Origin of the sequence: Streptomyces prunicolor (assembly GCF_045162825.1) — a bacterium.
Lineage (GTDB): Bacteria > Actinomycetota > Actinomycetes > Streptomycetales > Streptomycetaceae > Streptomyces > Streptomyces prunicolor.
The window spans coordinates 8,440,819-8,556,161 of the sequence record NZ_CP108676.1; the positions used below are offsets into that span (position 1 = coordinate 8,440,819).

A 115,343-nucleotide genomic window follows, 5' to 3' on the forward strand; every position below is an offset into this window, starting at 1 on the left:
GGGTCCGGCCGTGCAGTCCGGTGACGTACGGGCGGCCCGACTCGTCGTTGTGGACCCGGATCTCCGCCGGAAAGACCGGCCCCTCGCCATGGCCCCACAGCCACTGCCGTACCGCGTCCTTCACCGCGATCCGGCCCAACAGCCACTGCCGGCGACCGCGCGGCGGATGCTCGGCGTACTGCGAACGCTCCACGCTGCTCAGGGAGTTGCGCATGATCAGGTCGCGCGAGGCGAGATCGGGCCAGCGCTCGTTCAGCAGGGTCCGGCCGCCGGGGCGGGCCTCGGACAGAGTGTTGCGCTCGGGGAAACGCTCAACTGGCTTGGTCTGCGGGTCGTTGTCGAAGCGCCGGTCCTGCCAGCCGGTCAGCTCCGCCCACACCTCGCCGTCGACCGTGAGCTGTACGTCGGCTTCGAGCGCGGTGTCGGTCAGCGAGGTGATCCGCACCAGGCACTCCACCTCCGTGCCGGGGCGCGGATGGGGACCGTAGAAACGCATCTCGCGCATACCGACGGGGAAGACCACGGTCCGTTCGGTGCGGGTCGCCATGATCCAGTAGCCGAGGATCTGACCGACGTTGTCGAGCAGGGCGCCCGGCGCGGGGGGTGTGGTGATCGTGCCGCGTACGTGGCGGTCGCCGATCGCGGTGAGTTCGGTGACTCCCTGGAACGCCGGGCCGTGGAACATCCAGCGCTCGTCGTAGAGATGGGCCGCGGTGTGGTCGGGGACGCGTTCGCTGGTCGGGTCCGGGCGGGGGTGCGATGGGGGTGATACGGCGTGGGCGGGGGCGAGTTCGACCACTCCGCGTGCGTGCGGGCCGAAGGAGACGGCGAGTCGGTCGGGGGTGTCCGCCACCACCCGTACCGGTACGTCGATCGACGGTGTCGCCGTCAGCCAGCGGTCGAACCGCGCGTCGTGCACGGCGACCGCGCGCATGCCCGGGGCGGTCCGTTCCGCCGCCTCGATGATGTGCTGGACGATCGTGGTCGCGGGGACGACCGGCCAACGGTCGGCCACATCCGGCCAGTTGGGACGTTGCGGGAAGAAGCAGTGGTCCATGAGGTAGGGCATGGACTCGGGGGAGACGTGGACTGTGGTCTGCCATTCCCTTGGGGGAGTGGGGAGTTGGGGTGGGGGGACGGGAGCGGACACCCGGGGCGCCGGGGCGGGTGCGGTGGCGACCGGTGCGGTACGACGGCTGCCCGCGCTGATGAGTTGGGCAGCCGTGTCGGCGGTCTCGCGCATGAGGGCGTGCAGTTCGGCGGCGGCCGGGAAGCGGTCGGTGAGGGCGTCCAGGGGGGAGAGGGCGGCGAGGGTTGGTGCGGTCGCGGCGGCCGGTGTGCGTAGTTCCGCCCGCAGCTTCACCAAGGTCGGCGAGTCCAGGGACACGAGCGCGCCGTCCATGTCGAGCCGTACCGGAGGCCGTTCCCGTCGTGGAGCCGGTTTCTGCGGGGCCAGTGCTATCGGGTCCACCGCCGCGCCCGCCGACCACAACGCCACGGCCACGCGCCGGAGTTGGGCCAGGCCGGAGCGGTGGGGCGAGTTGGCGGCCACGACCAGGTGATCGCGTCCGCTCAGGGTCGCGTCGACGAGGGAGCCGAGTTGGCCGGTGCCGACCTGGACGAACGCACGATGGCCGGCGGTGTACATGGCCTCGACGAGCTGGCGGAAGCGGACGGGTTCCAGGAGGTGGCGGATGAAGAGTTCGCGTACCGCCTTCTCGTCCGAGGGGTACGGCGAGGCGGTCGTTCCCGACCACAGGGGGACCGTCGGTGGGTGGAGGCGGAAGCGGTTCGTGGCTTCCTCGATCGGGGCGAGGTAGGGCTTCAACATCGGTGTGTGGAAGCCGGATTGGAACGGGAGGACCTGGCTGAGGACACCTTGCGCGCGGAAGGACCGCACGAACTCGTCCACGGCCTTGTCCGGACCGCACACCATCGACTGGCCCGGCGCGTTGTCGTGCGAGAGGACGATTCCGGCGTCCGGCCACTCGTCGGCGAGCGCCGACAGCACGCGCTCGGCCGGGGCTCCGATCGCCCCGAAGGCGAGGCCGGGGACCGTCACCGAGTCGGGGTCGAACGCCTCCATGAAGTCGCTGACCTCGTCCGGCGAGTACACCCCGGCGGCCGTCATCGCGGTCCACTCGCCGACACTGTGCCCGGCGACCGCGTCCGGGACGACACCGATCTTGCGCAGCGCTGCGTCCAACAGCCGTCCGACGCCGACCACATCGAAGCCGTGGCGGCCGACGTCGCCTACTTGTGCGGGGGTTGAGGAGCGGTTCTCGCGCAGCCCGAAGTACGTGGCCACGTCGTCGACCCGGGGCGTGAAGTCGCCCTCCAGGCCCGGGAAGACGAACGCGAGCTTTCCCGCACCGGGACCGATGAGCGGGCTCGGCGTGAACCACACATCGCTACGGCCCTGCCAGGCCCGCCCCTTGGCGACCGCCCGGCGGGCCAGCGCGAGCCGTTTGGCGTCGGGGGCGACGATGCCGAGGCGCGAACGGCCCGAGGTGACAGGGGTGTTGTCTGCGGCCAGGAGAGCGGAATCGTCCGCGTCCAGCAGCGCGGCGAGGGCCTCGGGGCTGTCGGCGGCGAGGATCAGCACGCGTTCCGGTTCGGCCACGGACGCGGTGCGGGCGAGGGCATTCGTGTGTTCCGGTTCGCCTGCGACCACCGCCGCTGAACGGGCCGCGCGCGCACCCGGTGCCTCCTCCAAGACCACATGCGCGTTGATGCCGCCGAAGCCGAACGCGTTGACCGCCGCCCGGCGCACCGGCTGTTCGGGAGTCGTCTCCCAGGGGGCCGCCTGCTCCAACGGGCGGAACCGGGTGGCCGCGAGTGCCGGATGCGGGTCGTCGCAGTGCAGGGTCGGCAGCAGCATGCCGTGATGGACGGCGAGGGCGGCCTTGACCAGCCCGGCGACTCCGGCGGCCGGCATCGTGTGGCCGATCATCGACTTCACCGAGCCGATGACTGCTTGGCCTTGGGAGGTGCCGGTGTCCCCGAACACCTCGGCCAGCGTGGCGAGTTCGGCTGTGTCACCGGCGGGCGTCGCCGTGCCGTGCGCCTCAAGGAGGCCGATGGAATCGGGCAGCGCGGGGTCCAGTCCCGCCGCCTGCCAGGCCTGGCGTACGGCGTGGGTCTGGCCGGTCGAGTCGGGGTTGACGAGACTCGCGGCGCGGCCGTCGCTGGACACACCGGTGCCGCGGATGACGGCGTATATCCGGTCGCCGTCGCGTTCGGCGTCGGCGAGGCGCTTGAGGACCACGACTCCCGTGCCCTCGCCGATCAGGATGCCGTCGGCGTCACGGTGGAAGGGGCGGATGCGCTGGCTCGGAGAGAGCGCGCGGAGTTGGGAGAACACGCTCCACAACGTGATGTCGTGGCAGTGGTGGACGCCCCCGGCGAGCATCAAGTCACAGCGCCCGGCGGCCAGTTCGGTCACCGCCTGGTCGACGGCGATCAGCGAGGAGGCGCAGGCCGCGTCCACCGTGTACGCCGGGCCGCGCAGGTCGAGGCGGTTGGCGACGCGGGACGCCGCGAGGTTGGGGACCAGGCCGATGACCGACTCTGGGCTGTCGGGGCCGAGCCGGTCGGTGAACGCGGTGCGGATGCGGTCGAGTTGGCCGGGGTCCAGGTCGGGCAGCAACTCGCCCAGGGTGCGGACGAGTTGGCCCGCCGTACGGACCCGCTGGTCGAGCCGGACCAGGCCGGGGGTGAGATAGCCGCCCCGGCCGAGGACGACACCGACGCGCCGCCGGTCGGGCAGCCGGGACTCGCCGCCCGCGTCGGCGAGGGCGGCGGCGGCCACGTGGAGGGCGATGAGCTGGTCGGGTTCGGTGCCGGGCACCGAGTTCGGCATGATGCCGAACCGGGTGACCTCGACCTCGGCCAGCTCGTCCACGAAACCACCGCGCCGGCAGTACACCTGGTCGGCCACGGCCGGACCGCTCGCGGAGTCCGGCCGGTAGTAGTCCGCGTCCCAACGCCCGTCCGGCACCTCGCTGATGGCGTCCGTGCCGCCCAGCAGATTCCGCCAGTACGCGTCGAGGTCGGCGGCGCCGGGGAGCAGCACCGACATGCCCACGATGGCGACCGGCACTTGACGGTCCGTCATGGCTACCAGCCCGAAGCGGTGTAGACGACGGCCCCTGCCGACTCGTCGCCCCAGGCGAGCTCGCGCAGCAGGGCCGCGGTGCCCTCCTCGGGGTCGATCAGCGAGATACCGCGCCGGGCGTACTCGCGTCCCAACTCCGGGGTGACCATGCCGTGATGGCCACCGGTGGGCGCCCACGGACCCCAGTGCACGGTCAGCGCACGGTGCCCGGTACGGGCGGACCAGGCGGTGCCGAGGCTCTGCAGCGCGTCGTTGGCGGCGGCGTAGTCGACCTGGCCCCGGTTGCCGAGTACTGCCGAGATGGAGCCGAACAGGACGGCGAAAGAAGGGCCGTTGGGCAGTTCCTCAAGGGCTGACAGCAAGGTCTCGGCGCCGTGTGTCTTTGTGCCGTAGACCCGCTGGAAGGACTCGGTGGTCTTCTCGGCGATCAGCCGGTCCTCGATGACGCCGGCCGCGTAGACGACACCGTCGAGGCGGCCGTGTTCGGCGTGGATCTCCTTGACCGCCTGGAGCGCGGCGTCCGGTTCGCGGAAGTCGACGGAGTGGTAGCGGGCCTGGCTGCCGAGGGCCGCGAGTTCGTCCAGGGTCGCGGTGATCTCCCGCTGGGCGAGCAGGAGTTCGGCGGTGCGGTTGATCTCGGCGGGGGTGAGTCCACCGCCCTTGGCGGCGAGGGCGGCGCGGAGTTCGGCCGGGGTGCGGGCGCCCGCGGTCGCCGGGTCCTCGGGGCCCGCGGGTGCGGCCGTCCTGCCCAGCAGTTCGATACGGCACCGGGAGGCCGCGGCGAGCGCGACGGCGAACTTCGCGGTGATACCCCGCGCGCCGCCCACCAGCAGCACCACCGAATCGCGGTCGAGCCCGATGGCGGAGGCTTCGGCGACTCCGTCACCGGCCGGTCCGGCACCGTTGGTCGCGAGTGCGCCGAGCGGTGTTTCCGTCAGCTCAAGTCCGTGTCGTCCGGCGGCAGTTCGCAGGACGACCGGTTCGGCGTCGGGTGCCAGGAGTTCGGCGATCAGCGCGTCGGCGACGGCGGTCGGTGCGGTGTCCGCCAGCTCGACGACCCGGGCGACGGTGTCCGGGTACTCACGGGCCACCGTACGGAACAGCCCGTGCAGCCCCGCCGATCCGCCGTCCGCGCCCTGTGCCGCGAGGAGTTGGCGCGGGCCGCGTCCCAGGGCGGCCTGGAACACGGGGAACGCGTCGGGCAGCACCGGGGCCGACGCGGTGAGCGGCGTGAGATACAGGACGGCGTCCACCTGGCCGTCCGCGTCGGTGAGTTGGTGCTCCGGGGCGACGGTCACCGTGTCGGCGCCGTAGGAGGAGAGGCGCGCCGCGACCGTCTCCGTGGCGCCGCTGTCACCGTCGCCGTAGAGGACGAAGCGTCGGCCGCTCAGTAGGGATGCCGGGTCCGTCGGGTTGTCGCCGTCCTGGTGCGCGAGCAGTACCGGCCGCAGTTGGAGCCGCTTCGGGGCGGTGCCGGTGACCTCGTCCTGCGGGGCGCTGTCGACCGGGGGTGTGTCGGCTGCCGTTTCCGCGGCGGGCCCGGTCAGCCGTGCCGACAGCCAGCCCGTGACGGAGGCCGCCGTACGGGCTTTCGCCAGGTCTTCCAACTCGGCGTCGTCGAGCGAGGCGACGTCCATCCCGCCGCCGATGCCGAGGCGTTGGGCAAGTTCGCCGGCGATCTCGGCACGCTTGATGGAGTCGATGCTGAGGTCCGCCTCCAGGTCGAGGTCGGGCTCGATCATGTCGACGGGATAGCCGGTGCGCTCGCTGATGATCTCCAGGACTACCCGGAGCACGTCGGCCTCGGTGACGGCTTCGGGGGCTGACTCCGGTTGTGCGGTGGGCTGTTGAGTGGCCGGCGTTTCGACAGCGGCCGGTAGCGCGGGTATCTGCGGCAGCGCCTCGATCACGGCGGGCGCCGGTGCGGGCACCCATGTCCCCTGGGGCACCGTCCCCTGCACCGCGCCGAAGTACGTCATCAGCACGTCCCGTTGCGCGGCCACCATCTCCCGGCTGGTGCGCAGGAATTCGGAGATGAGCGCGTCCCTGTTCGCCTCGACGGGGACACCGTCCTGAGGGTTCGTCGTCACAGTCGTCTCCACAACGCGTCGGGCCGGTGCGAGGGCACCGGGCAGGAGTGCTCCGGCGGCGGTACGGACCAGCTGTCCGTCGACCGTCCAGCCGGGTCGCGAGGGCACGGGGGTCCGGGCCGCGTCGACGGCGTCGCGCCCGTTGAACAGCCAGCCGGTGCGCACCGGCAGCCCCGCGACGGCCAGTTGGGCCAGCGCGTCGAGCCAGCCGCGCAGTCCGCTGTCCTGCCGGGGTTCGCACGCGACCGTGCGGTGCGGGCGGTCGCCGAGGATCTGGTCGACCAGCCGGGTCAGCACGGAACCGGGACCGGCCTCCACGAAGATCCGCGCCCCCGCTTCGTACATCGCCTCGATCTGCGCGACGAAGCCGACCGGGGAGCCTATCTGCGCGGCGAGTTCGGCCCGCACCGCGTCGGCATCCTCGCCGTAGGGGGCCGCCGTGCGGTTGGACCACACCGGGAACTCCGGTGTGAGCACCGGCCGTTGGGCGAGGGCCTCCGCGAACCGTGCACCCGCCCCCGCCACCAACGGACTGTGGAAAGCGCAGGCGACGGGGATGCGCTTGGCGCCGAGACCGGCGTCGCGCAGCAGTCGTACGGCTGTGGCGACGGCCTCCGTGGGGCCCGAAATCACCGTCTGACGGGGCGAGTTGTGGTTGGCGACGACCACCGTGTCCGGTGCGCCCGCTGTCTTCAGGGCCTGTGCGACCTCCTCGGCACCGGCCGCCACCGCGGCCATGGTTCCCGGGTCGTCCGCGCCGGTGGCTTCGAGGATCGCCGCCGCGCGTTCGGCGCTCAGCTCCAGCAGCGCCTCCGGTGCGATCGCGCCCGCCGCGCACAGGGCGACCAGCTCGCCGTAGCTGTGCCCGGCCGCCATGTCGGGCCGTACGCCCGCCTCGGTGAGCAATGCGTGCGCGGCCAACCCGGCGATGCCCAGGGCGGGTTGCGCGACCCGGGTATCGGTGAGACCGGCCTGCTGGCGGTCGCGGGCGGTGTCGTCGAAGGCGGTGGGCGGGTAGAGGGCGTCGGCGTGGGCGCGGCCGAGGTGCAGGTAGTGCTGTAGTTCGGGGAAGGCGATGAAGACGTCGGCGAGCATGCCGGGGCGCTGACTGCCTTGGCCGGGGAAGAGGAACGCGACCTTGGCGGAGTCCGCGCTCGCGTCCGCGAGGTGAATTCCGGCGACCGGATCATGCTCCCCGGCGAGCGCCCGCCGCAGTTGTCCGACCAGCTCCTCCACATCCCGCGCCACGACGGCCACCTGCACCGGCTCCTGCCGGGCGTCCGAGCGTCGCGACGCGCTCAGCGCGAGGTCGCGCAGTTTCCAGGAACCCGTCTCCGCGAGCTTCAGGGTCTCCTCGATGCCCCGCCGCGCCGCCGCCCGGTCCACTCCCCGGAAGGTGAACAGCTCGGCGGGCCACGCGTCCAGACCGTGCGCGGGCGGAACCGCGTCGCCGTAAGCCTGGATCACCGTATGGAAGTTGGTGCCGCCGAAGCCGAACGCGCTGAGGCCCGCGACGCGTTCCTCGGCCGGAGCCGCCCACGGGCGGGGCCGGGCGTGGAAGACGAACGGGCTGCTGTCCTGCTGCCAGGCCGAGTTGGGCTGCTTCATGTGCAGGGTGGGCGGCTTGACGCCGGTATAGAGGGACAGCACGGTCTTGATGAGACCGGCGAGTCCCGCCGCGCACTTCGTGTGGCCGATCTGCGACTTGACCGAGCCGAGCGCACAACTGCCCGTCTCCGCACCGGACTCGGTGAACACCTCGCTGAGGATGGAGAGTTCGGTGCGGTCACCGACAACCGTCCCGGTGCCGTGCGCCTCGACCAGGCCGACCTCGGCGGGGGAGACGCCCGCGTTGCGGTACGCCCGCTCCAGCGCGGCCCGTTGGCCCTCCGGCCGGGGCGCGGTCAGGCCCAGGGAGCGGCCGTCGCTGGAACTCCCGACTCCCTTGATCACGCCGTAGATCCGGTCGCCGTCCCGCTCCGCGTCCGCGAGCCGCTTGAGGACCACGCAGGCGACGCCCTCGCCGAGCGCGATGCCGTCGGCCGAGCTGTCGAAGGCGCGGGAGCGTCCGGTGGGGGACAGAGCGTGCACGGAGGAGAAGAGGACGTAGTCGTTGATGCCGTTGTGGAGGTCGGCGCCTCCGCACAGGACCACATCGCTGGTGCCGCCCACGAGTTCCTTGCAGGCGACGTCCACGGCGGCCAGCGAGGAGGCGCAGGCCGCGTCGACCGTGAAGTTGGCGCCGCCGAGGTCGAGCCGGTTGGCGATGCGCCCCGAGATGACGTTGGAGAGCATGCCGGGGAAGGAGTCCTCGGTGAGCGTGGGGAGTTGCTCCTCGATGCCCTGCGGGATCTTGCCGTAGTAGGAGGGCAGTACGGCACGCAGCGTGGTCGCGTTGGACAGGTCGCTGCCCGCCTCCGCGCCGAACACCACGGAGGTGCGCGCCCGGTCGAACTCCCGTCCCCGGTCGCCGTATCCGGCGTCCTCCAGCGAACGCCGGGCCGCTTCGAGGGCCAGCAGTTGGACCGGCTCGATGCTGCCGAGGGAGGTCGGCGGGATGCCGTAGCGCAGCGGGTCGAAGGGGATGCGCGGCAGGAAGCCGCCCCACTTCGACGGGGTGGCACCGCCCTTGTCGGCCGAGTAGTGGACGGCGGGGTCCCAGCGGTCCTGCGGGACCTCGTCGACGGAGTCGCGCCCGCCGAGGATGTTCGCCCAGAAGGTGGGGAGGTCGGGCGCCTGCGGGAACATGCACGCCATGCCGATGACAGCGATGTCCAGGGGGGCCGGTGCCTCCGGCTCGACGGTCTCCTCAACTCCCAGCCGGGCGCGGGCAGTTCGCGTGCTCTCGGCCAGGAAGTCGGCGGCCGCCTCGGTCACCGAGCGGTGCAGGGCGTCGATCGTGGTGGTCGTCGAACGCAGCACGGCGACCTCGCCGGCCATGAACATCCCCTCGGCGAGCTGGCGTTCCTCGTCCACGGAGGTAAGCACACCGGCCGCATCCCGCTCCACGCCCTTGCTGGCGATGCGGAGCCGGCCGACGTTGAGCCGTTCCAGCCTCTCCCAGATCTGCCGGTCGGGCACGCCCTGTTCGCGCAACTGGGCTTCGAACTCAAGGTAGTTGTCGCTGAACGGGCTCGGCACACAGCGGGTGGCGTGACCGGGTGCGGTCTCCAGCAACGCGGTCCGAGTAGCGCCGAGCACCTGCTCCTGGAACAGCGGCTGGACCGCTCCACGCGTCACCGCCTCCTCCGTGAACAGGTAGGCGGTGCCCATCAGTACGCCGACGGCGGCGCCGCGTGCGGTGAGCGGTGCTGCGAGTGCGGCCACCATCGCCGCCGAGCGTTCGTCGTGGACGCCGCCCGCGAAGAACACCTCGATGTGTTCCGCCGTACCCGCTGCCGCTGTCTCCAAGAAGTCGTCCAGGACGGCGAGTTGGGCCTCCCACAGCGGGAAGCTGCCGCGCGGTCCGACATGGCCGCCGCACTCGGAGCCCTCGAACACGAACCTGCGCACCCCCGCGTCCAGGAACTGCCGCAGCAGCCCCGGCGACGGCACATGCAGGAACGTGGAGATCCCGGCCCGCTCCAGCGCCTCGGCCTGCGAGGGGCGTCCGCCCGCGATGATCGCGTGCGTGGGCCCCAACTCCCGTACGGCTTCCAGCTGGGCGTTGCGCATCTCCTCGGGCGCGAAGCCGAGCACCCCGACACCCCAGGGGCGGTCGCCGACGGCGGCGCGGGTCTCGGCCAGCACCGTGCGCGACTGTTCGCCGCTCGACAGGGCGAGTGCGACGAACGGCAGGGCGCCGCCCTCGGCGACGGCCGCGGCGAACTCCGCCTGGTCGCTGACACGGGTCATCGGGCCCTGAGCGATGGGGAGTTGGGTGCCGAGCGTCCGGCTCATCGGGGAGCCGGCGCGCAGTGCGTCGGCCGGGCCCTCGTCCCGTACCGACTCCCGTACGGCGGCGGTCAGTTCGCGTACCGTGCGGCCCGCGTCGCCCCAGCGTTCCGCGAAGCGCGCGGCGAGGAAGCCGTCCTGGCCGACCGGCAGCAGCTGGGTGCGCGGGTCGCGGGCGCCGAGCAGTTCGGAGACGCGGTCGGCGGGCACCTGCGGGGCGTCCGGGCCGCGTCGTAGCAGCACTCGGTGACCGGCCACCAGCGTGGTCTCGGAACCGTCCATCGAGCGGAGTGCCGCAGCCGCGGTCTCCGGGAGGCCCGACTCGGCGAGCAGGGCCAGTTGGCTGTCCAGGACGACCCCGGCGGCGCCACCGGCGACGGCTGCCGCCGCGGTACGGGGGCCGATGCCGCCGCAGGCCCAGACCGGGAGGTCCACACCGGGCTCGGCGAGCAGTCGCTGGAGTAACACGAAGGTGCTCAACTCGCCCACCCGGCCGCCGCTTTCGGCACCGCGGGCGATCAGTCCGTGCGCACCGGCGCGGACCGCGGCCAGGGCCTGGTCCGGGTCGGTGACCTCGACCAGCACGCGGTGCTCCGCGGCGACCTCGCCGATCTGCCAGGCGGCGTCCGGGGCGAGGACGACGGTGTGCGGGGTGGCTCCACCGCCTGCCGTGAGGTCAGCGGGACCGATCCGGCAGTGGGGTCCGACCCGTACCCCGAAAGGGCCAGGGGACCAGCGTCGGATTCGCGCCAGGGCCTCTCTGGCTCTTCGGTCGCCCATTCCCAGGTCCAGTACCCCCAGCCCGCCGGCACGGCTCACGGCCGCCGCGAGTCGGGCATCCGGTTCATGGAACGGAGTGATTCCAATGATCATTTCGGCGGCGCGCGCGACAGGCGTCATGATTCTCCGAATAAACGGTGAAACTGCACGGTGGGGGGTTTCGGCCGGGGGCGCCGAATGTAATCGCAGAGGCGCGAGATGGCTGATGGAAAGCTAGCCCCCCGGTTACTCGTCGGTCAACAACGCCAAGGCAAGCAACTGGTTGACAGAAGTGATCCGGCCAGCCGGAAACCGGTCCCCAAACAACCGAAAACCCTGCCAATTTCCTTCAGAGGGCACACCACTCGGACCGCAGTGGCGCAAGCGGTCCAAAAGCCCCCGCTATTCATCCGAGGCTCACAGTCCCGAAACACCACTGACGGCGGGACGGAATTATGTAAACGTTGGGTGTCGATGCCTCCTCGCATAAGCCGCGCTAGGTTGGCATCCATGAGCACACCGCGTGACCTGATGATCGTCGCCATGGATGTCGCACCCGACCGCCCGGTCGAGACGGGTGATCTTTCGCTCGCGCTCGCCGGTGCGGAGGTGATCGACCTCATCGCCGCCGAAGCCGTGACGCTGGACGGCGACCTGATCGTGCCGAACCCTCAACTCCCCTTGGAGGACGGCCTGTTGGACCAGGCCGCGACCTCGCTCGTGCGGGAGACGCCGTACGAGTCGGTCGAGGACTGGCTGTGGCGGCGGGGGCACAGCCTCTCCTCCGCCTATCTCGCCGCGCTGGAGGCGGAGGGGCTGGTCGCCCGGCAGCGCGGGCGCTGGATCCCAGTCCGCACCGGCAAGACGGCCCTGGTCGACTCCCCGGCGCGCAGCCGCGCGGCGGACCGCTGGGCCCAGGGTGAACCCGTCCTCGCCCAGCTCGCCGCCGCCGCCGGGATCCGCGAGGTGTCGGACGAGGACTCGGCCAAGGTCACCGACGAGTCGCTGGACACGGTCATCGCCGTCGTCCATGACGCGGTGACGGAGCTGGAGGCGGTACGGCAGCGGAAGAGTGTCGAGGACGCGGCGTACGACAACGTGTGGCGCGGGATGTGACGGCGACTTCTCGGCTTCGAGGTGCGGCAACTGGCGATGAGACAGAGCCAGTTGAGTGTCCTGAGTGTCAGGTGACGCCACGTCAGTAATGGTGGCACAAGCCCAGCGCCGAGCCTAGAGCGAGGGACGGCGCCCGCTACCCGCGTTCACCGGGACGAAGCCGTCCCGGACCGGACCGTCATCGGGACGAAGCCCGCCCCGGACGCGATCGTCACCGAGACGAAGCCGCCCTCGACGGGATCGTCACCGGGACGGAGCCGCCCCCGACGGGATCGTCACCGGGACGAAGCCGCCCCCAGCGGGATCGTGACCGTGAAGACCGTCGCGCCGGGCTCGGACGTCAGCTCCACGGTGCCGCCGTGCGCCTTCGCCAGCGACCGTGCCACCGCGAGGCCCAGCCCGCTGCCGCCCCGGTCCCGGGTGCGGGCCTTGTCGACCCGGTAGAAGCGGTCGAAGACCCGGGCCCGGTCGTCCTCCGGGATACCGGGGCCCGCGTCGGCGATCTCCACCGACGCCGTGCCGGCCGCGACCGACAGCGTCACCGACACCTCCGTCCCGGGCGGGGTGTGCACGGCCGCGTTGGTCAGCAGGTTGTCCAGCACCTGCCGGATGCGGACCGGGTCCACGCGCAGCCGTACCGGACCCTCCCCGACCTCGACCGTCAGCGGGCGGTCCGGGTGCCCCGCGCGGAAGGCGTCCGCCGCCTGGTGGACCAGCTCCACCAGGTCCGCGTCCTCCGGCCGCAGCGGAGTCTCCACGTCCGCCGCGTCGAGGCGGGCCAGCAGGAGGAGGTCGTCGAGGAGGATGCCCATGCGGGCGGCCTCGGCGCGCAGCCGGGCCAGGTGCTTGTCGCGCTCCTCGGGGACGTTCGCCGCCGCGTACTGGAACAGGTCCGCGTAGCCGCGCACCGACATCAGCGGCGTCCGCAGCTCGTGCGAGGCGTCCGCGACGAACCGGCGCAGCCGCTGCTCGGCCTCCGCGCGCACCGCGAGGGAGTCGTCGATGTGCTCCAGCATCGTGTTGAACGCGGTGCGCAGCTCCTCCACCTCGGGCCCGCCGTCGCCCCGCTCGGCGCGCAGCGGCAGCCGGGCCGCCGACTCGGTGAGGTCGTGCGAGGCGATGCCGTGGGCCGTCGTCGCCATGTCGCTGAGCGGCCGCAGCCCGCGCCGCAGCAGGTTGCGCCCTATGACCACCAGCACCAGCAGCGCCAGCGCGAACGCCACCACCTGTACCGTGACCAGCTGCCGTACCGTGCCCTGCACGTCCGCCAGCGGGGCGGCGCTCACCAGGACCACGCCGGGGTCGACCTGGCAGGCCCGCAGCCGGTAGGTGCCCTCGCCGTCGATCGTCACCGTGCGGGAGATCTCCGTGGTGGAGTGCGCCATCGTCTTGGCGAGGGCGGTGAGCGCGCTGGTGTCGTCCGGTACATCGGATGGCTCGCGCAGTTTCGCGGTCGTGCCCTTGACGTCGTAGACCGCCGTGTACCAGCCGTAGTACGGCTTGTCCTGGACGATGCCGTGCACCTGGGCGTCCTTGGACTGGACGACCTGGACGAGCTTCATCTGGTCGCTGACCTGGCGTTCCAGATAGTCCCGCATGTACATCGTCAGGGCCGTGCCGACGACCGCGAACACGATCAGGGACAGCACGCCGACGCCCAGTGCGAGGCGGGTGCCCAGACGGACCCGGCGCCAGTTGTGGCGCAGTCGTCGGATCATTCGGCGGCCTGCCGGATCACATAGCCGAAGCCGCGCACGGTGTGGATCAGCGGATCGTGCCCCTCGTCGAGCTTGCGGCGCAGGCGGCTGACCACCAGTTCCACCACATTGGAGCGGCCACCGAAGCCGTACTCCCACACATGGTCGAGGATCTGCGCCTTGGTGAGCACGGTCGGCGACTTGCGCATCAGGTAGCGCAGCACCTCGTACTCGGTCGGGGTGAGCGTGACGAGCTGCTCGCCGCGGCGCACCTCGCGGGTGTCCTCGTCCATCGTGAGGTCCGCGACCCGCAGCACCGAGCGCGGGAACCCGGGCCCGGCGCTGCGCCGCAGCACGGTCCGCAGCCGGGCCATCAGCTCCTCCACCGCGAACGGCTTGACCAGGTAGTCGTCACCGCCCCGGGTCAGCCCCGCGACCCGGTCGGCGACCGCGTCCCGCGCGGTGAGGAACACCACCGGCACCATCGTCCCGGAGCGCCGCAGCCGGTCCAGCACACCGAAACCGTCCAGGCCGGGCAGCATCAGGTCGAGCACCACGATGTCCGGTGCGAACTCGGCGGCCACGGTCAGCGCCTCCTCACCGGAGTACGCGCACGCGGCCTCCCAGCCCTCGTACCGGGCGACCGTCGCGACAAGGTCGGCGATCGGCGGGTCGTCGTCCACGACGAGGAGTCGTACTTTGTCCACCCGCTCATACTGCGCCACCCACCGATCGACGCCAGACCCGCGGCACCGCCACACCCACATCGATAACCACTTGAAAGTTCTTCGACAGGAAAACGACAGCCCTCCGAGGTCAAGCTCGTCTCCCAGGACCCGATCAAGGAGCTGCCGTCCGTGACGACCGTCCAATCACCCCCTGCGCCCCCCACGGCGATACGCCCCAGGGTGGTGGCCCGCACGGGCCTGTACGCCGTGCTGGCCGCGAACGTCGCCGTGGTGACCGTCTTCTTCGCCCAGGCCGGATTCGCGTCGAACACGCTGATCGTCATCGGCCGCCTCCTCGGCCTCTACGGCGCGCTCGTCATGGCCTTCCAGCTGCTGCTGGTGGCCCGCCTGCCCTGGCTCGACCGCCGCATCGGCATGGACCGGATGACCTCCTGGCACCGCTGGACGGGCTTCGCCCTGCTCTGGACGCTGCTCGGGCACCTCGTGTTCATCGCCTTCGGCTACGCGGAGGGCACCGACACCGGGCCCGTCGGCGAGGTCGTCGACCTCGCCGAGACCACCGAGGGCATCCTGCGCGCGCTCGTCGCCTTCGCCCTGATCCTCGTCATCGGCGCGACCTCCGCCCGCTACGCGCGACGCCGACTCGCCTACGAGACCTGGCACTTCATCCACCTCTACACCTACGTCGCGGTGGTCCTCGCCTTCACCCACCAGGTCGCGGTCGGTACGACGTTCACCGCGTCGCCCGCCGCCACGACGTACTGGTACGCGGTGTGGGGCGTGGCCCTCGGCTCGGTCGCACTGGGCCGCGTGATCCTCCCCCTCTGGCGCAACCTCCGCCACCAACTCCGCATCGAGGCGGTCGTCCCCGAGTCCGACAACGTCGTCTCGATCTACATCACGGGCCGCGACCTCCACCAACTCCCGGCCCAGGCAGGCCAGTTCTTCCTCTGGCGCTTCCTGACGAAGGACCGCTGGTGGCAGGCCAACCCCTTCTCCCTCTCGGCCGCCCCCGACGGCACGCGCCTCCGCCTCACCGCCAAGACCGCCGGTGACGGCACGGCGGCCCTGCGCCACCTCAAGGTCGGCACCCGCGTCTTCGCCGAGGGCCCCTACGGCGCCTTCACCACCCTGCACCGCAGGAAGGCGGAGTCCGTGCTCATCGCGGGCGGCGTCGGCGTCACCCCGATCCGCGCCCTGCTGGAGGACCTGGAGGGCCACGCGGTCGTCATCTACCGCGTCTCCGCCGAACGTGACGCCGTCCTCTACGGCGAACTGGCCGAGCTGGCCCGGGCCAAGGGCGCCGAACTGCACCTGCTCACCGGCCCGCCCGTCCCCGACAAGCTCGCCCCGCGCGAACTGGCCCGCCTCGTACCGGACATCGCCGACCGCGACGTCTTCCTCTGCGGACCGCCGCCGATGATGAACGCGGTGTTGCGCAGCCTCGGCGACATCGGCGTGCCCAAGCAGCAGATCCACTTCGAACGCTTCAGCCTGGCGGGATGAGAGAACTATCGTGAAGCGAGTCATACCTGTCCTGGTGCTGTCCGTCGCGGGGTTGATCCCCGTGTGGCGCTACGAGCCGTCCATCGGGACGACGACGAGCACGACGACCACCACGGAGGCGGTCTCGACACCGACGCCGACTCCTACGGCCACTTCGTCGTCCGGGTCCTCGTCGACGCCGTCCACGTCCTCGAAGAAGGTCGTCCAGGGCACTGCGATCAACACCGACAAGGGCACCGTGCAGGTCCAGGTGACCTTCGAGGGCGACAAGATCAGCGCCGTCAGCATGCTCCAGCAGCCGAACCATCCGCAGACCACCGCGGCCGTCCCGGTGCTGATCGAGGAGACCCTCAAGGCGCAGAGTTCGAAGATCGACACGGTGTCCGGCGCCACGATCACCAGCGACGCCTACGTCCAGTCGCTCCAGGCCGCCATCGACGCCAAGGGCGCGTGAAATGCGGCGAGTTGAGCATGTGATGGGCTTCCCGGTGTCGTTGCGCGTCGACGACGAGGGCATCGGCGACGAGGTGGCGGACGCGTTGTTCGCCTGGCTGCGCGAGGTCGACGCCCGCTTCAGCCCGTTCCGCCCGGACAGCGAGGTCTGCCGCCACGGCCGCGGGGAGCTGCAACTCCCCGATCTCAGCGCGGACTTGACCGAGGTGCTCGACCTCTGTGAGCAGTACCGGGTCGCGACCGGCGGCGCCTTCGACGTCCGGCTGCCCGGCCGGCCCCTCGACCCCTGCGCGGTGGTCAAGGGCTGGTCGGTGCAGCGGGCGGCGGAACTCCTCGCCGCCGCCGGCGCCCGGCGCTTCATCCTCAACGCCGGTGGCGACGTGGTCGTGGCCGGCGGTCCGTGGCGGGTGGGCGTACGGCACCCCGAGCACGCCGACCAGTTGTGCGCGGTCCTGGAGTTGACCGACGGGGCGGTGGCGACCTCGGCGCGCTACGAGCGCGGCGACCACATCGTCGACGGCCGCACCGGCACTCCGGCGACCGGCCTGCTCAGCATCTCCGTCGTGGCCGCCTCGCTCACGGAGGCGGACGCCACGGCCACCGCGGCCTTCGCGATGGGCCCGGAGGGCGTCGACTGGGCCGCCGCCCGGCCCGGCTGCGAGGTGTTCGCGGTCGACGCGGAGCGCCGGGTCCGCCGTACGCCGGGATTTCCGGTGGCGACTGCGGTGGCTGCTTAGAGTTACGGCTGTTTCACCCACGACATGCGGAAGGGCCGCCGGGTTACCGGCGGCCCTTCCTGTCGGGGAATGTGGCTGGGGGAGTGGTGCGGGGGAGTGGATCAGCTGACGTCGGAGGCGTCCAGGCGGTACAGGCCGCTGCTTGTCGACGAGGTCGAGGTCGTCGAGGAACTGGAGCTGTACGCCGAGGACTTGACCGCCGTGCCGTGGGCCTTGACCCAGGTGGCGATCGCGGAGTTGGTGCCCTGGCCGCCGTCGCTGCTGACGATGATGTAGTGCAACTTGCCGGACTTCACCAGGGACTTGAGCTTGGCGAGGGTCATCGCGTTGTCGCTGCCGGACCAGCCGCCCATGGAGATGACGGGCTGACCGGACTCCAGGATGATCGAGGACGCCGTCTGGTCGGTGGACACCGCCAGCAGCCAAGTCGCGCCGTCCTGGTGCTTCTTGAGGTACGTGATCATCTCGGACGAGACCTGGGAGCCGCCGCCCATACCGCCACCGGCCGACTGCGTACCGGACTCGGATGTGGACTCGGAGGTGGATCCGGACTCGGTGCCTGCCTCGGTCGTACCGGTCTTGCCGGTCGAGGAACCGCTGCCCGAGGGAGCCGTACCGGACGGCGGTGTGCCCATCTTGCCGGAGCTTGAGCCCGAACCGCTGGGCTTCGTACCGGACTTGGTGCCGCTCGGCGCGCCGCCCATACCGCCACCGCCGCCACCGCCCATGCCGCCACCCGTGCTGGGACCGGCCGTCGGGTTGGTGCCGTTGGTCGAGGAGGTGGCCGCCGAGACCGAGTAGGCCGCGGGACCGGCGAGCAGGGCGACGACGGCGGCCAGCGCCGCGAAGCCCATCAGGCGGTGGCGCTTGGTGAACCGGCCGACCAGCAGGCCGAGTACGGAGGCGATGCCCGCCACGGCGACGACGATCTCCGCGACCGTGTACACCGTGCCGGAGCCGGAGACCCGCTGGAGCAGGACGACCGCCCAGACGGAGCTGGCCGCGATCGCCGCCGGCAGCACCCAGGCCCTCCCCCAGTCTCGGCTTCGCTCGACCGGGGGGACCCCCACGGCCGCCGAGCCCTCACGGAAGGCGCGGTACAGCAGCACCCCGCCCGCACCGGCCAGGGCCGCGATACCGGGCGCCATGGCGGTGACGTAGTACGGGTGGAAGGTGCCCTCGGCGAGCGAGAAGGTCAGGAAGTGGACGACGAACCAGCCGCCCCAGAGCATCAGCGCGGCCCGCTTGGCGTCCGTGCGGGGAGCGCGGCCACGCAGTACCAGGCCGCCGACGAGCGCGATCGCGGCGAAGGGGATCAGCCAGGAGATCTGGCCGCCCATGATCTCGTTGAACATCCGGTACAGGCCCGAACTGCCGCCGAACGAAGCCCCGTTGCCCTGCGAGCCGACCGAGGAGCTGGCGCCGAAGATGCGGCCGAAGCCGTTGTAGCCGATGACCAGGTCCCAGACCGTGTTGTCGGTCGAGCCGCCGATGTAGGGGCGGGAGGACGCGGGGATCAGGTCGACGATCACCATCCACCAGGCGCTGGAGACGATCAGCGCGACGGTGGCGACGGCGAGGTTGCGGATGCGCTTGCCGAGGGAGACGTTCGTCGCCCAGAGGTAGACGAGGAAGAACACGGGCAGGACGACGTACGCCTGCATCATCTTGGTGTTGAACGCGAAGCCGATCGCGACCGCGGACCAGACCAGCGGCATCAACCTGCCGTTGCGGACGGCCTTCATGAGGGCCGCCGCGCCGATCATCATCAGCAGGACGAGGATCGGGTCCGGGTTGGTGTCGCGGGTGATGGCGACGGTGATCGGGGTGAGGGTGAGGACGATCGCCGAGATGGTGCCCGCGACGGCGCCGAAGTCACGCTTGACCTGGCGGTACAGGATGGCGACCGAGCCGGTGCCGGCCGCGACCATCGGGAGCATCAACTGCCAGGTGCCGTAACCGAATACGCGGGCGGAGAGGCCCATCACCCACAGGGCGAACGGTGGTTTGTCGACGGTGATGAAGCTGCCGGAGTCGAGCGCGCCGAAGAAGAACGCCTTCCAGCTCTTGGTGCCGCTGTAGACGGCCGCGTCGTAGAAGGTGTTGCCGGTGATCGAGGTCAGGTTCCAGGCGTAGAGCGCCGTGGCGAGGAGCAGGATGCCCCACAGGGTCGGGCGGGCCCAGCGTGGGTCGTCCTCCGGGCCCGTGAAGAGCCTTCTGGCACGGGCCGCGACACCGCCGTCGGCGGGCGGGCCGGCCCGGTGCGAGCGCCGGGCGTCTTCCTGACTGGGGGGCGGGGCGAGGGTCGTCATGACGCGTACTCCAGGTGTTCCGCGGAAGAGGCGGGCGCCCCGACGGGCAGGACAGGGGTGGTGGTGCGGGTGCGGCGGGGTACGGCGGCGATGCGGGCGCGGCCGGTGACGGTCTGCTTGAACATCCGGCGCATGCCCTTGAGGTCGTCGAGGGCGGTGCGGACGATGTCGACACGGCTGTCGGGGTCGTCGATCCAGTCGACCGGGACCTCGTGGATACGGAGCTTGTTGCGCTGGGCGAGGACGAGCAGTTCGGTGTCGAAGAACCAGGCGGTGTCCTCGATGTGCGGGGCGAGCGCCCGGAACACCTCGGTGCGGACGGCCTTGAAGCCGCACTGCGCGTCCGAGAAGCGGGCCGCGAGGCCTGCCTTGAGGAGGAGGTTGTAGGAGCGGGAGATGAACTCCCGCTTGGCACCGCGCTGGACCGCCGACTGCCGGTGCAGCCGGCTGCCGATGGCCACGTCGCTGTGGCCGGACAGGAGCGGGGCGACCAGCGGCAGGAAGCCTTCGAGGCCGGTGGACAGGTCGACGTCCATGTACGCGACGACGTCCGCCTCGGACCGGCTCCACACCTGCTTCAGCGCGCGGCCCCGGCCCTTGGCGTCGAGGTGCACGGCGTGCACGTGCGGCAGCCGCTGGGTGAGGTCGAGCGCCTCCTGCCAGGTGGCGTCGGTGCTCGCGTTGTCCGCCACGGTGATCGTGAACGGGAACGGGAAGGACGTTTCGAGGTATGCGTGGAGACGGCCGACACTGCCGGCGAGGACGTGCGCCTCGTTGTACACCGGCACCACGATCTCGACCGACCGCTGCCGGACGCCTCCCGCGTTCTGTTCGTTCATGACGGTGACTTTCCGGTCCCCGTCTGTGGCGTTGCTGAGCCTTCACTGAGCGGCCGATGAGAATCAGCGGACTCACAGGTAGTGCACAGCGCCCTCAGGCCGGGCCCCAATGCTGGGGCCCGGAAAGGCAGTTCGGACGGGGTGCCGGGGGCTTCGGAGGGCGTCTTCAGATGGGCTGGGGTTCGAAGTCCCAGTCGGGTGGTTCCGCTGCGCCGGTCGACAGCGCGTCCTCGCAGGCCCGTACGAGCGGATGGTCGGCGCCCACGGCGTTCGTCATGCCCCGCAGTGCCTGCTCGATCAGCCGGGCCCCGGTGGCCCGGTCGCCGTGGGCCACCGAGGCCGTCAGCTCGGCGGACTCGGTGGGATCGCCGTGCGAGCGCAGGAAGGACGCGTGGTCGGCCTGGACCATCAAGGTCATACGCGGCTACCGACCGGTCAACAGCGCTTTCCGGCCGCCGGCGACCGATCACGACCGGTCATGCCGAGCCGGATCCCGCCAAGTTCCCGCAACACTCGCGGTCTAGACTCTGCCCCCAGTGGCCTGCGACCGTGGCCGAGAACGGGCAGTTTCTGCCAAACCCGAAGGGTATTCGGCGTTTTGATACGGATAGATTCAGTCACCAAGCGGTACCCGGACGGCACGGTGGCGGTCGACCAACTGTCCCTGGACATACCGGACCGCTCGATCACCGTCCTCGTCGGCCCCTCCGGCTGCGGCAAGACGACCACGCTGCGCATGATCAACCGGATGATCGACCCCAGCGAGGGCACGATCTCCCTGGACGGCGCGGACATCACCAAGCAGCCGGTCAACACGCTGCGCCGGTCGATGGGTTACGTCATCCAGAACGCCGGACTCTTCCAGCACCGGACGATCGTCGACAACATCGCGACCGTGCCCCGCATGCTCGGCTGGGGCAAGGAGAAGGCCAGGGCGCGGGCCACCGAACTCATGGCACGGGTCGGCCTCGACGCCGCCCTCGCCAAGCGGTACCCGTACCAGCTCTCCGGCGGCCAGCAGCAGCGCGTCGGCGTCGCCCGCGCACTCGCCGCCGACCCGCCGGTGCTGCTGATGGACGAGCCGTTCTCGGCCGTCGACCCCGTGGTCCGCAAGGGGCTTCAGGACGAACTCCTGCGGCTGCAGGGCGAGTTGGGCAAGACGATCGTCTTCGTCACCCATGACATCGACGAGGCGATCAAGCTCGGCACGATGGTCGCGGTGCTGCGCACCGGCGGCAAGCTCGCCCAGTTCGCCCCGCCCGCCGAGCTGTTGTCCGACCCGGCCGACGCCTTCGTCGAGGACTTCCTCGGCGCCGACCGCGGCATCCGCCGCCTCTCCTTCTTCTCCTCGGCCGGTCTGGACCTCAAGACCTCCCCGATCATCGCCGTCGACTCCACCGCCGAGCAGATCGCCGAACGCACCACCCCCGACGTGCCGTACCTCCTCGTCACCGACCTGGACGGCAAGCCGCTGGGCTGGAGCGAGCCCGGCGCGCTGAGGGCCGGAGCCGTCGACACCGCTCAACTCCTCGCGTACGGCCGCCCGTTCGAGGCCGGCAAGGACTCGCTGCGGGCCGCGCTGGACGGGGCGGTGCTGTCGCCCACCGGATGGGCGGTCGGCGTGGACGGCACCGGGCGCGTGGTCGGTGTCGTCTCGCAGGGGGCCGTGGGCGAGGCGATCCGGAGCGCGCACGCGGCGGGTCGCAGCGGCGCGAAGGTCGCCGGATGAACGACTGGTTCCGCATCCCCAGCGACCTCCAGAACAGCTACCTCGGTCTGATCGGCCTGCACCTGCGCGAGGCCGTGATCCCGGTGCTCGTCGGGCTCGTGGTCGCGCTGCCCATCGCCCAACTCTGCGTGCGGCTGCGCTGGTTGTACCCGCCGGTGCTCTGGGTGACGACCGTGCTCTACGCGATTCCCTCGCTGGCCTTCTTCGTCGTCCTCATCGACTACACCGGCCAGACCGAGACCACCGTGATGATCCCGCTCGGCGTCTACAGCCTCGTGGTGTTCGTCCCGGCCATCGTGGACGGCGTCCGCTCGGTGCCCCAGGAGACCCTGGACGCGGCCACCGCGATGGGCCTCGGGCCCGTACGCCGGTATCTCCAGGTGCAGTTGCCGATCGCCGTGCCCGCGATCATCGCCGGGCTGCGGGTGGCGACCGTCTCCAGCATCTCCCTCGTCAGCGTCGGCATGCTGATCGGCAACCAGGGCGCGCTGGGCAATCTCCTCAACGACGGCCAGATCTACCACCAACCGCGGCTGATCTGGCTCTCCGTGATCACCACGGCCGTCCTCGCCATCGTCGTGGACGCCGTCCTGGTCGGCGTACGCCTGCTCCTCACGCCCTGGATGCCGCGCGGCACCCGCAAGGCCCGCCCCGCCGAGGACCGGCCGGAACCGGCCGAACTCGCACTGGAGGACGCAGCCCGGTGAACGTACTCCACTACATCAACCTGTTCTTCAGCGACAGCACCCACTGGCACGGCTACGACGGCATCCCCACCCGTCTCGCCGAGCACGTCCGGTACTCGCTGATCGCGCTCGCCATCGCCGCCGCCATCGGCCTCCCCGTCGGCCTGCTGACCGGCCACACCGGACGCGGCGGCAACACTCTCTCGCTCATCGCCACCGCCGCCCGCGCCCTGCCCAGCTTCGGCCTGCTGGTGCTGATGTTCGTGCTGATCGGCTTCGGCCTGGTCCCGGTGATGATCCCGCTGGTCGTCCTCGCCGTACCGCCGATCCTGGTCACCACCTACGAGGCGATGCGCTCCGTCGACCCGTCACCGGTCGACGCGGCCCGCGGCATGGGCATGAACGAGGCGAACATCCTGTTCCAGGTGGAACTCCCGGTCGCCCTCCCGCTGATCCTCAGCGGCCTGCGCTCGGCGGCCATCCAGATCGTCTCCACGGCCACCATCGCGGCCTACGTCAGCCTCGGCGGCCTCGGCCGCTACATCATCGACGGCCTCTACCAGCGGAACTACGAGAAGGTCGTCGGCGGTGCCACCCTCGTCGCCGGGATGGCACTGGTGACGCTCGGACTCTTCTGGGGCATCGCACGGCTCGCGGTGTCGCCGGGGGTTCGTAGGAGCAACTGAGCCGCGCTGAACGCACAGTTGGGGGGAGCGGCCACCGGCCCTCCCCCCAACTCTCTTTCCGCCGCTCTCAGTTCTCCGTGCGCGCCAGCGCCAGCTCCAGTACGACCAGCAGCGCGTCCCGCACCGAGCCCCGCTCGCGCGCGTCGAAGGCGATCACCGGGACCCGCTCGTTGACGTCGAGCGCCCAGCGGACCTCGTCCAGGGAGTGCTCGATCTTGCCGTCGAAGGCGTTCAGGGCGACCGCGAACGGGATCTGCTTGTGCTCGAAGTAGTCGACCGCGGCGTAGCAGTCGTCGAGCCGCCGGGTGTCGACGATGACGAGACCGCCGACCGCGCCCTCCACGATGTCGTCCCACATGAAGCCGAACCGGTCCTGCCCGGGCGTACCGAAGAGGTACAGCTTCAGGGTCGGGTCGATGGTGATGCAGCCGAAGTCCATCGCCACGGTGGTGGTGGTCTTGCGCGGGGTGTGGGACAGGTCGTCCACGCCCGCCGCGACCTCGGTGATGGCGGCCTCGGTGGTGAGCGGCTCGATCTCGGAGATCGCGCCCACGGTGGTGGTCTTGCCCACGCCGAAGCCGCCCGCGACGACCATCTTCACCGGCAGCGGCGGTCGTACGACGGTCTGCGCAGCCGCACCGCGGGCGACCGGTTCAGTCGGTGTCACGGAGTACTCCCCGGGAGTTGGGGATGGCGCGGAGGCCATCGATGACCCTTCGCAGGACGGTTGCGTCATGGGTGATGTCGGAGTTGGGCACGTGCACCGTCAACTGCCCGGCGGCACGCAGGTCTTCGGCGAGGACCCGCACCACGTTCAGGTGCAGCCGCAGCCGGGCCGCGATCTCCGCGAGGGACTGCGGCTGCCGGCACGCGGCCACGATGTCGTGCTGCTCAAAGGAGAGCCGGTCGAGCACCTCAAGACCGGCGGCCGTGGCCACCACCTGGGTCTCGACCGGGATCGGCCGCCCGGAGGCGGCCGCGTCCGCGCCCGCCACCCGGCCCGCGGTGACCAGGAACGGCCGTACGGCGGAAGGCTTGCGCACCGGATCACGATCCGGGGGTGTGGCCCCGTCCGCGCCGGCACCGCTCGGAGTGCGGCCGTCGGGCATGAGTGGCTGTTCCTCTCTCGACCGGTCGGGGACCGGTCACCGAGCCGAAGCGGCGCCGACGCTGTTCTTCAGCTGGAGCACCAGCTGGGGGTTGAGCGCGGAACCGGCACGGTTGGCGAACAGCGTCATCTCGTAGGCGATGTTGCCGAGCTTGGCCTCCTTGTCGGTGACGACGCCGAGGACGGCGCCGCTGCCGATCGCGGAGACGAGGACGTGGCCGCCCTCCAGGTCGATGATGACCTTGTTCAGGCCGCCGAGACCGTAGTTGCCGGAGGCGCCGGCGGCCAGGCTGGTGATGCCGGAGACGATGGCCCCGAGGCGCTCCGAGTGGGCGTGCTCACGCAGTTCCGCCACGGCGATCAGCAGACCGTCGGAGGACACCGCGATGGCGTCGACGACACCCGCGGTCTCTGTCGCGAAACGGTTGAGCAGCCAGTTGAAATCGGCCGCCGCTGCCTGCAGATCGGCCGGCGTGGTGCCCCCCGTGGGAGTGTCACCTGTCGACGTACTCACTGCTCCGCTCCTTTCGGGAGGTGGTTCTGGTCGTGCGGGTGGTTCGCGTCCGGGGGGCGCAGGCCCGTGAGGGTGTCGCTGTCGCGATGTGCCTGCTCCACGGCTGCCTCGAACTCTTCGAGGGCCGAGCGGACGGCGTCCGCGTCGGCGGGCCGGGGGGCCTGCCGGGCGGCTTGCTGGGCGGCGTCGTCGGCGCCCGTACGTAGGGTCGCACCCCGGACCCGGCGCCGTAGCGGCCGGGATCCTCCGGCGGCGTCGTCGGGGGCGGTGGCGGACTCGTCCGCCGGGGCGTGGTGGGTGGTGACGGGCGGGGCCGCCGCGGCGGGCCTCTGCGCGGTCTCGTACCGGGAGACCCTGCGGGGGAGCGGGGTGGGCTCGTCATCGGCGTGCATGTGCTCGGGTGTGCTCGGCTCGGGCCTGCTCAGGGTGATCGACGGGCGTGGACCGGAGTCCGAGTTGGCCCAGGAAGGGGCCGGACGGGCGTGGTCCTGGGCCGAGTTGACGGCACCCGCCCCCGCGGCGGCGGACGTGAGCGCCTTGTCCGACCCCGCGTGTGCTCCCGCCGGACCGCCGGAGGCCAGCGCGCTCATGCGCAGCAGCAGCGTCGCCGGGATGGTGATCTCGGACGTCACACCGCCGCCCGGGGTGCGGGCGAGGGTGACGTCGATGTCCCAGCGGCGGGCGAGCGTACCGACCACGAACAGGCCCAGCACCTTCGTCGGCACCAGGTCGAGACGCTCGCGGCGGATCAGCCGGGCGTTCTCCTCGGCGATACGGTCGGCGCTCATCCCGAGTCCGTGGTCGGCGACCACGATCAGCGCGTCGTCGCCGTCGGTGCGTACGACCACCTCGACGGGGCTGCCCGCGGGCGAGAACGAGACCGCGTTCTCCAGGAGTTCGGCCACCATCAGGGTGAGGTCGCCGATGATGTCGGGCTCCACCATGACCTCGGTGTCGGCCCGCAGGCTCACCCGCTGGAAGCCCTCGATCTGGCCGAGCGCGGCCCGTACGACGTTGGTGAGTTCGGTGGGTCCGCCGTCCAGCACGGTCTCGCGGATGCCGGCCAGCAGCATCAGGCTGTCCGCGTTGCGGCGCAGACGGACGGCGATGTGGTCGATGGAGTAGAGGCGCTCCAGCAGTGCCGGGTCGGTCTCACCGCGCTCCACCGCGTCGATCAGGGCGAGTTGACGGGTCGTCAGGTTGCTGACGCGGCGGCCGACGTTGCCGAACATCTCGGCGACGTTGCGGCGGCTGACCACCTGGCGGGCCAGCAGCGCGGCGGCCGTGGTCTGCACATGGTTGAAGGCCTCGGCGAGGTCGCCGATCTCGTCCTTCGCGGTGACCGGCATGTCGCGCAGCAGCGGCGGTCCGTCGTCCTCGGCGTCGTCGTCGGCGACGCGGGCGAGTTCACGGCCCGCGACGTCGGCGACCTGCTTCGCGGCAACGGTGAGCGCCTGCACGGGGCGGACCACCGAGCGGCGCACGATCACCACGAAGACGAGCCACAGCACGAAGCCGAGCAGCGAGAGGCTCAGCAGCAGTCCGGCGCGCCAGGAGGCGGAGCTGGACGCGCTGTCGGCGCGGACGGCGATCTGGTCGATGAGCGAGCCGGTGATCTTCAGCCGGCTCGCGGCCTGTTGCGGGTACGAGGGGTAGTCGCTCATGGCGTCCGCGAAGGCCTTGCGGACGGCGCCGGGCGACTCCGCCTGCAGCCCGCTGGGATCGATCTGCAGCTCGGCGTAGGCCTCGGCGATCTCCCGCTGCGCCGGGGTGTGCTCGATCCCGGAGAGCTGATCGGCCTGGTCCTCGGTGGCGAACCGGGCGAACCTGGCGGACTGGTAGGTGAAGAGGTCGTAGGAGCCGACCGCGTTGTTGTACTCGATGAGCGCGTTGCTGTCACCGGTCGTCGCCGAGAACACGCTGGTCTCGAACGAGCTGTGGGCGGCATCGGCCCGCAGCACGGAGTCCAGCAGGTTGCCGGTGAAGGTGGTGGCGAGGTTCGCGTTGTGTTCGAGGTCGAGCCCGTCGATCAGACCGTCGGAGGCGCTGGTGTACGCCGGGTCGATGTTGTCGGCGGGCAGATAGCTCTGCTCGACGGTGTCGCGCAGCGTCTCCAGGCCGTTGATCTCCTTCAACGCCTGGGCCTCGCTGGCCGGCAGCCGGTCGCCGAAGGTGTCGCGCACCTTCTCGACCTGCTTGTCCACGGCCAGTTGGGCCTTGCGGTAGGCGCTCTGCGAGGGAGTGCCGCCGTCGTTGGTGGCCTCGAAGCGGACGGAGAGCAGGATGGCCTGCTGGTGCTCCGCCTCCACGAGGTTCACCAGCTCGGCGACCTGCCCGCTGTCACGCACCAGTTGGGCCGCGTCGCTCGCGTCCGTCGACTGCCCGATCTCGTCCGAGATGAGATACGCCAGCAGCACCGCGACCACCGCGAGGGGTACGCCGACGAGCAGATTGAGCTTGCGCCTGAAGGGCCAACGGTCTGCGAAGCCCCGTATGGACACCAGGCCTCCTTCGTGGGGTGTTGTCACGGTACGCGCAGCGACACACGTGACTGTTTTTGATCCAAGCGGCCCCCGCACACCGCTGTGACCGATGCCAACTCCGGGGAGACTACCGTCTCTTTGAACGATCAAGTGCGTCGCCCTACGTCAAGAATCAATCACAAAGCGCCTGTGTTCATGACCGGTCTGTTTACGTTGCCTTCACAATTGGGCACTCATTGAGGCCAATCGGTGACCAGAGTTCTCTTGACTGACCAAGAACCGGCTGGATTGGATCAGCGGAGTGCGGTGTTCACGCCCCGCGCGTGGACGCCACAGCCATGCCTGCACGCCTGTGCCAACATCCAAACCCGGAACGGGAATTGTGACTTCTAAAGCGAAGAACAGCTGGTCCAGCACTAGGTACCCCGGCGCGGCCGCCATCGCGCTCGCCGCGACGGCTGCGCTTGTCACGGGATGTGGTTCGTCCTCCGACAGCAAGTCCGACGACCCGCTCTCGGGCGGCAAGGCCGGCGGCGACACGGTCGTCGTCGGTTCCAACAACTTCGCCGAGAGCATCCTGATCGCCGACATCTACGGCGAGGCCCTCAAGGCCAAGGGCGTCAAGGTCACTTACAAGCCGAACATCGGCAGCCGTGAGACGACCTACGGCCTGCTGAAGAACGGCACGATCACCGTGCTGCCCGAGTACAACGGCGCGCTGCTGGCCTACCTGGACCCGAAGGCCACCCCGGCGACCCTCGCCGCGACCACGGCCGCGATCGACGCCAAGCTGGACGCCAAGCTGACGCTGCTCGACGCAGCCGCCGCCGAGGACAAGGACACGGTCACCCTCAACGCGGAGACCGCGAAGAAGTACAACCTCACGTCCGACTCCTCCATCGCGGACCTCAAGTCCATCGCGAAGGACCTGGTCATCGGCGCCTCGCCGGAGTTCCAGACCCGGCAGCAGGGCCTGGTGGGCCTGAAGGCCGTCTACGGCCTGGAGTTCAAGTCCTTCAAGGCGCTGGACGCGGGCGGCCCGCTGACCGCTGCCGCGCTGAAGAAGAACACCGTGCAAGCGGCGGACCTCTTCAGCACGGACCCGACCATCGTCAAGGAGAAGCACGTCACGCTCCAGGACCCGAAGCGGCTCTTCGGCTTCGAGAACGTGCAGCCCCTGGTCTACAAGAGCGGCCTCTCCGCGGCCGGTGTCGCCGCCCTCAACGCGGTCTCCGCGAAGCTCGACACGGCGACCCTGCTGGACCTCGACACCCAGGTGGGCTCGCAGAACAAGGACCCGCTGGACGTGGCGAAGGCCTGGCTGAAGACGGCCGGCCTGGACTAGGACTTCTCCGGCCGGCGCGGGTGCCTCCGTTTCTCCGGGAGGCACCCGCGCCGTGCTCAGTACCCGACGTGGAAGGTCGCGTCCTGCTGTTCCGTGGCGGTCGAGATCGGGTCGATGCGCAGGACGTAGTTGGAGTGCCGGATGTACCGGGTCGGGTTGTTGTACGACCGGAAGGACGCCCACGAGGAGTTCGCGAGCCCCGCCGTCCGGTAGAACGTCGCGTCCCCGGCGAACGTCGACGTGCCGTCGTTCACGTCGAGTTGGAGCGCGTAGTTGTAGTGCCGCAGATAACGGGTCGGGTAGTTGACCGACTGGAAGGACACACCTGCGCTGTCCGCGAGACCCGGTACCAGGGTCCACTGCGAGTCGGTGTACGGGTCGAAGGCGTACTCGTCGATCCGGCCGATGAAATTGGAGTGCCGGACGTAACGGGCCGGATAGTTGTAGGACTTGAGCCGGTTCCAGGCGGGCGTGCCCCACTTGGTGATGAGGTTGTTGTACTCGGCCGTGGTGATCGGCTGGATGCCGCAGTGCTTGGAGTTGAGCGGCTGCGTGTAGAGCTTCTGGTCGACGGCCGTCCAGGTGCCGGCGGCGAGGCTGCTGGTCTGCCAGGCGTAGAAGACGCCGTTCGGGTCCCAGGTGTCACCCCACAGGTACCAAGTCGAGCTCGACGTAAGGGACTTGACCAGCGTCGGCGCCTCGGTGCCGTTGTGCGAGACCGCCGTGCTGAACTCGGTGAAGCTGCCGGGGTCGAGTGACGTGGACTTCGCGCCGACCAGCGTCGAATTCTTCTTGAAGTAGAGGTAGTTGACCCCGTTCACCCCCACGGCGAGGTCACCGTCGATGACGTCGTAACCGGGGTCGAAGAACACCTGCGGATCACTGGCCGTCACGAAGTCGCTCGTGTAATTGACCATGATGACGTTGTGGCCGCTGTCGTTGACGGCCGAGTAGATCACCCCGTACTGACCCCGCCCCGCGTCCCAGAAGGACTCCGGCGCCCAGGCGTGGGTGTCCAGGCTGTGCACCTTCATCCGCCGGTAGCCGGTGAAGGTGCGCAGGTCGGGGGAGTCCCAGACGTGGAGGTACTGGCTGACGTACGACCAGTCGGTGCCGTTGAGGTCGGTCGCGAGGACCACGAAGGTGCCGTCCTGCTTGCGCAGGATGAACGGGTCGCGCAGGCCGAGGGAGCCGGCGGTGGGGGTGGCGACGGGGGCGTTCTGGTTGAGCGGGGTCCACTCCAGACCGTCGGGGCTGACGGCCAGGTGCAGACCGTAGTTGGCGCCCAGGAACGTCGGCGACTCGGTGAAGTAGCACATGACGTAAGCCGAGTTGGTGGCCGCCTGCGCGCTGCCCGCGCCGAGGGTGAGCGCGCCGGTGGCCGCGAGGGGGACGGTCGCTGCCATGCCGAGGAACAGGCGGCGGGAGGGGTGGGGGAGAGGAGGGACGGCCATGTGTTCTCCAGGGGGATACGAGCGGCCCATTGATTCATATCGTTCGACATCCCGAACGGGGTTCGGTAAGTCGATCAGAAGGTAGAGATGGGGCGCGTGCGCGTCAATCACACGGTCGTGCTTGGCCGGTTCTCGCCGTTCACGTAGGTGCCCGCTAAGAAGCTCCTGTGTGGATCAGGAGTTCCGCCCGCGCCCGGGCCGCCGCCCCGACCGCCACCGCGTCACCGCCCAGCCGGGCCGGCAGCACCCGCACCGGGTGACCGCTCACCGGCGGCTCCAGCTCCAACGTCTCCTGTACGGCGGACTCGACCAGATCCCACGACCGGCTGACACCCCCGCCGATCACACACGTCGTGACATCCAGCAGCCCAGCCGTGATCAGCAGCGCACGGGCGACCCCGCGGCCTGCGTCCCGGTACACGGCGAGCGCGTCCGGGTCGCCGCCGTGGGCCGCCTCGGCGACCGCGCGGGCGGTACGGTCCACACCCGTCCGCTCCTTGTACCGCGCCGAGATCGACCGCCCCGACGCCAGCGTCTCCAGATGCCCTCTTCCCCCACACGTACACGGCAGTTCACCGAACCCGGGGACATGACCGATCTCGCCCGCCGCCCCGCGCGGCCCGTCGTAAAGGGCGCCATCCAGCCACAGTGCGCCACCCACCCCCGTGCCGAGCGTCATCCCGAGCACGTTCTCCGCACCCGCGACCGCACCCTTCGCGACCTCACCGCGCAGAAACGCGTTCACGTCGTTGTCGAGGAACGCCGGTACGCCCAGGGCCTGTTGGACGGTTGCCGTCACCTCGAACCCGGCCCAATTGCGAAAGGAGTCGCTGGCCACGAGGATCCGCCCGGCCCGCACATCCACGAGCCCCGCCGCGCCGACCCCGACCCCGAGCAACCGGGCGGGCGTACGGTCCAGCAGCAGCCGTAGCGCGGAGAGCGCGGCGGCGACCATGGCCGCCCCGCCCTCGCTCGCCGGGGTCGGCACCTCCGTGCGGTCCAGGACGTCGAGCCGGTCCGTGCACAGCACGACCTGGGTGGTCGTCCCGCCGATGTCGACGCCGACGATCACCTCGGGAGAGTCCGTCACGCGCCGGCCCCCGTCCCCAACGCCAACCGGCGCTCCCTGCGCTCTCGTTGGAGCACCGGATCGGGTACGGGCACGGCGGCGATGAGCCGGCGCGTGTACGCGGTCTCCGGGTTCAGCAACGTGCTCATGGTCGGCCCCTGTTCCTCGACGCGTCCGCCCCGCATCACGACGACCCGCCCCGCGAACTGCTGCACCACGGCAAGGTCGTGCGACACGAAAAGACACGCGAACCCGAGCTCCGCCTGCAACTCGGTGATCACTTCCAGCACGGTCTGCTGCACACTCACGTCCAGCGCGCTCGTCGGCTCGTCCGCGACCAGCAGCCGCGGTTCGAGGACCAGCGCCCGCGCCAGACTCACCCGCTGCCGCTGTCCACCGGACAGCTCACGCGGCCCGCGCCGCGCCAACTCCCGTGGCAGCCGCACCAGTTCGAGCACCTCGGCAACCCGCTCCCGCCGTTCGCCGGCCCCCATCCCACGCCGGTGCACCCGCAACGGCTCGGCCACACACTCGGCGACACTCATCCGCGCGTCCAACGAGGCCACCGGATCCTGCAACACCACACCGACCCCGGCCAACAGGGCCCGCCGCGCCCGCCCCCGCGCCTTGCGCAGATCGGCCCCGAAGAGCGAGACGCCTCCCGACTCCGGCGTGGCCAACCCAAGAGCGACCCGCGCGGCGGTCGACTTCCCGGACCCGGACTCACCGACGAGCCCCACGGTCTCACCGGCCCGCACGGTCAGCGACACCTCCTCCAGCGCCCGCACGGCACGAGGCCCCCGCCCGAACTGCACGCTGACATCCCGCAGTTCGACCACAGGCGCCCCCGCGACCTCCTCGCCCACGACACTCCCGCTCCCGCTCCCGCTCCCGCTTCCTGACACGGCGAGCCGAGGCACAGCCGCCAGCAACCGCCGCGTGTACTCATGCGTGGGCCGCAACAGCACGTCCTCCACCGCCCCCGTCTCCACGATCTCCCCCTCCAACATCACGGCGACCCGATCGGCGAAGTCGGCGACGACCCCCATGTTGTGCGTGACCAGCAGCACACCGGTCCCGGAGTCGGCGGCCAACGCCCGCAGCAGATCCAGGATTTCGGCCTGCACGGTGACGTCCAGCGCGGTGGTCGGCTCATCCGCGACCAGCAACCCGGGCGAGTTGGCGATAGCCATGGCGATGACGACCCGCTGCCGCTGCCCACCGGACAACTGGAACGGAAAGGCGGAGGCCCGCCGTTCAGGCTCGGGAATCCCGACCTTGCGCAGCAACGCGACGGCTTCGGCAGCAGCCTCCTGCCGGGAGACGTCCCGGTGATTCCGCACAACTTCCGCTATCTGCTTACCGATTCGGGTCAGCGGATCAAGCGCGGTGGCCGGCTCCTGGAACACCATCGAAGCCGTACGCCCCCGCAGCCGCGCGAGTTCGGCCTCGCCGGCCCCCACGACATCCGTACCGCCGACCGAAACGCCCCCGGAAGCACGGGCGTTACCGGGCAACAGCCCGAGCGCGGCAAGGGCCACGGTCGACTTCCCGGACCCGGACTCACCGACGAGGGCGAGCGTCTCCCCGGGCTCCACCCGCAATGACACCCCACGCACGGCGGGCACATCACCGCTCTCGGTGGAAAAGACGACGCCCAGATTCGCTATCTCCAGGATGCTGTTCATCCCCGTCCCCTCACATCGAAGGCATCGCGCAGCCCGTCGCCGATCGCGTTGAACGCGCACACCACGAGGATGATCGCGAGGCCCGGCGGCACGATCAGCCACCACCGTCCCGAGTACGCGGCCGTCAGTCCGGCCGAGAGCATGCCGCCCCAGTCGGTCGACGGCGGCTGAACTCCCAGCCCCAGATAGGACACATAGGCGACGAGCAGAATCGCGTCGGCGACCTGGAAGGTGGCGGCGACGACGATGGTCGACACCGAGTTGGGCAGGATGTGCCGAGCGATGGCCCGCCCATGGGTCCCGCCGATGGCGCGCAGGGTCAGCACATAGTCGCGTCTCTTCAACGTCAACGTCTCCGCCCGCACCAACCGCGAGGGCACCAGCCAGGACACCAACCCCAGAATCACGATCAGCCCCGGCACACCGGGCGTGGTGATGGCAGACACGACCAGCAGGATGAACAGCGCCGGGATGGCGATCCCCGCGTCCACGACCCGCATCATCACGGCATCGACCCAACCGCCCGCATACCCGGCGATCGAGCCCCAGAGAGTCCCGATCACGGTGGCAAGCACCCCGGCGGCAAGTCCGACGAGCAACGACACCTTCCCGCCATACATGAGCCGCCCCAACTCGTCATGCCCTACAGCATCGGTACCGAGCCAATGCGCTCCACTGGGACGGAGATTGACCTGCGTGAGATCGGTATGAACCTGATCGGTGGAGTAAAGCAGCGGCCCCACAAAGCAGAACAGAAAAAAGAGGACAACGACTACGAGACCGGCCACGGCAAGCTTGTTGCGCGCGAAGCGCGCACTCAGGGGCGCGGGGCTGTGTCGATTTGCGGCTCCGCCGCGGGGCGCGAGCAACCCCCACCGCCTGGCACTTTGAACACTCACGCCCGACCCCCCTTGACCCGAGGATCAACAACCCGCTGAACGACATCCGCGAGCAGTGTCCCCACCACAGTCGCGACGGAAATGACGAGCACGCACCCGAGGAGCACCGGGTAGTCCGAAGACTGAGCCGCACTCCAGAACAACAGCCCCATCCCCGGGTAGTTGAAGAGCTGCTCAACCACCAGCGCACCCCCGAACAACACCGGCACGTAATACCCCAACATCGCGATCACCGGCGTGAGCGAGTTCCGGAACACGTGCTTGAAGAGAATCGCCCGCTGCCGAGAACCCCCCGCCCGAGCAGTCCGCACGTAGTCCTCGGAAAGGTTCTCCAACGTCGAGGCCCGCATGTACCGACTGAACACGGCGACCATCGAGGCCGCCCCGGTCACCACGGGCAGCACCAACGCCACCGGATCGGCGAAGACCTGGGCCAACGTGTCTCCCTGCGGGGCCTGCGAGGGAAACCACCGCAGCATCTGCGTGAAGACGAGCACCAGCACAAGTCCCAGGAAATACACGGGAGTCGAGTACGCCACGAAACTCATCGTGGTGATCACGTAGTCGGCCGGCTTGTTCCGCCGCACCGCCTGCCACATGCCCAGCGGAATGGCGAGCACCAGCCCGAGAACCGCGGACAGCACGGTCAACACCAGGGTTTTCGGCAGGCGTTGCTCGATGAGCCGGGACACCGCCTCGTTGAGCGTGTACGACGTGCCGAGGTCACCGTGCAGCAACTGCCGCAGGTAGTACAGGTATTGGACGGGCAGCGGCCGGTCGAGCCCCTGGTCGTGGTTGAACAGCGTGATCTGCTGCGGGGTGGCCTGCGGGCCGAGGATCCCGCGTGCGGGACCCCCGGGCAGCGCGTGCAGCAGGCCGAACACCACGACCGTCACGATGAGGATCACGACCAGCGCCTGGGCGATGCGCCGGGTCAGATACAGGAGGGTGTCCATGCCTCAGCTGGTCCACTTCCACTGTGCCGGGTGGAAGTTGGCGAGCGGGTCCTGCGAGAAGCCGCCGAGGCCGTTCTTGACCACGGAGATCTGGTAGTCCGGCTCGGGCAGCCAGATCACCGGCAGATCCTTGGCGAGGGCCGCGCTGTACTCCTGGATCTCCTGCGTCGAACTCGACGTCGTGGAAGCGGAGATGAGCTTGTCGACAGCGGCGTTGGAGTAGTTGCCGAAGTTCGCGCCGCCCTTGGACTGGAACAGGGAGTCGCCGGTCGGGAAGGCCGGGAAGTACCAACTGCCCGCCGTACCGAAGAAGGACAGCTGCCACTTGCAGATCGACTGCGAGGCCGTGCACTGCGGGGTCTGCGACAGCACGGAGTTGACCGGCGCGGTCTTGATGGAGAACTTGATGCCGGTCTTCGCGAGCGAGGACTGGATCGCGCTCATCATGTTGTCGGTCACGGTCGAACCGGACTGCGACAGCACCTGCATCTGGAACTTCGTCCCCTTGGCGACCCCCGCACCGCACTGCGCGGCGCCGGTACCGGGGCTGGTGCAGGTCATGACCCCGCCCTGCTCGCTCCAACCATGGCTGCTCAGCAGCGACTTGGCGGCCGAGGTCGAGAACGGATACGGGTTGTTCTTCTGCGTGGCCGACAGGAACGACGAACTCTGCGCCTGCGGTATCGGCCCGTACCCGGGCACCGCCGTCCCGTTGAAGATGACCTTCGCCAGACTGCCCTGGTCGATGGACTTCTGCACAGCCTGCCGGGCGTAGAGCTGCTTGAACACGGCACCCATGGAAGGGTTGTTGAAGTTGTACGGCATGTAGGTGATCGCCCAGCCCGACCACGGCTTCACCGTGTAGCCCTGGGCGGTGAAGCTCGCCTTCTGGTCGAGGTCGGTCGCCTCGATGTAGCCGTAGTCGACGCTGCCGGACCGCAGCGCGTTCTTCTCCGCGTCCGCCGTCGTGAACGGGAGGAGGTTCACGGTGGGGATGCCGGCCTTCTCGCCGCCGTCGTACTTCGCGTTGGCGGTCAGGACGACCTTGCCGGCGGTGGAGAAGGACTTGACGGCGTACGGGCCGCTGACCGTCTTCCACAGGGCGTTCGTCGCGTAACCGCTGATGTTCTTCGCCGCGTTGTTGAGGTACGTCCAGTCCTTCTTGGCGTCCCCTGCCTTGTCCCACACGTGCTGGGGGAGCGGGTTGATCAGGCTCAACTCGTTGGCCAGCATCCACTGCGGGTTGTAGGCCTTGTCGAAGGTGATCGTGAAGTGGCGGGTGTCCACGGTCTTGAAGGACGTCCAGTTGTCCGGCGCCTTGCCCGGGTTGTAGCCCGCCCACTGGGACTTGTTCGCCTTGACGAGGTCGAACCAGAACTTCACGTCGGCGGAGGTGACCGGCTTCCCGTCGCTCCAGTGCCGGTCGCCGAGGGTGATCGTGACGCTCTTGTTGTCGGCCGCGAAGGCGGCGGCGGTCGCCACCGAGCCCTTCTTGTTCCAGCCCATGCTGCCGGTCGAGCCGTCGTAGGCGATCAGCGGCTCCCACAGCGAGTTCGCGATGGAGATGTTGTTGGTGTTGAGGTGGGCCGCGGTGCCGATCGGCAGGATCCAGTTCGGGGTGAAGTTCGCGGGCAGCGCGTAGTTGATCGAGTCGTGCGACCCGGACGACGACGTACCGCTCGACCCGGAACAGCCCGCGAGCAGCAGCGAGGCCGTGGTCAGGGAGGCACCTGCGAGGAGTCTCTGGCGAACAGGGGACATGGTTCTCCTCGGAAAAAGAGGGACGGAGGCGGGAGTGAGGACAGTCAACGGCCCCCGGTGTCGAAGAAACAGGCGTGCCGCTGTAAAAAGCCTGTTTCTGCTGTTCTGAAAAAAGGTGAGAGGGCATCGGAGTGACTTACGCTCGTCGCCTCGATCGCCGATCCGGAAGTAACTTCCTCTATGCCTGAAAAAAGTGCCCACCGCCGGAAGAGCAGCTCAGGCGTCTCCTCACTGGCCGAGCACGTCCTCGAACTCCTCGCCTCCGGGCAGGCCGCCACCCGCACCGAACTCGCGGAACTGCTCGGCGCCGCACCCTCGACGATCTCCCTCGCGGTGGGCCAGCTGGTGTCCCTGGGCCTGGTCGCCGAGCACGGCACCCGCTCCTCCACCGGCGGCCGTCCGCGCAAGGTGCTGCGGCTGGGTGGCAGCGACGGCTTCGCGGTCGCGGCCGAGCTGGGCGGCAAGCACGCGCACGTAGGGGTCGTCCTCCCCGGCGGCGGCCTCACGGACGTCTCGACCGTGCCCTTCCCCACGGCGGACGGCCCCGAGGCCGCGCTGCCAGGCCTCGCCGAGACCCTCACCGCGCTCGCCGACCGGCACGGACGCGAACGACTCCGGGGTGTGGGCCTGTCCCTCCCCGGCCCGGTCGACATCGCCTCCGGGATCGTCACGCTCCCGGCCCGGATGCCGGGCTGGAACAAGTTCCCCATCCGCGACTGGCTCGCCGACCGCTTCGAGGTACCGGCCGCCGTCGAGAACGACGCCAACTGCATGGCCGTGGGCGAACACACCGTCCAGCCCGCCGAGCGCCGCCAGTCGATCATGGTCAAGGTCGGCACCGGCATCGGCGCGGGCGTCATCGCCGACGGCCGCCTCTACCGCGGCGGCACGGGCGCCGCCGGCGAGATCACCCACGTCCGCGTCGAGGCCGCCCAGGACACCCCCTGCTCCTGCGGCAACACCGGCTGCCTGGAAACCGTGGCCTCCGGCGCCGCCCTGGTCCGCATCCTGCGCGGCCACGGCCTGGACGTGACCTCTACGGAGGACGTCGTACGCCTGGCCACCGACGCCCACCCCGAGGCAACCCGAGCAGTCCGCCAGGCCGGCCGCTACCTGGGCCAGGTACTGGCAGCCAACGTCAACTTCTTCAACCCCGACGCCGTGTATCTGGGCGGCATCCTCTCCACCCTGGAACCCTTCGTCGCGGCCGTCCGCAGCCAGCTCTACGAGGGCTGCCACCCCCTGGTCACCGAACACTTGGCGATCGAGCGGGCGAGTTTGGGCGCGGATGCGGGCTTGGTGGGTGCGGGTCAGTTCGCGTTGCAACGTGCTTTGGCCCAGGCGTTGCAGACAGTCACGGACAAGCCGGGGATGCGCTAGGTCTCTTAGGGGCGCGGGGCTGTATCAATATGCGGCTCCGCCGCGTGAGCGCGACCAGCCACAACGAACCCGCACCCAACCCACAACCTGGAGCCCCCATTGCTTTCTTCTCGTCCCGTCATCGCCATCGCCGGCCTGGGCATCGAATCCTCAACTTTCTCCCCAGCCCGCACCGAAGCCCCGGCCTTCCACCCCCACCGAGGCCCCGAAGTCCTCACCCGCTACCCCTTCTTGGCCCCCGACACCCCCCTCCGGGAAGCCGCAGACTGGCAAGGCGCCCTCGTCGGCAAGGCCCTCCCCGGCGGCACCGTAACGGCCACCGCATTCACCGAACTCTCCGATGAACTCATCACCCGCCTAAGCGAGTTGGGCCCCCTGGACGGTCTTTGGTACGACATCCACGGTGCGATGACAGTCGAGGGCATAGACGACGCCGAAGCGCTCCTACTCGCCCGCATCCGAGAAGTCATCGGCCCGGACACCCTTGTGTCCACATCAATGGACCTGCACGGCAACGTCTCCCGCGACCTGGTCCACCAAAGCGACCTGATCACCTGCTACCGAATGGCCCCGCACGAGGACGCCATGGACACAAAGGAACGCGCTGCCCGCAACCTCGTAGAACTCCTAAAGAGCGGCGCCCCCCGCCCGGCCAAGGCCTGGATCCCGGTCCCCGTACTACTCGCAGGCGAACAGACCTCCACCCGCATCGAACCAGCGAAGAGCGTCTATGCGGCCGTAGGAGAGGTCGAAGCGGAAGCCGGAGTCACCGACGCCGCGATCTGGGTCGGCTACGCCTGGGCGGACGAGCCCCGCAACCGTGCCGCAGTCGTCGTAACCGGCCCGTCGGAACCCCAAGTCCGAGCCGGTGCCGAACAGTTGGCCCAAGGCTTCTGGGAAGCAAGGCACGACTTCGAGTTCGTAGCCCCGACCGGCACTCTCCACGACTGCCTGGACGAGGCCCTGGCCTCCACCGCCCGCCCGTACTTCATCAGCGACACCGGCGACAACCCGACCGCAGGCGGCGCGGGAGACGTCACCTGGGGCCTCCAACAGGTCCTGGAACGCCCGGAGTTCAAGGACGAGGACGGACCTACGGTCATCTACGCGTCGCTGCCCGGCCCATCCGCCGTAGCCACAGCGGAGAGCGCCGGTGTCGGCGCCACCGTCACCGTGACGGCGGGCGCGGAGGTCGACGACCGGCATGCGGGCCCGCTGACACTCACCGGTGTCGTGCACTCGGTCCGGCACGGCGACCGGGACGCGGAGACCGAGGTCGTCCTCAGAGTCGGCAGCGTGTACGTGATCCTCACCCGGCTCCGCAAGCCGTACCACCACGAACACGACTTCACCGACCTGGAGTTGGACCCGCGCTCCGCCGACCTCGTGCTCGTCAAGATCGGCTACCTCGAACCCGAGCTCTTCGCCATGGCCGCCGACTGGAAGATGGCCCTCACCCCGGGCGGAGTCGACCAGGATCTCGAAAGGCTCGGGCATCACCGCATCCGGCGGCCGATGTTCCCCTTCGACCGGGACATGCCCGACCCGGACCTCACGGCCAGGGTCATCGCCGCCTCGAACGAACCGCTCAGCGGGGCGGACGAGTGAGCTTGCCGCCCCCGCCGTCCTCGATGGCGGCGGCGATCAACTGGTCGAGCAGCGCGATCAGTACGTTCCGACACGAGTCGCGCTCACGGGCGTCACAGAGCAGCACCCGGACGTCCTCGGGGAGGGCCAGCGCCTCGCGCACCGCCTCCGCGGGGTACGGGTGCTCGCCGTAGAAGCCGTTCACGCCCACCACGAACGGGATGCCCCGGCGTTCGAAGAAGTCGACGGCCGCGAAGCTGGACTTCGGGCGGCGGACGTCGATGAGGACCACCGCGCCGAGCGCGCCGAGGGCCAGGTCGTTCCACATGAACCAGAAGCGCTGCTGGCCCGGGGTGCCGAACAGGTACAGCACCAGGTCCTGGCCGATGGTGATCCGGCCGAAGTCCAGGGCCACGGTGGTGGCCCGTTTCTCCTCGATGCCGTCGAGGTCGTCGACGGCGAGGCCCGCCACGGTCAGCGGTTCCTCGGTGCGCAGCGGGGCGATCTCGCTCACCGAACCGACCATGGTGGTCTTGCCGACGCCGAAGCCCCCCGCGATCAGGATCTTGACCGTCTCGGGCGGCGCGGGTGCCGGAGCGATGGTGTCAGAGCCGGCCAAGGCCCTCCCTCACTTTCTGCAGCAGGTCCATGTCCGGGCTGGTACGGGAGACAGGGTGCGGCGGCCGGGCCGTGATCAGGCCCGCTTCCAGCAGATCGCAGAGCATGATCACTACCACGCTCACCGGAAGGTCGACAAGAGCGGCGACCTCCGCGACCGCCAGCGGCTCGGCGCACAGCCGCAGGATGCGGGCCTGCTCCGGCTGCGGCCGGGGCGCCCGTGCGGGCACCGGATCGACCGCGGTCACCGTCGTGATGAGGGTGAAATCGGCGCGGCTGGGCCGGGTTCTGCCACCGGTCAGCGTGAACGGCCGTACGAGCCGTCCCGCCGCGTCGCCACCGCTCACCTCACTCGCCGGAGCCGGCCACGGGGCCGACGCCCGCCCGCGGTGCGGCGCTGAGATGCTCGCCTATCTTCTTCACCAGCATGTTCATCTGGTACGCCACGACCCCGACGTCCGCGCCCGGACCGGTCAGGACGACCAGATGGGCGCCGGGGCCCGCCGAGGTGAGGATCAGATAGCTGTTCGCCATCTCGATCAGCGCCTGGCGCACCGGACCGCCCCGGAAGTCCATGCTGACCCCCTTGCTGAGGCTCATCAGCCCGGACGCGGTGGCCGCGAGCCGCTCGGCGTCGTCGCGCAGGAACCCGGTGGACTTGCTGACGACCAGGCCGTCCTCGGACAGCACGACGGCCTGGTTCACCTCGGCCACCCGGTCCACGAGTCCGGTGAGCAACTGGTCGAGCTGGGTGTGCGTGGCGGGGACGGGTCGTGTCATGGCGGAGTCCTTCATGAGCGGTCGGCGGGCGGATTCGGGGAGGCTGCTGCTTCCTCCTGGTCGTACTGCGACGGCGCGTCGTCGTCGATGGAGTCTCGCGCCTGGAACGTGCCACGCTGGAACCCGGCCAGCGAGGAAGCCGCACGCTCCGCGGTGAAGTCTTCCAGCTCCAGGTCCTCCTCGACCGCCCCGGCCTCCTCCCGCAACTCACTGGCAAGACTGGTCTGTGGCACCCGCCGCGGCAAGGGGGTCAGCCCTCCGAGCCCGGCCGTCACCGACTCGGCCTCGGGCGACCGCGCCGGAGGGATCACCGGACGGTCCTCGGACGCGGGACTCGGCGCGTCAACTACCCTGCCCGCCAAGGCGGTTGCCACCCGGACGGCCGACTCGTCCGCCCTCACTCCCTTTTCCGCCACGACCCGCTCGGCGACGCCGGTGTCCTTCAAGGCCCCCGGAGCGGACCGATCGAGTGTCTCGGGAACCTCGGGTACGACGATCTCGTGCGGGATCAGCACGATCGCGGTCGTGCCGCCGTACGGCGAGGAGCGCAGCGTCACCGCGATGCCGTGCCGGGTGGCGAGCCGCGCGATCACGAACATGCCGAGCCGCAGGTCGTCGGCGAGCGCGACCACGTCGAACTGCGGTGCCACCGCCAGCTGTTCGTTGAGCGAGGCGTAGTCCTCCTCCGACATGCCCAGCCCGCGGTCCTCGACCTCGATCACCAGACCCTTGGCGACCATCGCGGCCCGCACCCCGACCGGGCTCGGCGCGGGGGAGTACACGGTCGCGTTGTCGATCAGCTCGGCCAGCAGGTGGATCACGTCCGCGACAGCGGGCGGCGCCAGGCACACCTCCTCCTCGGTGTGCACCTCCACCCGCTGGTACTCGGCGACTTCACCCACAGCACTGCGCAGGATGTCGATCAGGGCGACCGGCTCTGTCCAGCTGCGGCGCGGCTGCTCACCGCTGATGACGACGAGGTTCTCCTCGTAGCGGCGCAACTGGCTTGCCGTGGAGTCCAGTTCGTACAGGCCGCGCAGGACCTCGGGGTCGTCGTGCCGGCGCTCCAGCTGGTCGAGCTTGGTGAGCTGGAGATTGACCAGGTTCTGGCTCTGCCGGGCGATGCCGAGGATGACCTTCTGGAAACCCCGCCGGGTGTCGGCGAGTTCGACCGCGGTGTGCACGGCGGTGCGCTGCGCGGTGTTGAACGCCTGGGCCACCTGGCCGAGTTCGTCGTTGCCGTAGTCCAGGGGCGGGGTCGCCGACTCGACGTCGATCTTCTCGCCCCGGTTCAACCGGGCGACCACGTCGGGCAGTCGGTCCTCGGCGAGGCTCAACGTGGCCGCCTTCAGGCCGCGCAGTCGGCGGGACAGGGAGCGGGTGATCCGCCAGGACATGATGACGCACACCAGCAGGGCCCCGAGCCCGCCCGCGCTCAGCAGGGCGGCGGTGACGAGCAGGTTGTGTGCCTTGTCGGAGCTGCGGTCGAGGAGTGCGGCCGTCTGCTGCCGGATCAACACCTCGTACTCGGCGGCGACTTGGGTCAGTGCCGCGTTCCACTGCTTCTGCTCGTCAGGTAGGGCGATCTTGCCGGCCGAGCCGTTGTCCGGCACCGCCTTGTCCGCCGTACCGGCCGTGAGCACCGCGTCCTCCACGGACTCCAGGGTGCTCCACTCGACGCTCTGCAGAATGTGCTCGATCCGCGTCTTGGTGGCGCCCTGGAACCCGGTGGCGATCTGGTCCTCGACCAGCCAGCGCCGGGCGTGCACCAGCTCGGCGAACTGCTCCCACGACTCGTTGTTCACATATCCGGAGTGCCAGGCCAGTGTCAGCTGCGCGTCCTCCTGGGAGACCAACTCCGCGCCGTGCTCCAGCGCGACGAGCGGCTCCGCCTGCGAGGTGAGGTCGCCGTCGTCGACCTGGGACAGCTGCTGGAAGGCCTGGATCTGGTCGTCGATGATCGAGGTGTACTGGTCCAGCACCTGCTGGGCCGTGATGTCGGTGGGTTTGTCCACCTGGCTGCGGTAGTACTCCAGGCTGTCCACCGACGCGACGACCGAGTACATCCGGTCCCTGATCCGGGACGGCGCCTTCTTGATCGCCCCCGACTGGGCCACGAGTTGGGCCACCGCCTTGTCCGTCGCCGCGCGCTGGGCCTCCAACGCGGCCTGGGAGCCGTGCGGGTTCGCCATCCACGCCGCCGAGAGACTGCGCTCCTTCTGGAGCGCGAGCGCGGCCTCGGTGCCCATGGCGCCGGTCGACCGGCTCAGCTCCGTCTGCGAGCGCAGCCGTAGCCCCTCCGTGAACATCTGGGTCGTCGTGACGCCCCACATGGCGGCCAGCGTGACGCTGGGTACCAGGGCGAGCAGGATCAGGGAAAGACGTATGGAACCGACGCGGCGCCGGGCACCTGTCCGTGGAGACATCGTGGTCGTCCTCGCTACATCCTCGTACGAAGTGTCCGGTCAGCGCGTTCCGTTGGCCGCGAACTTCGCGACCGCGCCGACGTTCGTCTTCGTCACGAACGCCGGGCCGGTGAGCACGGGAGCCGCCCCGCCGCCACTGATGTTGCCGTTGGTCTTGTAGAGCCACAACGAGTTCACGGCCAGATAGCCCTGCAGATAAGGCTGTTGATCGACGGCGAACTGAATGTTCCCGCCCTGCACGGCTTTGACCAGGTCCTGGTTGAGGTCGAAGGTCGCGACCTTGGCGCTGCTGCCCGCCGCCTTCACGGACTTGACCGCGGCCAGTGCGAAATCGGCGCCCAGCGTGACCACTTCGTCGATGCTGGGGTCCTGCTTCAGCCGGTCCGTGACCCCCGTGGACACGGCGTCCATGTCGGTGCCGTCCACGTAGAGGATGTCGGTCTCGCCGGTGAACGCCTTCTTGACGCCCGCGCAGCGCGCCTCCAGGGCGACATTGCCCCGCTCGTGGATCACGCACAGGGCGTGCTTGGCCTTGAGAGCGTCCAGTTTCTGGCCGACGGCGCGGCCCGCGACGCTCTCGTCCTGCCCGAAGAACTCCAGGACGCCCTCCGACTGCCAGGAGTCGATACCGGAGTTGAGGCCGACCACCGGAATGTCCGAGGCCTTGGCCTGGGCGATCGGCGCCTTCATCGCGTCCGGCTTGGCGAGCGTCAGGGCGATGCCGTCGACCCCGTCCTTGATCGCGTCCCGCACGAGCTCGGCCTGTCCGGTGGCGCTGGGGTCGCTCGCGTACGTCAGATCGACGCCGTCCTTGGCCGCGGCGGCCTCGGCGCCCTTCTGCACCAGCAGCCAGAAGGCGTCGCCCTTGCTCGCGTGGGTGACCAGCGCGAGCTTGAGGCGGCCGGTGTCCGCGGCGCCGGCCGTGTCCGTGCCGGACCCGGAACCGCCGGTCCCGGAGCAGCCGGAGAGCAGCACGCAGGTGGCCACGGCGAAGGTCAGCGCCGTGCCGCGTATGAGACGGAAGGTGGCGTGAGGTGGGGGTGGAGTGTTCATGGGCGGTGCGGCACCTCGCTGTGCGGCCGAGCTGGGGGACGGGGAGAGTGCGCCCGGAGCCGTATGAGGTGCGCCGACCGGGTTACTCCCGCTGGCCCGGAGCCAATCGTGTGTGACCGCTGGTAGTCAAGTGAGCAGCGACATGGAGTGAGTTGTTGCTGCCGCATTGTGATCATCTCGACGTCGTAAGGAGGTTGGGGTGGTTACGTACGGGAGAACGGAAGGTTATGGCTTGCGGGCCACCGCTCCGTACATCGCGATGTCCTCGTCCCTGATCGGTTCGGTGTCCGTGCCGTCCGGACGCCACTTGTGGACCTGGACGATACCCGGCCCGACGAGTTCGAGCCCCGCGAAGAACTGCTCGGCCTCCGGATACGTACGCAGCCGCATCGGCATCCCGCGCGCCGCGTACTCACGGGCGACCCGGCCCACCTCGTCCGGCGCGAACTCCGCCGTACCGATCGACATCGCCAAGTAGCTGCCGGAGGGCAGCGGTTCGAGGAGCCGGCGCACGATGCCCACGGCGTCGTCCTCGTCCAGCACGAAGTGCACGATCGCGATCACGGTCAGCGCGACCGGCGCACCGAGATCGAGCGTCGCGCGGAACTGCGGGGCGCGCAGAATCGCCGCCGGGTCCAGCATGTCCGCCTCGACATACGCGGTCCGGCCCTCGGGCGTGCTGTCCAACAGGCCCTGGGACAGGGCGAGTACGAGCGGGTCGTTGTCGATGTAGACGACTCGGGAGTCCGGGGCCGCCGTCTGCGCGATCTCGTGGATGTTCGGCGAGGTCGGGATACCGGTGCCGACGTCGAGGAACTGCCGCATCCCCGCCTCCCCGGCGAGGTACCGCACGGCGCGGTGCATGAAGTCGCGGTTGGCCCGCATGTGCACCGGCATGGCCGGCCACTCCCGGATCATCGCGTCGCCGGCCTCCCGGTCCGCCGGGTAGTTGTCCGTTCCGCCCAGGATGTAGTCGTAGATCCGCGCGGAGTGGGCGGTGTCGGTGTCGATGCGGCTGGACTCGGGCAACGTGGGCTCCTGGTGTGAGATTTCGCCGTCAGGGGTGCCGCTGATGGAGGAAATCCTCGATCGCGGGGGCCTGGCTGGGAAGGTTGTCCCCGGGATTCCACGCTTCGGCCATGAGACAACTCCGCACGCACCCAAGGCCGTTCACCCCCGACGGGTCCTACCCCAGGCGCTGGTCCGCACTCGTCGCCCTGCTTCTCGCCGAGGCGATGAACCTGCTCGACGCGACGGTCGTGCAGGTGGCCGCGCCCGCGATCCACGCCGATCTGGGCGGACCGGTGTCCGACATCCAGTGGTTCACCACCGCGTACACCCTGCCGTTCGCGGTGCTGCTGATCAGCGGGGGCCGGCTCGGCGATATCGCGGGCCGGCGACGGCTGTTCGTGCTGGGCGTCGCCGGATTCGCCGTCGCGTCCCTCGCGTGCGCGCTGGCGTCGGGCGTGGGCTTCCTCATCGCCTTCCGCGCCGTCCAGGGAGCGTCGGCGGCCCTGGTGATCCCGCAGACCATCGGGCTGATCAAGGCGATGTTCTCCGGCGACGAGATGTCCCGCGCGCTGGGCAGTATCGGTCCGGTGATGGGTCTCGCGGCGGTCTGCGGTCCGGTGCTCGGCGGTGTCCTCACCCACGCCGACCTGTTCAACTCGTCCTGGCGCGCGGTGTTCCTGGTCAACATCCCGGTCGCCCTGGTCGTCCTCGCCCTGTCCCCCCGACTGCCGGAGAACCGCGCTCCGAAACGCCCCACGCTCGACGCCATGGGCACCCTCCTGGCCATGACCGGCACGGGACTTCTGGTCTTCCCGCTGATCGGCGCGGACATCTCCCGCCTGTCCGCCGGGAGTTGGGGAGCGGTGACCGCAGGCCTGCTGATCCTGACCGCCTTCGCCCTGCACCAGCGCGGCGTGGCAGCCGCCGGGCGCAGCCCACTGGTGGAACCGAGCCTGTTCGCCCGCCCCGGCTTCACCGCCGCCCTCGTGGCCTCCACGTCCTTCTTCGCGGTGACGAACGGGCTCATGACGGTCGTGGTGCTCCAGCTCCAACTCGGCCTGGGCTCAGGTGTGTTGAAGGCGGGCCTGAGCCTCGCACCCTGGTCGGTCGGGCTGGCGGTCTCGTCCTGGGCGGCGGGCGCACATCTCGTACGGCGGTACGGGCAGCGGGTGATGCTCGTCGGACTCGGGGTCCTGCTGACCGGAATGCTGGGCGCGATCACCGCGTACCGCTGTGCGGCCCCCGGCGCCTATCCCACTTGGCTGCTCCCCGCGCTCGCCGTGGTCGGCCTCGGTGCCGGACTCTTCACCCCGGCGTTCTTCACCCACGCGCTCAAGCCGCTCCGGGTACAGGAGTTGGGGTCGGCGGCGGGGTTGCTGAACGCCGTCCAGCAGCTCGGGGCGACCTTGGGGGTCGCGATCCTCGGCAGCGTGTATCTGGCGGGCGCGAAGGAGGGGGCAGGGGGCGCGTCGGGGTCGTTGTACGCCGTGCAGGTCGCGTTCTGGAGCGCGGTGGGGCTGGTGGGGGTGAGCGCCGGCGCGAGTTGGGTGATGGGGCGTGAGAGGTGAGGGGTGCGCCTCCTTACGCGTGTTCCCGTGCACCCGTCCTGGGCGGCAGTCCCGTCAGGGAAGGGCTCGCCGCCTTGAGGTTGCGCAGGACCGGGCTCGTCTCCAGGGTGTGCACGGCGGTCAGGGCACCCAGCCGGTGGGTGAGGTAGCGGTGGAGGTCGGCGGGGTCGCGGCACAGGGCCTGGGCGACCAGGTTCGTGGGGCCGGTGGTCGCCGCGACGAAGGCCAGCTCGTCGTGGCCGGACAGGGCTGTGGCGACCCGGTCCAGGTCCGCCGGTCGCACCGACATCCACAGCAGCGCCCGGGTGTTGACCCCGAACAGCCCGGCGTCCACCTCGACGTCGAAGAACAGCGCACCGCCCGCCCGCAGTTCGGCCAATCGCCGTGCCACGGTCGTCGGCGACCAGCCGGTCACCCGTGCCAGCTCACCCTGTCCGACCCGCCCGTCCTTCTCCAGGGCGGCCAGCAACTCGGCGTCCCCCGGCCCCGGTTGACGCGGCACCACGCGGGGCCCGGAACCGGCCGCCTCCCGCAGCACACGTGACTGCTCCGCGTCGAGCGCGTCCGCGCTGCGCCGCCAGTTCGTCGGGCCGCCCAGATACATGTGCAGCAGACAGTGCGCGGACACCGCCGTGATGCCGCCGGTGCGCGGAATGTCGTGCAGGAGAAGGGAGTTGGTGCCCGAGGCATCGGTCGGTGCGTGGATGACCGCCACGATCTCGGTGCCGCCGGAGGCGAGTTTCACCCAGGACGTGTCCGGTCGTCGTACCAGAGCGCGGGCGAGGTCCTGCGCGGAGCGCGCCGTCGCGGTGAGCCGGACCAGCCACTGGGTGCGGGCCGCCTGGTGCGGGTCCGTGAGGCCCACGACGCGCAGGGACGCCTCGGTGCGCAGCCGGGCGTAGCGCCGCGCGATCGTCTGGGCGGAGACGTCGAGGACCGCGGCGATCCTGCTGAAGGGCGCCCGGCCGTCGAGGTGCAGGGCGTGGATCAGGCCGCGGTCCAGGTCGTCCAGCATGCCCCCGGTCACCTGCCTCCCGTCACATGTCCCGGTGGCCGGTCAGAGGTCGAACTCGTGCGGCGGCAGGTCGAGCGAGAAGCAGGCCTCGCGGACCACGGCCTGCTCGGTCTTGTCGAAGTCGCCGTCCGCGCCGCCGATCACGATGCCGATCTGGATCACGGCACGCGCTTCGGCGGGCTTCTTCTTCGCCTTGGCGATCTCCTGGAGCACGCTGACCTTGCCGAAGGCGAAGTCGGCCGTCAGCTTGTTCAGGTTCTCGTCGAAACGGCGCTGGAGGTCCATCGCGTCGAAGTTCTGCAGCACCTCGTTGCTCGCGATGAGCTGGGCGACGCGCTGTCGCTCGGACGGGTCGACCGTGCCGTCGGCGGCGGCCACGAGCGCGCACATCGCCATGCTCGCGTCGCGGAACGCCCCGCTCTTCAGGTCGTTCTTCTTGGCCACGAGCTGGGTCTGCATCGTCGACGCGGACTCCTTGAAGCGGTCCCACAGGGCCATGCGAACTCCATGCGTAGTAGTCGTGCGTGGACAAGTAGTCATGCGTATACGAATTCGTGGCTGCAGCACCGTGGAAACTCCCCGGGCCGGGGAGAAGTTCCGGCCGCCTAGACTGGGCGGTCACGGAACGGGACCGGCCAGGGACGGGAGGCGACGACGGTGAAGGCAGCCGGCAGCGGCTACGACGACCCGTCCGCCGACGTGCTCGCGGACGCCGCCGCGGCCTTCGGACTGCTCGCCTCGCCCGCGCGGCTGCACATCGTGTGGGCGCTGGCCCAGGGCGAGAGCGATGTCACCGGGCTCGCGGACCGGGTCGGCGGCGCGCTGCCCGCGGTCAGCCAGCACCTCACCAAACTGAAGCTCGCGGGCCTGGTCCGGTCCCGCCGCGAGGGCCGCCGCCAGGTGTACTTCGTCGACGACCCGGACGTGGTCGACGTCGTCAGGCTCGCGGTCACCCGCATCGGCGACCGCGCCGACCGCGATGTGCCCGCCCCCCGACTCCGTGGCCTCTGACGCCGCCGCCCACCGGCACACCCCGCTCCAGGCGCTACGGCACCTCGACACCGGCCCGCGCGGACTGACCGACCCGGAGGCCGCCGCCCGGCTCGCGGCGACCGGCGAGAACACCCTCCCGGAACGCCGTACGACACCCTGGCACCGCCTGTTCCTGCGCAGCCTGCGCGACCCCTTCACCGCTGTCCTGCTCTGTCTCGGCCTGGTCTCCGCGCTCGTCGCCTCCTGGGGCACCGCCGCCGTGATCCTCGCGCTCGTCGCGGTCAGCTGTGTGCTGCGCGCCGGCGGCGAGCACCGGGCGGACCGCTCCCTGCACGCCCTGCGCGAACTGGTCGCCTCCACCGCCTGCGTGCTGCGCCGCGCGGACGCCGGTGCGCCGGTGCGGGCCCGCGAGATCCCGGTCGCCGAACTGGTCCCGGGCGACGTGGTCAGGCTCGGCCCCGGCGACCTCGTCCCGGCGGATCTACGACTCCTGCGCGCCAGCGGGCTGACCGTGCACCAGGCCGCGCTCACCGGCGAGTCCGCGCCGGTCGCCAAGGCTGCCGTAGAGCTGCCCGGGGTGGCGGACGAGGGGCCGTTCGCGCAGCCGCAGCTGTGTTTTCAGGGGAGTGGGGTCGTCTCGGGGAGTGCCACGGCGGTGGTGCTGGCGACGGGGGCGCGGACCCGGTTCGCCGCCGCGCAGGACGGGTCGGCGCGGCGGGCGGCGAGCGCGTTCGACCGTTCCGTGCACGGGATCTCCTGGGTGCTGATCCGGTTCATGCTGCTGACGCCCCCGCTCGTCCTCATGGCCAACGCGGCGCTGCGCGGCCGGGGCCTGGCGACACTGCCGTTCGCCGTCGCGGTGGCGGTCGGGCTGACCCCCGAGATGCTCCCGGTGATCGTGACGACCTGCCTCGCGCGCGGGTCCACGCTGCTCGCCCGTACGCACGGCGTCGTCGTCCGACGGCTCCCCGCGCTGCACGACCTGGGCGCCGTGGACGTCCTGTGCCTCGACAAGACCGGCACCCTCACCCAGGACCGCCCGGTCGTGGAACGCGCCCTCGGCCCCGACGGCGCTCAGGACCCGGAGGTCCTGCACCTGGCCGCCGTAGCCGCGTGGTGGACCCTCCAACTCGCCGAGGTGCCCGTGCCGGACGCCCTCGACGAGGCGCTGCTGGAGGCGGCCGGACCGGTGGGGGAGGAGTACGACGGGATCGGAGCCGTGCCCTTCGATCCGGTACGGCGGCTCGCGACGGCGGTGGTCCGGGGCGAGGCCCTCGGCACGCACACGCTCATCGTCAAGGGCGCGGTGGAGGACGTACTGGAGCGCTGTGCGCTGGACGGGGTCGAGCGCGAACGCTTGCTGTCCCTGGCCGCGCGGGAGGCGGAGTCCGGACTGCGTCTCCTGGCCGTCGCCACCGCCGAACGTCCCGCACGCGCGCGTGCCTACGGCCCGGCCGACGAACGGGGCCTGGTCTTCCGGGGGTTGGTGACGTTCCACGACGCCCTGAACCCGGACGCTCCGGAGGCGTTGCGCGCGTTGCTCGATCTGGGCATCGGCGTGCGGATCCTCACCGGCGACCATCCGGCCACGGCGGCGCGGGTGTGCCGGGAGCTGGGGCTGGCGCCGGGGGAGGTGCGGGTCGCGGCGCGCTGCACGCCTCAGGACAAGGCCCGCGCGGTCGCCGCCCTGCGCGCGGCCGGGCACACGGTCGGCTTCCTCGGGGACGGTCTCAACGACGTGCCCGCGCTGCGCGCCGCCGACGTCGGTATCGCGCCGCGCGCCGCCGTGGACGTGGCGCGGGAGGCCGCCGACGTCGTGCTCGCGGAGAAGGACCTCGCCGCGGTCCGGCACGCGGTCACGGCCGGGCGGCACAGCGGCGCGAACATCGCCTCGTATCTGCGGATCACGCTCTCCTCGAACCTCGGCAACGTCATCGCGATGCTCGCCGCCGGTCTGCTGCTGCCGTTCCTGCCGATGCTCCCGGCCCAGGTGCTCGCCCAGAACCTCTGCTTCGACCTGGCCCAACTCGCCTTCGCCCACGACCGGCCGGGCGCCGCCGCGCTGCGCCGGCCCACCGAGCTGCGGCCGCGGGCGTTCCTGCGGTTCATCACCGGGTTCGGGGTGCTCAACGCGGTCGCCGACCTCGCCACCTTCGCGGTGCTCGCGCTCGCGCTGCGCGGCCCCGACGCCGTGGACGACGAGGTGCTGTTCCACTCGGCCTGGTTCACCGAGAACCTGCTCACCCAGGCGCTGGTGATGCTGCTCCTGCGGACCGGACGGAGCCTCGCGGAGGGCGGCGGACCGGGGCCGGTGGGGCGGGCCGCGGCCGTCCTGGCCGTCGTCGGACTGCTGCTGCCGCCGAGTCCGCTGGGCGCGGCGCTCGGCATGACGGGGCTCGCGCTGCCCTACTACCTGCTGCTCGCGGCCGTGCTCGGTCTGTACGCCCTGGCCCTGAGGGGTCTGCGATCCACTCGTGAGTTGTACAGTTGCGCAACATAGCAACTGTTGTCAGGGACGAAAGGGCGAGATCATGCTCCGCAACGGACTGGAACCATGGCACCTGCTGGTCGTGGCGATCATGGTCATCCTGCTGTTCGGCTCGAAGAAGCTGCCGGAGGCCGCGCGCGGGCTGGGCAAGTCGATGCGCATCCTCAAGAGCGAGGCGAAGGCGATGAAGACCGACGACCTGGCCACCGCGGCGCCGGCGGAGCCGACGTCGGTGCAGATGGCGACGGAGCCGGCCGCGACCCCCGCACAGCCGGAGCCCAGGACGGCCCCCGAGCCGACCGGCACGGCTGGCTGAGGCCTCCGGCCCCGTGCTTCGCGGGTAGCTGACGCGTCCGGTGGGACCGGCCGGGGCCCAGCGCTCCGGTCGGCCCCGGGGATCGGCACCACCCCCGCGCAGCCGGACCCGCTCCGGACGATCAGTGCCGGGCGGCGATGAAGGCGCTGACCTTGTCGGCCAACTTCTTTCCGGCCTGTGCCTTCGCGGGGTCGTCGGGCGCGGTGATGGCCGAGATGCGGGGGCGTGCCGAGGTGGCGCCGATGATCACGAACTCTTGGTGAGGGTTGGCGCGCGCGGCGGCCTCGGTCGCTGGTTTCATGCCGGTGCCGACGGTGACGATCAGCTCGCAGTGGTGCTGCACGGCGCCGTTGAAGTACGGCAGCGCCGCCTTGGCGTCGATGGTGGGGGCGGGGAAACGCTGGGCGTTGACCCGGCCGGAGCGCGCCGCGTCCCTCGACCACCGCGTACGGCTACGACGCCAACGGCAACCGCACCAGCGCCGGTACGAGCACGGCCGCGTACAACGCCCGCAACGAGCTGACGTCCGTCACGTCCGGCTCCACCACCAGCACGTACGGCTACACCGCGCGAGGCACGACGTCGAGTGTCACCTCGGGCGGCGCCACCACCACGTATACCGCCGACGCCTTCGATGAGTTGACCGCCACCAGTGCGGGCGGCGGCTCCACGCACACCTTCAGCTACGCCGACGGCACGAACAACGCCGTCTCCGACGGCACGCAGGACTTCGCCCGCGGCGCGGACGACGGCCTGCTGGCGGTGAGTGCGGCGGACGGCACCTCCCCACGGCTGGCGCTGACCGACAGCCACGACGACGTCACCGCCACCTTCACCGCCACCTTCACCGCCACCGGCACGGCGCTCGCCGGCTCCACCGCCTACGACCCCTACGGCACACCCACCGCCGCCAGCGGCAGCCGGACCGACCTCGGTTACCAGTCCGGCTGGACCGACCCGGGGACCGGCTACGTCAATGCCGCCGCCCGCTGGTACAACCCGGCCAACGGCGACTTCACCAGCGCCGACACGGTGAGCAACCCGCCCACCCCGGCCGTCAACGCCAACCCGTACGCCTACGGCGACGACGACCCGTTGGACGCCACGGACACCTCCGGCCACGACGCCTGCACCAGCGACGACATCAAGGCCCAGGAGGAGGCGTACGAGGCGCAGCAGGCCTATCTCAAGCAGTGGCAGGCGGGTGCCTGGGACCGGATGGAGAAGTACTCCCAGGAGGGGCACGAGGCCTGGGAGCGGGAGAACGCCCGGGAGATGGCCCGCAACGCGGCCGACGAACGGGCCGTGCAGCAGCAGATCGCCGACCAGGAGCGGCAGTTCCAGAACGAGTTCGACGAGGCGATGAACTGGCAGCCGTCGACCCACTCGACCGGCCAGGGCTCGGGCTCGGGCAGCGTCTCCTACGGCAACTCCTATGGCTCGTACGGCTCTTACGGTTCCTCCGGGGGCAACTACTCGTCCCTCTACTACGGAGTCGCGCTAGGCGGCGCGCTGTTCTACGGCTACGGCGCCGCGAGTTCCGCGAGCGGCGGGGCCGCCGCCGGGGGCCTGGAGGCGGCCGGCGACGTCATCTGGGAGGAACTGGCCTCCGCCGGCGCCGAGGACCTCCTCTTCGGCCTGGTCCTCGCAGCCTCGGCAGCCGACGACTGCGGCGCCCACGGAGTTCCGACCCGCCCCAAGAACCAGAACCTCGGCGGCGTCACACCACACCGGTCATCGGCACCACCCCGGACGAGGACCCGGCCGCGGCCGCCGCTCACCAGGCCACCAGTTCGTCGGCGGCCACCGACACGGGCGTCGCCACGGCCACCAACGGTGCCGGCGGCAACGGGACGGCGACCGACGAGGACAGCCAGTGCGGCACCGTGCCGCGTGACGTCCGCTACCAGTACGAGGACCTGGACGCGGAGAACCGGGCCCAGGGGGCGACCGCGTTGATCTGTCCGTCCGACCTGAAACCCAGCGGCAGTAAACGGGACAGCATCACCTCGGTCCCCGTGGCCGGATTCCCGGACGGCCCCACGAACAGCCTCGGCCCGGGAGGGCGACCTACAACAAGACCCACATCATCGGTGACCAGTTCAACGGGGCACCGAAGTCCGAGAACCTCTTCACCGGATTCGACCGTATGAACAAGAGCGGCATGCGGCGGTGCGAGAAGAGGATGGAGACGCAACTCAAGCAGGGGAACTGGGTGCAGTATTCCGCGACCCTGGAGTACTCCGACGACACGGACCCCATACCCACCGGAATACACATGACGGCTACTACCAAGGCCGGACCGCTGTTCGACGTGACAGTGGAGAACAACTCGAGCTGGCAGGACACATGCTGAACCTTTCGGACCTCGAACGCACGATGCTGGGGCTGCGGGCGCTGCGTCCGGCCTCGGCCCGCCGGGTCGACTGGCCCGCCCTGGAGCGCTCACTGGGCGTCGGTCTGCCGGCGGACTTCAAGGAGTTCGCCGAGGCCTACCCCCCGGTCGAGATCGACGAGTTCCTCCGGATCTGGAGTCCGGCGCCCGGACGGGAGGAGGAGTACGTCGAAGGGGTGCGGTACGGCCTTGACATCCTGCGGGACCTGAGGGAGTCCGGCGACACCGAGGACTACACGCCCTATCCGGAGCCGGGAGGGCTGCTGCCGTGGGGCGAGTCGCTGGAGGGCGACGTCTTCTACTGGCGCACGGTCGGCCGGGATCCGCAGCAGTGGCCGGTGGTCGCCAGCGGGCGCAACGGCGCCTGGTGGGAGTGCGCGGGCGGGATGCTCGCGTTCCTGGTCGGCGTGGTCGACGGGACGGCGGAGAGGGCGGAGCTGCCCGACGGCGTACTCGGACCGGCCGCGTCCGTAGTCCCGCTCGGTCCGTGACGCGGGTCGACCTCGGCCTACGCCGTCCTGCCTTCGGAAAAGAGGCCTCCGCACCCCCGCCGCCGGCCGGCGGAGAGGGTGCGGAGGCCGTCGTTCACACGTTCGCTACGCCTGGACGGTGTCCGCCGCCCGCGCCTGCTTCTTGCGCTGGCGCCGGCTCACCCGCGGTTCCTGGTCCGGCAGCCAGCCGAAGATCATGCAGCTGCCCACGGCCCCGAGGATGAGGCCGACGAAGAAGCCGCCCAGGTTGGAGGTGACCCAGCTGCCCAGGGAGCACAGGATGCCGACGACGGAGTAGAAGAGGCGTTGCGAGGGGCTGAAGAGGGTAAGCAGGCCGCACAGCACCATGACCGCCGGCAGCAGATAGCCCGCCACACCCTGCATGCCGACATGGATGATGACCGCCAGGGAGGCCTTCTCGGTGAGCAGGATCCAGCCGCCGCCCAGGGTCAGCAGCAGGCCGCCGAGGAAGGGCCGACCGGCCCGCCAACTACGGAAGGCGGGCCGCCACCCCTGATCCGGAGTGTCTGTGCCGGACATCAGCAACCCGTGTCGCTGAAGCTGAGTTTCAGGCCGGGAAGCGTGAACGTCCCTGCGGTGGTCTTGTAGTTGGTCTGCCGCAGGTTGTCGATGTGCACGTGGTCGGCCTGCTGGCTGAAGACACCTGGAGGGCCCTGGACCCCGGCCTTGTCGAGGGTGCTCGCGTCGTTGCCGATCTCGATGTTCTTGAACGACGCGTCGCCCGTCAGCAGGGTCGAGTCGGTGGTCAGATCGGTCGCCTCCACCTTGGAGGAGCCGCTGCCCGCCTTGATGAGCAGGTTGACGCCGCCGAGGTCGACGCTCTGGCACAGGCTGTCCAGAGTCGCGGTCTTGATCGCGGAGGTGACGACCAGCACATCGCCGCCGGTGTCACCGGCGTTCGGGCTGTCCTTGATCATGTGGTCGAGCGCACCGAACTGCTCGAAGCCGGTGCCGTCGAGCGACTTGGCGGTGACCGTGAAGGGCATGCCGGAGATGTACAGCGACACCCCGAGTGCCCCCTGGGCGGTCAGGACCGCGAGGCCGGCGAGGGCCACGGTGGCCGGGACGGCCATCACGGCGGCCCGGCGGCCCCGGACCCGTCCCCGTCTCGGTGTCCCTCCGGTGCCCCCGGTGGTGTCTGGTGTTTCGGAAAGAGAACCGCTTCCCGGGTTCTCAGGCGTGCTGCCGGCGGACGAAATGTCCGGGGACTCGGCCATGTCTGCTCCCATGTGCTGCTCTGGTTCAACGCGAGTCGATAGAGAAGTGGCGCGTTGTCCTGGCGCGGACAGCGAGTGCGGCGCAGCCCTCCTCGCAACTCCCGGCGGGTGCAAGGGCTTTCAGGTTACGCAGCAGTAGCCGTCGACGAAGTTACCGGGGGTTACATTCGAGGGTCAAGGGAGTTGTGAAAAAAGAGTGTTGGTCATGCGCCACCTGTGAGGCAAGCCCTTCCCGGACTTCCGCAAAGCCTCGACTTGTACATCAACTTGCCCTGCATCTCTTGACGTTGACGGACACTCAGGTCTACAACTCTCCCTTGTTTGCCGGATCCGTGGCGCCGGATCCGCCGCGCGGCTCAAGCCGCGTTCCCGGACTTCCCTGTCTACGGGGGCACTTCACCGCCCCCAGAGTCCGAACCCTCCGCGGCCCGGCACGGCCGCTTTCCCCCTGGCCCGTGCCGTCCGCCCCACCGCCCGGCCCGGCCGGAGACCCCCAACCCCCGCGGGCCTCCGGCCGGTGACCGGCCGGCCGCCGCCCCGGCCCGTCACGTACGGAGAAGGCGTCACGGGCCGGCGGCGGCGAACTCGCGTCCCCCAAGGCGCGGTTGCCTCACCCTCGGAAGTCCCCCAAGCCGCCGTCGACCCATCCTCGGAAGTCCCCCAAGTTCCCCCACCCCCAAAGAACCCCCCGGTTCGACCCTCCATCTCGAAGAAGAGGTACACCCGCATGCGCACTCGCACCGTCCTCACCCTCGTCGGCTCCGTCGCCGCGCTCACCCTCCCCTTCATCGCCCCGGCGTCGGCGGCCGACACCGTGCTCACCACCGGCAGCCTCGGCGGCACGGCCGTCGCCGTCGGCGATGTGCTGACCGCGCCCCTGGCCACCGGCACCACCGCCACCCTGTACTCCAGTGCGACCGGCACCAGCGGCATCAAGTGCACGACGTCGCAGTTCACGGCGACCGTCACCGACAACCCGACCGCGCCGGGCACCGCCACCGAGTCCGTCTCCGGGCAGAGCTTCGACAGCAGCAGCTGCACGAGCAACGTCCTCGGCGTCACCGGTGTCACCAGCATCACGGTCGACAACCTGCCGTACACCACCGCGGCCGTCTCGGACGGCACCCTGACCGTCACCCCGGCCAGCGGCTCCACCATCCAGACCACGGTCAAGCTGACCACCCTGCTGGGCAGCATCACCTGCGTCTACCAGGCGCCCAGCCTGACCGGCACGGCCAGCAACACCGACACCAGCATCAACTTCACCAGCCAGGCCTTCACCAAGACCTCCGGCTCGTCCCTGTGCTTCAGCGCGGGCTACTTCACCGCGAAGTACGCCCCGGTGACGGACAACGGCGCGGCGGTCTACACCAACTAAGGAGTACCGGCCAAGGAGTAAGCAGGGCCTGTACGCGTCGAGTTGGAGTTCGTGTTCAGCGTCGACGCAGTCGCAGGGCCAGGGCGGCGCCCCCGGTGAGTACGAGCACCGCGGCGGCGCCGCCCGCCACCATGGGCGCCGAAGGGCCACTGGACGCGGCGTCGGTGTCGGACGCGACCGGGCTGCTGCCCGGGGCGGTGCTCTCCTCGGCCTGGGACGCCTTCTGTGCCGTAGCCGATGCCGGGGCCTTGGCCGAACTGCTCGCGGCAGCAGGGGACTTGGTCGCTGACGACGACGGGCTCGCCGTCTTTCCCTTCGAGCCGGCCGTCCCTGTCGTCGGCGTCGGCGAAGCGGCGCCGCCCCCCGGGAACACCACGTCCGAGCACGAGTAGTACGTGTCCTCGGTACTGCTGTTCTGCCAGATGGTGTAGATCAGTTGGCGCCCGGTCCGGCCCGTCGGCAGCGTCGCCTTGATGCGGTACGCGCCGCCGTTCAGCGGCGGGTCCTTCACCTCGGCGAACGGCGTCGTCGGCAGTTGGGACCAGGTGAGCGGCTTCGACGCGTCGTAACCGGCCTTCGTCAGATACAACTTGAACGTACCGGTGTGCGCGATCGTCGACGCGTACGTCATCGTCAGCTTCGCCCCCGGCGTCAGCCGCGTCGACGGAAAGTCGGTACGGGCGAGGTCGAGCCCCTTGTAGTCGGACAGACCACCGCTGCACAGCTTCCCGTCGGGGATCAGCTGCCGGTCCCGCCCGTTGACGTTCGGGACCCGGATGTTGTCCCAGAAGGTGAAGGGCCCCCCGTTCGCCGCCACGGCCGCCTTGCAGGCCGCCGAATCGGCCGCGCTGCCGCCGTCCGGCGAGCAGGCGTACACCCGGCTGACCGGATACGTCGGCGCCCCGTGCGCCTGCGCCGGACCCGCCGCCCAGACGGTGAGCAGCAGCGGCGCCATGGCGGCGGCCGCCATGGCAGTGCGATGTGCGGTCATCCGGGACATCCGGAACGTCTCCTCGGCCGGGGCGGGAACGGTCTGTCCGTGTCATACGGCCATCGGGTCCCGCGCGTTCAGCGCGCTCCCACTGCCGTGAACCGGGGCACATCGGTCAACCGGTCGATGTCGAGGGCGGTTTCCGGCCCGATCGAGGGTTTCCCCCGTATCCATATGACCTTCTCTTTGCCTATCGTTTGGCCACAGCTGACCCACAGGCAACCCCTGACGAGGCGGCCGCCCGCGCCCGGCGCTCTCTGGCTCGACCCCCCGCCGCTTCGACGACGAAGCGAATCGACCGCCGCTCCGCGCTGCTTGGAGTACGGCCACGAAAGGCAAGCCCTTGCGCACTCCCACGGCATTCCCCACCGGACGGACCCTGATATCCGTCGCCGCGGTCTCCGCGGCCCTCCTCGCCACGGTCGCCACCTCGGCCGCCGTCGCCCAGGAACCCCCCACCCAGGTCAGCGCGCCGGCCCTGTCCGGCCAGACCGAGGCCGCCCCCGGCGCCCTCGCCGAACGCCTCATCGTCGGCTACAAGTCCGGTGCGGCGGAGGCGAGTTCGAACCGCGCCGCCGAGGCCGACGCCACCGCCAAGGGCAAGGAGACCGGCGCGGACGTCGACTTCCAGCGCCGCCTCGGCACCGGCGCCGCCCTCGTCGGTCTGGGTGACGCGCGTAGCACCACCGAAGTCGCCGACGTCATCGCCGAGTTCAAGGCCGACCCGCAGGTCTCCTATGTCGTACCGGACCGGCTGAACACCCCGCAGGCCGACCCGAACGACACCGAGTACGCCAAGCAGTGGGACCTCTTCGAGTCCACGGCCGGCATGAACGTGCCCGCCGCGTGGCCGACTTCGACCGGCAGCGGGGTCACCGTCGCCGTCATCGACACCGGCTACGTCACCCACTCCGACCTCGCCGCGAACATCGTCGCCGGCTACGACTTCATCACCGACACCGCCGTCTCCGTCGACGGCGACGGCCGCGACAGCAACCCGGCCGACCCCGGCGACTACTACGCCGCCAACGAGTGCGGCACGGGCATCGGCGCGAGCAACTCCTCCTGGCACGGCACCCATGTGGCCGGCACCATCGCCGCCGCCACCAACAACGGCAAGGGCATCGCGGGCATCGCCTACGGCGCGAAGATCTCCCCGCTCCGCGTCCTGGGCAAGTGCGGCGGCTACGACTCGGACATCATCGACGCCATCACCTGGGCGTCCGGCGGCACCGTCTCCGGCGTCCCCGCCAACGGCAACATCGCCAAGGTCATCAACATGAGCCTGGGCGGCGACGGCGCCTGCACCTCGGCCACCCAGAGCGCGATCACCGCCGCCGTGAACCGGGGTACGACAGTCGTCGTGGCCGCCGGAAACGACAACGACAACGTCGCGAACCATTCCCCGGGCAACTGCAACAACGTCATCTCCGTCGCCGCCACCAACCGCGCCGGCGCCAAGGCGTCCTACTCCAACTACGGCTCCCTGGTGGACATTTCCGCCCCCGGCGGCCAGACCAGCACCGGCACCGCCAACGGCATCTACTCCACGCTGAACTCCGGCACCAAGACGCCGTCCACCGAGTCGTACGCCTACTACCAGGGCACCAGCATGGCCACCCCGCACATCGCGGGCCTGGTCGCGCTCATGAAGTCGGCCAACTCCTCGCTCACCCCGGCCCAGATCGAGTCGGCCATCAAGACCAACGCCCGTGCCCTGCCCGGCAGTTGCTCCGGCGGCTGTGGTGCGGGACTCGCGGACGCGGCCAAGACCGTCCAGGCCGTGAGCGGCAGCGGCGGTACGACGACGGGGGCGACCTTCTCCAGCACGGCCGCCGTGTCCGTCCCCGACGCGGGTGCGGCCGTCGAGTCCTCGATCGCCGTCAACGGCCGTAGCGGCAACGCGCCTTCGGCCCTCCAGGTCGGCGTCGACATCACCCACACCTTCCGCGGCGACCTCGTCCTGGACCTGGTCGCACCGGACGGCTCCACGTACCGGCTGAAGTCCGCGAGCACCTCGGACTCCGCCGACGACGTCAAGGCCACCTACACGGTGGACGCGTCGAGTGAGACGGCCAACGGCACCTGGAAGCTGCGCGTCCAGGACACCGCCGCACAGGACACCGGCACCCTCAACAGCTGGAAGCTCACCTTCTGACAGCACCGCTGACGGCTCCGCCGGCGGCACAGGGCATACACAGAAACAGACCGACTGACCCGTAAGGTGAGGCGCTTCCCCGGGAGCGCCTCACCGGGGCGGTCGGTCTTCTGCTTGGCCGGGAACTGGTGCTGACACGTGCCACAACCACCGAATGTGGTCAAGAGTTGGGCCAGGGGTGACACAGAGACGCAAGTGATGGGAACGTGAGGGGAGTTGGTGGTCTTCGGGTGCAAGGTCGACACCGTCACACGGTGAGCTACTGTGTACAGGGGGTAAGAAAAAACGGCATGGGCCGTTGTTTTTCCTTCATGCGGGAGTGTTTCAGTCGATGGCGAGGCAGCTACGGGCCGAACAGACCCGCACAACGATCATCACGGCCGCCGCCGAGCTGTTCGACCGGCAGGGCTATGAATCCACCAGCCTGAGCGACATCGTCGACCAAGCCCAAGTCACCAAGGGCGCCCTGTACTTCCACTTCGCGGCCAAGGAAGACCTGGCCCACACCATCCTGGAGATGCAGGCCAAGGCCTCGCGGCAGATCTCCCAGGAGATGGACGACCGGGGCTACTCCTCACTGGAGACGTTGATACGTGTCACGTTCGGCCTGACCCGACTGGCCGTCGAGGGCCCCATCCCGCGCGCCGGACTCCGGCTCGCCGCAGGGGAGATCGAGGTACGGCCCCCGATGCCGCACCCCTTCAGCGAGTGGCTGGAGATCGCCTCCCGCAAACTCACGGGTGCCGTCGCGGAGGCCGACGCCCACCCCGACACCGACGTGGACGCCGTGGCCCGTACGCTCGTCGGCCTCTTCGTCGGCCTCCGCGTCCTGGGCCGCACCCTCGAACCGGTGGCGTTACAGCCCCGCAGGACGGCCGAGATGTGGCACCTGGTGATCCGCGGCCTGGTCCCCGTCCCCCGCCGCGCCCGCTATCTCAGCCTCGCCGCGCGCCTGGAGCGGGAGATCGACGCCGGCTGATCCGCCCGGCGGACCTGGGCCGACCGACCCGCCCGGCAGACCTGGGTCGGCTGACCCGCCCGGTACGGTGAGGCGCATGCCCGACACCCCCACCGCGCCCGTGATCCTCGGCAACGAGCCCGGCTCGTTCCCCCGCAGCGTGCTGGCCGAACGGCACCCCGCGATCATCCAACAGGTCAGGGACGCCTTCCCGTACGGCCCCGAGCAGCACCGCGCACTCGACGCCCTCCTGAAGAACTGCACCGAGGGCGCGATCGAACCCCTCCCTCTTGATGCCCCCGACCACGACCAGTGGGCGGCCTGGGGCACCGACAGCTACGCCGGACACTCCTGGTACGACGTGCCCTGGCTCTGGTCCGAGAGTTACTTCTACCGCCAACTCCTGGGCGCCGTAGGCTACTTCGGCCCCGGTGCCTGGCAGGGTGTCGACCCGTTCCGCCCCTTCAAGCGCGCCGAACTCGACGCCCCCGAGACGGACGAGGAACTCGACGCTCTTGAGGCCAAGACGCCCGAGGAACGCGCCAACTCCCTTCTGCACGGCTCCCTTTGGGGCAACCGCGCGGATCTCGGCTTCCGCCTCTCGGCAGCCGGAGCGGAGTCGGCCGCGCAGGCCCCGGTGCCGGCCCTGGTGGCCGACGACAGCGAACTGCTCTGGTCGCTCCTCTCCGGCACCGGCGCCACCCTCTGCCTCGTCGCGGACAACGCGGGCCGCGAACTCATCCCTGATCTCCTGCTGTTGGCCCACCTCCTCGACCAACGACGCATCGAGCGCGCGGTGTTGCACATCAAGCCGCACCCCTATTACGTCTCCGACGCCACGACCGCCGACGTGGTCGACGCCCTGCACCGGCTGACCGGGGCGCCGGGTGCGGCGGCGACGTACGGCCGCACCCTCTGGTCGGCCATGGCGGACGGCCGCCTCACCGTGCGCGCCCACCCCTTCTCCTGCGCCCCGCTGCCGTACGCCGACATGCCCGCCGACCTCCGCGCCGAGTTCGCCGCGGCCACCCTCACGATTGTGAAGGGCGACCTCAACTACCGCCGTCTGGTGGGGGATCGCGCCTGGAACCCGACCACTCCCTTCGCGGACGTCACCGCCTACTTCCCGGGTCCGGTCGCCGCGCTGCGCACCCTCAAGTCCGATGTGATCACCGGCCTGGACGCCCGCACGGAGGCCGCGTTGGTCGCGGCGGAGGGGCAGCGCTGGCGGACGGGCGGCACACATGCGCTGATCCAGGTGCGGGGGGTGACTTCGGCGGCCGGTGTGTAGTCGGGTCGGTCACTGACGTTCCCGCCGGACGTTGTCGTCGCGCGAGGGGAGTACGACAGAGATGCGTATCGGAGTGGCACCGCACCGTCTGTGGCCGGACCAGGAGGGGGAGCTGGACGCGGTCCTCCAAACGGCCGTCAGGGCCGAGGAGTTGGGGTTCGACCATGTCTTCGCCAGTGGCCACGCGGTGGCCTGTGCCTCAGGCGTGACCCCGGACCCGTTGATCCTGCTGGCGGCCGTGGCCGGGGCGACACGGCGGATCGGCCTGGTCACCAGCGTGCTGGTGCTGCCGCTGTACAACCCGCTGATCCTGGCCCACCAGACCGCCACCCTCGACCGGCTCTCCGGAGGCCGTTTCACCCTCGGCGTCGGCACCGGCTGGGACGCCGAGGAGTTCGCGGCCCTAGGCGTCCCGTTCGCGGGGCGGGGCCACCGGATGGACGAACAGCTCGCTGTCGTACGGCAGTTGTGGCGCGGGGAGGGATCACCGCGGCTCGGGGTGCTGCCGTCCACCGAGGGTGGTCCCGGCGTCTGGATCGGCGGACAGAGCGACGCGGCACTGCGCCGGGCCCTGCGGTTCGGTGACGCGTGGCACGGCTCCGGGGTCGACGCGGACGCGCTCACCGGGGTTCGGGCACGGCTGGACACGCTCGGCGACGAGGTCGGCCGCGACCCGGGCGAACTGGCCCTGACGGCGGGCTTGTTCCTGGTGCCGCCCGGATTCACGCCCGCGGTGAAGGTGCCGGGCCGGCCGCTGGGCGGGTCCGACGCGAGCGCCGAGAGCGTCCGGGACGAACTGGGCCGGCTGTCCGACGCCGGGCTCGTCTCCGCGTCCCTGTGGCTGCTGGTGGCCACGGAGGAGTTGCCGGACGCGCTCGCGTGGGCCGCCGGGGAACTCGTTTCGCATTCTTCCGATCAGTGAATCTTTGTCCGACCGGAGTGTGGTGGTCATGTCAAAACGCTGGTATTGCTTGCTCGCATGACGACTTCACGTCCATTACAAGTGGGAACAGGGAGGTTGGCGGCGGGCGCGACCGTGCTTGCGCTCGTGCTCGTCGCCTGCGGCGGCGGTGGGGACTCCGGCTCCTCCGGCGACGGGCGGCAGAAGGTCACCGTGGCCGCGTTGCCGCTCACGGACGCGGCGGCGCTCTACATCGCCCGGGACCGCGGACTGTTCGTGAAGGAGGGACTGGACGTCACCATCCAGCCCGTCCAGCAGAGCATCCAGGCCCTGCCCGCCCTGTCCAAGGGGCAGGTCGACGTGATCGCGAGCGCGAACTACGTCACCTTCCTCCAGGCCGACGAGAAGGGCACCCTCGACCTCCGCATCCTCGCCGAGGGCGTCCGCACGGCACCGCACATGATGGACGTCCTGGTCCCGAAGGACTCGCCCATCAAGACCGCCGCCGACCTCAAGGGCAGGACGGTCGCCGTCAACATCCTCAACAACATCCAGTCACTCACCCTCGACGCGATACTCGACCAGCAGGGCGCCGGACACCCCGTCTACCGGCAGATCGCCTTCCCGCAGATGGGCCCCGCCCTGGAGAAGGGCCAGGTCGACGCCGTCCACGCGGTCGAGCCCTTCGACAGCGCGATCCAGGGCGAGTTGAAGACGCGGGTACTGCTGGACGGCGGGTCGGCGCCCGTCCGGACCCTGCCGATCAGCGGCTACGTCACGACGAGCGACTTCGCCGAGAAACACGCCAAGACCGCGGCAGCGTTCAAGCGGGCGATCGAGGCGGCGTCGAAGATCGCGGCGCAGGACCCCTCGGTCGTACGCGCCGAACTCCCCAAGTACACCAAGGTGACCGAGAACCAGGCCAAGACCATCAACCTGCCCGCCTACCCGGCCACCACCGACGCCGCCCAACTGCGCCGGCTCACCGAACTCATGCGGAAACGCGGGCTGTTGAAGAAACCGATCGACCCGGCCACGCTCCTCGTCAAGTGAACCGCCGCCAGGAACTCACCCTGGGCGCCCTCGGCACACTGCTGGCCTTCGGCGCCTGCGAGGCGGTCGGCAGGGCAGGCATCGTACGACGGAGCTATCTGCCACCGGCGTCCGAAGTCCTGGCCCGGGCGGTCGAGTTGGCGGGCGACCGTGACTTCCTGGACCAAGTGGCGGTCACTCTGCGGGCGTGGGCCCTCGGGCTCGCCCTCGCCGCCGCCATCGCGATTCCCCTGGGTCTGTTGCTGGGCAGCGTGCCGGTGGTCGACGACGCGGTCCGCGCGGTGATCGAATTCCTGCGCCCGCTTCCGTCCGTCGCCCTGATCCCCCTCGTCTCCCTCCTCCTCGGCACCGGCACCGAGACCGAGGTCACGCTGATCACCTACGCCTCGATCTGGCCCATCCTCTTCAACACCGTCTACGGCCTGGGCGAGACCGACCCCCTCGCCAAGGACACCCTGCGCACCTTCGGCTTCGGCCGCCTGTCGATCCTCTGGCGCGTCGAACTCCCCGCCACGGCCCCCTTCATCGCCGCCGGCCTGCGCATCTCGGCCGCCACGGCCCTCGTCCTCGCGACGGCCACCGAACTCCTCTCCGGCTTCGGCCAGGGCCTCGGCATCTTCATCGCCCAGGCCCAACTGGCCACGGACGGCACGCGGGACGTGTTGGCGGGGGTGGTGTGGGCGGGGGCGCTGGGGCTGGTGATCAACGGGGTGCTGGTGTGGGGGGAGCGAAGGGCGTTTCCCTGGAGAGCGGGGGCCCGGGGAACGCCGGGGGCCGCACGCGGGACGTCGAGGCGGCGGCCTGGCGGGAGCGGTGCGCGACGCGACGGGCACGGCGGCGCACGGCGAGGCGGCTTTGGCGGGTCGGGGCCGACCGGGTCCGCTGCGGGGCGCCGGGGTGGGCCGGACCGCGCCGGGACGCACGGACCTGGTGCCGCACCGCCGGGCGGCGCCACCGGTCGTCCGGAGGAACGCGGCAGCGACGAGGCAGCCGACGGCGAGGCGCCGACGTGAGCGGGGCACGGACGTGAACGGGTCGCCGACCCACGAGTCGCGCCGCCCCGCGGACCATGGCGCGGCGGCCCGAACCGCTCACCTGGTCGGCGAGACGGCGGCCCGTACCGCACACCTCGCCCGCGGTGCTCTCCTGCGCCGGCTGGTCCTCGTACTCGCCCTGACCGCCTGGCAGTTGGGCGCCCGTGCGCACGGCAGTGTCTACTTCCCGACCCCCGCCCGCATCGCGCGCCATGCCTACGGCCTGTGGTTCTCGGGCCCCGTCGGACACGCGTTCCTCACCCGGGCGGCCGTCGACACCATCCTGCCCAGCCTCGGGCGGATGGCCGCGGGGTTCGTGCTCGCCGCGGTCGTGGGGGTCGGCCTCGGCATCCTGGTCGGGCGCTCGCCCCGGGCCTACGCCCTGTGCGACCCGGTGCTCCAGTTCGCGCGGGCCCTGCCGCCGCCCACGCTCGTGCCCGTGTTCGTCGTCGTGTTCGACTTCGGTACGCCGATGCAGCTAGCGTCGATCGTTTTCAGCGCCGTCTGGCCGGTGCTGATCAACACCGCGGAGGGCGCCCGCGACACCGACCCGCTCCGGCTCGATGTCGCCGCCGTACTGCGGCTGAACGCGGTCGAACGCCTGTGGTTCCTGCTGCTGCCGTCCGCGCTGCCCCGCATCTTCGCGGGCCTGCGGCTCAGCCTCTCGCTCTGCCTCATTCTCATGGTCTTCTCCGAGCTGCTGCCGGGCACCGCGAACGGCATCGGCTTCGCGCTCACCGACGCCCAGTCGCGCTCCGACCTGCTGACCGTATGGGCGGTGCTGGTCCTGCTCGGCGCCCTGGGGTACCTGCTCAACACCGGCCTGCTGGCGATCGAGAAGCGACTCACCGGCAGGAGAAGCCCCGAAGAAGGCCCCAAAGGAAGCCCCAAAGGAAGCCGCAAAAGCAGCGGCAAAGGAAGCCGTACAGAAAGCCGCAAGGGAAGGTCCATATGAAGGGCACCGTCCTGGACGCCGTCGTCCAGTTCCTCCGCGACACCGGGATGACCACGGTCTTCGGCAACCCGGGCTCCACCGAACTGCGTATGTTCCGCGACTGGCCCGAGGACTTCACCTACGTCCTCGGCCTCCAGGAGTCCACCGCCGTCGCCATGGCCGCGGGCCACGCGCTCGGCACCCGCCACGCCGCATTCGTCAGCCTGCACTCGGCCGGCGGCGTCGGCCACGCGCTCGGCGCCGTCTTCAACGCCCACCGCGACCGCGTCCCCCTGGTGATCCTGGCGGGCCAGCAGGCACGCTCGCTGCTCCAACTGCGTCCGTTCCTCGGCGCCGACCGGCCGGCCGAATTCCCGCGCCCCTACGTCAAGTTCGCCCACCAGCCCGAACGCGCCGCCGACGTGCCCGCCGTCCTCGCCGAGGCCCACCGCATCGCGATGACACCCCCGCGCGGACCGGTGTTCGTCTCCGTCCCCGAGGACGACTGGGACCAGCCCGCCGTCCCTGTCCTGCCGCGCACCGTGCACGCCGGCTTCACCGCCGCCCCGCACGCCCTGACCGCCCTCGCGGCCCGACTGGACGCCTGCGCCCGCCCCGCCCTGGTCGTCGGCCCCGGCGTCGACGACGAGGAAGCCCTCCCCGAGGTCCGCGCCCTGGCCGAACGCACCCGCGCGGGCGTCTGGATCAGCCCCCTCTCCGGCCGCTCCGGCTTCCCCGAGTCGCACGCCCTCTTCCAGGGTTTCCTGCCGCCGGTCGCCGGCCAACTGGCCGCGCGGCTACGGCCGTACGACGTCGTCGTCGCCCTCGGCGCGCCCGTGTTCACCTACCACTTCGACGACGGCGGACCGCTCCTGCACCCCGGCACCGAACTCCACCACCTGGACTGCGACCCCGCACAGGCGGCCTGGCTGCCGACCGGTACCAGCATCGTCACCACCCTCAAGCCCGCCCTCGCCCAACTCACCGCGCTGCTCGGGCAATCGGACCGCGAACCGCCCCCGCCCCGCCCGGCACCCGCACCGCCGGAACCCGGCTCGGGCCTCACCGCCGAACTGGTCCTCGACCACCTCCGCACCCGGCTGCCCCGCGACCGCGTCCTCGTCGAGGAAGCCCCCAGCCACCGGGACGCCCTCCACGCGCGCGTGCCCGTCGACACCTCCGGCGGCTTCCTCACCACGGGCAGCGGGGCCCTCGGCTGGGGCCTGCCCCTCGCGGTCGGCCGCGCGCTCGCCGACCGGCGCCGACTGGTCTGCGTGCTCGGGGACGGATCCGCGCTCTACTCGGTGCAGGCCCTGTGGACCGCGGCCCGACACCGGGCGCCGGTCACCTACGTCGTCCTCGACAACGGCGGCTACGCGGCCGTCCGCGCCCTGGGCCGCCGTATCGGCATCGCCCCGGTCCCCGGCACCGACATCGAGGGCGTCGACTTCGTCGCCCTGGCCCGGTCCTTCGGCTGCCCGGCGACCTACGTCGACGACCCCGCCGTACTCCCCGAAGTCCTCGGCCGCACCCTCCACTTGCCCGACGACGACGGCCCGCACCTGCTGCACCTCCGGGTCGCCGCGAGCCAGGGCGCGCTCTACACCGAACCCTGGGCCAGGTGACCGACCCCGATGCTCCGCCTCGACTCCCTGAGCCGGCACTACGGCGACCAGCCCGTCCTGCACGACCTCAGCCTCACCGTGCCGGACGGTCAACTCCTGTGCGTGGTGGGCCCGTCGGGCTGCGGCAAGTCCACCCTGCTGCGCACCGTCGCCGGACTGCTGCCCGCGCACGAGGGCACGATCACGATCGACGACACACCGGTCACCGGCGTACCCGACCGCCTCGCCGTGGTCTTCCAGGACTACGGCCGCTCGCTGCTGCCCTGGCTCACCGTCCGCGACAACGTGGCGCTGCCGCTGCGCCGCCAGGGTCTGCGCCGGGCCGAGCGGCGTGCCGAGGCGGACCGCATCCTGGACCGCGTCGGTCTGACCGGCGCCGCCCGCCGCCACCCCGGGCAGCTCTCCGGCGGCATGCAGCAACGCGTGGCCATCGCCCGCGCGTTGGTCTGCCGCCCCTCCCTGCTGCTGATGGACGAACCCTTCGGCTCCCTCGACGCCCAGACCCGCGAGGACCTGGAGGACCTCCTCCTGGAGGTGCACCGCACGGACCGCACGACGATCGTCTTCGTCACCCACGACATCGACGAAAGCGTTTACGTGGGCGACCGTGTCGTCGTCCTGACGCCCGGGCCCGGAGCGAAGGTGGCTCTGGATCTCCCGGTCGAACTCCCTTGCCCCCGCGACCAGATCGGCACCCGGGGACTGCCGGAGTTCGTGGCCCTGCGCACCCGAGTGGGCAGGGTGGTGCGCACGCCGGGCCGCGCCCAGGCCTAGGTCGTGTCCGCAAAGTCCCGTCGTCCGCCCGAAGGGCGGGCCCCCGCAGTCTGCGCGCGTAGAAGCGAGCGTCACAAGATGCGGGCGAAACTCATGGGTTCACTCCTGATTCACGCGATGGTGTGATCATGTCCCCTGCCCGGGATGGCCGTTGAGGGCCGCGGGTAGGGCCCGGCCATGACCCAGCCGTTCGAACTCCCGCACTTCTACATGCCGTATCCCGCGCGCCTCAACCCGCATCTGGACGAGGCCCGCGCCCACTCCTCCGTGTGGGCACGCGAGATGGGCATGCTGGAGGGCTCCGGGATCTGGGAGCAGGCCGACCTCGACGCGCACGACTACGGCCTGCTCTGCGCCTACACCCACCCCGACTGCGACGGGCCCGCGCTGTCGCTGATCACCGACTGGTACGTGTGGGTGTTCTTCTTCGACGACCACTTCCTGGAGACCTTCAAACGCAGCCAGGACCGCGCCGGCGGCAAGGCCTACCTGGACCGGCTGCCACTGTTCATGCCGCTCGACCTCTCAACTCCCGTACCGGAGCCGGAGAACCCGGTCGAGGCGGGGCTCGCCGACCTGTGGGCGCGCACGGTGCCCTCGATGTCCATCGACTGGCGCCGCCGCTTCGCCGTCTCCACCGAGCACCTGCTCAACGAGTCCCTGTGGGAGCTGTCCAACATCAACGAGGGGCGGGTCGCCAACCCCGTCGAGTACATCGAGATGCGCCGCAAGGTGGGCGGAGCGCCCTGGTCGGCGGGTCTCGTCGAGTACGCGACCGCCGAAGTGCCCGCGGCCGTCGCCGAGTCGAGGCCCCTGCGGGTGCTCATGGAGACCTTCTCCGACGGCGTCCACCTGCGCAACGACCTCTTCTCCTACCAGCGGGAGGTCGAGGACGAGGGCGAGTTGAGCAACGGCGTGCTCGTCCTGGAGACCTTCTTCGGCTGCACCACCCAGGAGGCCGCCGACACCGTCAACGACGTACTGACCTCGCGACTCCACCAGTTCGAGCACACCGCGTTCACCGAAGTGCCCGCCGTCGCCCTGGAGAAAGGTCTCACCCCGGACGAGGTCAGGGCCGTCGCCGCCTACGCCCAGGGCCTCCAGGACTGGCAGTCCGGCGGCCACGAATGGCACCTGCGCTCCAGCCGCTACATGAACGAAGGCGCCCTCGACAACTCGCCGTTGAACGGCCCGACCGGCATCGGCACCTCCGCCGCCGACATCGGCGCCCTGCTCGCCGCGGCCGGCGCCGAGCGGCTGCGCGCCTACACGCACGTGCCCTTCCAGAAGGTCGGCCCCTCCCAACTCCCCGACTTCTACATGCCGTTCGAGGTCGAACTGAGCCCGCACCTGGACGGCGCCCGCATTCGCCTCGTCGACTGGATGCACGCGGTGGGCATGTTGGAGGAGGGCGTCTGGGACGAGGAGAAACTCGCCGCCGCCGACCTCCCGCTCTGCTCCGCCGGCATCGACCCGGACGCCACCGAAGCGGCCCTCGACCTCAGCTCCCGCTGGCTCGCCTGGGGGACCTACGGCGACGACTACTACCCCCTCGTCTACGGCATCCGCGGCGACCTCGCTGCCGCCCGCGTCACCACGGCCCGCCTCTCGGACTGCATGCCCATCGAGGGACCGGCGGTCATCGTCCCGGTCAACGGCATGGAGCGTGGGCTCATCGACCTGTGGGCCCTCACGACCGCCGAGATGCCCCTGGGCGACCGGCGCACCCTGAAGACCGCGATCAACACGATGACCGAGAGCTGGGTCTGGGAGCTGTCCAACCAGATCCAGCACCGCGTCCCCGACCCGGTCGACTACCTGGAGATGCGCCGCGCCACCTTCGGCTCCGACCTCACCCTCAGCATGTGCCGCATGGGCCACGGCCCGAAGGTCCCGCCCGAGGTCTACCGCACCGGCCCCGTCCGCGCCCTGGAGAACGCGGCCATCGACTACGCCTGCCTCCTCAACGACGTCTTCTCCTACCAGAAGGAGATCGAGTACGAGGGCGAGGTCCACAACGCGATCCTCGTCGTGCAGAACTTCTTCGGCATCGACTACCCGACCGCACTCGGCGTCGTCCACGACCTGATGACCCAGCGCATGCGCCAGTTCGAACACGTCGCTGCGAACGAACTGCCCATCGTCTACGACGACTTCGACCTCTCGGACGAGGCGCGCGAGATCATGAAGGGCTATGTGACCGACCTCCAGCACTGGATGGCGGGCATCCTGAACTGGCACCGCGCGGTCGACCGCTACAAGTCCGCGTACCTGGCGAGGCGTTCACACGGCTTCGTGCCGGACCTGGTGCCGGCGTTGCCGTTCGGCTGAGCGGAAGAGCCCGCGACGGGTCAGGAGGGCTGGTGCTCCACCTGGCCCGCGTGGGCGACCGCGGCTCGCGCCAGCGCCCGGACCACCGGATGCGGGCGCGAGCCGTCGCCGGCCAGTTCCGGCTGGAAGAGGGTGCCCAGGAAGAAGGGGTGGCCGGGGAGTTCGGCGATCCGGACGTGGCCGTCCTCGTCGTGGCCGGAGAAGCGCAGGCCGTGCGCGCTCAGGGTGTCGAGGTGGCGGGTCGGGCCGTAGGAGCAGAAGTAGCGCTCGACCGTGCGCTCCGAGCCGATCGCGGACTCGGCGAGCGAGCCCGGTTCGATCGTGACGGCGGCCTCGTGGCCGACGAGGGAGCAGGCCAGCGGTTCGATCAGGAGGTCCTCGGCGGCGGGGTCGTTCTCGGCGTGCGCGACCCGGGTCAGGCCGCACACGTCACGGGCGTACTCGAGGAGCGCGTGCTGGAACCCGCCGCAGGTACCGAGGAACGGAATGCCCTCCACACGCGCGGTACGGATCGCGGACAGGACGCCGGCCTCGCTGCGGTAGGGACTGCCCGGCAGCACCCACACGGCGTCGAACCCGCGCACCGCGTCCGGCGCCTCGGCGTCCTCGGACGGGATCCAGTAGGCGTCGAGGACGAGCCGGTCGCGCTCGGCGAGGGCGTCGAGGATGAGCGGGAGGCGGGAGTGCGAGACGACGTTGGGGGAGCGGTCGCCGACCAGCGCGATACGGGCAGCGCGAGCGGTCTGATCTGCGGTGTTCGTCATGCCGTTCATCCTGGGCGCGACCCGGTGTTCACGTCCAACGATGATTCCTGCACGCTCGATAAGCAGAACTGATGGGATGCTGTCCTCCGTGGACCCGCATCTCCTGCGTACGTACGTCACCGTGGCCCGGCTCGCCTCCTTCTCGGAGGCCGCGCGAGAGCTGGGCTACACCCAGTCCGCGGTGTCCCAGCACATCGCCGCCCTGGAACAGGACCTCGGCGCCCCGCTGCTCAACCGCCGCCCCGTCACGCCCACTTCTGCGGGCGAGCGGCTCCTCGAACACGCTGGTCCGCTGCTGCTGCGCCTGGACGCGGCCCGCGCGGACGTCGTCCGGATGGCCGCCGCCCCCGAACGCGGGCTGACCCTCGCCGCCGCGCCGACCGCACTCGGGCCACGCGTCCTGGCCGCCCTCCCGCGCGCGGGAGTGACGCTGCGCGTGCTCACCCGGGACGAGGTGCCCGTCGCGGTCGCCACCGGCACCGCGGACCTGGGCCTGGTCGACGGGATCGCGGCCCCCAACGATCCGCTACGGCTGCCCGACGTGGCCCCGCTGACCACTCACGGCGTCGCCGAGGAACCCGTCTGCGTCCTGCTCCCCGACGACCACCCCCTGGCCGGACGCCAGGCGCTGCGCCTCGGTGATCTCGTCGCCGCCCGCTGGCTCGACGCCCCCGACGCGGGCGTCCCCCTCGCGCGACTCCGCGCGACGAACGGCGGCGGTGCCTTCCGCCCGGCCCTCCGCTACGACGGCACCGACATCCGCGTCCTCACGGCCCTCGCCGCCGCGGGCCACGGGCTGACCCTGCTGCCCCGCTCGTGGGCCACCGGAGTACCGGGCGCGGTGGCCGTCCCGCTCACCGAACCACGGGTCGTGCACCGTACGGAACTGGTGTACGGGGGAGCGCCGCGAGGGGCGGCGGCGCGGTTGGTGGGGCGGCTGGTGGAGCGGGACCGGGAGTGAGGCGTCACGCGCGTGCGACGCGCTCGGCTTCCCGCTCCTGACCCTCGGTCAGTCTCACTCGTTCGTGGCACGTCGCGCGCCGGTGCGCCGGGTAGAGCATCTGCCGGAGGCGATCCATGGAACAGACTGCGTTGCGTCCCAAGCCGATGCCCGGTCAGGAACCCGGCGGCGGCACCAAGCCCGGCCCCACCCGGCGCCCGCATGCCGCGCGGCGCCGCGGCCGACGGCTCATGACCCTGCTGTTCGGCCTGTTCGTCGGGACCGTCCTGGTCCTGTCGGGGGTCGGGCTCGGCACGGTGGGCGCCACGGTGATCGGCATGAGCAAACTCGCCGAGATGCAGCGCCAGGCGGCCGCGCAACCGGCGCCGACGGCCCGTCCCAGCGGTCGGCCCGCGTCCTCCGCGAGCCCGACGCCGTCGCCCTCGCCCACGTCCGCCGCCGCGACGCTCGGCGTGGAGGCCGTGGACGCCGAGAAGGCGGGTGCCCTGATCGTCGGTGTCCACATGCCCGGCCCCGGTTACACGGCCGGTCTGATCCGCGGTGACGTGCTGCTCACGTTCGGCGGCACCCGCGTCGACTCGGCGGCCGACCTCGCGCGCGCGGTCGCGCGTGCCCACCCCGGGGACGAGGTCACCGTCACGGTGCGCCACCACAGCGGCGGCTTCCAGCAGTTCACAGTGGTCCCCGGGTACGTCGTCTGACCCGGCGTCGCGCGTCACCCCGGAGGCGGCCCACGACGTGACGCCGATCGTCGGCCGGGACGGTCCCGGACGCGATGCCGGGACCGGGGAAGTCCCGCCGATCGGCTCGCGTGGCCCTCCGGGTGCGGGCAGGATGCTGACGGTAGCCCCGTTCCGTCCGTCCTCGGAGGCCTGAATGACCGGTAGCCCGCCCGCGCCCTTCACCGCCGCCGACTACAGGGCCCGCATGGAGCGCGCCGCGCGGGCCGCCGCCGACGCCGGTCTCGCGGGGCTCCTGGTGGCTCCGGGACCGGACCTGGTGTGGCTCACCGGCTACGCGCCCACCGCGATCACCGAACGGCTCACCGTGCTCGTCCTGGCCCCCGGCCGCTCCCCGGTCCTCGTCGTGCCCACCCTGGAGGCCCCCGACGCGGCCAAGGCACCCGGAGCCGACGCCCTCACCCTGCGCGACTGGACCGACGGCAAGGACCCCTACGCCGCCACCGCCGCCCTGCTCGACGCGACCGGCCGCTTCGGCATCAGCGACAACGCCTGGTCCATGCACCTGCTCGGACTCCAGAAGGCGCTGCCCGACACCACCTACGCCTCCCTCACCGACGCACTGCCGATGCTGCGCGCGGTGAAGGACGCGGCCGAACTGGACCTCATGGCGGCCGCCGGAGCGGCCGCTGACGCAACGTACGAGGAGATCCGGAAGGTTCCCTTCGCCGGCCGCCGCGAGTCCGACGTCGGCGCCGATCTCGCCGATCTGCTACGGCAGTTCGGGCACTCCCAGGTCGACTTCACGATCGTCGCCTCGGGCCCGAACGGAGCCAACCCGCACCACGAGGTCGGCGACCGCGTCATCCAGCAGGGCGACATGATCGTTCTCGACTTCGGCGGTCTCAAGGACGGCTACGGCTCCGACACCTCGCGCACGGTCCACGTCGGCGAACCCGGCGACGAGGAACAGCGCGTCCACGACCTCGTCCGCGAGGCCCAGGAGGCCGGTTTCCGCGCGGTGCGCCCCGGCGTCGCCTGCCAGGAGGTCGACCGCGCCGCCCGCGCGGTCATCGACGACGCCGGATACGGCCCCTACTTCATCCACCGCACCGGTCACGGCATCGGCGTCACCACGCACGAGCCGCCGTACATGATCGAGGGCGAGGAACAGCCCCTCGTGCCCGGGATGTGCTTCTCCGTGGAGCCCGGCATCTATCTGCCCGGCCGCTTCGGGGTACGCATCGAGGACATCGTCACGGTCACCCAGGACGGCGGGCGCCGGCTCAACAACACGGCCCGCGAGATGGCTCTCGTGGACTGACGGCGACCAGGAGCCCCCGACACCCCGAACGGCGACGGCGCGACCATGACCCAGGCACCGACACCCACCGCGGACACCGTCCGCCAGCTGGTCCGTTCCCTGCTCAAGGACGGTACGGCCGACGGTGCCGGACCCGAGATCAGGCCCGTCGCCGAGGACGGCGAGCACGCCACCTGGTGGGTCGGCTCCCGCCATGTGCTCCGCCTCGCCCCGAACCGCGCGGCCACCGTGTGCCAACGCCGCGAACTGCGCCTGCGCGAACTCGTACGGCCGTATCTCCCCGTCGCGGTTCCGACCGGCGTGGCGCACGGCGAGTGGGCGCCCGGGCTCACCTACACGTTCGACACCAAGGTCCCCGGCCGCTCCGGCGAGGACCAGGACGTCTCCGCCGTCGGTGAGGCCGATCTGGCGGGGCTGCTCACCGGGCTGCGCGAGGTGCCCGCCCGGCAGGCCGAGTCGCTCGGGATCCCGCGCACCGCACCGCGCTCCCTGGAGGCGCTGCGCCGCGCCGCCGAACAGGCCGCCGAACGGCTCGCCGCAGCCGACGAGTTCGACGCCGCGCGCCTGCTCCAGCTCACCCAGCCCGGCGCGATCCAGCTCGCCGCCCAGCCCGGCACCGCGGTCCTCGTCCACCACGACCTCAACGGCGAGCACCTCGTGGTGAGCAGCGACGGCCGGGTACGTGGCGTCCTGGGCTGGACCGACGCGACCCTCGGCGACCCCGCCGAGGACATCGCCGGGCTCGCCCTGGCCGTCGGTTCCCCCGCCGCCGTACGCGCCGCGACCCTCGCCGGTTACGGCGCCCGCCCCTGCCTGCGCGGCCTCTGGCTCGCCCGCTGCGACACCGTCGTCCGCCTCGCCGACCAGCTCAAGGATCGGGACACCGGGCCCGTCCCGCTCCTCAGGACCCAGCTACGGCGTGCCTGGGAGGCGATCCTGCTGGAACGGGTGACCGAACTGCGCGACGGCGAGGGGGAGTTGTAGCACGTAAACGCTCGCGCAAGCGTTTACGCCTGCGTCAGCACCACGCACGATTCCCCGGGCAGCCGCAGCAACCCGTCCGCCCCCGGCGCCTCCACCGGCTCCCACGCGGCCAGGATCTCCACCGGGCGCGTGCCCAGGGGGATCGCGGCCGGTTCCTTGCCGAGGTTCACGGCGACGCGTACGTCGCCGCGGCGCAGGGCGAGCCAACGGGCGTCCTCGTCGTAGGCCACCTTCGTGTCGGTGAGGTCGGGATCGGTGAGGTCGGGCTGTTCGTGGCGGAGGGCGATGAGTCGCCGGTACCAGGCCAGCACACGCGCGTGGGGCTCGTTCCGCGGCTCGGACCAGTCGAGGCAGGAGCGGTCGCGGGTCGCCGGGTCCTGCGGGTCGGGTACGTCCTCCTCGGCCCAGCCGTGCGCCGCGAACTCCCGCCGCCTGCCCCGCCGTACGGCATCCGCGAGGTCCGGGTCGGTGTGGTCGGTGAAGAACTGCCAGGGCGTGCCCGCCGCCCACTCCTCGCCCATGAACAGCATCGGAGTGAAGGGCCCGGTCAGGGTCAGCGCGGCGGCGCAGGCCAGCAGCCCGGGGGAGAGGGACGCCGAAAGGCGGTCCCCCTGGGCGCGGTTGCCGATCTGGTCGTGGGTCTGGCTGTAGCCGAGCAGCCGGTGCGCGGCCACGCGCGTGCGGTCCAGGCGGCGGCCGTGATGACGGTCCCGGAAGCTCGAATAGGTGCCGTCGTGGAAGTAGCCGTCGGTGAGCGTCTTGGCGATCGCCGTGAGCGGTGCCCGTGCGAAGTCCCCGTAGTAGCCCTGCGATTCACCGGTCAGCGCGGTGTGCAGGGCGTGGTGGAAGTCGTCGTTCCACTGCGCGTGCAGCCCGAGTCCGCCCTCCGCGCGGGAGGTCACCACACGCGGGTCGTTCAGATCGGACTCGGCGACCAGGAACAGTGGCCGGCTCGTCTCGGCGGCCAACGTGTCGACGGCGGCGGACAGTTCCTCCAGGAAGTGGCACGCGCGCGTGTCCTGCAACGCGTGCACCGCGTCAAGACGCAGCCCGTCGATCCGGTACTCGCGCAGCCACGCCAGCGCGCTGCCCAGGAGGAACGCGCGCACCTCGTCCGAGCCGGGTGCGTCCAGGTTGACGGCGCTGCCCCAAGGGGTCTGGTGCGTGTCCGTGAAGTAGGGGCCGAACGCGGGGAGGTAATTCCCGGACGGGCCAAGGTGGTTGTGCACCACGTCGAGCACGACGCCCAGGCCCAGTTCGTGGGCGCGGTCCACGAACCGCTTGAGTCCCTCGGGGCCGCCGTAGGGCTCGTGCACGGCCCACAGGGAGACGCCCTCGTAGCCCCAGCCGTGCCGGCCGGGGAACGGGCACAGGGGCATCAACTCGACGTGCGTGACGCCCAGTTCGACGAGATGGCCGAGCCGGTCGGCCGCCGCGTCCAGGGTGCCCTCGGGCGTGTACGTGCCGATGTGCAGCTCGTAGAGCACCGCGCCCGGCAGCGGGCGCCCCGGCCATCCGGCGGCACGCCACGCGTAGCGCTCGTGGTCGACGACCGCGCTCAGCCCGTCCGGGCCGTCCGGCTGCCGGCGCGAGCGCGGGTCGGGCAGCGGCGGGCCGTCGTCCACCGCGAACCCGTACCGCGTGCCGTCCTCCGCTTCCGCCTCGCCGCTCCACCACCCCACGCGCTCGGGATCGCGCTCCAACGCGCGCGTGGCGCCCTCGCAATGGAGCGTCACGCGGTCTGCCTCTGGTGCCCACACCTCGAACTGCACGGACGGTTCCCCTTCGTCTGCTCACCGGGATGTAGCCCGTCCATCGTGCTTCAAACGAGATCAATCCGCTTTTGAATCGACCCCTTTGGCGCAGGTGTCGTCATCTTCGCGCGCGTGCGGGCCGTTTCCGCGTCTTCTGGACACCCGGGGTTCACTGCCCGACAATCACGAACGTGACGTCGTCCTTCGAGTTCCACACGTTCCCCGCGCGGATCTCCGACGCGGAGCGCGACAAGGCGCTCAAGGTTCTCCATGACGGCGTCGCCATGGGGCGGTTGTCCCACGACACGTTCATCCGGCGCATGGAGCTGGCGCTCGCCGCCCGCCGGTCCGAGGACCTCGTGCCGCTCACCGCCGACCTGCCCACCGAAAGCCGCCTCTCCAGGCTGCTGTTCGGCACCGTGGAGTCCGTCTCCGGCTTCACCGTGCGACTCCGGAGGGCCTGGCAGGCCGAGCGGCTCCCCAAGCTGCTGCTGCCCCACCCGGGCAACGGACATCCGCTGCGCATCGGCCGCGACCCCGCCAACGGGCTGCGCCTGACGCACGAGACGGTGTCCCGGGTGCACGCCGAACTCAGCCGCCAGGGCGGCATGTGGGTGCTGCGCGACCTCGGTTCGACCAACGGCACGACGGTCAACGGCCGACGCGTGATCGGGGCGGCCGTCGTCCGCGAGGGCGACCAGATCGGCTTCGGCCGGATGACGTTCCGGCTCGCCGTCACCTGAGCCCGAACACAATCTCACCCACGGCCCGAACACAGCCCCACCTCACCTCTGGCCTGGGCATTACCCGATGTGGCGATCAGGGGAGCGGGTCAAATCCCTTTCCGTACGGCGGTGTTGACGTACCCCTCACGCCGTGACTGACTGTGCGTACACCATGCACATCAGGTGAACCGACGGCACCACATTTGTGGAGGTGTGCCCTGCCGCCACTCCTCCGCTACCCGTCCGTGGACGAGCTGGCCGCCCAGGCCGCCGCACTCGTCGCCCGCCGCCCCCAGGACGCCCGACTGCGCCGCGTCGGGACCTCCCGAGCCGGTACGCCCCTGTGGCTGCTCTCCGTGGGCCACGGCAGCCGTCAGGCCCTCGTGGTCGCCGGACCGCACGCCAACGAGCCCGTGGGCGGCGCGACGGTGCTGCGGCTGGCCGAACGGGTCCTGGCCGACCCTCGGTTGAGCGAGGGCGCCGACGCCACCTGGAACCTGCTGCTGTGCCTGGACCCCGACGGCTCGCGCCGCAACGAGGGCTGGCTGCCCGGCCCGTACAGCCTCGGCCGGTACTTCCGGAACTTCTTCCGGCCCGGCTTCCTGGAACAGCCCGAGTGGCTGCCGGACGGCGCGGCAGGTGCCCGACTCCCGGAGACGCGCGCCCTGTTGGAGGTCCAGGACGAACTCCGCCCGTTCCTCCAGTGCTCCCTGCACGGCGTCGACGTGGGCGGCGGCTTCGTGGAACTGACCCGCGACCTCCCGGGCCTCGCCCGCCGCGTCGCCCACGCCGCGGCCCGCCTCCGCATCCCTCGCGAACTCGGGCCCTACGACACCCTGTACTGGCCGAGACTCGGCCCCGCCGTCTACCGCATCCCGCCACCACGCCCCGGCGACCTCGCCGCGGCCATCACCGAGGCCGCCGTCGAGTCGACCTGGTACCACCCGCACCGCCACGGCACGGTCACCGCGGTCGTCGAGGCGCCGATGTGGGGCGTGACCGGCGTCGAGAACGCCGCGCCGCCCGCCGACGCCGACGCGTTCCTGCGCACCGTGAGCCACACCCTGCGCCACGACAGCCGCATCCTGGAACAACTCCTCGCGCGGATACGGCCGTTCGTACAAGGCGCCACGCAGGAGGGGACGGGCGTCGGGCTGCGGGACGCCTGGCCGCGGCCCGCCGCCGAGCCGGTCGGCGCGCCCGCGCGGGACACCGCCGACACGCGCCCGCGGACCCTTGTCGTGCCCGACGCGGCACGGCTGCTCGCCCCGGTCGACGACTATTTACTGGTGATCCCCGGGCTCGCCGACGCGTGGGATCCCGATGTCGACACCGGTGCCGCCCGCCCACTGCCACCGCTCAACACCGCCCACCTGGCCGCCCTGCGGATCGCGGGACGCCGGTTGGCGCTGCGGACGGCGGGGCTGCTGTACCAGCTCGTGATCGCCTCCGGGCACGATCCGGCCGGTGTGCTGCCGGAGTTGGACCGGCTGATCGACGAGTGGTGCGCCGACTACCGCGACGGCTGCGGGGCCCGCTGGATCTCGGTCGCGCGCCAGGTCGAGTACCAGTCGCGCGTGGTGCTCAGCGCGTTCGAACTGGCCCGGCGGCACGCGCCCGTGCGCTCCCGTTCGGGTGAGCCGGGCTGGGGTACGGAGCCCGCGGTGCCGATGCACCAGGAATGACGTACACCACCTTCAAGCCGAACACCCCGAAGAACCGCACCTCGAAAACCCGCACCCCGAAGACGCGCATCGTGAAAGCGGCCGCGCTTCACGGTGCCCTCCTCGCGGCGCTCGTGCTCCTCGCCGCCGGTCAGGCACCGGCCCAGGCGGCCGCGCCCCGACACGCCCTCCGGGGCGACTGGCTCTACCTCACCGTCACCCGGGGCGACAGCCGGTCCAGTGACACGCGTGGGACCCTGCTCCTGTGCGACCCGCCCCAGGGGCACGCCCACGCGGCCGAGGCCTGTGCCGAACTGGGCGCGGCGGGCGGTGACATCGACGCCGTCCCGCTCACGAGCGTGTTCTGCCCGATGATCTACGCCCCGGTGACTGCCCACGCGCGCGGGGAGTGGAAGGGCCGCCAGGTCGACTACACGAGGACCTTCTCGAACGGGTGCGTCCTGGCGGCACGGACAGGACAGGTCTTCGCGCTGGACACCTGAGGGACGCGGGCTCGGTCAGGCCGAGCGCTGGGCACGCGCGCGGGGGACGTCTCCGAAGCCGCCCGCCTGCCCGCGCGCGTACAGCGCCGCCGCCACGACCGTGCGGGACTGATGCTCGACCTGGTGCTCCAGGGGCACCCAGCGGGCCCGGAAGCGTTCCGCGAAGGCGTCGCTCCAGGAGGCCACGAGGTGTTCGAGCATGGGTGCCGTGCGGTCGTCCCTCTCCCGCAGGACCCGCAGCAGCATCGCCGCGGCCCGCAACGGCAGCCGGCGCCCGAACGCGTCCACGCTGCCGACGTACGCCATCGTCGTGTCGGCGGGCCGGGTGTGCATCCAGTCCGCGGCCAGGCCCGGCACCAGCTCCAGGGCCCACTTCGCGGCCCGCAGCAGCGGCCCGTCCACGCCCTGGAGGCGCGGCAGCGCGTCGGCGAGCACCCACTCCACCTCCCGGCCGTCGCGCAGCAGCCGGCGCGCCAGCCGCCGTATCGCCGCCGCCGGGGCGGGATGCGGTGCCGGGTCGTCCACCAGGTCGCTGGCCCACATCGGCACCTCCACGACAGCGGTCAGACCGCCGTAGCGGTGCGCGTGGTACCAGGTGCTGTGCCGGGCGTCGTCCGGCATGCTCGGGTACGCCAGGTCCGAACCGGGCGCCGGCATCACATGCACCCCGGGCCCCGAAGCGGGCCAGCCCGCCGCGTCCGAGGGGCCCGTCTCCACCGGGATGTGCAGCTCCGCCGCCGACTTGGCGAACGGCTCGGCCAGCCCCGGTACGTCCTTCGTCAACTGCACCCAGCTGCCGCCCAGATCGGTCCCGTGCAGGGTCACCTGGAGGTAGGGCCGCACCTCGTCGATCACCCGGATCAGGGCGCGCGTCTCGGGCGGCAACCGGTCGGGCGGCAGCACGGAGGGCGACCACTCCGGCTGCTCGGGCCCGGCCGGACGGTAGAACCCCAAGTGGTAGTCGAACAGACTGCGCGGCGCCGGCGTGACATGCAGACTCGCCCCGTCCGGGTCCGCGCAGAGCAGAAAGTGCCAGGCCGTGTCCGACCTCAACTCCCTGTCCCGTACGACCCGTTCGGCCAGGGCGAGGAGTGTGGAGCCGCCGGTCGGCTCGTTGGCATGGGCACCGGCGACCACCAGGACGGCGCGCTGGGCGTGCCCCACGGACAGCAGCTGAATCGGCCTGCCCGCGCGGGAGGCGCCCACCTGCCTCAGGGTGCACAGACCCGGCCGATGCGCGGCCAACGCCCTGACGGACGAGACCAGTTCGGTCACACTGGGGTATCGCAACTCCGGCAGGAGACTCACCCCCGACTAGTCAGCTCCGGCTTCGCAACCGCAGTACTTCACGGGCTTTGAGAAGTGTCAAGAAGACCGCGGGGGAGGCTACCGGGGGCGCCCAGGCGCATTTACCGGCAGCCGGTAGGGGCGTTGGTGCCAGCAGGGGGCCGGAGGTCCCCGAGGGGTGCCATGGGCGTCGGCGCTCACATCCGGTGACGTCCCCTGCGGGCACACGCGCGTACCCCCGCATCGAGAACACCGACGTCCGGGCATGCCACCGCACGCCCGCCGCCCGGCCCGCGCCCCGGGTCCGCACGCGGGTGCGAGCCGGTGGCAGGGACGGTCCTACGGCGTGCGGCGGGACCATGTACGCCGTAGGACCGCCGACTTTCCGCTTCACCCGTACGGCCGTACGAGGGCTGCGCCCCGCGCGGTGCGGTGTTCGGCTGGGACCATCCGCGTGTGCCATGGCGCGGACGACCGGCCGCGCGTCTCTTCCACGGCGCGGGGCGGAGCGACGACCACGGGAGCGGACGGCGGTGCTGTGTCTCACGGACGTGCTCGTCACGCGGACCGCGGGCACCCCGGCCCGGCCACCGGGCCCACCGAGCCTGCGGACGGCCGTACGCGACCCGTACCCGCTCTACCGCACCCTCCGTACGCACTACCCCCTGGTGTACGACGAGCCCTTCGGCGCCTGGCTCGTCAGCCGCTACGACGATGTCCGCGCGGCGCTGGCCGACCCGCGACTCGTCGCCCTGCCCGGTGATGGGCCGGCCGAAGCGGGTCGGCTCCTCGACCGGGCGCTGCGCGGACCCGCACTGGCCGCTCTGACCGCCGCCGTCGAACGCGGCGCCCATGTCCTAGCCCACCGGCTGGCCGCCCGTGAAGAGGCCGACCTGGTGGCCGAGTTCTGCGACTGGCTGCCCACCGCCACAGCCGTGGCCGCGCTCGGCCTGCCGTACGAGGAGACCGCGCGCGTGCACCGCTGGTGCCGCACGGGACTCGGCCGTCCCGGGGGCGGCCGTCCCGGGGGCGGCCGTCCCGAACTGGGCGCTTTTTTGAGGCCGTTGATCGCCCGGCGTCGCGCACACCCGGGCGGCGATCTGCTGTCGGTCCTGTGCACCGCGCGGACCGACGAGACCGTCACGAAGCTGGTGGGCGCCCTGCTCGGCGCGGCGGGCGGGACCACCGCGCGGGCGCTCGCCTCGTTCCTCGCCAACCTCCTCGACCACCCGGGCCAGTTGGAGGTGCTGCGCGCCCGCCCCGAGCTCACGGCGGGCGCCTGGGCGGAGTCCCTGCGCCGCGATCCGCCGCTGCACATCGTGCTGCGCCGGGCCGTCGAACCCATCGGCGCGATCCCCGCCGGAGCCACCGTCGCCTGCCTCCTCGGCGCCGCGGGCCGCGATCCGGAACGCTTCGCCGACCCCGACCGTTACGACGCGTTCCGCCCCGACCCCGGACCACTCGCCCCCGACGCCCTGCTCGCCCGCCTCACGGCCGAACACGGCCTGCGAGCACTCCTGGCCGCCCTGCCGGGCCTGCGCCGCGCACCGGGCGCCCGGCACGTGCCCGACGACCTGGTCCGCCGTTCGCCCCGGACCCTCACCGTGCGCACCTAGCCCGCGAGTTCCAGCAGCGCCACCGGCAACCGACCGAAAACGTCCTCCACGCGTGCGTGGCCCGTGAACTCCCGCTCCGGAGCCAGCACATCGACCCACCGCCCCGGCGGCAGCGCCAGCACCGTGTCGCGCCAGCCGCCCGCCTCCGCGAGTCGCGCCGACAGCCGGGTCACCGCCGTGACCGCACTCCCCGAGCGCGCGAACGCCACACAGTGCGCCGCGGCCGGGCCCTCCGCGGTCAGCGGGGTGTACGTCGCCGCGTCTCCGAAGGCCTCGGGGCGCCGGGCGCGCAGCCGCAGCGCGGCGGCCGTCAGCGCGCCCTTGTCGCCGGGGTGCGGGGGCGGGAACGGCACAGGACGCCGGTTGTCGGGGTCGACCAGGGCCAGGTACTCGGCCTCCGTGCCCTGGTAGAGGTCCGGGACGCCCGGCATCGTCAGCTGGACCAGGGCGGCGCCGAGCATGTTCGCCCGGATGTGCGGCTCCAGTGCCGTGCGCAACGCGGCCACGTGCTCGCCGGGAGCCCCGCAGGGGCCCGCCGCGACGAACGCCGCCACCGCTTCCTCGTACGGCGGCTCCTGCTCCGTCCAGCTCGTGTACAGGCCCGCCTCGCGCACATGCTTCAGCAGCGCCTCCTGAACCCGCCCCGTGTCCGCCGGGCCGAGCCCGAACACCGTCTGCCAGGCCGCCCACGCCAGTTGCGCGTCCGGAACGCCCTCGCCGGTACGGGTCACCTCGGCCAGCACGTCGGCCCAGCGCTCCGGCACCTCGGTGAGCACGGCCAGCGCGGCCCGTACGTCGGCGCTGCGCTTGGTGTCGTGGGTCGACAGCACGGTGCCCATCGCGGGCCAGTCGCGCTGCACGCGCGCGCAATACGCGTGGAAGTCCTCCGGGGACACGGCCGGACTCCCCGGGTTCCCGCCCACCTCGGTCGCCGACAGCAGCGGCACATAGCGGTAGAACGCCGTGTCCTCCACGGACTTGGCCCGCAGCGCGGACGCCGTCTGCGCGAACCGCGTCCGGAACTCCACCTGCTCGGGCCCGTCCCCGTACCGCCCCAGCAGCAGCTCCCGTACGACGTCGACGGCGCCCGCCTCCTCCGGGACGACGAACGCCTGCCGGGCCTCGGCCGCCGCCTCCTCGGTGACGACGGCGGCGGTGTCGCCCGAGGTGTACGGCCGGTACACCTCCAGGCGGACCAGGAGTTCCAGCAGCGCGGTCCGCAGCGCCCAAGGGGCCCGGTCGCGCAACGCGGGCTCCGGGGACGTGGCGCACAGCCGGGCCGCGACCCGGGTCAGCCGGTCCATCTCGGCGACCAGCTCGTGCGTGAGCACCTTGTACGCCGCCCGCCGTACCGTCGCCTCCCAGTGGCCGCCCCGGTCGGTCTGCGGGGCCGCGAACCTCCGGTACTGGCCCAGGAGTTCACCGGCGCCCGCCGGGTCCGTGAACAGCCCGTCGATCTGACGGAGGGCGTCGTAGCCGGTGGTGCCCGCGACGGGCCAGGACGCCGGCAGGGGCTCCCCGTCCGCAAGGATCTTCTCCACGACCGTCCAGCGGCCCCCGGTCGCCTCGTGCAGCCGCCGGAGGTAGTCGTCGGGGTCGGCGAGACCGTCGGGGTGGTCGACGCGCAGTCCGTCGACGACACCCTCGTCGAGCAGTTGCAGCATCTTCGCGTGGGTGGCGTCGAAGACCTCCGGGTCCTCGACACGCACCCCGATCAGCTCCGAGATGCTGAAGAAGCGCCGGTAGTTGAGCTCGGTACGGGCCAGCCGCCACCACACGGGGCGGTACCACTGCGCGTCCAGGAGCTGAGGCAGCGGCAGTTCCGCGGTGCCCGCACGCAGCGGGAAGACGTGGTCGTAGTAGCGCAGGACGTCGCCGTCGACCTCCAGGTGGTCGATCTCCGCGCCGACCGGACCGCCCAGCACCGGCAGCAGCAGCTGCCCGCCCTGCGCCTCCCAGTCGATGTCGAACCAGCGCGCGTACGGCGACTTGGGGCCCTCCCGGAGCACCTCCCACAGGGCGTGGTTGTGGCGCGGGGCCATGGCCATGTGGTTCGGCACGATGTCCACCACCAGACCGAGACCGTGCTCCCGCGCGATGCGCGCGAGGGCCCGCAGGCCGTCCTCGCCGCCCAGTTCGTCCCGTACGCGCGCGTGGTCCACGACGTCGTAGCCGTGCGTCGAACCCGGCACGGACTCCAGGACGGGGGACAGATGCAGGTGCGAGACGCCGAGCGACGCCAGGTAGGGCGCGGCCGACGCCGCCGCCGCGAACGGGAACTCGGGCTGCAGTTGCAGCCGGTAGGTGGCCGTGGGCACTGCCGGGTCGGGTCGCTCAGGTGTCATGCAGACCTACGTACCCGCCCGGCCGTCTTTCGTGTCATCCACCCTCGTATCCGGTCCGCCGACCGGCCGACCGGATGCCCGCCCCTCACCCCTAGGTGGGCCGTTTCAGCACCGTCATGCTGCGGTCCACCAAGGTCAGCCGGTCCCCGGCCTTCACCTTCGCGCCCGTGTCCTTCGGCACCCCCTCCGGGAGGCCCGTGTCGACGACCACCTCCCACTGGCGGCCGTGGTTGACCGGCACGACGAAGTCCAGCGTCTCCGGAGAGGCGTTGAACATCATCAGGAAGGAATCGTCGGCGATGCGCTCCCCGCGCGGGCCGGGTTCCGAGATGGCGTTGCCGTTCAGGAACACCGACAGCGCGGACGCCTGCGCCGAGTCCCAGTCCCGTTGCGCCATCTCCTTGCCCTCCGGGGTGAACCAGGCGATGTCCGACAGCTCGTCGTGGGTGCCCTCCACGGGCCGCCCGTGGAAGAAGCGCCGGCGCCGGAACACGGGATGCTCCTTGCGCAGCCACACCAACGCGCGCGTGAAGGCCAGCAGACCCGACGACCCGTCGTCGCCCTCGGGCCACTTCACCCAGGCCAGCTCGCTGTCCTGGCAGTACGCGTTGTTGTTGCCCTTCTGGGTGCGCGCGAACTCATCCCCGTGGCTGACCATCGGCACGCCCTGGGACAGCATCAGCGTGGCGATGAAGTTGCGCTTCTGCCGCTCGCGCAGCTCCAGGACGGCCACATCGTCGGTGTCGCCCTCGGCACCGCAGTTCCAGGACCGGTTGTGGCTCTCGCCGTCCCTGTTGTCCTCGCCGTTGGCCTGGTTGTACTTGTCGTTGTACGACACCAGGTCGTTCAGGGTGAACCCGTCGTGGCAGGTCACGAAGTTGATGGAGGCCAGGGGACGGCGTCCGTCGTCCTGGTAGAGGTCGGACGAGCCGGTCAGCCGGGACGCGAACTCCGCGAGCGCGCGCCCTTCGCCCCGCCACATGTCCCGCACGGTGTCGCGGTACTTGCCGTTCCACTCGGTCCACAGGGGTGGGAAGTTGCCCACCTGGTAGCCGCCCTCGCCGACGTCCCACGGCTCCGCGATCAGCTTCACCTGGGAGACCACCGGGTCCTGCTGCACGAGGTCGAAGAACGACGACAGCCGGTCCACCTCGTGGAACTGCCGGGCCAGGGTGGCCGCGAGGTCGAAGCGGAAGCCGTCGACGTGCATCTCGGTGACCCAGTAGCGCAGTGAGTCCATGATCAGCTGGAGCACGTGCGGGGACCGCATGAGCAGTGAGTTGCCCGTCCCCGTGGTGTCCATGTAGTAGCGGGGGTCCTCCGTCAGCCGGTAGTAGGAGGGGTTGTCGAGGCCCCTGAAGGACAGCGTCGGCCCCAGGTGGTTGCCCTCGGCGGTGTGGTTGTAGACGACGTCCAGGATGACCTCGATACCGGCCTCGTGCAGCGCCCGTACCGCCGACTTGAACTCCAGGACCTGCTGGCCGCGGTCGCCCCAGGAGGCGTACGCGTTGTGCGGGGCGAAGAAACCGATCGTGTTGTAGCCCCAGTAGTTGTTCAGCCCCATGTCGACCAGCCGGTGGTCGTTCACGAACTGGTGCACCGGCATCAGCTCCAGGGCGGTCACCCCCAGGCCCACCAGGTGCTCGATGACCGCCGGATGCGCGAGCGCCGCGTACGTGCCGCGCAGTTCGTCCGGCAGCCCCGGGTGCTGCATCGTCAGGCCCTTCACATGGGCCTCGTAGAGCACCGTCTCGTGATATCCGTGCCGGGGCAGCCGGTCGTCGCCCCAGTCGAAGTACGGGTTGACCACGACCGACGACATCGTGTGCGGGGCGGAGTCCAGGTCGTTGCGCTTGTCGGGGGCGTCGAAGTGGTAGCCGTACACCTCCTCGCCCCAGGCGATCGATCCGCTGACCGCCTTCGCGTACGGGTCGAGCAGCAGCTTCGCGGAGTTGCACCGCTGGCCGCGCTCGGGAGCGTACGGGCCGTGCGCGCGGAAGCCGTAGCGCTGCCCGGGCATGATGCCGGGCACGTACGCGTGCCGCACGAACGCGTCGCTCTCGCGCAGCTCCACCGCCGTCTCCGAGCCGTCGTCGTGCAGCAGACAGAGCTCTACTCGGTCCGCGGCCTCCGTGAAGACCGCGAAGTTGGTCCCGGCGCCGTCGTACGTGGCACCGAGTGGATATGCCTCTCCAGGCCAGACCTGCATGGTCACGACTCTCTCAGCCGGGCCCCGCTGCCGGGGCGCCTTGCTCCTGAGTCTCCCCGAAAGTGAGGGAACCACCTATGACTTACGTCCCTCTTACCAAATGACCAGTGGATACGACGTATGTCGTATCCCGAACCAAGTGGGGCAGACACCACTCCCAGCGGTCCGGGGAAGGACCCAGGGGGAGTAGGGGGAAATGTGCGAAGGACAGTGCACCGCCACCTGGGCAAGGTGGTGGCCGGTGCGGCCATAGCGGTGGCCGGGACCGCGGCGATGGTCGCCATCACCCTGCCGGGCACGGCGGGGGCCGACGAGTCGGGCGGTACCGGCAAGGCGGCCGGATCCACCCAGCAACAGGCGGCGGACGGGCAGGGCGCGGCACCCGGTGTCGTGCAACAGGCCCCCGCCGAGGGCGAGAAGGGCAAGGGCCGCGACCCGCTCACCGACGACGAGACCCAGCGCGTCGAGCGGATCGCGGTGAACCAGCAACTGCTCAACTCCAGTGAGAACGTGGAAGGAAAGCGCGGACCGCAGCGCCTCGACGTCGAACTCGCGAACCCCGGGCCCAGTGAACTGGACAACCCGAACGCACCGCGCCGCGCGGACGTGACGTTCTACGACTACAAGGACGACACGGTCGTCACCAAGACCGTCAACCTCGACACCGGCAAGGTCGAACAGACCGGCACCCAGCACGGAGTGCAGCCGCCGGCCAGCCACGCCGAGGACGTCGAAGCGGCCGAGCTGCTGCTCGCCAGCCCGCTGGGCGCGGGCCTGAAGGCCGACTACAAGGACGCCACCGGCAACGAACTCACCTCGCCCGACCAGCTGTTGCTCACCGCGATGGTCTACAAGGCCACTCCGGGACGGCAGTCCGGCGACCTCGACCAGTGCGGAGAGCACCGCTGCGTGCGACTGTTCCCGAAGGTCAAGAACGGGCCGTGGATCGACGCCCGTGACTTCGTCATCGACCTGAGCGCCCGCAAGGTCGGCAAGCTCACCGGCTGAGCCGCCTGAACCGACCGCGCCGTCCGCGCGGATCGCGCCGCTCCTCGTCCACTGTCCCAACTTGCTTCTCCTGTAAGGGAGTCACTTCTCCATGCGCGTCAACAGAATGAGCCGTGCCCGCAGGCGGGGAGCCGTCGGGCTCGCCCTCGCCACCCTGGCCGCCGGTGCCACGGCCGGCGCGGGCCCGGCCGTAGCCCAGACGAAGGCCGCCCCGGCCGCCGCCGCACCCGGCTGCAGCGCCGCCTACACCATCGAGCAGAAGCTCTCCACCGGCACCACCTGGCGGATGTGCTGGCACTACGAGCGCGAGGCCGGCCTGGTCCTGGAGAACATCTCCTACCAGCCGCCCGGCCAGGCCACCCCCATCAAGGTGCTCGCCGACGCGAAGCTCGCCCAGATCCATGTCCCGTACGACGACGGCAAGAACGAGTACAGCGACCTCACCCAGTACGGCTTCGGCACCGGCCTGATGAACATGCAGCCCGGCGAGTGCCCCGGCGGCACCATCAAGACCGTCAAGGTCCCCGACGCCCAGGACCCGGCCCACCCGAACGTCAAGGGCCTCTGTACGACGACCCGTTCGCGCGGTCACGCCTTCCGGATGCAGGGCGACAGCGCCAACAAGGTCTTCCAGACCCAGGGCAAGGACTTCCTCGTCTACACGGTCAACCAGGTCGGCTGGTACGAGTACATCACCGAGTGGCGCTTCCAGGACGACGGCACCATCAACATGAACGTCGGTGCCACCGGCAGCCTTTCGCCCTACGACTACGACGCGGGCGACGGCCGCGGCTGGCCGCTCGGCAAGGGCGCCAAGGCGTACGCGACGAGCCATCAGCACGATGTCTTCTGGAAGTTGGACTTCGCGCTCGACGGCTCCTCCAAGGGCCGGGTCGAGCAGTACGACTCCAAGGTCACCCCGCGCGGCGCCAACACCCCCACCAACAAAACCACGTTGACCAAGGTCACCAAGGAACTCGCGGGCGACGCGAAGAACATGCGCTGGTGGCGCGTCGTCAGCGCGACCGGCAAGAACAAGGACGACCACGCCCGGTCCTACGAGATAGTCCCCGGTGCCACCACCAAGTACCCGGGCCGCAGCTTCACCACGCACGACGTGTACTTCACCGAGTACAACAAGTGCGAGCAGTTCGCCAGCGACAACCTGCCCAACTGCGGTGCGGGGCACCCGAAGCAGGTCGACAAGTGGGTCAACGGACAGACCCTCACCCACCCCGTGGTCTGGGTGAACGTCGGCTTCCACCACATCGCCCGCGACGAGGACCAGCAGCCGATGCCGGTCCACTGGCAGGGATTCTCCATCGCCCCGCGTGACGTCACCGCTATGAATCCGCTCACTCCGCCCGCCCTCGCGAACCAGAACGGCAATGTGAACGGCGGAAGTTGAGAAACGACCCTGTCCATCCGGCTGCACCGCCGACCGGTCCCGGAGTACCCTTCCTTGATCGTTGAGACTGGGGAGAGCTCGGGGGAGCGGAAGGCGGTGCACGGGTGGGCTCGGGAGGGCTGGAGTTGCCCCCTGGTGACGAGGGTCACGAGGGGAACTCCGCAGAAGTCCCGCCCGGCGCGGTGTCCCTGGCACGTCCGATGGACGCGGCTGGTTCCATCGGTCCGGAGCTGGACTGGGACGCCGACGCCTGGCGCGAGGTGCGTACGCGCGCCCAGCGAGCCGGCCGTGCCTACATCTGGCTGAACCTGGTCGAGCAGCGGCTGCGCGCGGTCGTGGCCGCTGTTCTGCGTCCCATCTACGAACCCGTCCACGGCGACGAGTGGGTGGTCGCCGCGGCCGGTCCGGCCGGCCAGGAGTGGGTGCAGCGCGCGGTCGCCGTACGCGAAGTCAGCCGCCGCAAGGGCTACTTGCTCGACCCGGCCGACGACAACGTCCTCAGTTTCCTGACGTTGCCGCAGCTGCGCGAGCTGATGGTGCAGCACTGGCCGTGCTTCGAGCCGTACTTCGACGAGCGCCGGGACGTCGAACTCGCCCTGGACGAACTGGAAGTGACCCGCAACGTCGTCTCCCGCAACCGCGCCCTGTCCGAGGCCGTCCTCAACCAGGCCGAGCGTGCCTCCGCGAAACTCCTGGAGACCCTCGGCGCCGGCGGTGACGTGCCCTCGGCGCGGCGGCTGCCCGTCGACGCGGTCGAGGAGCTGATCGGCGACCGCTTCGCGGACGTGGTCGCCGTGCACCCCGACCGGGTGCGGCTGATGCGGCAGTTCCCGGCCGAGGACATCTTCGGCGGGGCCCGCCGCGTCGACGCCATCGGTATCGGCCTCAACCTGCTCGTGCAGAACTTCTCCGGCCGCCGGCTGGTCCGCCTCGCCGAGTCGGGCTGCCGGGCGCGGCTGCTGTTCCTCAACCCCGCCTCCAGCGCGGTGAAGCGGCGCGAGCGTGAACTCGGCATCAAGCGGGGCGAGTTGAGCCGTGCCGTCGAGATGAACATCCTGCACATGCGCCGGGTGCGGTCCCGGCTGCGCGACCCGGCGGCCTTCGAGATCCAGGTCTTCGACGAGACGCCCCGCTTCACGGCGTACCTCGTCGACGGCGACGGCACGGACGGCATAGCCGTCGTGCAGTCCTATCTGCGCCGCAGCCGCGGCATGGAGGCGCCGGTGCTGGTGCTGCGGAACGGCAGCCGACTCGTCAAGTCGGACGAAATGGATGACAGCGCACTTTTCCCCACCTACCGCGATGAGTTCGAGCAGATGTGGGCGGATTCGCGACCGGTGTCCTGACCTGTCCGAGGCCGGGACCGGGGGCCGGTCCACCGCTAAGCGGAACGCGGCCATCGGATTGTCAGTGGCTCATGCGATCGTGGAGACCACTGGGGGAAAGCACCACCGAGAAGGGGGGCCGTCATGGCCTGGCACCAGGAGCTGCTCATCGGCTTCGACCTGGAGACGACGGGGACCGAGCCGCGCGAGGCGCGCATCGTCACGGGCGCGGTCATAGAGGTCAGGGGCGGACGGCCGGAGGGCCGTCGGGAGTGGCTGGCGGATCCCGGCGTGGAGATCCCGGCGGACGCCGTCGCCGTGCACGGCATCACCAATGAGCGCGCCACCGCCGAGGGCCGCCCGGCCGACGAGGTGGCCGAGTCGATCGCGGACGTCCTCGTGACGTACTGGAAGACGGGCGTCCCCGTCGTCGCCTACAACGCGGCTTTCGACCTCACCCTGCTCTCCGCCGAGCTGCGCCGGCACGGACTCCCGTCCCTGCGCGACCGCCTGGGCGGCACCGACCCGGCCCCGGTCATCGACCCGTACACGATCGACCGCTCCGTCGACCGCTACCGCCGCGGCAAGCGCAACCTCGAAGCGGTCTGCCTGGAGTACGGCGTGGTCCTCGACTCCGCACACGACGCTTCGGCCGACGCCCTCGCCGCCGCGCGCCTGGCCGGCGCGATAGCCGACCGCCACCCCAAGGTCGCCGCCCTCGGCCCGGCCGAACTGCACCGCCGCCAGATCGAGTGGTACGCGGAATGGGCCGCCGACTTCCAGAGCTTCCTGCGCCGCAAGGGCGACCAGGACGCGGTGATCGACGGCACGTGGCCGCTACGGGAGCTGGAGGACGAGACGGTCTAGATCGGCGGCTCCTGAAGCGCCCCGAAAGGGGCGCGGGGAACTGCGCGACCAGCCACAACGGACCCGCAGTCGCCCAGAGACCAATCAGCCCCCGATCAATTGGCGCTCAGAACGGAAACCACCTCACCGTCTCATCCCCGTCCCGCAAAGACGCCACCCGCCGCCGAAACTCAACAAGCGCCTCAGGGTTGCTCGGCGCATGCTGAGCAACCCACGCACAGCTGGCTGTCTCCCGAGCCCCGCGGAGCACCCCGCAGCCCACCCACTCGCGCACATCCCACCCGTATGCCTCGGTGAACGCGTCGTAGGCCCGAGCTGGAAAGGCATACCGGTCGCGGGAAAGGGCCATCACCACCAGATCGTGCTCACGCAGGTCGGAGGAGAAGGTCTCCAGATCGACCAGTACCGGCCCGTCCGGCCCGACATGCACATTGCGGGGCAGCGCGTCCCCGTGGATCGGCCCGGGCGGCAGCTGCGGCGTGAGCGCGGCGGCCGCAGCCGCGAAACCGTCCCGCCGCTCCCGCAGATACGCCGCGTCCGCCGCATCGATCGCATCGCCCGCGAGCCGCAGCCAGCGCTCCACCCCGCCCAGCAGCTCACGGGGCGGGAGTTCGAAGGAGGGCGAGGGAAGCGCGTGGACGACCCGTAGCAGTTCGGCCAAATCCCGGGCGTCGGCGGGGCGTACGGAATCGGCCAGCCGGTGCCACACGGTCACCGGATGTCCCTCGACCAGGCGCGCCTTCGGGTCGGCGGCCCGCACCGCCGGGACGCCCGACTCGGCCAGCCACACCGCGACATCCAGCTCGCGCCGGGCGCGGTCGAGGAGTTCGGCGTCACGGCCCACCTTGACGACCAGGTCACCCGCGGCGAACACCGCGTTCTCGCCGAGGGCGAGGAGGCGCGCGTCCCGCGCCGGGCCGGGCAGTACGTCCGCCGCGGCCAGTACGTCCCGCGCCCGTGCCTCGTCCATCGTCCGCCTCCGAGTGATCCCTGTGCGTGTGCGTACGGCGTCGGGTTCCCGCCATCCGACGGCCAGTGTCCCATTCGCACAGGTGGGACGGCATGCGCGGTGCCTTGACGAGGCACGACGTGTTCACGACCATGACGGGGCCCGACCGGGCCGTGCAAAGGGGCTGATTCCATGACATCGGTGACGGGGGTATCGGTGACGGAGGCGCGGAGACCACCGAGCCGCGCGCCGAGCCGCGACCGCCGGCGACGCGCTCCCGACCACGCGGCCTGGTTCCTGGTGTTACCCGCCCTGATCCCGATCCTCGTCCTCAGCGTCGGCCCCCTCCTCTACGGCGTCCTGCTGGCCTTCACCGATTCCCAGTCGGGCCGCACCGCGCCCACGCAGTGGATCGGCGGTCTCAACTTCCGGGATCTGCTGCACGACACGCTGTTCTGGGAGTCGTTCCGCATCGGCCTGGTGTGGGCGGCCGGGGTGACCGTCCCGCAGTTCCTGCTCGCCCTCGGCCTCGCCCTGCTGCTCAACCAGGACCTACGGCTGCGCTGGCTCGCCCGGGCGCTCGCGATCGTCCCGTGGGCGATGCCCGAGGTCGTCGTCGGCATCATGTGGCGCATCGTCTACAACCCGGACGCGGGCATCCTCAATGAGACCCTGCACAACCTCGGTCTCGGGAACGGCCGTGACTGGCTCAGCAGCCTGACGACCGCGCTGCCCGCCGTGATCGTCGTCGGCATCTGGGCGGGCATGCCCCAGACGACGGTCGCCCTCCTCGCCGGACTGCAGAACACCCCGCGCGAACTCCACGAGGCGGCGGCGGTCGACGGTGCCGGAGCCTGGCGCCGCTTCCGCACGGTCACCTGGCCCGCCCTCAGACCGGTGGCGCTGGCGATCACGGCGCTCAACCTGATCTGGAACTTCAACTCGTTCGCCCTGGTCTACGTCCTGACCAACGGCGGACCCGGCGGCCGCACCCGGCTGCCCATGCTCTTCGCCTACGAAGAGGCCTTCCGCTACGGCCAGTTCGGCTACGCGGCGGCGATGGGATGCGTGATGGTCGCGGTGATCTCGGTGCTCCTCGCCGTCTTCCTCGTCGGCCGCCTGAGGGGAGGGGACGACTCATGAGGACCGGCACCAAGTCCAGTACGAGGACCGGCACCAAGTCCCGTACGAGGAGCGGCGCCACGTCCGGCATGAGGGTGGGCACCGGGGCCCGCGCCGGCCAGTACATCGCCCTGCTCGCATACCTCGTCTTCCTCGCCTTCCCCCTCCTCTGGCTGATCTCCACCGCGTTCAAGTCCCCGCGCGAGCTGGGCAGTCTGCACCCCACCTGGATCCCGAGGCACCCGACCCTCGCCAACTTCCGCCAGGCCTTCGACGAACAGCCGCTGCTGCACGCCGCGTTGAACTCCCTGCTCGCCGCGCTCGGGGCCGCGCTGATCGCCGTGGTGATCGCGACACCGATGGCGTGGGTCATGGCCCGGCGCCGGACGTTGCTCGCGCGGGCCGCGACCGGGTGGGTGGTGGTCAGCCAGGCGTTCCCGTTCGTGCTGGTGATCATCCCGCTGTTCCTGGTGCTGAAGAACCTGCGGCTGATCGACTCCCTGGCCGGGCTGGTGCTGGTGTACGTGGTGTGGTCGCTGCCGTTCGCCCTGTGGATGCTGGTCGGCTATGTACGCGCGGTGCCACCGGAGTTGGAGGAGGCGGCGGCGGTCGACGGAGCCGGAAAACTCCGCACACTCGTGTCGGTGACGGCACCGCTGCTCGCGCCCGGGATCGTGGCGACGGCACTGTTCGCGTTCGTCACCGCGTGGAACGAGTTCTTCTTCGCGCTGGTCCTCCTCAAGACCCCGGAGAAACAGACCCTCCCGGTCGTCCTCACCCACTTCATCGGCGCGGAGGGCGTCGCCGACCTCGGCCCGCTGGCCGCCGCCGCGTTCCTGGCGACTCTGCCCTCGCTGATCGTCTTCGCCCTGATCCAACGGCGGCTCACCGGCGGCATGTTGACCGGGGCGGTGAAGAGCTGATGCGAACGCGCTGGATCCTCACCCTCGTCCTGACCCTGCTCCTCGCCGGCTGCACGGGCGGCGGCGGAAACGGCTCGGCGAACGGCCGTATCACCCTTCGCTTCCAGTCCCTGGCCTGGCAGGACGAGTCCGTCACCGCCAACAAGGAACTGGTGAAGGAGTGGAACGCGACCCACCCGGACGTCAAGGTCGAGTACGTCCAGGGCAGTTGGGACAGCGTCCACGACCAACTCCTCACCTCCTTCGAGGGCGGCGAGGCCCCGGACATCATCCACGACGCCTCCGACGACCTCGCGGACTTCGCCTACGGCGGCTACCTCGCCGACCTTCGGAACCTGCTGCCCACCCGCCTCAAGTCCGAGATCCCGCAGCGCAGTTGGGATACGACGACCTTCGGGGACGGTGTCTACGGCGTGCCGTTCCTCCAGGAGCCACGCGTACTCATCGCCAACGCCACCTGGCTGAAGAAGGCCCGCGTCCGCATCCCGACCCCCGAACACCCCTGGAGCTGGCCCGAGTTCAGGGACATCGCCCGGCGGCTGAGCGGCGACGGCAAGTACGGCGTGGCCTGGCCGCTCAAGGAGCCGGTGTCCGCCACGCTCAACCTGTCGCTGTCGGCGGGCGGTGAACTCTTCCACCGGGGTACGGACGGCAAGGTGACCGTCCGCTTCGACAAGGCCGACCAGGTCGTCCCCCGCACCATCCACGACCAGGTGGACGTGGACCACAGCGCCTCACCCACGACCCTGGGCAGCGGCGGCTCGGACACACTCCCCGGGTTCTTCGGCGGCAAGTACGCGATGATCCCGCTCGGCTTCTCCTACCGCCAGCAGATCGTGCAGCAGGCCCCCAAGGGCTTCGACTGGCAGGTCCTCCCGGCCCCGGCCGGTGCCGACGGTCTCACCCAGGGCGTCAGCCCGCAGACCCTGTCCATCGCCGAGGACAGCCCACACAAGAAGCAGGCCGCCGAGTTCATCGACTTCCTCCTCCAGCCCAAGAACATGGTCCGCCTGGCCCTCGGCGACTGGATGCTCCCCACCGGAACCCAGGCCCTCAAGTCCCCGGCCCTGCACACCACCAAGGACGACTGGGCGACCGGCACGGCCCTCGCCGGAAACCTCAACTCCGCGCCGGCACAGTCCGTACGCGGCTACCCGGAATGGAAGGACAAGGTGGCAACCCCGGCGTTCCAGGAGTATTACAGCGGCGGCATCAGCCTGGCCGAACTACGCCAACGCCTGCAGAAGGACGGCAACTTGGTCCTGGCAAGATACCAACGCTGATGAGGGCAACGCCCTTCTTTTAGGGGCGCGGGGCTGTGCCGATTTGCGGCTCCGCCGCGTGGGCGCGACCAGCCACAACGCACCCGCACCCGCCGAACAACCGCACCACTCTCCCCGGATGGCGCTTCCCTTCAAGAAAACCTCGTTGCCCCACCCCACCCGAGCCACCTAACGTTCCCCACATGTCAGCCACGAACGCGATCGTGAACTCCGGTCTGAACCGGAGCTGCACGCATGCGATCCGCATCCGCCGCAGCCCCGGTGCCCTGACCGGCCCGGGCGCACACGCCCGCTGACACCTCCGCCGACCCGCCAAGCCACGCGCGGTCCGCGGTTCCTCCTGCTCTCTTCCGGTCAGGGCCTTCGTCTGCCCGTATGCCCTTCACGGAAGACAAGGACCGCAGGCCATGGCCCGCCCCACCCACGTTTCCCGCGCGCTCTCGCAGAACTTCCTCGCCGACCGCGCCACCGCCGAGTACGTAGCCCGCCTCGCCGTCCCACACGGACACCACGTACCCCTCCTCCTCGAAGTAGGGGCAGGCAAAGGCGCGTTGACCGCGAAACTCGCCCCCCACTGCCGAGAACTCCACGCCCACGAGATCGACCCCCGCCTCGTACCGAAACTCCGCACCCGCTTCTCCACCACACCCCAAGTGCACGTCGTCGCCGGGGACTTCATGGACACCCGGCCCCCACGCACCCCGTTCTCGGTCGCCGGAAACGTGCCCTTCTCCCGCACCGCCGACATCGTCGACTGGTGTCTGCGCGCCCCCGCCCTCACCGAAGCCACCCTCCTCACCCAGCTCGAATACGCCCGCAAACGCACCGGTGACTACGGCAGTTGGACCCTGCTGACGGTGCGCACCTGGCCTCGCTACGAGTGGCGACTGGTCGGGCGCGTCGACCGGCGCCGGTTCAGTCCCGTACCGCGCTTCGACGCCGGGATCGTACGGATCGAGCGACGCCGTACCCCGTTGCTCGAACCGGCCGCGCTGCGCGATTGGCGGCACCTGGTCGAGCTGGGTTTCTCCGGGGTGGGCGGCTCGCTGCACGCCTCGCTGCGCCGGGCCCACCCGAGACGGCGCGTGGACGCCGCGTTCCGCGCGGCGCGCCTCGATCCACGTGTCCTGGTGGGCGAGGTGTCGCCGGACCACTGGCTGCGGCTGCACGCGGTGTTGACGTCGTAGGACAGCAGTGAGGGCCGTGAGTGACGCCGCGGCGGTGCCGGCGGTCCGGCGCTGTCGGATCACGGCGTAGGCCACCACTGTCTGGGCCACCAGGGTGGACAGGACGACCTGGTCGCGTCCGCGGCCCGGGTGAGGTAGGGGTGGAGCCCGACCAGCCATCAGGTGTGGGCTACTCCCGAGCGGTGGGATCGCCGTCGGCGGCCGACTCCTGCCGGAGGAAGGCCGTGAGCCACTTCTCGGTGTGCGCCACATGGGCCGAGGCCGCGCCCGCGGCGGCGACGGGGTCGCGGTTGGAGAGGGCGGTGGCGATCGCGCGGTGGTCCTCGTCGCTGGCGCGCTTGATGTGCGGGCCGTCGGGAAGCGTGAACACCTGATAGGAGCGGGACCGGGCGCGGAACACCCCGAGCAGCGAGCCGAGCGTGGGGTTGCCGCCGACCCGGGCGATCTCCGCGTGGAAACTGTGATCGAGGGCGGAGACCTGGTCCGGGTCCTCGGTCGCCTCCATCGCCTCGATGTGCTCGAAGATCGACTTGAGGGTCTCGGGGGTCATACGGGCCGCTGCCTGCGCCGCGGCATGGGCCTCCAGGATCCGCCGGATCTCGTACATCTCCAGCAGTCCGGCGAGCGGCAGGAGGTCGACGGTGAGGGACAGGCTGCCCACGATGTCCTCCGGCCTCAGCTGCGAGACATAGGTGCCCGAGCCGTGCCGGGGCTCTATGACCCGCAGGGCCGCGAGCATCCGTACGGCCTCGCGCAACGAGCCCCGGGAGACGCCCAGTTCCTCGCACAGCTCGCCCTCGGGGGGAATGCGCTGCCCGGCCACCAGACGACCGGTGGAGATCATGTGCCGTAGTCCGTGGAACGCCTGGTCAACTGCGGACATTCGTCCCCTCCTGAGAATGCGGCCGCTTCGTCCGGCCTCCAGCAGCCTACAGAGTCATCTGATGAGTTCAGGTGTCTCCTCCCAAGTCATCCAATGACTTATTTCGTGGACGTAATCGGCCCGTCACGACGCCATCAAGTCGCACGCGGTCTCGCGGGCGTCGCCACCGAACACCTCTCGTGGGCATCTTTGCAGCTAAGAGGGGATTTTCTGGGCGCGCATCGGTGTGATCCACCGACGGATCGCCCGCATTGGTCGCGTGACCTTCTGATGTCGGCGACCTTGAACTCTTGCCCGCTGAAGGGTGTCGATGCCACGATGCGCCGCAAGTCATCAGACCTATTTCAACGACCGTCCGATGTGTGGGTCCGCCGTCGTGGGGCCAGGGAGATCGTGAGTCATACGTGAGCGAGCTCGATGTCAGCACTGTCAGCACCGCGCCGAGCCCCCTCCTGCTCGCCGACGGAAGTCCGGCGGCCGAGGCGTGGTCGCTGGATCCGGCGCACAAGCACCTCAACCACGGGTCGTTCGGGGCTGTTCCGCTCGTCGTGCAGCACGAGCAGAACCGGCTGCGCGCGGAGATGGACCGCTCGCCGGGCGTGTGGTTCCCGGGGCTGCCGGCCCGGGTCGCGGCCGCCCGGGGTTCGATCGCCGCGTTCCTGCGGGTCGCCCAGGAGGATCTCGCCCTGGTGCCGAACGCCAGCGGTGGCGCGAGCGTCGTCTACGCGAACGTGCCGGCCAGGCCGGGCGGGGAAGTCCTCGTGACGGACCACGGCTACGGCGCGGTGACCATGGGCGCGCAGCGACTGGCCCGGCGCTGGGGCGGCACCGTCCGCACCGTGCGTGTACCGCTCGACGCGGACGAGGACCAGGCCTACGAGGCCGTGCTCGCCGGGATCACCGATGCGACGGGGCTGATCGTCCTCGACCACATCACCTCGGCGACCGCCCGCTGGATGCCTGTGGAGCGGATCGGGCGCGTGGCGCGGGAACGCGGCATCCCGCTGCTGGTGGACGGCGCGCACGTCCCCGGTCTGGCCGAGGATCCGCTCGCGGGACTCGACTGCGACGTGTGGATCGGCAACCTCCACAAGTTCGGCTGCGCGCCCCGCGGCACGGCTGCCTTGGTCGCCCGCGGTCCGCTCCGCGACGACCTCCACCCCCTGATCGACTCGTGGGGCGCCCCGGAGCCGTACCCCGCCCGCTTCGACACCCAGGGCACCGTCGACGTCACGAGCTATCTCGCCGCGCCCGCCGCCCTCGACTTCGTCGAGCACACCTGGGGCTGGGCCACGGCACGCGCCCACATGCGGACGCTGGCCGACTACGCGGAACGGATCGTGGGCGACGCCTTCACCCAACTCACCGGTGCGGACAGCGCAGTTGACGTCGGTATGCCGGTCAACGCGCTGCGCCTGGTCCGGCTCCCCGACGGCCTCGGCACCACCCATGCCGACGCCGACGCCCTGCGCGACCGCGTCGCCGCGGAACTCGGCGTCGAGGCCGCCTTCACCAGCTTCGGAGGCGTCGGCTACCTCCGGCTGTCGACGCACGTGTACAACACGGCGGCCGACTTCGAGTACTTCGCCGAGCACTGCGTTCCGGTGCTCGGCGCATGGGCCCGCACCCAGCACGTCGCACACCTCGCATCGCAGTGATCCATCACAGAACCTCCGGGACCCAGAATCCCCGGGATTGGGAGACACAGTGTTGAGCAGCAGAAAGGCAGCGGTCGCCCTCGGGCTCGCCACCGCGTTGTCGGTGTCGGGCTGTGCCGTCGGCGGCGGCTCGGGCGCGAGTGACGGGACCGTCACGCTGCACATGGTCGAGAGCCTCACCAACCCGGCCCGTACGGCCGTGTTGAAGACCCTCATCGGCCAGTTCGAGAAGCAGAACCCCAAGATCAAGGTCGACCTGATCTCACCGCCCACGGACAGCGCGGACCAGAAGATCCAGCAGATGCTCCAGTCCGGCAGCGGCATCGACACGATGGAGGTCCGGGACATCACGGCCGGCCCGTGGTCGACCAACGGCTGGCTCTACGACATGAGCAAGGACCTCAAGGGCTGGAGCGGCTGGGACGCCCTGACGGACAACGCCGTCAAGTACTCCAAGGACGCCAAGAACCGGACGTACTACATCCCGTACGGCTTCTACGGCCTGAGCCTCTACTACCGCACCGACCTGGTCTCCAAGGCCGGCTTCAAGAGCGCGCCCACCAGCTGGGACCAGCTGCTCACGCAGGCCACCGCCATCCAGAACCCCGCCAAGCGCCAGTACGGCTACGCCTTCCGCGGCGGGACGAACGCGAACAGCAACGCCGTAGCGGTCATCGAGGCGTACGTCGCCGACAAGATCGACCGTGAGAACGGCTTCAAGCTGACCAACGGCAAGACGATCTTCTCGGCACCGGAGGCGCTCACGGCTCTGGAGACGTACTTCAAGCTTTTCAAGAAGGCGTCGCCGCCGTCGTCCGTCGCCTGGGGCTACCCGGAGATGGTCGAGGGCTTCTCCAACGGTTCGACGGCCTTCCTCCTCCAGGACCCCGAAGTGATCGCCACGGTCGGGGAGTCGAAGACGATCACCAAGAAGCAGTGGACCACGGCCCCGCTGCTGACCGGCCCCAGCGGCAAGGCCGTTCAGCCGGTGGCGACCGCGGGCTGGGGCATCGCGTCCGCCAGCAAGCACAAGGCGCAGGCCGAGAAGCTGATCGAGTTCCTCTCCGAGGGCGACGCGGCCACCACCTTCGACAAGAAGAACAGCCTGGTGCCCATCCTCAAGAGCTCCGCCGACGACACGTTCTACAAGACGGGCGCCTGGGCGAGCTACGTGAAGATGACCGAGAACCCGGACACCTACATCACGGTCACCCAGCCCCGTAACTCCTCCTGGTGGACCGAGTGGATCCAGAAGTCCGACTCCGAGATCCAGAAGGTGCTGCTGGGCAAGATGACGCCCAAGGAGCTGCTGGCCGGCTGGAACACCTACTGGACCGAGAAGTGGAAGAGCCAGTAGAGCTGGTGGGAAGGCCGGACGTGAATCCCACAACGACTGACGCGGGGCCCCGGCAGGTCGCACCGCCACCCGCGAAGACCTCGACGCCCGCGTCCCCGCGTTCCCGAAGGCCGGTCTTCACCGGCCGCCGGGGCCTGAGCATCGCCGCGTTCATGGCCCCGGCCGCCGTGTTCGTCGCGATCTTCGTCTACTACCCGATGATCGCGGGCGGCCAGATGGCCTTCCGCAACTGGAACCTCAACGACCTCACGGACACCTCCTGGGTCGGCCTCAAGAACTTCCGGGAGATCCTGGCCGACCCGGTCTTCTACACGGTCCTCGGCAACACCGCGGTCTGGGTGGTCGGTTCGATCGTGCCCCAGTTCGTCATCGGGTTCGCCATCGCCCTGTGGCTGCGCCGCAAGTTCCGCTTCCGCGGCCTCTACCAGGCCCTGATCTTCTTCCCGTGGGCGATCTCCGGGTTCCTCATCGGCATCCTGTTCCGCTGGATGTTCAACAGCGAGTTCGGCGTCATCAACGACCTGCTGGAGAAAGCCCACGTGATCGACACCCCGATCCCGTGGCTGGCCGACCCGAAGACCGCGATGACCGCCGTCGTGATCGCCAACATCTGGTACGGCGTCACCTTCTTCACCATCATGATCCTCGCCGCGCTCCAGTCGATCCCCGACGAGATCTACGAGGCCGGCGCGATCGACGGCGCCGGGAAGGTCCGTACGCTCTTCCAGATCACCATCCCGTCCATCCGCGGGACGCTGGCGCTGACGGTGCTGCTCCGGGTCATCTGGATCTTCAACTTCCCCGACATCATCTTCGGCATGACCGGCGGCGGTCCGTCCAACGAGACGCACATCGTCACCACGTGGATGATCTCCATCACCCAGCAGGGCGACTACGGGAAGGCCTCGGCGGTCGGTCTGATCGTCGTCGCCATGCTCATGGTCTTCTCGGTCTTCTACCTCACGGCCACCCGGGAGCGGAACGGAACGGCATCATGATCAACAAAGAGTCCGCCGCCGGACGCGCCGTGCGCGTCACGTTCCTGACGGGCTGGCTGATCGTCACGGTCTTCCCGCTCTACTGGATCACCATCACCTCGCTCAAGAGCCCCGGCACGATCTTCAGCCCGTCGATCGCCTACTGGCCCCAGCACTTCTCGCTGGCCAACTACACCGGTCTCTTCAAGCAGGCGCAGTTCGGTGTCTACCTCACCAACAGCCTCGTCGTCGCGACGGTCGCCGGCGGGGTGGCGACCGTCATCTCGCTGCTGTCGGCGTACGTGCTGGCGCGCTTCGAGTTCCGGAGCAAGTCGGCGCTCCTGATGGCGGCCCTGGTCACGCAGATGATCCCGTCGTTCATCGCGCTCGGGCCGCTGTACATGCTGATGACGACGCTGCACCTCGTCGACAACCGGATCGGGCTGATCCTCGTCTACATCGCGGTCTGCATCCCCTTCTGCACGGTGATGCTCCGCGGCTTCTTCGAGAACGTGCCGGACGCGCTGGAGGAGGCCGCGATGATCGACGGCTGCTCGCGGCTCGGGGCGCTCTTCCGGGTGCTGCTGCCGGTGATGCAGCCCGGCATCATCGCCGCGTTCATCTTCAACTTCGTCAACTGCTGGAACGAACTGTTCCTGTCGGTCACCCTCATGAACAGCGACTCCAACAAGACCGTTCCCACCGCGCTCAACGGCTTCATCTCCAGCTTCAACATCGACTGGGGCTCGATGTCGGCGGCCGCGGTGCTCACGATCGCACCGACGATGGTGCTCTTCGCCTTCGCCAGCCGGTACATCGTCCAGGGACTCACCTCCGGAGCGGTGAAGGGGTGACGACGGGGGCGGGTCCGACGAGGTGAGCCCACCAGGTCCGGACAGGCCGGACCCGGTGGGCTCATGTCTCTTCTGCTGTACCGGAAGCCACCAACAGGCCTTCGGTGGGCGGGAGTTACACCCGCACGCGCTCGCCCTCACCTGTCGCTGCGGGCGTGATCGGTTCCGGGGACTCGTCGTGCGTGAGGTCGGGAAGGCGGTGGAGCCACTTCGGGAAGTACCAGTTGCGCTCGCCGAGCAGGGCCATCACCGCGGGGAGCAGGACGCCCCGGATGACCGTCGCGTCGATGAGGACCGCCGCCGCGAGGCCGACGCCCATCTGCTTCATGGACTGCATGGACAGCGTGCCGAAGATCGCGAAGACGGCGACCATGATGACCGCGGCGCTGGTGACGACGCCCGCCGTGGTGACCACGCCGTGCCGGATCGCGTCCTGTGTCGTACGGCCGCGCAGCCGCGCCTCGCGGATACGGGAGACGACGAACACGTGGTAGTCCATCGACAGGCCGAACAGGATGACGAAGAGGAACAGCGGCAGCCAGGTGACGATCGCGCCGACGCCCTCCGCGCCCACCAGTGAGGCGCCCCAGCCGTGTTGGAAGACGGCGACGAGGATGCCGTAAGCGGAGCCCACGGAAAGGAGGTTGAGGACGATCGAGGTGATCGCGACCGTCAGCGAGCGGAACGAGAGCAGCATCAGCAGGAAGGCGAAGACCACGACGAACGCGAAGACCGGGACGACCGATCCGAGGAGCTGGTCGTTGAAGTCCTTTGATCCCGCGACCTGTCCGGTGATCGGTGCCTGGACGCCCTCGACCTTGCCGAGGGTGGCGGGGCGCACCTCGTCGCGCAGTTTCTCCAGGCTCTTCGCGGCCTTGTCCTGGTCCGAGCCGCCGACGAGCGGGACGTAGACGAAGGCGACGTTCTGCGCGTCGTGCAACTTGATGTCGACGGGTCCGCGCGAGGCACCCGAACTGACCGCCTGTGCCTTGAAGTCGGCCAACGCCTGCTTCATCTCAGGTGCGTTGATGTCCTTCGCCTTGACGATCACCTCGGCCGGCTCGGAACCGCCGGGGAAGGCGTCGTTGACGCGGTCGTAAGTCCCCACGATGGGCAGGGAGTTGCCGAACTCCTGGTCCAGGGTGAGGTTCTCGGTCTTCATGCCGACCGCGGGAGCGGCGATCGCGAGCAGCGCGCCGGTCGCCACGAGGACGGAGACCAGGGGCTTGGCGAGCACGCGGCGCAGGACGGCGGTCCAGAACCGGCTCTGGCCGTTGCCCCGGCGGCCGCGTCGGCGCAGGAACGGGATGCGGCCCTTCTCGACCCGCTCGCCCAACAGCGAGAGCAGCGCGGGCAGTACGGTCACCGAGCCGACCATGGCGACCGCGACGACCATCAGCGAGGCCAGGCCCATCGCCTCGAACTCGGCGAGCCCGGTGAACAGCATGCCCGCCATCGCCACGCACACCGTGACACCGGAGACGATGATGGCGCGGCCACTGGTCGCGGCGGCGATCCGCAGCGCGGCCCCGGCGTCGCGGCCGGCCTCGCGCTCCTCGCGTTCACGGCGCAGATAGAACAGGCAGTAGTCGACGCCGACGGCCAACCCCACAAGCAGCATCACGGAGTTGGCGGTGTCGCTCATCGGCTGGACGTGGCTGACGAGGCCCATCAGGCCCATCGTCGCGATGATCGCGGTCATGGCCAGCGCCACCGGCAGCAGCGCCGCCACCAGCGCGCCGAAGGCGATCAGCAGGATGCCGAAGGCGACGGGCAGGGCGGAGTACTCGGCCTTCTTGAAGTCGTTGCCGAAGGCGTCCTTGTACTGCTTCGCCATGCTCGCGCCGCCGATCTCCTCGATCCGCAGCGAGCCATGGTCCTCCTGCACCCCGGCGACGGCCTTCAGCACCGGCTCCACCCGGTCACCGGCGGTCTCCGCGTCGCCCCGCATGTCGAACTGGACGAGCGCGCTCCGGCCGTCCTTGGAGATGGTCTTCGTGTCGTACGGCGAGGTGACGTCCGTGACCCGGCCGGTCCCCTCGACGGCCTTGACGACGGCGGCGACCGTGGCACGGAACTCGCTGTCGGTGGAGGTGACCGACGCGCCCTTCGACTGGATCAGGACGGTCTCACCGGCCGGTTCCTTGATTCCGGCGTCGTCGATGATCGTGGCGGCGGTGTGTGTCTCGCCCTTCAGCTGGTCGCTCTCGTCGACGTCGACGCGGCCCGCCGCCGAACCGAGTCCCATCGCCAGCACCACGAACAGCAGCCAGATGCCGACCGCGGCCCACCGGTGCCGGGCGCTCCAGCCGCCGGCCCGGGCGGCGAGCCCCCGTACCCGCGAATCTCCGTTCCCCATGACGGGCTTGCCCCCTTGTGCACGGTGACAGCCCCCTGCCGTCACCTCATGGTTCGAAGGTATGCGCGGAATAAGAACGTCCCCTCGTGCTGACCGGTGAGGTATTGGACGACCGGCTCCTCCGCACGGACAGCGGGCCCTCGCCACTGGGGAGGACGGCGGCCCCTTACATCTATCGAGGCGGCTCGGGGGTGGTGATCAGGGTGTCCGATGCGTCGGCCGGGGTCCGCTTTGTTATTACGAAACCTTGTTGAACAAGTCACAGGTGTCGGTAGGTGCGCCTGAAGGTGTTGATCCGGAGCCACCTCATCCGCCAGAGTTTCCGCACACCCGCACACCACATGGAGCGGCCGTCGTGCCCACCCCCACGGGGCACGAAGGCCGCTTTATGGTGTGCGGATGACGACGACGTATGCGGCGCTCCTGCGCGGAATCAACGTGGGCGGCAACAAGAAGCTCCCGATGGCCGAACTGCGCACGCTCCTCGAAGGCCTCGGACACGACGACGTCCGCACCTACTTGCAGAGCGGCCAGGCCGTGTTCGCGAGCGGCCACGGTGACGAGGAGTCCCTCGCCGCCGAACTCGCGCAGGCGATCGAGAAGCGGTTCGGCTTCACGGTCGACGTCATCGTCCGCGACCACGCCTACCTCAAGGCGATCGCCGACAACTGCCCTTTCCCGGCCGCCGAGTTGGAGGGCAAGCAACTCCACGTCACCTACTACTCGGCGGAGCCCGGCGAAGACCGCTTCGCGGAGGTGGACCGGTCCGCGTACCTCCCCGAGGAGTTCCGCCTCGGCGACCGCGCCCTGTACCTCTACGCCCCCGACGGCCTCGGCCGCTCCAAACTCGCCGTGGGACTGTCCCGGCCGCGGCTGAACAAGGGCCTGATCGCCACGACCCGCAACTGGAACACCGTGGTCAAACTGGCGGAGATGACCGGCAGTTGACCGGACTCCGGACCCGATGAGCCGGTCCGCGGGTGCTGTGCGAGGCTCGTCCCATGCGCTACATCATCATCGGAGCAGGGGCGGTCGGCGGGGCCATCGGCGGCCGGCTGGCCGGGGCCGGGTGCGAGGTCGTCCTGGTCGCCCGGGGTACGCAGCGGGCGGCGCTGGCCGAGCACGGGCTGCGGCTCAAGGTGCCGGACGGGGAGTCGACGTACCGGCTGCCGGTCGTCGAAGAGCCCGCGGAACTGGGCGAGTTGAGGCCCGACGACGTGCTCGTGCTCGCCGTCAAGACACAGGACAGCGAGGCCGCGCTCGCGGCCTGGGGCCCGGCACCGGTCGCCGGTGGCGGCACGGCCGCCGAGCAACTCCCCATCGTCTGCGCGCAGAACGGGGTGGAGAGCCAACGCCTGGCACTGCGCCGCTTCCGACGGGTCTACGGCGTCTGCGTCTGGCTGCCCGCGACCTTCGTCGAGCCGGGTGTGGTCGCCGCCGAAGGCACCCCGCTCACCGGCATCCTGCACCTCGGCCGCTATCCGCACGGCACGGACGAGACCGCCCGGTTGATCGCCGCCGACCTGGAGAAGTCGAGGTTCGAGGCACCGGTCGCACCGGACGTGACGCGCTGGCAGTACGCCAAGCTGCTCAGCAATCTCGGCAACGCGCTTGAGGCGGTTGTCGAAGTGCTCGACACCGAGGACCACCTGGCGTTCTACCGGCGCGTACGGGCCGAGGGCGCCGCCGTGCTCGACGCGGCCGGTATCGCCTACGCGAGCGCCGAGGAGGAGAAGGAGGCGCGCGGCGACAAGATCCAGCTCGTGGAGATCGACGGCACCCCGCGCGGCGGCGGTTCCTCCTGGCAGTCGCTGAACCGGGGCACCGGCACCATCGAGGCCGACTATCTCAACGGCGAGATCGCGCTGCTGGGGCGGTTGCACGGCGTACCGACACCGCTCAACGACCTGCTGCAACGGCTCGCGAACGGGTTCGCGCGCGAACGCAGGGCGCCCGGTTCGCTGCCGTTCGACGAGCTGGTCCGGCTCGCCGACGAGGCTGTCGCGTTTGTTCAAGAGTCCTGACGGCGTCCTCCCTAGCGTGGAGGGCATGAGCAACCACGACCTGCACCCGTACATGATCGAATGCGCCGCCGAGGCGGCCCGTGTCGCGCGCGGTGTCGGCGCGGCCCAGCTCGACGACCGCACGCACTGCCCCGACTGGGACGTCCGCGCGATGGTCAACCACTGGGTCCTCTACACCTCGCACGGCATGGAGCACCGCGCCCTGCGCAAGCAGCTCTCCGAGGAGCTGACCGCGCGCGACTTCACCGCCGATCCGGACTGGGCACAGGCGTACGCCGCCCAGCTGGACCGGGCCGTCGCCGCCTGGGCCGACCCGGCGGTGTGGGAGGGCGAGGTCGACCTCGGCATGGCGAAGATGCCGGCCGACGAACTCGCCTCGATGATCATCAAGGAGCTGGCGGTGCACGGCTGGGACGTCGCCACCGCCACCGGCCAGCGGTACGCCGTCTCGGACGGCGCGGCCCGACTCGTCCTCGCCGTGGTCGAGAAGCACGGCGAGCTCTACCGCCAGTACGACGGCTTCGCCGACCCGGTACCCGTACCGGACGACGCCCCCGTCTTCGACCGCGCCCTCGCGGCCAGCGGACGGAACCCGGGGCAACAGGCCATGGGCGGCTGACGTTCCCGCCGACTCGCCGAACTCCGGGACAAAACAGGCTTGTTGTCCCTAGGGTGAAGTGCGCGAGTTCGGACGGAAGGGCAGGTCACCGTGGCGGGGAGAGTCCTACCGTCGTTGCCGCAGTACCGCAAGGACGGGGTCACCCGACGGCTGTGCGCGTCGGTGCATCTCGACGAGGCGTTCGCCCGCGAGGTCGACGAGGAGCTCACCGGGGACCGGTTCCACGCCCTGGGCCTCACGCTCGGCATCAACCTGGTCGCGCTCGCCCGGCACGCCCGCGCCGCCCTGCTTCGCCGTGCGGTCCTGGACCGCCAACTCGCCTGGCTCAGCGCGGCGTTCGGCGCCTCGCTGCTGGTGGCGGTCTGGGGACTCGCGAACGGCCTCGGCTCGGTCGTCCTGGTGGGCGTCTACGGACCCGTTATCGTCCTCGGCGCCTCCTGGTGGCTGGTCCACCGCGCGGAGGCCCAGGCCCGCGAGGCGGCGCAGGAGGTGTTCAGCAACCCCGACAAGGTGGAGAAGCTGGCGCCACCGGTGGACGCGGCGGCGGAGGCCTGGCTTCAGGAGCACTCGAACAAGCGGGCCAACGTGCTGCCGTACGTCGACGCGGCGGCCCTCACCAACCCGTTCGTCGGCAGCGGCAGAAAGATCAAGGAAGTCGTCTGGCAGCCGATCGACGTCAGCAAGCCGGCCGACGCTCCGCAGGGCGGCAAGCTCACCATCCGCCCCTTCGACGCCGTCGAGCTGCACACGTATGTGGCCAAGGAGATGGAGGCGCTCTCCGGGCTCGACGGGCTGCGGACCAAGAACCGGCTCTACGTCCTCGGCAGCAACGCCTACCTGCTTCCGGAACTGCTGCCCGACCGCACCGCGCGCCCGCTGCCGAAGATCCCCAGCCAACTGGTGCAGGCCGGCGTGCAGAGCCCGGGTGCGGGCATGCGGACCCATCTGTGCCTGGAGCGGGTCGGCGACGGTGGGAAGATCATCGTCTCCATGTACCTGCGGGCGATCCTCAGCGGGCCCAGCCTCACCTGGGAGGTCGCCGCGTACGCGATCCCGCCGCTGAGCGGGCGCTTCCGCGTGGTGGACGGCTTGCCCGTGACCCCTTCCAAGCGCTGGTGGAGCCTGCTCCGGTACGCCAACTCGCGTACCTGGCCCGAACTCCGGGGAGCCGTCGGGCGGTTGCGGGCGCTGCGCAGGGTGCGGCGCACCCGCGCGAACTTCATGGCGGACCGGCGGCGGGAGATCCTGGACCACCACATCGTTCAGGACGTCGGTGCGACCGACAGCCTGCGCGAACGGATCGGGGACTGGAGCGAGGCGGGTTACGCGGAACGCATCGACTCGCAGGACTTCCTCTTCAGGCTCCAGGGCGGTGTGCTCGTCGCCACCGAGAAGTTCCTCAAGGCCCACAACGTCGACACCAGTTCCTTCGACAAGGCACAGGCCAACATCAGCACGCAGACCTACAACATCTCCGGGGACATCCACAACAGCGCCGTGGGCAACCAGGGCCACGTCAGCAACAACGGGCCACAAGGCCAAGGGCCTTCGGGCCACGGCGGCGGGGCACCACAACCCTGAACACGGACGGGGACGGGACAATGAGCACGTTCAACTTCAACGGCGGCAACATCACCAACAGCCACATCGGCGACCACGGTCACGTCGAGAACCACGGAACGGACTCCGCGACCGTCCTGCGCATCGCCGAACAACTCGTCGACAGGATGCGCGGCGAGAACCCGGCCCTCGTCCCTCAAGCCCAGGTCATCCAGGGCGAGTTGGTCCAGGCCGGTGAGGAGGGCCGGGCCGCCAACCGGGGCCGTATCCGGGCCGCGTTGGAGACCATCACCCTCGGCGTCGGGGCCGGCAGCGGCGGGCTCGCCCTGGCCGAGCAGCTGAAGCACGCGCTGGGCCTGTGAAGCGGTAGGGGCGCCCGGTACCAACAGGGCACCCCTGCACCTCACTTGGCCTTGACCACCGCCCGCGCCCCGCCCCCGAGGTCCAGTTCGAGCCCCGACCGCAGCGGCACCGTCTGACCGGCACCGATCTGCTGTGAGGTGCCGTCGGAGCGGGTCCCCGTCCAGGTCTGCTGGGAGCGGTTGGCGATGCCGAACCGGCCGGGTTTCGAGGGGTGTTCGACCAGTTCGGCGATCAGGCTCGCGTCCGAGCAGTCGTGCCGGGTCGGCTCCGGCCGCAGATGGTGGGCCTGTACGCGGGCCGCCCGGCCCAGCCGGATATGGTGCTCGGCGCGCGGCGGGGGAGTGGTCACCACCAGGCGTGGTGGCAGCACGAGTTGGGTGCGGCAGCCCCAACAGGCGCGGGGCGGCGGGTTCTCGCCCGGCTCCGTCATGTTCTGCCGCCCGCACGAGGCGCACTCCACGACCGAGTCCAGTACGGCCCGCAGCGCGTCCCGCCACTCCGACTCGCGGACGCGGGCCGCCGGATCGTGCAGCCCGACCGTGAATCCGCGCCGGAACAGGTCCTGGAGCTTCCCGGCCGCCGCGCTCCAGGTGGCCAGCACGGTCGCGTGCTCCATCGGGTCGGGCTCGTTGGAATCGTCGGCCGGGTCGAAGACGAACAGCGGGCTCTTGCCGTACAGCTTGCGCTCCGCCGCCTCGTCGAGGCAGTGGATGCCCAACTCCCGTTTACCTTTCAGCGGGTGATGGTTCATCAGGAGCATGAACAGGAGTACGGCGAGGGAGTGCAGGTCGGACTGGGTGCCGGGGCGGGCGCCCGGTTCGGCGCGGACCAGTTCCGGGGCCATGAACTCCATCGTCCCGGAGATGCCGCTGACGTCCCCCTCCACCACGGCGTTGTCGTTGTCGCAGACCAGCACGTCACCGGTGTCCGGGTCGAAGAAGATGTTGCCCCAGGAGATGTCCCGGTAGGCGATGCCCCGTGAGTGCAGCGCCTGGTACGCCTCCACCGTGTACAGGCACGCCGTCAGCAACGCCCGTGGTGTGGTGCGCAGTTGCCGCCGGAACAGCGCGGGCAGCCCCTTGAAGTGGTCGGGGCGCAGCCCCATGAGGTACCCGAACGACCCCTTGTACGCGGGCACATACGCCTCGGGCCACAGGAACCGGTCGTCGTCGAAGTCCCGGTCCACCAACTCCCGTACGATCGCGTCCTGTTCCGGGGTCGCGCAGGTCGGGTAGTACCACTTGAGGGCCTTGTCCCCGCCCGGGGTCTTGGCCCGGTACACCTCGCCCTGGCCGCCCGCGCCCAGCATGTCGACGATCTGGATCTCTTCGCCGTTCTGCGCGGTCAGCCGCGTGCCGCTGTCGAGCATGCCGCTCATCTATGTCTCCGTGTTCCGTTCCGTATCCATGGGCGGGGCGTCGGGCGGGGCGGCCGGTGAGACGTCCGGGAGGTCCGGTGGGCCGTCGCCCGGCACCGTCGACGCGTGCCGCAGCGCCGCCGCCAGGGTCGTGTCGTCGCCCGAGTACTTCGAGGCCTGCTCCAGCCAGTGGGGGAGCACCTCGCGCACGCCCTCGCTGCCCTCCGACGCGAGCCGGCCGTCCAGGCCCGCCACGAACTGCCGGTAGCCGTCGGCCGAGGCGAAGCTCTTCGACAGGCCGTCCGTCGACAGCACCACCAGGCGCGGGGTGCGGGACTGGTCGAACACCGGTGCCCAGTGCATCCGCACCTTGCTCCACGCCTCCCGGCCGCACAGCGACTCCGTCTCGTCGCCGAGATCCTCCTCGGCGGGGGCCAGCGGCCGGCTCAGGGTGCCGTCGTGCTCGACCACCGCGAGATCGCCGTCGCCGATCTGCCAGGCCACGAACAGCCACGGCGTGAGGACGGCGCCGATCAGTGTCGTGCCGTAGAGGAGGAGTTTCTCGCTCTGGTCCGGTTCCGGTGTGCCCGTGTCGGCGATCGGGCGGTGGCGGGACCAGTGGCCGAGGGCCTCCTCGCGCCAGTCCTGGACCAGGGCGCGCGGGAAGTCGTCGCGGGCGTAGGTCATCAGGCGGGCGAGGCGGCCCGGTTCATGGCAGTCGCGGGCGGCCCGGGCGAACAGCTCGGCCCGGCCGACGAAGCGGTCCACGGCGAAGCGCGCGCCGAGGTCGCTGCGGGCGTGGGCGGCCGAGCCGTGTCCGTCGGCCACCGCCAGCAGCAGCGGGTCCTCGCCGGAACCGGCGCCCTGACAGGCGAACCAGTCCTGGTTGCGCTTCTTCCCGACGCCCTGCACGCTCCCGGCCAGCGTCTCCCAACGTCGTACCCCGAGCGTCACCACACGTCGTCGTCATCGTCGTCGTCGATGACCGGCGGCGCGTACGGCTGCTTGGTCATGTTCAGGCCGGACGAGTCGCCCGCGACCGGCTGCGAGGCTGCCTTCACCGCCGCAGTCGACGCCCAACGGATCGCCGCCGCAAGCTGTTTGGGGCTGTTGGCGTCCAGCGGCTGCAACTCGGGGTTGCCCAGGAACTCCTGGAGCACACTGCGGTCCGCGTCGGTGCCGATCGCGATCGCGACCCGTACCGCCTTACGACCCCACGGTGTCGCGTCGATGGCCTTCAGACCCGCCCGCCAGTCGTCCGTGGGCACCCCGTCCGACACCAGCGCCAGCACCGGCTTCAGCGCGCGCTGCGGCATCGGCGGGCTCTGCAGTTCGCGGGAGACCACGTGCAGGGCCTCGCCGAGGTTGGTCATGCCGTCCACCTCGACGTCCTGCCAGGTGAAGTCGTCGACCGGGACCGGGGTTTGGTGGTGCCACTGGGCAGTGGTGGAGAACGTGACGGTCCGCAGCAGCAGTTGGGCCGCGGGGTTGTCGTGCGCCACCGACCGCATCTCCGGAATCGCTTCTCTGATCGCGTAGTTGAGCCGGGCGATCTTCTCACCCTGCATCGAGTACGAGCAGTCGAGCAGCCAGATGAAGTGGACCGGCCGGTTCGCCATGGGCCCGCCGGGAATGTCGCTCACTCCGTGTCCTTTCTGGGAGTTGGGGAGGAACAGGTCAAAGGGATGGGAGGAGGAGCAGATAGGTCAAGTAGGCCAGGGTGGCCGCCGTGAGCACCAGAGAGGCGACGAACAGGCCTGCCAGCAGCCGTCGTCCGTGTCCGATCGGTGGGGTCACCTTCGTCATGCCGGGGAGTACCTCTTCTCCGGTTCGGCGCGGAGCGCGCTGAGCGCGGGCGTCCTCAGTCCTGAGGCCGCGAGCAGCCACAACACCGGTTCCGCGGCCCGGCGTTGCTCGCTCTCCAGCGGGCCGGTGCCGGTGGCGGCATGGGCGCTCACCGCCCAGTAGCGGGCTTCCTTGAAGTCGTGCCCGATGGCCCGGACGAGTCCGCCGAGGCCGATCTCCTCCAGCCAGGTGTCCACCCGCGCCCCCGGCACCGGCAGGGTGACGAGCCGGTCCAGGACGTCCCGCTTGGTGACGACGGTGGCCACGGACAGCCGCCCGCGCCGACGGCCGGTCAGCGCGTTGAGCTCACCGGTGAGCCGCTGGTACGTCTCCCACGGGCCCTGGGTGGACGGGCGTGCCGCCCCGGCCCGCTCGGCGTCCTCGGTGCCGAGCCGTCCACGCACCTTGAGGTCGGCCAGGACGTCGGCGACCAGGACGACACCGTCCGTGTGCTCCAAGTACTTCTGGGCGCGCACCCGTTCGGCCTCGCTCACCGACTCGCCCATCGGGTCGTAGAGATAGAGCAGCCGGCGTCGTCGGCCGCGCACCACCGTCAGCATCAGGGCGCGCGGCTGGCCGCCGGTCGTCGCGTGGGCCCAACCGGTGCTGTTCAGCTCCTGGTTGATGTCGTTGAACGTGCGGCGGTCGTCGGCGGAGGCGTACTCGACGCTCAGGTCGCCGTGCCGGGCCCAGGCGTGCAGACCCTCGACCATGGCGGCCATCAGCATCGTCTTGCCGGAAGAAGTGCCGCCGACCAGGGGAGCGTGCACGACCCGGGTGGTGCCGACCGTCTCGGGCAACACCCGGTCGCAGTGCGGGCACAGCGCGGTGAGCTTGCCGCGCCCCGCGAGCCGGGTCGTGGGCAGCCGGTGCCCGCACACACAGCCGTGCCCCAGCACGCCGTGCCGTCCGGGCCGTAGCGACTTGTGCGGTTTCTGGCACCCGGAGCAGCGGTGCACGGCCAGCGGGACCGGCCGATAGCAGCCCGGGTAGGGGCACTTGACGCGGATACCGCGGGTCAGCGCCCAGCCGCGCTCCACCGCGCGCAGCACCGGGACCGCCGTCGCGCAGCCCAGCCACACCAGACCGACCAGCAGTCCGAAGTACAGGAGGGACACGGCGAGCAGGACGGTGGCGAGCACGGCGCCGAGCAGCGCGCCCAGGAAGGTGCCGGGCGCCACGAGGACCCGGAACCCGAAGCGGTTGATCGGCGCCCGGCCACGGC

95 protein-coding genes (2 of these 95 only partly in view) are annotated in these 115,343 nt (G+C 70.6%); 53 read left to right on the plus strand and 42 right to left on the minus strand.

The window, feature by feature from the left end; translation table 11 throughout:
- Both OG588_RS38450 and OG588_RS38455 read right to left on the minus strand, forming a co-directional pair.
- Positions 1 to 4,117, minus strand: partial view of a beta-ketoacyl synthase N-terminal-like domain-containing protein gene (locus OG588_RS38450; protein ID WP_405951240.1) — the 5' portion only. Its footprint begins 452 nt before the window's first position; only the first 4,117 of its 4,569 coding nucleotides appear in the window; the start codon lies at positions 4,115 to 4,117; its stop codon lies off the left edge, out of view.
- Positions 4,118 to 4,119: 2 nt separating this feature from the next.
- Positions 4,120 to 11,001, minus strand: a complete 6,882-nt coding sequence (locus tag OG588_RS38455; RefSeq protein WP_405951241.1) for an SDR family oxidoreductase — start codon at positions 10,999 to 11,001, stop codon at positions 4,120 to 4,122.
- 369 nt (positions 11,002 to 11,370) lie between these two features.
- Between OG588_RS38455 and OG588_RS38460 the strand changes: the two genes are divergently transcribed.
- Complete coding sequence (locus tag OG588_RS38460; RefSeq protein WP_405951242.1) at positions 11,371 to 11,976, plus strand: GPP34 family phosphoprotein; 606 nt, start codon at positions 11,371 to 11,373, stop codon at positions 11,974 to 11,976.
- A gap of 275 nt (positions 11,977 to 12,251) precedes the next feature.
- Here OG588_RS38460 and OG588_RS38465 read toward each other — a convergent pair whose 3' ends face one another.
- Both OG588_RS38465 and OG588_RS38470 read right to left on the minus strand, forming a co-directional pair.
- Positions 12,252 to 13,694, minus strand: a complete 1,443-nt coding sequence (locus OG588_RS38465) for a sensor histidine kinase (protein WP_405951243.1) — start codon at positions 13,692 to 13,694, stop codon at positions 12,252 to 12,254.
- Positions 13,691 to 14,380: a response regulator transcription factor gene (locus tag OG588_RS38470; RefSeq protein WP_405951244.1), complete on the minus strand. Its 690-nt coding sequence runs from the start codon at positions 14,378 to 14,380 to the stop codon at positions 13,691 to 13,693. Before OG588_RS38470 ends, OG588_RS38465 begins: the two co-directional genes overlap by 4 nt.
- 150 nt (positions 14,381 to 14,530) lie before the next feature.
- On the opposite strand from OG588_RS38470, the gene OG588_RS38475 reads away from it, so the two are divergent.
- Genes OG588_RS38475 through OG588_RS38485 form a run of 3 tightly spaced genes read left to right on the plus strand, consistent with a single transcriptional unit; the run spans position 14,531 to position 17,058 of the window.
- A complete protein-coding gene (locus tag OG588_RS38475) occupies positions 14,531 to 15,868 on the plus strand; it encodes a ferric reductase-like transmembrane domain-containing protein (RefSeq protein ID WP_405951245.1) in 1,338 nt (445 codons plus the stop codon).
- Positions 15,869 to 15,878: 10 nt separating this feature from the next.
- Positions 15,879 to 16,322 carry an FMN-binding protein gene (locus tag OG588_RS38480; protein ID WP_405951246.1) on the plus strand — a complete coding sequence of 148 codons (444 nt, stop codon included), beginning with the start codon at positions 15,879 to 15,881 and terminating at the stop codon, positions 16,320 to 16,322.
- 1 nt (position 16,323) lies between these two features.
- Positions 16,324 to 17,058, plus strand: coding sequence for an FAD:protein FMN transferase (locus OG588_RS38485; RefSeq protein WP_405951247.1), 735 nt, complete (start codon positions 16,324 to 16,326; stop codon positions 17,056 to 17,058).
- 101 nt (positions 17,059 to 17,159) lie between these two features.
- On the opposite strand, the gene OG588_RS38490 is transcribed toward OG588_RS38485, so the two are convergent.
- The 3 genes from OG588_RS38490 to OG588_RS38500 form a co-directional block, all read right to left on the minus strand.
- Positions 17,160 to 19,370: an ArnT family glycosyltransferase gene (locus OG588_RS38490; protein WP_405951248.1), complete on the minus strand. Its 2,211-nt coding sequence runs from the start codon at positions 19,368 to 19,370 to the stop codon at positions 17,160 to 17,162.
- Positions 19,367 to 20,209: a dolichyl-phosphate beta-glucosyltransferase gene (locus OG588_RS38495; RefSeq protein ID WP_405951249.1), complete on the minus strand. Its 843-nt coding sequence runs from the start codon at positions 20,207 to 20,209 to the stop codon at positions 19,367 to 19,369. Before OG588_RS38495 ends, OG588_RS38490 begins: the two co-directional genes overlap by 4 nt.
- Positions 20,210 to 20,375: 166 nt before the next feature.
- A complete protein-coding gene (locus OG588_RS38500; protein WP_405951250.1) occupies positions 20,376 to 20,627 on the minus strand; it encodes a hypothetical protein in 252 nt (83 codons plus the stop codon).
- Positions 20,628 to 20,807: 180 nt separating this feature from the next.
- Between OG588_RS38500 and OG588_RS38505 the strand changes: the two genes are divergently transcribed.
- The 3 genes from OG588_RS38505 to OG588_RS38515 are packed head-to-tail and all read left to right on the plus strand — an operon-like array spanning position 20,808 to position 23,310.
- Positions 20,808 to 21,938 carry an ABC transporter ATP-binding protein gene (locus OG588_RS38505; protein WP_405951251.1) on the plus strand — a complete coding sequence of 377 codons (1,131 nt, stop codon included), beginning with the start codon at positions 20,808 to 20,810 and terminating at the stop codon, positions 21,936 to 21,938.
- Positions 21,935 to 22,645, plus strand: coding sequence for an ABC transporter permease (locus OG588_RS38510; RefSeq protein ID WP_266863075.1), 711 nt, complete (start codon positions 21,935 to 21,937; stop codon positions 22,643 to 22,645). The genes OG588_RS38505 and OG588_RS38510 overlap by 4 nt, the downstream gene beginning before the upstream one ends.
- Positions 22,642 to 23,310, plus strand: a complete 669-nt coding sequence (locus OG588_RS38515) for an ABC transporter permease (RefSeq protein WP_317773210.1) — start codon at positions 22,642 to 22,644, stop codon at positions 23,308 to 23,310. Before OG588_RS38510 ends, OG588_RS38515 begins: the two co-directional genes overlap by 4 nt.
- A 67-nt stretch (positions 23,311 to 23,377) precedes the next feature.
- On the opposite strand, the gene OG588_RS38520 is transcribed toward OG588_RS38515, so the two are convergent.
- Genes OG588_RS38520 through OG588_RS38535 form a run of 4 tightly spaced genes read right to left on the minus strand, consistent with a single transcriptional unit; the run spans position 23,378 to position 27,433 of the window.
- Entirely contained in the window at positions 23,378 to 23,977 is a 600-nt protein-coding gene (locus tag OG588_RS38520; protein WP_019062810.1) for an ATP/GTP-binding protein, read from the minus strand.
- Entirely contained in the window at positions 23,964 to 24,419 is a 456-nt protein-coding gene (locus tag OG588_RS38525) for a DUF742 domain-containing protein (protein ID WP_405951252.1), read from the minus strand. Before OG588_RS38525 ends, OG588_RS38520 begins: the two co-directional genes overlap by 14 nt.
- A 36-nt stretch (positions 24,420 to 24,455) precedes the next feature.
- The gene (locus OG588_RS38530; RefSeq protein WP_019062808.1) at positions 24,456 to 24,932 is read right to left on the minus strand and encodes a roadblock/LC7 domain-containing protein; all 477 of its coding nucleotides are present in this window, start codon (positions 24,930 to 24,932) and stop codon (positions 24,456 to 24,458) included.
- Positions 24,929 to 27,433 carry an ATP-binding protein gene (locus OG588_RS38535; RefSeq protein WP_405951253.1) on the minus strand — a complete coding sequence of 835 codons (2,505 nt, stop codon included), beginning with the start codon at positions 27,431 to 27,433 and terminating at the stop codon, positions 24,929 to 24,931. Before OG588_RS38535 ends, OG588_RS38530 begins: the two co-directional genes overlap by 4 nt.
- 364 nt (positions 27,434 to 27,797) lie before the next feature.
- Here OG588_RS38535 and OG588_RS38540 point away from each other — a divergent pair, with 364 nt between their 5' ends.
- On the plus strand, positions 27,798 to 28,760 hold the full coding sequence (locus OG588_RS38540) for an ABC transporter substrate-binding protein (protein WP_405951254.1): 963 nt from the start codon (positions 27,798 to 27,800) through the stop codon (positions 28,758 to 28,760).
- Positions 28,761 to 28,816: 56 nt separating this feature from the next.
- Here OG588_RS38540 and OG588_RS38545 read toward each other — a convergent pair whose 3' ends face one another.
- The 6 genes from OG588_RS38545 to OG588_RS38570 all read right to left on the minus strand — a co-directional run bounded on the left by OG588_RS38545 (position 28,817) and on the right by OG588_RS38570 (position 36,587).
- Positions 28,817 to 30,214 (minus strand): glycoside hydrolase family 43 protein, encoded by a 1,398-nt coding sequence (locus tag OG588_RS38545; RefSeq protein ID WP_405951255.1) that lies wholly within the window; start codon positions 30,212 to 30,214, stop codon positions 28,817 to 28,819.
- A gap of 154 nt (positions 30,215 to 30,368) precedes the next feature.
- Complete coding sequence (locus tag OG588_RS38550; RefSeq protein WP_405951256.1) at positions 30,369 to 31,304, minus strand: ROK family protein; 936 nt, start codon at positions 31,302 to 31,304, stop codon at positions 30,369 to 30,371.
- Complete coding sequence (locus tag OG588_RS38555) at positions 31,301 to 32,971, minus strand: dipeptide ABC transporter ATP-binding protein (protein ID WP_405951257.1); 1,671 nt, start codon at positions 32,969 to 32,971, stop codon at positions 31,301 to 31,303. Before OG588_RS38555 ends, OG588_RS38550 begins: the two co-directional genes overlap by 4 nt.
- A complete protein-coding gene (locus OG588_RS38560; protein WP_405953307.1) occupies positions 32,968 to 33,840 on the minus strand; it encodes an ABC transporter permease in 873 nt (290 codons plus the stop codon). The genes OG588_RS38555 and OG588_RS38560 overlap by 4 nt, the downstream gene beginning before the upstream one ends.
- A gap of 26 nt (positions 33,841 to 33,866) precedes the next feature.
- The gene (locus OG588_RS38565; protein ID WP_405951258.1) at positions 33,867 to 34,826 is read right to left on the minus strand and encodes an ABC transporter permease; all 960 of its coding nucleotides are present in this window, start codon (positions 34,824 to 34,826) and stop codon (positions 33,867 to 33,869) included.
- 3 nt (positions 34,827 to 34,829) lie between these two features.
- Positions 34,830 to 36,587, minus strand: coding sequence for a peptide ABC transporter substrate-binding protein (locus tag OG588_RS38570; RefSeq protein WP_405951259.1), 1,758 nt, complete (start codon positions 36,585 to 36,587; stop codon positions 34,830 to 34,832).
- A 180-nt stretch (positions 36,588 to 36,767) separates the two neighbouring features.
- Here OG588_RS38570 and OG588_RS38575 point away from each other — a divergent pair, with 180 nt between their 5' ends.
- Entirely contained in the window at positions 36,768 to 37,967 is a 1,200-nt protein-coding gene (locus OG588_RS38575; protein WP_405951260.1) for an ROK family protein, read from the plus strand.
- A gap of 99 nt (positions 37,968 to 38,066) precedes the next feature.
- A complete protein-coding gene (locus OG588_RS38580) occupies positions 38,067 to 39,575 on the plus strand; it encodes a M81 family metallopeptidase (protein ID WP_405951261.1) in 1,509 nt (502 codons plus the stop codon).
- On the opposite strand, the gene OG588_RS38585 is transcribed toward OG588_RS38580, so the two are convergent.
- The 6 genes from OG588_RS38585 to OG588_RS38610 all read right to left on the minus strand — a co-directional run bounded on the left by OG588_RS38585 (position 39,556) and on the right by OG588_RS38610 (position 45,460).
- On the minus strand, positions 39,556 to 40,173 hold the full coding sequence (locus tag OG588_RS38585) for an ATP/GTP-binding protein (protein WP_019062797.1): 618 nt from the start codon (positions 40,171 to 40,173) through the stop codon (positions 39,556 to 39,558). The genes OG588_RS38580 and OG588_RS38585 overlap by 20 nt on opposite strands.
- Positions 40,160 to 40,519, minus strand: a complete 360-nt coding sequence (locus OG588_RS38590; protein WP_019062796.1) for a DUF742 domain-containing protein — start codon at positions 40,517 to 40,519, stop codon at positions 40,160 to 40,162. Before OG588_RS38590 ends, OG588_RS38585 begins: the two co-directional genes overlap by 14 nt.
- Position 40,520: 1 nt before the next feature.
- Positions 40,521 to 40,952: a roadblock/LC7 domain-containing protein gene (locus OG588_RS38595; RefSeq protein ID WP_405951262.1), complete on the minus strand. Its 432-nt coding sequence runs from the start codon at positions 40,950 to 40,952 to the stop codon at positions 40,521 to 40,523.
- A gap of 11 nt (positions 40,953 to 40,963) precedes the next feature.
- Positions 40,964 to 43,378: a nitrate- and nitrite sensing domain-containing protein gene (locus OG588_RS38600; protein ID WP_405951263.1), complete on the minus strand. Its 2,415-nt coding sequence runs from the start codon at positions 43,376 to 43,378 to the stop codon at positions 40,964 to 40,966.
- A gap of 39 nt (positions 43,379 to 43,417) precedes the next feature.
- Positions 43,418 to 44,431 (minus strand): substrate-binding domain-containing protein, encoded by a 1,014-nt coding sequence (locus OG588_RS38605; RefSeq protein WP_405951264.1) that lies wholly within the window; start codon positions 44,429 to 44,431, stop codon positions 43,418 to 43,420.
- 225 nt (positions 44,432 to 44,656) lie between these two features.
- The gene (locus OG588_RS38610) at positions 44,657 to 45,460 is read right to left on the minus strand and encodes an SAM-dependent methyltransferase (protein WP_405951265.1); all 804 of its coding nucleotides are present in this window, start codon (positions 45,458 to 45,460) and stop codon (positions 44,657 to 44,659) included.
- A gap of 110 nt (positions 45,461 to 45,570) precedes the next feature.
- Here OG588_RS38610 and OG588_RS38615 point away from each other — a divergent pair, with 110 nt between their 5' ends.
- Entirely contained in the window at positions 45,571 to 47,010 is a 1,440-nt protein-coding gene (locus OG588_RS38615; protein WP_405951266.1) for an MFS transporter, read from the plus strand.
- A 13-nt stretch (positions 47,011 to 47,023) separates the two neighbouring features.
- Here the strand turns inward: OG588_RS38615 and OG588_RS38620 are convergent, their stop codons facing one another.
- Together OG588_RS38620 and OG588_RS38625 are read right to left on the minus strand one after the other, a co-directional pair.
- Positions 47,024 to 48,025 carry an Lrp/AsnC family transcriptional regulator gene (locus OG588_RS38620; RefSeq protein WP_405951267.1) on the minus strand — a complete coding sequence of 334 codons (1,002 nt, stop codon included), beginning with the start codon at positions 48,023 to 48,025 and terminating at the stop codon, positions 47,024 to 47,026.
- 42 nt (positions 48,026 to 48,067) lie between these two features.
- Entirely contained in the window at positions 48,068 to 48,523 is a 456-nt protein-coding gene (locus OG588_RS38625) for a tellurite resistance TerB family protein (protein ID WP_019062789.1), read from the minus strand.
- Positions 48,524 to 48,682: 159 nt separating this feature from the next.
- Here OG588_RS38625 and OG588_RS38630 point away from each other — a divergent pair, with 159 nt between their 5' ends.
- Genes OG588_RS38630 through tatA form a run of 3 tightly spaced genes read left to right on the plus strand, consistent with a single transcriptional unit; the run spans position 48,683 to position 51,822 of the window.
- On the plus strand, positions 48,683 to 49,036 hold the full coding sequence (locus tag OG588_RS38630) for an ArsR/SmtB family transcription factor (RefSeq protein WP_405951268.1): 354 nt from the start codon (positions 48,683 to 48,685) through the stop codon (positions 49,034 to 49,036).
- A complete protein-coding gene (gene mgtA, locus OG588_RS38635; protein WP_405951269.1) occupies positions 49,005 to 51,518 on the plus strand; it encodes a magnesium-translocating P-type ATPase in 2,514 nt (837 codons plus the stop codon). Before OG588_RS38630 ends, mgtA begins: the two co-directional genes overlap by 32 nt.
- Before the next feature lie 31 nt (positions 51,519 to 51,549).
- Positions 51,550 to 51,822, plus strand: a complete 273-nt coding sequence (gene tatA, locus OG588_RS38640; protein ID WP_405951270.1) for a Sec-independent protein translocase subunit TatA — start codon at positions 51,550 to 51,552, stop codon at positions 51,820 to 51,822.
- A gap of 121 nt (positions 51,823 to 51,943) precedes the next feature.
- Here the strand turns inward: tatA and OG588_RS38645 are convergent, their stop codons facing one another.
- Positions 51,944 to 52,165 (minus strand): hypothetical protein, encoded by a 222-nt coding sequence (locus tag OG588_RS38645; protein ID WP_405951271.1) that lies wholly within the window; start codon positions 52,163 to 52,165, stop codon positions 51,944 to 51,946.
- A gap of 296 nt (positions 52,166 to 52,461) precedes the next feature.
- On the opposite strand from OG588_RS38645, the gene OG588_RS38650 reads away from it, so the two are divergent.
- The 3 genes from OG588_RS38650 to OG588_RS38660 all read left to right on the plus strand — a co-directional run bounded on the left by OG588_RS38650 (position 52,462) and on the right by OG588_RS38660 (position 54,708).
- Complete coding sequence (locus OG588_RS38650; protein ID WP_405951272.1) at positions 52,462 to 53,781, plus strand: RHS repeat-associated core domain-containing protein; 1,320 nt, start codon at positions 52,462 to 52,464, stop codon at positions 53,779 to 53,781.
- A 67-nt stretch (positions 53,782 to 53,848) separates the two neighbouring features.
- Positions 53,849 to 54,178: a DNA/RNA non-specific endonuclease gene (locus OG588_RS38655; RefSeq protein WP_405953308.1), complete on the plus strand. Its 330-nt coding sequence runs from the start codon at positions 53,849 to 53,851 to the stop codon at positions 54,176 to 54,178.
- On the plus strand, positions 54,172 to 54,708 hold the full coding sequence (locus OG588_RS38660) for an SMI1/KNR4 family protein (protein ID WP_405951273.1): 537 nt from the start codon (positions 54,172 to 54,174) through the stop codon (positions 54,706 to 54,708). Before OG588_RS38655 ends, OG588_RS38660 begins: the two co-directional genes overlap by 7 nt.
- A 105-nt stretch (positions 54,709 to 54,813) precedes the next feature.
- On the opposite strand, the gene OG588_RS38665 is transcribed toward OG588_RS38660, so the two are convergent.
- Positions 54,814 to 55,248, minus strand: coding sequence for a DUF6114 domain-containing protein (locus OG588_RS38665; protein ID WP_405951274.1), 435 nt, complete (start codon positions 55,246 to 55,248; stop codon positions 54,814 to 54,816).
- On the minus strand, positions 55,248 to 55,946 hold the full coding sequence (locus OG588_RS38670; RefSeq protein ID WP_405951275.1) for a DUF6230 family protein: 699 nt from the start codon (positions 55,944 to 55,946) through the stop codon (positions 55,248 to 55,250). The genes OG588_RS38665 and OG588_RS38670 overlap by 1 nt, the downstream gene beginning before the upstream one ends.
- A gap of 727 nt (positions 55,947 to 56,673) precedes the next feature.
- On the opposite strand from OG588_RS38670, the gene OG588_RS38675 reads away from it, so the two are divergent.
- A complete protein-coding gene (locus OG588_RS38675; protein ID WP_033281480.1) occupies positions 56,674 to 57,324 on the plus strand; it encodes a hypothetical protein in 651 nt (216 codons plus the stop codon).
- Between the two features lie 55 nt (positions 57,325 to 57,379).
- Here OG588_RS38675 and OG588_RS38680 read toward each other — a convergent pair whose 3' ends face one another.
- The gene (locus OG588_RS38680; RefSeq protein ID WP_405951276.1) at positions 57,380 to 58,324 is read right to left on the minus strand and encodes a lytic polysaccharide monooxygenase; all 945 of its coding nucleotides are present in this window, start codon (positions 58,322 to 58,324) and stop codon (positions 57,380 to 57,382) included.
- A 334-nt stretch (positions 58,325 to 58,658) separates the two neighbouring features.
- Here OG588_RS38680 and OG588_RS38685 point away from each other — a divergent pair, with 334 nt between their 5' ends.
- The 10 genes from OG588_RS38685 (at position 58,659) to cyc2 (ending at position 71,374) form a co-directional block, all read left to right on the plus strand.
- Positions 58,659 to 60,473, plus strand: a complete 1,815-nt coding sequence (locus OG588_RS38685; RefSeq protein ID WP_405951277.1) for a S8 family peptidase — start codon at positions 58,659 to 58,661, stop codon at positions 60,471 to 60,473.
- Between the two features lie 331 nt (positions 60,474 to 60,804).
- Complete coding sequence (locus OG588_RS38690) at positions 60,805 to 61,452, plus strand: ScbR family autoregulator-binding transcription factor (protein WP_405951278.1); 648 nt, start codon at positions 60,805 to 60,807, stop codon at positions 61,450 to 61,452.
- Positions 61,453 to 61,528: 76 nt separating this feature from the next.
- Positions 61,529 to 62,722 (plus strand): damage-control phosphatase ARMT1 family protein, encoded by a 1,194-nt coding sequence (locus OG588_RS38695; protein WP_405951279.1) that lies wholly within the window; start codon positions 61,529 to 61,531, stop codon positions 62,720 to 62,722.
- Between the two features lie 61 nt (positions 62,723 to 62,783).
- Complete coding sequence (locus OG588_RS38700; protein ID WP_405951280.1) at positions 62,784 to 63,644, plus strand: TIGR03619 family F420-dependent LLM class oxidoreductase; 861 nt, start codon at positions 62,784 to 62,786, stop codon at positions 63,642 to 63,644.
- A gap of 114 nt (positions 63,645 to 63,758) precedes the next feature.
- Positions 63,759 to 64,676: an ABC transporter substrate-binding protein gene (locus tag OG588_RS38705; RefSeq protein WP_405951281.1), complete on the plus strand. Its 918-nt coding sequence runs from the start codon at positions 63,759 to 63,761 to the stop codon at positions 64,674 to 64,676.
- Complete coding sequence (locus tag OG588_RS38710) at positions 64,673 to 65,689, plus strand: ABC transporter permease (RefSeq protein ID WP_405951282.1); 1,017 nt, start codon at positions 64,673 to 64,675, stop codon at positions 65,687 to 65,689. Before OG588_RS38705 ends, OG588_RS38710 begins: the two co-directional genes overlap by 4 nt.
- Before the next feature lie 13 nt (positions 65,690 to 65,702).
- Positions 65,703 to 66,665, plus strand: a complete 963-nt coding sequence (locus OG588_RS38715; RefSeq protein WP_405951283.1) for an ABC transporter permease — start codon at positions 65,703 to 65,705, stop codon at positions 66,663 to 66,665.
- A complete protein-coding gene (gene mdlC / locus OG588_RS38720) occupies positions 66,662 to 68,269 on the plus strand; it encodes a benzoylformate decarboxylase (RefSeq protein WP_405951284.1) in 1,608 nt (535 codons plus the stop codon). Before OG588_RS38715 ends, mdlC begins: the two co-directional genes overlap by 4 nt.
- 9 nt (positions 68,270 to 68,278) lie before the next feature.
- Complete coding sequence (locus OG588_RS38725) at positions 68,279 to 69,043, plus strand: ABC transporter ATP-binding protein (RefSeq protein ID WP_405951285.1); 765 nt, start codon at positions 68,279 to 68,281, stop codon at positions 69,041 to 69,043.
- A gap of 177 nt (positions 69,044 to 69,220) precedes the next feature.
- Positions 69,221 to 71,374: a germacradienol/geosmin synthase Cyc2 gene (gene cyc2 / locus OG588_RS38730; RefSeq protein WP_405951286.1), complete on the plus strand. Its 2,154-nt coding sequence runs from the start codon at positions 69,221 to 69,223 to the stop codon at positions 71,372 to 71,374.
- A gap of 20 nt (positions 71,375 to 71,394) precedes the next feature.
- Here the strand turns inward: cyc2 and OG588_RS38735 are convergent, their stop codons facing one another.
- Positions 71,395 to 72,138, minus strand: coding sequence for a glutamine amidotransferase-related protein (locus tag OG588_RS38735; RefSeq protein ID WP_405951287.1), 744 nt, complete (start codon positions 72,136 to 72,138; stop codon positions 71,395 to 71,397).
- 88 nt (positions 72,139 to 72,226) lie between these two features.
- On the opposite strand from OG588_RS38735, the gene OG588_RS38740 reads away from it, so the two are divergent.
- The 4 genes from OG588_RS38740 to OG588_RS38755 all read left to right on the plus strand — a co-directional run bounded on the left by OG588_RS38740 (position 72,227) and on the right by OG588_RS38755 (position 76,087).
- Entirely contained in the window at positions 72,227 to 73,099 is an 873-nt protein-coding gene (locus OG588_RS38740; protein ID WP_405951288.1) for a LysR family transcriptional regulator, read from the plus strand.
- A gap of 116 nt (positions 73,100 to 73,215) precedes the next feature.
- The gene (locus OG588_RS38745) at positions 73,216 to 73,800 is read left to right on the plus strand and encodes a PDZ domain-containing protein (protein ID WP_405951289.1); all 585 of its coding nucleotides are present in this window, start codon (positions 73,216 to 73,218) and stop codon (positions 73,798 to 73,800) included.
- Positions 73,801 to 73,975: 175 nt separating this feature from the next.
- Positions 73,976 to 75,103 carry an aminopeptidase P family protein gene (locus OG588_RS38750; protein ID WP_405951290.1) on the plus strand — a complete coding sequence of 376 codons (1,128 nt, stop codon included), beginning with the start codon at positions 73,976 to 73,978 and terminating at the stop codon, positions 75,101 to 75,103.
- Between the two features lie 45 nt (positions 75,104 to 75,148).
- Positions 75,149 to 76,087, plus strand: a complete 939-nt coding sequence (locus OG588_RS38755; protein WP_405951291.1) for an aminoglycoside phosphotransferase family protein — start codon at positions 75,149 to 75,151, stop codon at positions 76,085 to 76,087.
- 23 nt (positions 76,088 to 76,110) lie between these two features.
- Here OG588_RS38755 and treZ read toward each other — a convergent pair whose 3' ends face one another.
- Positions 76,111 to 77,859 (minus strand): malto-oligosyltrehalose trehalohydrolase, encoded by a 1,749-nt coding sequence (treZ, locus tag OG588_RS38760; RefSeq protein WP_405951292.1) that lies wholly within the window; start codon positions 77,857 to 77,859, stop codon positions 76,111 to 76,113.
- Between the two features lie 173 nt (positions 77,860 to 78,032).
- Here treZ and OG588_RS38765 point away from each other — a divergent pair, with 173 nt between their 5' ends.
- The 3 genes from OG588_RS38765 to OG588_RS38775 all read left to right on the plus strand — a co-directional run bounded on the left by OG588_RS38765 (position 78,033) and on the right by OG588_RS38775 (position 80,733).
- Positions 78,033 to 78,584: an FHA domain-containing protein gene (locus tag OG588_RS38765; RefSeq protein ID WP_405951293.1), complete on the plus strand. Its 552-nt coding sequence runs from the start codon at positions 78,033 to 78,035 to the stop codon at positions 78,582 to 78,584.
- A 185-nt stretch (positions 78,585 to 78,769) separates the two neighbouring features.
- Entirely contained in the window at positions 78,770 to 80,251 is a 1,482-nt protein-coding gene (locus OG588_RS38770) for a M14 family zinc carboxypeptidase (RefSeq protein ID WP_405951294.1), read from the plus strand.
- Positions 80,248 to 80,733: an SSI family serine proteinase inhibitor gene (locus tag OG588_RS38775; protein ID WP_405951295.1), complete on the plus strand. Its 486-nt coding sequence runs from the start codon at positions 80,248 to 80,250 to the stop codon at positions 80,731 to 80,733. The genes OG588_RS38770 and OG588_RS38775 overlap by 4 nt, the downstream gene beginning before the upstream one ends.
- A gap of 15 nt (positions 80,734 to 80,748) precedes the next feature.
- Here the strand turns inward: OG588_RS38775 and OG588_RS38780 are convergent, their stop codons facing one another.
- Entirely contained in the window at positions 80,749 to 82,041 is a 1,293-nt protein-coding gene (locus tag OG588_RS38780) for a M14 family zinc carboxypeptidase (protein WP_405951296.1), read from the minus strand.
- 512 nt (positions 82,042 to 82,553) lie between these two features.
- Here OG588_RS38780 and OG588_RS38785 point away from each other — a divergent pair.
- Positions 82,554 to 83,636, plus strand: a complete 1,083-nt coding sequence (locus OG588_RS38785; protein ID WP_405951297.1) for a cytochrome P450 — start codon at positions 82,554 to 82,556, stop codon at positions 83,634 to 83,636.
- Here OG588_RS38785 and treY read toward each other — a convergent pair.
- Positions 83,633 to 85,981, minus strand: a complete 2,349-nt coding sequence (gene treY / locus OG588_RS38790; RefSeq protein ID WP_405951298.1) for a malto-oligosyltrehalose synthase — start codon at positions 85,979 to 85,981, stop codon at positions 83,633 to 83,635. The two genes, OG588_RS38785 and treY, sit on opposite strands and share 4 nt — an antisense overlap.
- 91 nt (positions 85,982 to 86,072) lie before the next feature.
- Entirely contained in the window at positions 86,073 to 88,190 is a 2,118-nt protein-coding gene (glgX, locus tag OG588_RS38795; protein ID WP_405951299.1) for a glycogen debranching protein GlgX, read from the minus strand.
- Positions 88,191 to 88,388: 198 nt separating this feature from the next.
- On the opposite strand from glgX, the gene OG588_RS38800 reads away from it, so the two are divergent.
- The 4 genes from OG588_RS38800 (at position 88,389) to OG588_RS38815 (ending at position 92,798) form a co-directional block, all read left to right on the plus strand.
- A complete protein-coding gene (locus OG588_RS38800) occupies positions 88,389 to 89,198 on the plus strand; it encodes a Tat pathway signal sequence domain protein (protein WP_405951300.1) in 810 nt (269 codons plus the stop codon).
- Positions 89,199 to 89,289: 91 nt separating this feature from the next.
- Complete coding sequence (locus OG588_RS38805) at positions 89,290 to 90,606, plus strand: copper amine oxidase (RefSeq protein ID WP_405951301.1); 1,317 nt, start codon at positions 89,290 to 89,292, stop codon at positions 90,604 to 90,606.
- A 104-nt stretch (positions 90,607 to 90,710) separates the two neighbouring features.
- Entirely contained in the window at positions 90,711 to 91,952 is a 1,242-nt protein-coding gene (locus tag OG588_RS38810) for an SAV2148 family HEPN domain-containing protein (RefSeq protein WP_405951302.1), read from the plus strand.
- 123 nt (positions 91,953 to 92,075) lie between these two features.
- Positions 92,076 to 92,798 carry a 3'-5' exonuclease gene (locus OG588_RS38815; RefSeq protein WP_405951303.1) on the plus strand — a complete coding sequence of 241 codons (723 nt, stop codon included), beginning with the start codon at positions 92,076 to 92,078 and terminating at the stop codon, positions 92,796 to 92,798.
- A 106-nt stretch (positions 92,799 to 92,904) separates the two neighbouring features.
- Here the strand turns inward: OG588_RS38815 and OG588_RS38820 are convergent, their stop codons facing one another.
- Positions 92,905 to 93,768, minus strand: coding sequence for a phosphotransferase enzyme family protein (locus OG588_RS38820; protein WP_405951304.1), 864 nt, complete (start codon positions 93,766 to 93,768; stop codon positions 92,905 to 92,907).
- A gap of 171 nt (positions 93,769 to 93,939) precedes the next feature.
- Here OG588_RS38820 and OG588_RS38825 point away from each other — a divergent pair, with 171 nt between their 5' ends.
- The 4 genes from OG588_RS38825 (at position 93,940) to erm (ending at position 98,262) form a co-directional block, all read left to right on the plus strand.
- The gene (locus OG588_RS38825; protein WP_405951305.1) at positions 93,940 to 94,890 is read left to right on the plus strand and encodes a carbohydrate ABC transporter permease; all 951 of its coding nucleotides are present in this window, start codon (positions 93,940 to 93,942) and stop codon (positions 94,888 to 94,890) included.
- 68 nt (positions 94,891 to 94,958) lie between these two features.
- Positions 94,959 to 95,792 carry a carbohydrate ABC transporter permease gene (locus tag OG588_RS38830; protein ID WP_405953309.1) on the plus strand — a complete coding sequence of 278 codons (834 nt, stop codon included), beginning with the start codon at positions 94,959 to 94,961 and terminating at the stop codon, positions 95,790 to 95,792.
- Positions 95,792 to 97,075 carry an ABC transporter substrate-binding protein gene (locus tag OG588_RS38835; RefSeq protein ID WP_405951306.1) on the plus strand — a complete coding sequence of 428 codons (1,284 nt, stop codon included), beginning with the start codon at positions 95,792 to 95,794 and terminating at the stop codon, positions 97,073 to 97,075. The genes OG588_RS38830 and OG588_RS38835 overlap by 1 nt, the downstream gene beginning before the upstream one ends.
- A 407-nt stretch (positions 97,076 to 97,482) precedes the next feature.
- Complete coding sequence (gene erm, locus OG588_RS38840; RefSeq protein ID WP_405951307.1) at positions 97,483 to 98,262, plus strand: ErmE/ErmH/ErmO/ErmR family 23S rRNA (adenine(2058)-N(6))-methyltransferase; 780 nt, start codon at positions 97,483 to 97,485, stop codon at positions 98,260 to 98,262.
- 169 nt (positions 98,263 to 98,431) lie between these two features.
- Here the strand turns inward: erm and OG588_RS38845 are convergent, their stop codons facing one another.
- On the minus strand, positions 98,432 to 99,145 hold the full coding sequence (locus OG588_RS38845) for a FadR/GntR family transcriptional regulator (protein ID WP_405951308.1): 714 nt from the start codon (positions 99,143 to 99,145) through the stop codon (positions 98,432 to 98,434).
- A gap of 404 nt (positions 99,146 to 99,549) precedes the next feature.
- Between OG588_RS38845 and OG588_RS38850 the strand changes: the two genes are divergently transcribed.
- From OG588_RS38850 to OG588_RS38865, 4 genes are all read left to right on the plus strand, one after another.
- Complete coding sequence (locus OG588_RS38850) at positions 99,550 to 100,803, plus strand: aminotransferase class V-fold PLP-dependent enzyme (protein WP_405951309.1); 1,254 nt, start codon at positions 99,550 to 99,552, stop codon at positions 100,801 to 100,803.
- Positions 100,804 to 100,855: 52 nt separating this feature from the next.
- Positions 100,856 to 102,160 carry an ABC transporter substrate-binding protein gene (locus OG588_RS38855; RefSeq protein ID WP_405951310.1) on the plus strand — a complete coding sequence of 435 codons (1,305 nt, stop codon included), beginning with the start codon at positions 100,856 to 100,858 and terminating at the stop codon, positions 102,158 to 102,160.
- Between the two features lie 152 nt (positions 102,161 to 102,312).
- On the plus strand, positions 102,313 to 103,158 hold the full coding sequence (locus OG588_RS38860) for a carbohydrate ABC transporter permease (protein ID WP_405953310.1): 846 nt from the start codon (positions 102,313 to 102,315) through the stop codon (positions 103,156 to 103,158).
- Positions 103,155 to 103,991, plus strand: coding sequence for a carbohydrate ABC transporter permease (locus OG588_RS38865; protein WP_405951311.1), 837 nt, complete (start codon positions 103,155 to 103,157; stop codon positions 103,989 to 103,991). Before OG588_RS38860 ends, OG588_RS38865 begins: the two co-directional genes overlap by 4 nt.
- A gap of 115 nt (positions 103,992 to 104,106) precedes the next feature.
- Here OG588_RS38865 and OG588_RS38870 read toward each other — a convergent pair whose 3' ends face one another.
- On the minus strand, positions 104,107 to 106,350 hold the full coding sequence (locus tag OG588_RS38870; protein ID WP_405951312.1) for an MMPL family transporter: 2,244 nt from the start codon (positions 106,348 to 106,350) through the stop codon (positions 104,107 to 104,109).
- Positions 106,351 to 106,749: 399 nt separating this feature from the next.
- Between OG588_RS38870 and OG588_RS38875 the strand changes: the two genes are divergently transcribed.
- From OG588_RS38875 to OG588_RS38895, 5 genes are all read left to right on the plus strand, one after another.
- On the plus strand, positions 106,750 to 107,298 hold the full coding sequence (locus OG588_RS38875; protein WP_393031044.1) for a DUF1697 domain-containing protein: 549 nt from the start codon (positions 106,750 to 106,752) through the stop codon (positions 107,296 to 107,298).
- Positions 107,299 to 107,351: 53 nt separating this feature from the next.
- Entirely contained in the window at positions 107,352 to 108,374 is a 1,023-nt protein-coding gene (locus OG588_RS38880) for a ketopantoate reductase family protein (protein ID WP_405951313.1), read from the plus strand.
- A gap of 25 nt (positions 108,375 to 108,399) precedes the next feature.
- Positions 108,400 to 108,993, plus strand: coding sequence for a TIGR03086 family metal-binding protein (locus OG588_RS38885; protein ID WP_398853538.1), 594 nt, complete (start codon positions 108,400 to 108,402; stop codon positions 108,991 to 108,993).
- Between the two features lie 90 nt (positions 108,994 to 109,083).
- Positions 109,084 to 110,574 (plus strand): hypothetical protein, encoded by a 1,491-nt coding sequence (locus OG588_RS38890; RefSeq protein ID WP_405951314.1) that lies wholly within the window; start codon positions 109,084 to 109,086, stop codon positions 110,572 to 110,574.
- Positions 110,575 to 110,594: 20 nt separating this feature from the next.
- Positions 110,595 to 110,915: a hypothetical protein gene (locus OG588_RS38895; protein WP_405951315.1), complete on the plus strand. Its 321-nt coding sequence runs from the start codon at positions 110,595 to 110,597 to the stop codon at positions 110,913 to 110,915.
- 41 nt (positions 110,916 to 110,956) lie between these two features.
- Here OG588_RS38895 and OG588_RS38900 read toward each other — a convergent pair whose 3' ends face one another.
- The 5 genes in view from OG588_RS38900 to OG588_RS38920 are tightly spaced (at most 58 nt apart) and all read right to left on the minus strand, a layout consistent with a single transcriptional unit that may run on beyond the window.
- Positions 110,957 to 112,294, minus strand: coding sequence for a protein kinase domain-containing protein (locus tag OG588_RS38900; protein WP_405951316.1), 1,338 nt, complete (start codon positions 112,292 to 112,294; stop codon positions 110,957 to 110,959).
- Positions 112,295 to 113,230: a PP2C family serine/threonine-protein phosphatase gene (locus tag OG588_RS38905; protein ID WP_405951317.1), complete on the minus strand. Its 936-nt coding sequence runs from the start codon at positions 113,228 to 113,230 to the stop codon at positions 112,295 to 112,297.
- A complete protein-coding gene (locus tag OG588_RS38910) occupies positions 113,224 to 113,892 on the minus strand; it encodes a tellurium resistance protein (RefSeq protein ID WP_393031920.1) in 669 nt (222 codons plus the stop codon). Before OG588_RS38910 ends, OG588_RS38905 begins: the two co-directional genes overlap by 7 nt.
- 58 nt (positions 113,893 to 113,950) lie before the next feature.
- Positions 113,951 to 114,079, minus strand: a complete 129-nt coding sequence (locus OG588_RS38915) for a hypothetical protein (protein ID WP_405951318.1) — start codon at positions 114,077 to 114,079, stop codon at positions 113,951 to 113,953.
- Positions 114,076 to 115,343, minus strand: the 3' portion of a protein-coding gene (locus OG588_RS38920) for a hypothetical protein (RefSeq protein ID WP_405951319.1). Its footprint extends 337 nt past the window's final position; the window shows 1,268 of its 1,605 coding nt (coding positions 338-1,605); the start codon falls outside the window, past its right edge; its stop codon occupies positions 114,076 to 114,078. Before OG588_RS38920 ends, OG588_RS38915 begins: the two co-directional genes overlap by 4 nt.

What these genes read in the sequence shown, in the direction of transcription:
- tatA (WP_405951270.1), top strand. Translation starts at nt 51,550, where the DNA reads ATGCTCCGCAACGGACTGGAACCATGGCACCTGCTGGTCGTGGCGATC.
- OG588_RS38495 (WP_405951249.1), bottom strand. Translation starts at nt 20,209, where the DNA reads ATGAACGAACAGAACGCGGGAGGCGTCCGGCAGCGGTCGGTCGAGATC.
- OG588_RS38750 (WP_405951290.1), top strand. Translation starts at nt 73,976, where the DNA reads ATGACCGGTAGCCCGCCCGCGCCCTTCACCGCCGCCGACTACAGGGCC.
- OG588_RS38675 (WP_033281480.1), top strand. Translation starts at nt 56,674, where the DNA reads ATGCGCACTCGCACCGTCCTCACCCTCGTCGGCTCCGTCGCCGCGCTC.
- OG588_RS38755 (WP_405951291.1), top strand. Translation starts at nt 75,149, where the DNA reads ATGACCCAGGCACCGACACCCACCGCGGACACCGTCCGCCAGCTGGTC.
- OG588_RS38670 (WP_405951275.1), bottom strand. Translation starts at nt 55,946, where the DNA reads ATGGCCGAGTCCCCGGACATTTCGTCCGCCGGCAGCACGCCTGAGAAC.
- erm (WP_405951307.1), top strand. Translation starts at nt 97,483, where the DNA reads ATGGCCCGCCCCACCCACGTTTCCCGCGCGCTCTCGCAGAACTTCCTC.
- OG588_RS38565 (WP_405951258.1), bottom strand. Translation starts at nt 34,826, where the DNA reads ATGGACACCCTCCTGTATCTGACCCGGCGCATCGCCCAGGCGCTGGTC.
- OG588_RS38700 (WP_405951280.1), top strand. Translation starts at nt 62,784, where the DNA reads ATGCGTATCGGAGTGGCACCGCACCGTCTGTGGCCGGACCAGGAGGGG.
- OG588_RS38875 (WP_393031044.1), top strand. Translation starts at nt 106,750, where the DNA reads ATGACGACGACGTATGCGGCGCTCCTGCGCGGAATCAACGTGGGCGGC.
- OG588_RS38885 (WP_398853538.1), top strand. Translation starts at nt 108,400, where the DNA reads ATGAGCAACCACGACCTGCACCCGTACATGATCGAATGCGCCGCCGAG.
- OG588_RS38595 (WP_405951262.1), bottom strand. Translation starts at nt 40,952, where the DNA reads ATGACACGACCCGTCCCCGCCACGCACACCCAGCTCGACCAGTTGCTC.
- mgtA (WP_405951269.1), top strand. Translation starts at nt 49,005, where the DNA reads ATGTGCCCGCCCCCCGACTCCGTGGCCTCTGACGCCGCCGCCCACCGG.
- OG588_RS38625 (WP_019062789.1), bottom strand. Translation starts at nt 48,523, where the DNA reads ATGGCCCTGTGGGACCGCTTCAAGGAGTCCGCGTCGACGATGCAGACC.
- OG588_RS38555 (WP_405951257.1), bottom strand. Translation starts at nt 32,971, where the DNA reads ATGAACAGCATCCTGGAGATAGCGAATCTGGGCGTCGTCTTTTCCACC.
- OG588_RS38745 (WP_405951289.1), top strand. Translation starts at nt 73,216, where the DNA reads ATGGAACAGACTGCGTTGCGTCCCAAGCCGATGCCCGGTCAGGAACCC.
- OG588_RS38735 (WP_405951287.1), bottom strand. Translation starts at nt 72,138, where the DNA reads ATGACGAACACCGCAGATCAGACCGCTCGCGCTGCCCGTATCGCGCTG.
- treY (WP_405951298.1), bottom strand. Translation starts at nt 85,981, where the DNA reads ATGACACCTGAGCGACCCGACCCGGCAGTGCCCACGGCCACCTACCGG.
- OG588_RS38525 (WP_405951252.1), bottom strand. Translation starts at nt 24,419, where the DNA reads ATGCCCGACGGCCGCACTCCGAGCGGTGCCGGCGCGGACGGGGCCACA.
- OG588_RS38835 (WP_405951306.1), top strand. Translation starts at nt 95,792, where the DNA reads ATGCGAACGCGCTGGATCCTCACCCTCGTCCTGACCCTGCTCCTCGCC.
- OG588_RS38660 (WP_405951273.1), top strand. Translation starts at nt 54,172, where the DNA reads ATGCTGAACCTTTCGGACCTCGAACGCACGATGCTGGGGCTGCGGGCG.
- OG588_RS38690 (WP_405951278.1), top strand. Translation starts at nt 60,805, where the DNA reads ATGGCGAGGCAGCTACGGGCCGAACAGACCCGCACAACGATCATCACG.
- OG588_RS38680 (WP_405951276.1), bottom strand. Translation starts at nt 58,324, where the DNA reads ATGTCCCGGATGACCGCACATCGCACTGCCATGGCGGCCGCCGCCATG.
- OG588_RS38825 (WP_405951305.1), top strand. Translation starts at nt 93,940, where the DNA reads ATGACATCGGTGACGGGGGTATCGGTGACGGAGGCGCGGAGACCACCG.
- mdlC (WP_405951284.1), top strand. Translation starts at nt 66,662, where the DNA reads ATGAAGGGCACCGTCCTGGACGCCGTCGTCCAGTTCCTCCGCGACACC.
- OG588_RS38605 (WP_405951264.1), bottom strand. Translation starts at nt 44,431, where the DNA reads ATGAACACTCCACCCCCACCTCACGCCACCTTCCGTCTCATACGCGGC.
- OG588_RS38775 (WP_405951295.1), top strand. Translation starts at nt 80,248, where the DNA reads ATGACGTACACCACCTTCAAGCCGAACACCCCGAAGAACCGCACCTCG.
- OG588_RS38500 (WP_405951250.1), bottom strand. Translation starts at nt 20,627, where the DNA reads ATGACCTTGATGGTCCAGGCCGACCACGCGTCCTTCCTGCGCTCGCAC.
- OG588_RS38865 (WP_405951311.1), top strand. Translation starts at nt 103,155, where the DNA reads ATGATCAACAAAGAGTCCGCCGCCGGACGCGCCGTGCGCGTCACGTTC.
- OG588_RS38620 (WP_405951267.1), bottom strand. Translation starts at nt 48,025, where the DNA reads ATGCTGGACGACCTGGACCGCGGCCTGATCCACGCCCTGCACCTCGAC.
- OG588_RS38830 (WP_405953309.1), top strand. Translation starts at nt 94,959, where the DNA reads ATGAGGGTGGGCACCGGGGCCCGCGCCGGCCAGTACATCGCCCTGCTC.
- cyc2 (WP_405951286.1), top strand. Translation starts at nt 69,221, where the DNA reads ATGACCCAGCCGTTCGAACTCCCGCACTTCTACATGCCGTATCCCGCG.
- OG588_RS38485 (WP_405951247.1), top strand. Translation starts at nt 16,324, where the DNA reads ATGCGGCGAGTTGAGCATGTGATGGGCTTCCCGGTGTCGTTGCGCGTC.
- OG588_RS38545 (WP_405951255.1), bottom strand. Translation starts at nt 30,214, where the DNA reads ATGGCCGTCCCTCCTCTCCCCCACCCCTCCCGCCGCCTGTTCCTCGGC.
- OG588_RS38845 (WP_405951308.1), bottom strand. Translation starts at nt 99,145, where the DNA reads ATGTCCGCAGTTGACCAGGCGTTCCACGGACTACGGCACATGATCTCC.
- glgX (WP_405951299.1), bottom strand. Translation starts at nt 88,190, where the DNA reads ATGCAGGTCTGGCCTGGAGAGGCATATCCACTCGGTGCCACGTACGAC.
- OG588_RS38465 (WP_405951243.1), bottom strand. Translation starts at nt 13,694, where the DNA reads ATGATCCGACGACTGCGCCACAACTGGCGCCGGGTCCGTCTGGGCACC.
- OG588_RS38870 (WP_405951312.1), bottom strand. Translation starts at nt 106,350, where the DNA reads ATGGGGAACGGAGATTCGCGGGTACGGGGGCTCGCCGCCCGGGCCGGC.
- OG588_RS38900 (WP_405951316.1), bottom strand. Translation starts at nt 112,294, where the DNA reads ATGAGCGGCATGCTCGACAGCGGCACGCGGCTGACCGCGCAGAACGGC.
- OG588_RS38575 (WP_405951260.1), top strand. Translation starts at nt 36,768, where the DNA reads ATGCCTGAAAAAAGTGCCCACCGCCGGAAGAGCAGCTCAGGCGTCTCC.
- OG588_RS38815 (WP_405951303.1), top strand. Translation starts at nt 92,076, where the DNA reads ATGGCCTGGCACCAGGAGCTGCTCATCGGCTTCGACCTGGAGACGACG.
- OG588_RS38600 (WP_405951263.1), bottom strand. Translation starts at nt 43,378, where the DNA reads ATGTCTCCACGGACAGGTGCCCGGCGCCGCGTCGGTTCCATACGTCTT.
- OG588_RS38665 (WP_405951274.1), bottom strand. Translation starts at nt 55,248, where the DNA reads ATGTCCGGCACAGACACTCCGGATCAGGGGTGGCGGCCCGCCTTCCGT.
- OG588_RS38895 (WP_405951315.1), top strand. Translation starts at nt 110,595, where the DNA reads ATGAGCACGTTCAACTTCAACGGCGGCAACATCACCAACAGCCACATC.
- OG588_RS38490 (WP_405951248.1), bottom strand. Translation starts at nt 19,370, where the DNA reads ATGACGACCCTCGCCCCGCCCCCCAGTCAGGAAGACGCCCGGCGCTCG.
- OG588_RS38460 (WP_405951242.1), top strand. Translation starts at nt 11,371, where the DNA reads ATGAGCACACCGCGTGACCTGATGATCGTCGCCATGGATGTCGCACCC.
- OG588_RS38455 (WP_405951241.1), bottom strand. Translation starts at nt 11,001, where the DNA reads ATGACGCCTGTCGCGCGCGCCGCCGAAATGATCATTGGAATCACTCCG.
- OG588_RS38725 (WP_405951285.1), top strand. Translation starts at nt 68,279, where the DNA reads ATGCTCCGCCTCGACTCCCTGAGCCGGCACTACGGCGACCAGCCCGTC.
- OG588_RS38915 (WP_405951318.1), bottom strand. Translation starts at nt 114,079, where the DNA reads ATGACGAAGGTGACCCCACCGATCGGACACGGACGACGGCTGCTGGCA.
- OG588_RS38820 (WP_405951304.1), bottom strand. Translation starts at nt 93,768, where the DNA reads ATGGACGAGGCACGGGCGCGGGACGTACTGGCCGCGGCGGACGTACTG.
- OG588_RS38805 (WP_405951301.1), top strand. Translation starts at nt 89,290, where the DNA reads ATGCGCGTCAACAGAATGAGCCGTGCCCGCAGGCGGGGAGCCGTCGGG.
- OG588_RS38570 (WP_405951259.1), bottom strand. Translation starts at nt 36,587, where the DNA reads ATGTCCCCTGTTCGCCAGAGACTCCTCGCAGGTGCCTCCCTGACCACG.
- OG588_RS38860 (WP_405953310.1), top strand. Translation starts at nt 102,313, where the DNA reads ATGGCCCCGGCCGCCGTGTTCGTCGCGATCTTCGTCTACTACCCGATG.
- OG588_RS38615 (WP_405951266.1), top strand. Translation starts at nt 45,571, where the DNA reads ATGAGACAACTCCGCACGCACCCAAGGCCGTTCACCCCCGACGGGTCC.
- OG588_RS38880 (WP_405951313.1), top strand. Translation starts at nt 107,352, where the DNA reads ATGCGCTACATCATCATCGGAGCAGGGGCGGTCGGCGGGGCCATCGGC.
- OG588_RS38510 (WP_266863075.1), top strand. Translation starts at nt 21,935, where the DNA reads ATGAACGACTGGTTCCGCATCCCCAGCGACCTCCAGAACAGCTACCTC.
- OG588_RS38695 (WP_405951279.1), top strand. Translation starts at nt 61,529, where the DNA reads ATGCCCGACACCCCCACCGCGCCCGTGATCCTCGGCAACGAGCCCGGC.
- OG588_RS38910 (WP_393031920.1), bottom strand. Translation starts at nt 113,892, where the DNA reads ATGGCGAACCGGCCGGTCCACTTCATCTGGCTGCTCGACTGCTCGTAC.